Raw genomic sequence first — 99,435 nt, forward strand, 5'->3', positions numbered from 1 at the left:
CATGGAGGCGGTTATTATGCTGCTGCCCAGAGCGAAAAATATGGGCAATCCCAATCAGTTGCGATCTATGAAGATGATCGGTTCAAGGACCTGATTACCAAGGATCTTGTCGACAGGCACATTGGTTATTTCTGGGAAATCGTTACGACCCTTAATAACGATTCCTAGAATTTATGAGGCCGGAAGTTCTGAAAAATAACCACTATCGGTATGTGCGGGCCTGACCCTGCCCAAAGAGTGTTTTCTTGGGGCAGTGAAAGGGCATTCAGAAGATTTCCTTGATGAGGTCGTTGCCGATGCTGAAACCGGCACCGGCTTCTACAGACCGGGCGAAGCCGGAATTCAGGATGTTTGAGATGAAGCTGTTATCCGGCACCGGCTGTACGGCCTGAACAGGAGCCTGCGGGTTGGGAGCGGCATAGACTGACTGTGCGCCATAATCGGGTTGGGCGTTGGACAGGGCAGCGTGGAGTTGCTGAAGCAGGTTCGTGACCTGCTGCTGTTCGGCCTGGAAGGCGAGGGCGAGTTCGCGCAGGTCGAGGGACCATTCGCGGGCCTGCATGTCGCCGGTCTGGGCAGCGGCCTGCATTTTGGAGCCGAGAGCCTGAAGCGCCTGTGCGGATTGCTGGGCCTGCTGCTGGAGCTGGTTGTAGGTCTGTTCGATCGTCTGGACGTCCATGACGGTTTTTCCTTCAAAGAGACATGGGCGTTGATACCGCCGGGTCGCGAGTCTCTCCATACCTTTCAGAAATAAAATGTCATAAAGATACGCAGGCGGAATGCTGGCAGCCAGAGTCTCTCAGCGTGCCTCTTGCCCTGCGTGCTGCTGTTTCCCATCTTGCCATGATGGCCACAAAACCGACTTCTTCCGTTCGCAACGCTGCCTCCATGCCGCTGACGCAGTTTCTTCCCGAGAGGCAGCCCGTCAAACCCAAGACGCGCAGGCTCGTCGTCAAGTCGGATTACGAGCCCGCGGGCGATCAGCCGACGGCGATTGCGGAGCTTGTGCAGGGCGTTGAGGGCGGTGAGCGGGACCAGGTCCTGCTGGGTGTCACGGGATCTGGTAAGACGTTCAGCATGGCGAAAGTCATTGAGGCGACGCAGAAGCCGACGCTGATTCTGGCGCCGAACAAGACACTTGCGGCGCAGCTTTACGGGGAGATGAAGCAGTTCTTCCCGGATAATGCGGTCGAGTATTTTGTGTCTTACTACGATTACTACCAGCCGGAGGCGTATGTGCCGCGGTCGGACACGTATATCGAGAAGGACAGCCAGATCAACGAGCAGATCGACCGGATGCGCCATGCCGCCACGCAGGCTCTGCTGGAGCGTAATGACGTTATTATCGTGGCGTCCGTCTCCTGTATTTACGGCATTGGCTCGGTCGAGACGTATTCGAAGATGGTGGTGCGGCTTGAGGTTGGCGGGTCCATTGACCGAGAGCGGCTGATCAAAGCGCTGGTGGAGTTGCAGTACCGACGCAATGACGCGGCGTTCGAGCGCGGGACGTTCCGGGTGCGGGGCGAGCAGATCGATATTTTCCCGGTGCAGAACGAGGACCGGGCCTGGCGCGTGTCGCTGTTTGGAGACGAGATCGATCAGATTGTCGAGTTCGATCCGCTAACGGGGAACAAGACGGCGGATCTGGCGGAAATCAGCGTTTATGCGAACTCGCATTACGTGACGCCGCGGCCGACGCTCAATCAGGCGATGATCGGGATCAAGAACGAGCTTCGGCAGCGTTTGGCGCAGTTTACCGAAGACGGAAAACTGTTGGAGGCGGAGCGTCTGTCGCAGCGGACCGCTTTCGATCTGGAAATGATCGAGACGACCGGGGCGTGCAAGGGGATCGAGAACTACTCGCGCTATCTGTCGGGGCGTGGGCCAGGGGATCCGCCGCCGACATTGTTTGAATACCTACCGGAAGATGCACTGCTGATCGTGGATGAAAGTCACGTCACGGTACCGCAGATTGGTGGCATGGAGCGTGGGGACAGGGCGCGGAAAAGCGTGCTGTCGGATTATGGGTTCCGCCTGCCGTCCTGCATCGATAACCGTCCTTTGGCCTTCGGGGAGTGGAATGCGTTTCGGCCACAGTCGATTTTCGTGTCGGCGACGCCGGGGCCGTGGGAAATGGAGCAGACAGGCGGTGTGTTTGCCGAGCAGATCATCCGTCCGACGGGGCTGATTGATCCGGTGACGGATGTACGGCCTGTCGAAGGTCAGGTCGATGATCTGCTGCATGAATGTCGGGATGCGATCAGCAAGGGTGGTCGCGTACTGGTGACGACGCTGACCAAGCGGATGGCCGAGGATCTGACGGACTATCTGGGTGAGGCGGGCGTCAAGGTTCGGTATCTGCATTCGGATGTGGATACGCTGGAGCGGATTGAGATCATTCGTGATCTGCGGCTCGGGGCGTTTGACGTGTTGGTGGGGATTAACCTGCTGCGTGAGGGGCTGGATATTCCGGAATGTTCGGTCGTAGCCATTCTCGATGCGGATAAGGAAGGGTTCCTGCGGTCCAAGACGTCGCTGATCCAGACGATCGGGCGTGCGGCGCGCAATGTCGATGGGCGTGTGCTGCTTTATGCGGACAAGATGACGGACAGTCTGAAATACGCGATCGAGGAGACGGCGCGGCGTCGGGCCAAGCAGACGGAATGGAATGAGGCGCACGGGATTACGCCGATGACGGTGCGTTCGAAGATTGGCGATGCGCTGTCGTCGGTGTTCGAGCAGGACTATGTCACCGTCGCGCCGGATGGGGCCGGGGATACGGAGCAGTTTGTTGGCAAGTCGCTGCCGGCGACGATTCAGGATCTGGAAAAGCGAATGCGGGAGGCTGCGGCCAATCTGGACTTCGAGCAGGCCGCCCGGTTGCGTGACGAGGTCAAGCGTCTGGAAGCGATCGATATGGGGCTGGAGCCGCCGCCGATTGCCAACTCGACCGCTGGAAGACCCGGTGCGCGTAAGGCTCCGAAGACGCCTGTGCCTTTGGGGCCGGGTGGGGGCGGGTATGATCCTGCCAAGAAGAAACGCGGTCGGGGAGGCCGCTGATATGGCTGAAAAGACGCCGCTTTCGCATTATCTGTCGCCGAAAGGTGCGGCGGTGATGCGCGCTGAACTGAAGGAACTGGCGCAGAAGGAACGGCCACGTATTGTGGAGATCGTGTCCTGGGCGGCCAGCAATGGGGATCGTTCGGAGAACGCCGACTATCAGTACGGTAAGCGCAGGCTACGGGAAATCGACCGGCGGATGCGGTTTCTGGGCAAGCGTCTGGAAAATGCGGTGATTGTCGATCCCGCAGGGCAGACCACGCGGGACCGTGTGTTTTTCGGTGCGACCGTGACCTATGTGGACGAAGATGACGTCGAGCACACGGTGACGATCCTCGGCGTGGACGAGTCCGATTTGGCGCGTGGCGAGGTCAGTCTGGTCTCGCCGGTGGCGCGGGCACTGATGCGGACGCGCGTCGGAGACGTTGCGATGTTGCAGACGCCGCGCGGACCGGTCGAGATCGAAATCCTGAAGATCTCCTATCCCGTGGCGGTAGCGGCCTGACGTTTGACGCGTGGCAGGGGCGTGGCTTTGAAAAAGTACGACCTGCGTTTACACAGACTGTTCCACTCCCATTTCCCCGGACCGGAGTTTCCTGATGTCCCGTTCTCTTCGCGTTGCTGTTCAGATGGATCCCTTGGAGTCCGTCAATATTGATGGTGACTCCACGTTTGCGATGATGCTTGAGGCGCAGGCGCGCGGCTATGAACTGTGGGTCTATCCGGTGACGACGCTGAGCCTTGTCGAAGGACAGGGACGTGGCGGGCGTGTTCAGGCGCGGGCGCGGCCGGTTGAAGTACGGCGCGAGCGTGGTAATCATGCGACATTCGGCGAAGAGCAGGTTCTGGATCTGGGGCAGACGGATGTGATCCTGATGCGTCAGGACCCGCCGTTCGACATGGGCTACATTACCGCGACGCACATACTCGAGCATATTCATGGCGTGGGTGAGGGGTGGTCGCTGGTGGTGAATGACCCGGTGGCTGTTCGGAATGCACCCGAAAAGCTGCTGGTGACGCATTTCCCGCATCTGATGCCGCCGACGCTCGTGACCTGGGATGCGCGCGAAATTCTGGCCTTCCGGGAAAAATATCACGATCTGATTGTCAAGCCACTGTTCGGCAATGGCGGGGCCGGAATTTTCCGGATCAAGCCGGATGATGAAAACCTGGGGGCGCTGCTGGAAATGCACTTCGCCCGCTCACGCGAGCCCCTCATGATCCAGCGTTATGAGCCAGCCGTCCGTCAGGGCGACAAGCGGATCATTCTGGTCGATGGAGAGGCGATTGGAGCGATCAATCGCGTCCCGGCCACCGGCGAGGCACGTTCGAACATGCATGTGGGCGGTCGGGCCATGAGTGTAGAACTGACGCCGCGGGATCGTGAAATCTGTGAAGCGATCGGGCCGTATCTGCGGGATCACGGACTGATTTTCACGGGGATCGATGTAATCGGCAACTGGTTGACGGAAATCAACGTGACGTCCCCCACAGGCTTGCAGGAACTGGATCGTTTCGACGGGATCAACAGCGCGGGGCTGATCTGGGACGCGATTGAAAGACGCGTCAGGGAATAAGTCGCGTCCTGATCCGTGCTTACGGGCGGGCGTTCCGCGCGGATCAGTTGTGCTTCTGGGTTTCTTTTGACGGAGGGGCGTAATTCAGCGGTTCAACCGTGTCGTCATCTGTTTGAGGAAGGGGCGTGTCTTTCTCGAAGCGGTTGACAAACCAGGCCCTGATTGGCTCACGGAAATAGAGACTGTAGAGCGCTGCCCAGATGACAAATGTGATGAAAGCAAGAAAATAGGTCGTCACGACTGTCCTCTCTGGTCTGCTTCGAGATGCGCCTTCGAAACGTCATGCGCACTGCGTGTCTTGCCAGATGCATGTCCGGGAGGGCAAGAAGGTGCCAATTGAACATGTTCCGGACAGCTTTGGCCCCCTTTGCGGGCAGAGCGGACAGAGAAGGTCTCATATCACCATGTCCTCAACCCTATCCCCGCGCTCGGCACTGGACGCGGAAGCCGTCAAGACGGCCTATCGTCGTTGGGCCCGCGTTTACGACACTGTTTTTGGCGGTATTTCGGGATACGGACGCAAGAGGGCAGTCGCCGCGGTCAATGCACTGCCGGGCGAGAGGGTTCTGGAAGTCGGGGTTGGAACGGGGCTTGCCCTGCCGTCTTATTCCCAGAGCAAGCGCATTACGGGAATCGATCTGTCTGAGGATATGCTTGAGCGTGCACGCATGCGCGTTCTGCAGGAGCATCTGACCAATGTCGATGATCTCCTTGAAATGGACGCAGAAGCGACGACTTTCGAGGACGACAGTTTCGATATTGCCGTTGCGATGTTTGTCGCCTCGGTCGTCCCGCATCCGGACCGCCTGCTGGCCGAGCTGAAACGGGTCGTAAAGCCCGGCGGCCATATTCTGTTCGTTAATCATTTTCTGGCCACTGGCGGATTGCGTCTGTCTGTCGAACGCGGCATGGCGAGAGCCTCCCGTTCCCTGGGCTGGCATCCCGATTTCGCCATTGAGTCGCTTCTCCCCCCCGAAGATCTGCGTCGCGCGACGCTGACACCGGTTCCACCCGCCGGACTGTTTACACTCGTGACATTGCCGCAATGCGAGAGTAAAAGCGACGCAGCAGCCCTGGTCGCCTGATCGGCGTTTGGTTCCGCACGTGTGTCGGCGCCGAGTATTCCGACGCTCGCTGCGGTATTCCTAAGTTAGGGACCGACTACGCGATCATGATTTATCCGGCCGTCGATACTGCTCCAGATACTGCCTCGCTCCGTTCCGGCCGCCGAGTCGGAACGTCTTTTATTCTGCTGGCATTATTCGCCGGACTTCTGGGCGGCTCTCTTGCTCTGCCGGTTCTTCAGCAGCACCCGACAAGTGGGCAGGCTTTTTGCCACGGAATTCTGATGACGTTCTTCGTCATGTGTCCTGCGGCGCTGGGTGGGTTTGGGCAATGGCTTCTTCCCTCAGCTCTTGGTGTGGATCGCACGATGTTGCGAGGCATGACCATGGCCGGTTTCGGATTTCTTTCCGCGGGTGTGGTGCTTCTCCCGGTACTGCCTTTTGTCGCTCTTCTACTCTGGTCCGTCGGAATTCTGGCCGTCGCAATTGATGTCATCACAACCTGCCTTGAAAGCCGGACGTGCCGCTTCCGGGACATGGCACCGCTTGTCTGGTCGCTGCTTGCGACGGCATGCAGTGTGGTTCTTGTGGCACCGGTGCTGGCAGCCGTCGTGACGCGCGGCATGATGGACGGCATAACCACTACCGCTTTGATCGAGACGCTCCATTTGCCTGAAATGGCCCTGATGCTGACACCGGCCCTCGGTCTGGTGACGTCCGCTCTGCTGCCGCGTTCCGATGCTTCGGGCGTGACCTCCGCGGTCTCACCCTATGTCTTCGGGATGATGGGCGTCGGTGGTCCTCTTCTGTGGATGGACGGCCTGTATGGGGCGCTTCCGGCAACGGTAGGGTCCAGTCTGTTGGTTGTTACACAGGTCGTTCCATCAATTGTTCTGATCGCTGCGCTGTGCCGGGATGTCTGGCGTCACAAACGCGACCTTGACGGTGCGGTGCTCTGGGCAAGCGGCAGTATCCTGCTGTTTGCGGCCGGTTGGCTTTCGGACTGGTTTCCGGCCCATTCCAGCGACCATTCCGCTGTCGCATTTGGCGGTATCATGGCGCTTTGCGGTGGGTTCTATGCTTGGGTCGAGATGCTGCTCCCCGGTCGTATTCCAGCGATGATGAACCGTCTCCATGCTGCTCTGATGCTGACCGGGGCGTTCTGCTCGATCGTGCCAGCTTTCATGGTTTATGGAGAAATCCTCATGGGTATTAGCCTGCTGGCTTTTGGTCTGCTGGGGTTGTTTCTGTTGAGGGAGAGCGGACGTACCCGAATTTCTATTCGGGTTTCCGCATGAGCGACATGACGACACCTCTGGCGCCTTCGGGGGTCTTTTCTGTTCCGGGCAAAGATGGTGATCCTTCGCTAAGAGAGTGGCTTGCACTTCTCAAGCCACGCGTTATTTCGCTGGTGGTGTTTACCGGGGCAGCAGGCATGGCAGTAGCGCCGCACTGGCCCTCCATCCCCATCGGCCTCATTACCATACTGTGCATCTGTATTGGTGCGGGGGCGGCTGGCGCGATCAATATGTGGTATGATCGCGATATTGATGCGATCATGAAACGTACAGTCGTCAGACCCATCCCGGACGGCCGGATGCCTGAGCAGGCCGCCTTGGTTTATGGCGTCGTTCTCTCGGTTCTTTCCGTCGTCGTACTGTGGCTAGCGACAAATGCGCTTGCGGCCGGGATCCTCGCGTTTTCGATTTTTTTCTACAGCGTTATTTACACGATGTGGCTCAAGCGCAGCACACCTCAGAACATCGTCATTGGTGGTGCTGCGGGCGCTTTCCCGCCGATGATTGGTTGGGCGGCCAGCATGAACTCCATGGCTGTGCTGCCGGTCGCTATGTTCGCCATCGTGTTTCTGTGGACGCCGCCACATTTCTGGTCGCTGTCGCTGTATGCATGTAAGGATTACGACAAGGCGGGAATCCCAATGCTGCCGGTCGTGAAGGGCGCGCGTCATACACGTTGGCAGATCCTGATCTACACGTTCATTCTGACGGCCGTATCTCTTGTTCCGAGTGTTGTTCATGAAGTCGGCCTGACGTACACGATTGTCACCAGCCTTCTGGATCTCGGCTTCATTCTCTGCGCCGTGCGAGTGCTCAACGATAAGCAGGATGCAGAAGGCGTCAGTCTGACCAAGGACAAGCCGGCGCGCTTCGCGTTCCGCTATTCGCTGGCCTATCTGTTTTTGCTGTTCTGCGGGCTTCTGGTTGATCGGGTGCTGCTGGCATGACCACCGACATGCATCTTGCCCGCAAGCGCCGGCTCAGCCGTATTACGGGGATTGTCGGCGGTGTCGTACTGCTGGCTGTGATTTTCTATGTGATTACGCTGCTGCGGCTTTAGGGGCTGGAGCAGGTTTCAATAAAAAAGCCCGGGAGCGAGCTCCCGGGCTTTTTTTTGTGCAGGGAAGGTCTATCCTGCCTGCTGGATGGCGGAGAGGATCCAGTTGCCGCGCCCATCTGCGCGAACGAAAGTCCAGAGTTCGGTCACGGTGACAGGCTCGGTTGAACTGCCATCGATTACGTTCCCCAGGGAATCCGTCGTCACGTCCGTCATGGAATAGTTCATCGCAACCGTTGCGTAGGTCAGAGTCCCCTCACGCCAGGCTTCGGAAAGATCACCGCGAAGAAAACGAACGTTTGAGACAATGTTGCGGGCGCCACGGCTGGCAAGATCGGAAAGCTGGGCGTTGAAATAACCCGTCATTTCCGGTGTTGCCATGCTGGAGAGTGCGCGCATGTTCTGGGCGCTCCACGCGGCCTGGATATCCAGAAGCAGCCTTTGGAAGCTCAGGTAATCGTCATTGTTCAGCGTGACAGGGGTGCTTCCCGATGCGCCACTAAAAGGCGTCGTGCCTCCTGTGGAAGACAGGCCAGTCGGAATGGTCTGACCCCGGTTGCCACCAAGTCTGCGCAAAAAGAAGGCGATCAGGCCGCCGATAATGAGAACCTGAAGCAGAAAGCCAAAAAACGACGTCCCGCCGCCCATGCCGCTCATAAAGCCGTGCCCGCTGAGGAGACCGAACAGCCCGGCCCCAAGAAACCCTCCTGCAAATCCGCTCAGGAAAGGATGGCGGACAGGATAGGATTGGCGGTACGCCGGAGCCCCAAATCCGGGCATCGGGCGCGGGGCCGCATAGCCGGGTGTGTTCCCGTAATTGGGCGACGGGCGTGGAGTGGCAGACTGGTCCATCGGGCGTGCCCAGCCGGGCGTGATGGAGGTGCGCGGCGGGGCGCTCCAGGTATGGGAGCCGCGGCTTCCGATGGAGCTGCCGCCGCCCGGGCGTGCATCCGCTGTTCCCAGTGCGCCGAGGCTGACAGCGCAGAGGAGGGCGAGGGTGGTCGTAGAAAGTCGGAATTTACGCATCAAAGTCCTGCAATGCTCATGCCATCTATCCGGATACTCGGCGCGTTAACGCTTTGCCGGAACATTAGATCACTGCCCGGAATCATGCGGGCAAACATGTCTTTGAGGTTCCCTGCCACAGTGAGTTCGGCGACGGGTTCGGCAATCTCTCCGTTGCGGATCATGAAGCCTGAAGCGCCTCGGCTGTAATCTCCCGTCAGCATATTGACGGATGAACCCATGAGCTCCGTGATCAGGATCCCTTCAGTAATATCGGAACGTAAGGCTTCCGAAGAAAGGGTTCCGGGCGCGAGATGAAGATTTGTCACACTTGGTGATGGCGGAGAGGCTACACCTCGGCTGGCCCGGCCATTCGTAGGCAGACCCAGCTGACGGCCACTGCGGGAGTCGAGCAGCCACGACTGAAGAACGCCGTCCTGGACCAGATCCATGGCGAGCGCGGCACAGCCTTCGCCGTCGAAAGGGCGGGAGGCCGCGCCACGGATGCGGCGCGGGTCGTCATGCACGGTCAGTCCGGCAGAAAGGATCCGTTGGCCGAGGCTATCCTTGAGGAATGAGGTGCCGCGTGCGATGGCCGCCCCATTAATCGCACCGACCAGATGGCCAAGAAGCGAGGCGGAAACACGCGGGTCATACACGATGCTGTAAGTGCCGGTGCGTGGACGTGCGGGATTGAGACGGGCCAGCGCACGCTCGGCAGCCTCACGGCCAATGATGCGTGCATCGTCCAGATCTTCCAGATGCACGGCGCTGCGATAGGCATAGTCGCGCTGCATCGTTGCCGCCTCTCCGGCGAGGACACTGGCGCTGGTGGAGTGTGAGGTGCGGCTGTAGGCGCCGAAAAAAGCTGCCGAGGTGCCGAGTGCGACCGATGTGCGGCCGTGTCCGGCAGAGGCGCCGTTGGTGTTGGTGATGCCCTCGAAAGACAGGGCGATATCCTCGGCTTCGCGGGCGCGGGCAAGGAGGTCGTCCATGCCCGGCGTGGCGCTGCATTCCAGATCCAGTCCGGCTGCATCGAAACGACCTTTCAGAGCGGTTTCGGCGAGGCCTGCGTAACGGTCTTCCGGAACCACCAGGGCCATAGCGCAGGCCTGTTCGGCCAGACGGTCAAACTCGGATTCGTTCAGCACGCTTGTCGAAACTGTTGCCGCCCGTTTGCCCCGGAAGACGCGCAGGCCGAGGGCAACGCTCTCGGACCGCTCGATGCCTTCAGGGACGCCTTTGCGGACCAGCGCGGACTCGGACTCGTCACGGACAAGAATGGCGTCCGCATGGTCCGCGCCATGACGGCGGGCTGCGGCGAGAAGGGCTTCGACAGGCGTGAGGGTCATGCGACGAGCCTTGCTGTGATGTCCTCCAGAGAGGGCATGTTGCTGACGGGGCCGATCGCGGTGAAGGTCGGCGTGCCGGAGAAAATGGTCCGGGCCACGCGGAGGATGTCGGCTTCCGTTACGGCATCGATTTTCGCGACGGTCTCGGAGGTCGGGACCGGGCGGTTATGAACCTGGATCTGACGCGCGAGCTGTTCACACCGGCTGCCGGTACTTTCCAGCGACATCAGGAGCGAGGATTTGAGCTGGGCGCGGGCGCGGGACAGCTCCTCGGCACTTAGCCCGTCCTGAAGACGTTTGAGTTCGTCGATCATGACGGGAACGAGTTCGGCGGTCTGATCTTCGCCCGTCCCCGCGTAGAGGCCGAACAGTCCACTGTCGCTGAAAGGGGAGGCGAAGGAATAGACGCTGTAGACCAGACCGCGGCGCTCGCGGATTTCCTGAAACAGGCGCGAGGACATGCCGCCGCCGAGCAGCGTCGAGAGAATCATGACCGCGTAATGGTCGGGGTGCAGATAGCTGACCGACGGAAAGCCCATGACCAGATGGGCCTGATCCAGGTCGCGCGTCGTGCGAAGTTCGCCGCCTTCATAGGCTGCTGCCCGGGGGCGGGGGGTCTGATGATCGGGGAGGTCGCGGAAATGTTCTTTCACCAGATCAACCACCTGCTGGTGGTGCAGGTTTCCGGCGGCGGCGATGGTGATGTTGTGGGTCGTGTAATGCTCGCGCATGTAGGACATGAGCGTGTCGCGCGTCATGGTCGAGACGAGTTCTTCCGAGCCCAGTGTGGGGCGGCCCATAGGCTGTTCGGGGAAGGCGCGTTCCTGGAACTGGTCGAAGATGATGTCGTCCGGGGTATCGTTAGCCTGACCGATTTCCTGAAGGATCACGCCACGTTCGCGCTCTATTTCGGCGTCCAGGAACGTGCTGTGGGTCAGGATGTCGCCAATGATGTCCACGCCGAGTGCCAGATCGTTCTTCAGCAGCTTGACGTAATAGGCCGTTGTTTCACGGGCAGTATAGGCGTTGATGTAGCCGCCCACATTTTCGATTTCCTCCGCGATTTGGGAGGCGGACCGTCTTGTGGTGCCTTTGAAGGCCATGTGTTCGAGAAAATGGGAGACGCCGTTATTCGCGGCGGTCTCGTCGCGCGTACCAATGGAGACATAGGCTCCAAAGGAAACGGTTTCGACGCGGTCCATCCGTTCGGTGATGATGGTCAGGCCGTTATCGAGTCTGGTGACTTCAATCGTATCGGGCATGAGATTCCGTAATGTCGAAGGAAGGCACCCTCTCCGGCTGGAGAGGGCGTAAATCTTGAGGAATCAGCCGCGTTTGATGTGCGCGCGGACAGCATCCTGAAGACCGGCGATCTGGCTGTCGCGGCAGTCGTAGCGTTCGGTGCGCTCGAACAGGTCGGACAGATGCGGCGGTAGTTTCGGGTGGATGCCAGTGGCGGCGATGACGGCATCCGGGAACTTGGCTGGGTGGGCCGTGGCAGCGGCGACCATCGGGGTGCCGGGTTCCTGAAAGCGCTTGCCGACGGCGAGGCCGATGGCGCTGTGCGGGTCCGCGAGATAGAGACTTTCGTTGTAGAACAGACGCATGGCCTCGCTGGTCTGTTCGTCAGTGAGGGTCATTCCCTCGAAGACGTCCTTCATCCGGCTCCAGGCATCGTGTGGGACGGCCATGCGACCCGTCTCGCGGAATTCGCGCATGATGGCGGCACACCGCGTAGCGTTACGATCCAGCAGTTCGAATAGCAGGCGTTCGAAATTGGATGAAACCTGAATGTCCATCGACGGCGACAGACTCGGTTCGACCGTGCGGACGCTCATGTCGTTGTCGATGACGAAGCGCGTGAGAATGTCGTTGCGGTTGGAGCCGATGCAGAGCTTCTTGATGGGCAGTCCCATCTGTTTTGCGGCCCAGGCGGCGAGAACATTGCCGAAATTACCGGTTGGGACCGAGAACGAGACTTCCCTCTCCGGTGCACCGAGAGCAAGCGCAGCACGGACGTAATACGGGATCTGGGCGGCGATGCGGGCCCAGTTGATGGAGTTGACGGCCGAGAGCGAGACTTCGTCACGGAATGCATGGTCGGCGAACATTGCCTTCACCAGATCCTGACAGGTGTCGAAATCGCCTTCGACGGCAATGTTGAGGATGTTGTCGTCCTGAACCGTCGTCATTTGACGGCGCTGGACATCAGACGTGCGGCCCTTCGGATGAAGGATGACGACCGACAGGCGCTCCCGCCCCCGGCAGGCTTCGATCGCCGCTGAACCGGTATCGCCGGACGTGGCGCCGACGATCGTAACATGACGGTTGCGCTGGGTCAGGACGTGGTCGAACAGCCGTCCCAGCATCTGCATCGCCATGTCTTTGAAAGCGAGCGTCGGGCCGTGGAACAATTCGAGTGAGTAAAGGTCCTGCTCGACTTCCACGAGGGGGACCACGGCTGCGTGGTCAAAACCTGCATAGGCATCCCGCGTCATGTCCCTGAGGGTATCGACGTCGATTGCCTCTTCCGTAAAGAGGGCGATGACCTCTGCGGCGAGGTCCGGATAAGACAGCGCACGCCATTCCCGCAGGGTTTGTGGACTGATCTTCGGCCAGCTCTCCGGCATGTAAAGTCCGCCGTCTCCTGCAAGTCCTGCAAGAAGGATGTCGGAAAAATTCGGGGCGTCGGCGGTCAGCTCGCCGCGGGTAGATCGGTAGCGCATGGGAGAATTATATCATGACCTGTCAGGGCAAGGCGATGCGAAGAATGTGCGTTGTCCCATCTTCCGTGACAAGAACGCCCAATTCGTGACTGTTGGAAAGCGCAGGGGCACCGGCATTGACGAGGCGTGGATCCCGGAGGATGCGCAGCGGAATACGGTCGCTGCCGAATTTGAGTAGACTGCCCCCTTCGATGTCGGACAGGTAAAATGTGTCCGTCGAAGTCAGTGTTGCGCCGCCGAGACTGGGTGTTGTGCGCCATTCCGTAATGCCGTCAAGCTGCTCTACGGGTGTAAAAGCAGGATCGGTCAGTAGCGCGGTATCGATCCGGTACATTGGCCCGCAGGCAGGCTGATAGAAAAGCCATTGTCCTCTTTTATCAAGCATCAGGAATCGTACATTTCCTCCCGCGATGGGGTGACCATCGGGGCCGATACTGGGCTGCCCATTCCGCAGAAGGGGGTGTCGGCCGGTCAGGGATGGGTCATAGGCAAGAAAACGGGAGGCTTTGCCAGTCTGAAGGTTGGCCACGATGAGCGCAGCTTTCCCCTCGTCTGCCAGATAGGCGTGCGTTCCGTGAATTTGCAGGGCGACCAGATTGCTGCCGGTAACTGCGGCTCCATCCAGAAGAGTCCGTGAAACAACGGTTCCCTCCCGCGACATGCGGATCAGCGTAGGGACGGCGCCAGAGGTCAATGCCCACAGTTGCCCGTCAGACGTCGTCAGTGCCGCTAGGCGCTCGGTTGGAGCACCGGACGCGTTAAGAGGTGTCGCGCCTGTGACTGTAATGCGGACGGGATGTCCGTTTTCGTCAAGGGCGAGATAGTTACCGTCTTCTTCCGCCAGGAGCGTGGTGGGCTGTATTTGGGGGAGTATCGCATCAGTCGTGATCGAAGCCTGGGTAGGTGCGTCCTGCCAGGGGTGATCGGCTTTGGCGGGAGTGACGCTAAAGGCCAGGGCTGTCAGCCCGGCCGCGGTGGCGGCATGCAGAAGACGGGTTCTCATGGTTCTGACATTGCCCCGAAGGGCGCATTTGGCAAGTCAGAACTGGGAACGAAGACGTTCCATTCAGGATTACGTCTCTACTTTGGTCGGGGTCTGCACGGTTTCCGAGCCACGGGCAAGGAGTTCAACAAGCGGTGGCGCGGGCTTTGGATTCGAAAGCCACGGAGAAAGTTCATGTTCCACCGGGAAAAGGACGGCGGCATGCATGAGGAGAGCGGCTTCGATGGTCAGGCACTCGATGGACCAACGGTTGTCGGGCATGCGTGAAATAAAGTGACCTGATGCTGTCCGGCGCACCTCAATCGGAAATGTCCGAGTAGTCATTCCCTGTCGTACTGTCGCGTACACTAGCCCTGGGACCGGACCGGTTCTCTGTTCAAGATGCATTGTCTGAAAACCTCTGACACCGTCTTAGATTTGCGATATTGGCCAAATAAGGGTGAAGACTTCGTTAACGGACAGGGAACTGGATTTTCTGGACGTTTCGGCGCACCAAGCTCCAATGACATCTCCGTTCTCTTCCGATCCGACAGAACCGGCTTTTGCCCGCTTTAGAGCGGGGGATCTTGCGGGAGCAGAAGCAGGGTTTCGAAAGATTCTCGATGCATTGCCCCTTCAGCCGGATGCCTTGCACGGAATGGCCTGTCTGGCTCGGGCGCGGGGGCAGCATGCGACTGCAATTTCCTTGACGGGGCGTGCCCTGCAGCAGGGTGGTATTTCGCCTGTTCGGAAAGCGCGGATGCATATCACACTCGGACTTGCGCTTCTGGCGCGCGGCCATGTGGAACCTGCGCGGGCGGCTCTCGCGGTCGCGATCCTGTTGCAGCCCTCCGATCCAAGAGCCCATGCCGCACTGGCGGATGTGTTCCTGCAGCTCGGACGACGGGAAGAGGCACGCGATGCACTGAAGCGGGCGGCTGATCTTTCAGCGCGGGACGATGAGATCCGGACCCGGCTCGGTGCCCTCCTGCTGGAAGACGGTCTTGTTGAGCAGGCCATCGGCCAGTTTCGGCAAATCGTGGCCCGAAGACCGGGGGACGGTGTGGCGTTGGCTAATCTTGGAGCGGCGCTGTTCGCAGACAATGCGTTCGACGAAGCCCGTCAGACATTGCTTCAGGCTTGCGGACTTGGAACGCGAACAGCCGAAACATTGAACAGTCTCGGGTTGGTGGAAATGGCATCGGGTGACCTTGGGGCGGCCTGCGAAACGTTACATAACGCGCTTGAACTCAGCCCTCTGGATGGGCGGATCGCGAACAGCCTGGGGACGGCCCTGATGGAAGTAGGGCGGCTGAGAGATGCGGAAGCCCTGTTTCGGGAAATCATGACCCGTGAAAGCGGCCAGGAACGGGATCGGGCACGCTTCAATCGTTCCACCATTCTTCTCGGGCAGGGACGTTTTTCCGAAGGTTGGAGTGAATTCGAAAGTCGTCTGGCGCTGTTGCACATTTCCACGGCGGCAGCCCCGGCATGGGATGGGTCATCGGGACTGGAACCGGTGGCGATAACGGGCGAACAGGGGCTTGGGGATGAGGTGCAGTTCCTGCGATTTCTGTTGGAAGCATCGCGACGCCGCCCTCTTAGGCTTCGTTTCCGAACGGCGGATCTTGCTCGGTGGATGCCTGAACTGGATCAGAGACAGATTTTGTCTCCTGATGGTCCGGTGGTGGCGGAAACCTCTTTGTTGAGTCTTCCGGCTGTTCTTGGGCTGGAGAGCGCTCCTTCATCCCGTCCTTATCTGGGGATTCCAGCAAAGCCTGAAGCAGGACGAATCGGCGTCTGCTGGTCAGGAAATCCGACTTACCGGTTCGATCGCAGGCGTTCGGTACCGGTGGATTATCTGGGGGGCCTGCAACATGTTTTGGGCGCGAAGTTCATTGCCCTGCAACGCGGTCATGTTCCTGGGTGGATGGAGCAGCCTTCTCTCGAGACACCGGTGGATCTGGCGCGGGAGGTCAGCCGGTGTGCTCTGGTCATCAGCGTGGATACTTTCACGGCGCATCTCACCGGGGCTGTCGGACGACCTCTCTGGCTGCTTAATCGTGAAGGGGGCGACTGGCGGTGGAAAGACGTCGCCTGGTACGAAGACGTCCGGCAGTTCAGGCCTCCTTCGGACGTGACTGTCGCCGTCGGATGGGAGGCTGTGATGCGCGACGTGGCGACGGCGCTCAGCCTGTGGTTACGGGCACCGCAGGGCGGCTTGTAAGCGAGGCGAGCAACGTCTCGCGCAGACGTGCCAGACGGACGGGATCAGTGATTTTCAGGCCCAGCAGGTCCCGGACATAGAACACGTCCACCGCGCGCATGCCGTAAGTCGTGATGTGCGCGGAGGAGACCTGAAGGGATTCGCTGCTGAGCGCGGATGTGATGTCGTGGAGGAGGCCGGGCCGGTCGCGCCCGTTGACTTCGATGACAGTGTGCCGGTCTGAGGCCGTATTGTCGATGACGACACGGGGCGGGACGTGGATCGCCCGCATCCGGCGGGACGTGCTGTGATGGCTGGCGTCCTCGATACCCTTGCGGATGTCGAGATGACCGGAGAGGGCTTGTTCCACAAGATGATTGAGGCGACCGAGCTGGTGAGGCTCTTCAAAAGAACAGCCTTCTCCATCCTGCACCCAGAATGTGTCCAGCGCCATGCCGTCACTGAGTGTGTGGATGCGGGCGTCGACGATGGAAGCGCCTGCAACGGCCAAGGCTCCCGCGATCTGCGAGAACAGGCCAGGATGGTCGGCACATAGGACGGTCAGTTCGGTGACGCCGCGTTCGGGTAGCGGGAACGCTTCCACCGTCACGGGAGAGCGGTACCGGTCCGAATCGTGGACCATGCGGGCATGACGCATTTGGGTATCGGTGTCGAAGCCGAGCCAGTAGCTGGGGTAGCCGAGGTCCAGAAAGCGGTCGATGCTGTTTTCGGGGAGAGTGCCGGTGAGGCCATCCCGGGCAAGATCGCGGGCATGGCTTACGCGGCTGTCCCGTTCGGTCGCGGCCAGTCCGCCTTCCAAAACCTCGGCGACGCGGGAGAAAAGCTCGCGCAGGAGGGTAGCTTTCCAGGCGTTCCAGACCTTCGGGCTGACGGCCCGCATGTCGGCGATGGTCAGGAGCAGGAGGAGGCGCAGGCGTTCGGGAGACTGGATGGTGTCGGCGAGGTCGAGGATCGTACGGGGATCGTCGATGTCGCGGGTGAAGGCGGTCTGCGAGAGCAGAAGATGGTGCAGGACCAGCCAGGAGACGGTGTCGGTTTCTTCGGGATCGAGGCCGAGTTGCGGACAGATGGTCAGCGCGAGGTCAGCACCGATTTCAGAATGGTCGCCGCCACGTCCCTTGCCAATATCGTGCAGCAGGACAGCGACATAGAGCGCACGGCGGGACCGGAGGTCGCTGGCCAGAGTGTAGGCTAGCGGGATTTCGTCCGCCATGCGACCGGCTTCGATCTGGCCCATCATGCGCACAGCTTCGACGATGTGCTCGTCAACCGTATAGATATGGTAGCTGTCGAACTGCATCTGACCGACCACGCGGGACCAGTCTGGCAGAAGACGACCAAGAAGGCCGGTTTCGTTGAGGATCGGGAGCCAGAAGGGGACGGCTTTCGTGTCGTCCGCACTGGGTTCGCAGAGCAGGTCCAGAAAGATTTTCGCGGTTTCGACATCGTCGCGCAGGGTGACGGCATGACGTTCGTTGCGGATGATTTGCTGCATTGCGATGGGATGCAGGGGCAGGTCATGGCGCCGGCCGCAGTCAAGTAGACGGAACATTTCACGGGGCTGTGCCGCGAACGTTACGGGCTCGATGGGGCAGATGCGGCCGGCAATGGTCTGGAAGTCTTCGGGGCCGAGGACAACCTGGGGTGGTTCTCCGGTCGTCTGGTCCTGAAGATGCATCAGCACGACGGGCTGTAGGACGCTGGTGAGGCGCATGACATCGCGGGCAGTCAGGAAATAGTGCCGCATGAAACGTTCGACGCCGCGTTGTCGGCCGTGGGTTGCATACCCCATGCGTCCGCCAATGACGGGCTGGACGTCAAAGGTCAGGCGTTCTTCCGCGCGGCCGGTGATGTAGTGCAGGTGCAGGCGGACGGTCCACAGGAAGTCCCATGAGCGCCGAGCACGATGGGCTTCGCGGTCTGTAAGAAGCCCGAAAGATGCGAAAGACGGTGTCTGTGGGGCCTCGGCCGGGCCGCCGCTCCGTTCGGGACTGGACACCGCGCAGCCTAGTGCTGCGCGCCCCATCCAGTTCAGGGTTTGCAGATCGCGCAGTCCGCCACGGCCTTCTTTGATATTGGGTTCAACCATGTAAGGATTGTCGCCAAATCGGCGATGACGCTGTTCGCGTTCGCCGATTTTTCCCATTACGAAGGCGCATAGCCGATCGTTTTGGAGATCCGCGCCGAGAGCACAGCGCAGGTCACGGGCGAGGCCACGTTCCCCGTGGAGAAACCGCAGGTCCAGCAGGGCGGTCCGGATGGTGAGATCGGTCTCTGCGTCGCGGACGCATTCGGCGATGGAGCGCGTGGCATGCCCGACGCGCAGTCCGAGGTCCCACAGGGCGTAGAGAATGAACTCGATCCGCGCGGTCATGGCCGGGGTCGGGTCGCCGGGAATGAGGAAAAGGATGTCGATGTCGCTGAAAGGGGCAAGAAGGCCCGCTCCATAACCACCAGTAGCGCACAGACAAAGGGTATCGCCGGGAGCGTCGTATTTATGGGCAGCCAGATCGGCGAGAGCACAGACCATCGCGTCGGCCTGATGTGCGAGGGCGCGGGCTGCGTCGATTCCCGAGATGTGGCGCTTTTCAAACTGTTCCCGGACCAGAGCATGACCACTTCCAAGATGCCGCCGCAGGACAGAAAGGACATCTTCGCGGTTCGTGAGCCCCTGTGCCGCGGCTGTCTGGAGGGCGAGCGTCAGCGATGAGGCCGGTTCGCACGAAGGGGAGGCGGTTCGGTCAGACAGGGGCTTATCCGTATCGTCAGCGAAGGGGGGAAGAGAAGTTTCGCCTGAGAAAGAGTTTTCTTTCAAGTGTCGTTTCCTGAGGCGAGACGTTTCAGATCGTATAACGCCCGCAGGGCGTCCCGGGGAGAGAGATCGTCGGGGTTCAGCGCTCGGATTGCGTCCTCCAGAGCGGTGGCCACGGGATCGGGTGCAGGCGTAGAAGAAGGATGTGATTGCGGCTCCGCCACGGCTTCGAAAAGCGGGAGCGAGGAGCGGGAATCGGCCTGTTCGCGCTCGAACTGTGTGAGAAGGCGGCCAGCACGATTGATGACGGAAGCAGGGATTCCCGCCAGTTTTGCTACATGCAGCCCCCAGCTCTTGCGGGCGGCACCGGGACGGACCTCGTGCTGGAAAATGACTTCGCCGCGCCATTCCTTCACGGCCATCGTGTATGGCGCCAGACGAGGCAGGAAATCGGTTAGGGCACCAAGTTCATGGAAATGTGTGGCAAAGATTGTCCGCGAGCCAAGCTGTGTGTGCAGGGCTTCGAGCGTGGCCCATGCGATGGACAGACCATCAAGAGTCGCAGTGCCCCGACCGATCTCGTCCACAACCACGAGGGATTTTGGACCAGCCTGATTGAGAATCGCGGCGGTCTCGGTCATTTCGACCATGAAGGTGGAGCGACCACGGGCCAGATCGTCCGCGCCGCCGACGCGTGAGAACAGGCGGTCCACGACGCCGATCTGGGCGGATTTTGCCGGAACGGGAAGACCGGCCTGTGCAAGAATGACGGCAAGAGCGGTCTGACGCAGGAATGTCGATTTGCCCGCCATGTTCGGGCCCGTGAGCAGCATGGCGCGGTGTTCGGGCGGCAGAGCGCAGTCATTGGGAATAAAACGGGCGTCCGCGCTTCCCGATTCGGCCAGTGCGGCTTCGACGACCGGGTGGCGGCAGGCGATGAGGCTGAACTCCGTGCCCTCCGTGACGGTGGGGCGGCACCATGCGCCACCTTCCGCGAGCAGGCCGCAGGAGCGCAGGACGTCTGCGAGGGCCAGGAATTCCGCGACATCATCGAGCGCCGGAGTTTGCAGGATATGGGCGCAGAGTTCGGCGAAGATGCGGCGTTCGAGTGCAGAGGCTTTGTCGGCGGCTTCGAGGATGGCGCGGTCCAGACCGGCAAGCTCTTCTGTGGAGAAGCGGGCGAGGCTGGCCGTGCCCTGACGGAAGGACAGCTCCGGGTTATCGCGGAGTTTTGTGCCGGCTGCGGACGGGACTTCGATGACGTAGCCGAGCTGCGCATGGTGTTTGATCTTGAGGTTTGAGACGCCGAATTTTTCGGACAGGTCACCCTGCATGGCGGCGATGATGCGGCGGCTTTCGTCACGCAGGCCGCGATAGCGGTCCAGTTCCGTATTGTAGCCGGGGGCGGTGAAGCCGCCATCTTCGATGCGGGCAGGAAGAGTTTCGGCGACGGCGGCCTGAAGCTGCTCCAGCAGGGTGTCGGCGCGGCCGTATAGGCCTGCGGTGAGGGTGCGGATCAGCGTGGGGGTGGAGGCGTCGCAGACGGGCTGGAACAGGGCTGTGATGTCGTTGGCGGTGATCAGCGTGTCACGGATGGCGGCGAGATCGCGTGGCTGGCCACGTCCGGCGGAGATGCGGCCCAGCGCGCGTGCGGGATCTGGGGTGCGGCGCAGGATATCGCCGAGTGCGCTGGATAGGCCGGGAATGGACTGAAGCCACAGCCAGCCGTTCTGGCGGTCCGTAATGGCGGTGGCATCCGTCAGCGGAGAGGCGAGCCATTGTGCAAGGAGGCGGGAGCCTGCGGCCGTGGCGGTGCGGGTGACGGCACCGAGAAGGCTGTGTTTCGTCTCGCCGTCGCGGGTGCGGAGGATGTCAAGGCTGGCGCGGGTGGCGGGGTCGATGCCCAGCACACCGTCCGTGCCCTGCGGGATGGGACGCGACAGGCGCGGGAGTGCTCCGGCCTGACTGCGCTGGACGTAGTTCAGGGCGATGGCACAGGCGACAGCCTGTTCAGGCGGGAAGTCTCCGAGGGCGTCGATCTGGGCCACGCCATAGGCGCGGGCGACGAGGGTGCGGGCGCTGTCGAGTGTCGGCGGGACCGCGACTGGAGCTAGGCGGGATGCGTAATCTGGCGCGATCAGGTCGGGTTCGGACAGGATTTCGGCGGGGTCCAGCCTCGCCAGAAGCTCCGGCAAAGCGGCATCGCTGACCGAAGCCGTTTCGAAAGCCCCGGTGGAAATATCGATCCAGGCCGCGCCGATCGTTTTTACACGTTTTTCGGGGCTGCGGGCGAGGGCGAGCAGGAGATTGGCACGTCCGGCTTCGAGCAGTTCGTCCTCCGTCAGGGTGCCAGGAGTGACCACGCGAACGATGGCACGGGCGAGCGGGCCTTTCTGGGGCTTTTCGCCCTTTTTCGGCGGGGTCTGCGTCTGTTCAGCGACGGCGACGCGAAAGCCGCGACGGATCAGCCGCGAGAGATAGGCCGGGGCGGCCGCGACCGGGACGCCGCACATGGGGATCGGCTCGCCCTGATGCGTGCCGCGGGCTGTCAGTGCGATGTCGAGCGCCATGGCGGCGGCCTGTGCGTCGGCGAAGAATAGTTCGTAGAAATCGCCCATGCGGAAAAAGAGCAGGGCATCGGGTTCGCGGTGTTTGAGATCGAACCACTGGGCCATCGCGGGGCTGGCATTTTCGGCGGTAGGCAGGGGCATGAAGGTGCCGATGGGTCCGGTCTCCGGGCTGTCAGGTCGGGGAAGGGGAAAACAGTGCCTTGGCCATACCGCCTTCCTGCCGGTGTGTGAACCGGCAGGGCAGGGTCAGTGGGTGCGTCTGCGGTTCAGGCGTGACTGGAAAGCCACGGCGACGTCACGCAGGCGCACCACCTTTAAGGCATCAAGAGTCATAACGTAGACCAGCATGCCGAAGATGATCAGCGCCATGAGCATGCTGAAGCGCCACACGCCGTGCCAAGAGGGCAGGTCGGGTGCCACGAATTTTTCTGATGCTGCGACCCAGAGCGCCATCATGATCGCGGCGCCTGTAATGCGCAGGGCGCGACCTTTGAGAAGTGGGTCCGTAACAAACAGGCCGCGCCGGTGCAGGATGACGGCGAGGAGGGTGCAGTTGACGAAAGCGGCAACCGTGCTGGCCAGCGGCGGGCCGATATGAGCCAGCGGTCGGTACAGCAGGAGGTTGAGGACAAGGTTCAGTCCCAGCGTGAAGAACCCGATGCGGACTGGCGTGACGGTGTCGCCTTCTGCGAAAAAGGCTGGAGAGAGAACCTTGATGAGAACGAAGGCAGGCAGGCCGAGCGCATAGGCCTGAAGGCACTGGCCTGCAAGGAAAGCGTCAGCGACGGTGAAATGACCATAGCTGAAAAGAGCGGCCATGATGGGGAAGGCGAGAACGATCATGCCGATCATGGCGGGCAGCGTCAGGAGCAGCGTGTAGTCGATGGCGCGGTTGACGCTGGAATGGACGGCGGCGCGGTCGTTGTTGGCGATATGGCGGGTCAGGAGCGGCAGAAGAGCCGTCCCGGCAGCCGAGCCGAGAACGCCGAGGGGAAGCTGGTTGATGCGATCCGCGAAATACAGGATCGAAGGCGTTCCCACAGGCAGGTGGGTTGCGATGATCATGTCCACGGTCAGGTTGATCTGCGTGACGCCGGAGCCAACAAGGCCCGGCCCCATGCGGCGCAGAAGGGCCCGCATATCTGCCGAGAGGCTGGGCCATGTCAGGTGCGGCGCCATGCCTGCGCGGTGTGCGGCCCAGTAGAGGGCGCCGAACTGCACGAGGCCCGAGAGCGTCACCCCCCAGGCGCTCACGACGGCGGTATTGTGCCAGACCAGAGCGCCGAGAAGGATCGCCGCGATACCGATGATGTTGAAGGTGACATAAGCGGCGGCGGCGGCGGTGAATTTCCCAAGTCCGTTGAGAATGCCCGAGACGAGGGCCGCGCCACAGATCAGCAGCATGTAGGGGAACGTGATGCGCGACAGATGTACCGCAATCTCAAAACGGGTTCCGTTGAGGCCGGAGCCGATGAAGCTCACGACCAGCGGCATGAAGATTTCGGCAAGGACGGTCAGCAGGGCAAGCCAGAGCATCAGGCCGGAGAGCGCCTGACCGGCGAAGCGCAGGGCGGGTTGTGGGCCTTTTGTTTCGTAACGTTCGGTGAACATTGGCACGAAAGCTGCGTTGAACGCGCCTTCGCCGAAAAGACGCCGGAACATGTTGGGCAGTCTGAGCGCGATCAGGTAGGCGTCCTGAACGGGGCCGGCACCAAGGAACGCGGCGAGAAGCTGATCACGAACGAGGCCAAGGACACGCGAAAGCATTGTCCAGCTGCCGACTGTCAGGAAATTGCGAAGCATTTCCTGATCCTAGCCTAACATTCAGCGCTGCGACATATGGTCCGTGACAGGAAAAACACGCCGTAGCTGATTGGCTTCAGCGCAAAATTGTTTCGCGATTGTACGGGGTCGTGGTGGTACGCTGCGACTGGCCAATGCTGGGGCGAACCGCGGCGAGACCGATGCAGAGCAGCGTGACTTCCAGCATCAGCATGGCGCTGGCCCAGAAAATGCCGGACAGGCCGAGGAATGTCGTGACGTGATGGGCTACGGCAGGCGTTAAGGCACCGAGGGCCGCAACCACCAGGAGCGGCAGGATCGGGCGGAGGAGTGAGTCCTTCATGATGTGGCTCCTGTCACATTTCTGACATGGACTGTGCCGGGTTTTGATACGGATGTTCAAGGAAAAAAGATAAATTCCCAGCTCCATTTTGCGTGATAACGGGTGCCATGAAGGATTTTTCGACGCTTTCCACCCTTGTTGATGCTCCCACCGGCATTGCCGATCTCCAGCACAGGCTGGATCGGATCCGCCTTATCGCTTTACGTCGTCTGGAAAGGGAAGCGGATGGGTGCGGACCATCAGATCCTGCAGCGGATGCTGGGAAATGTGGCGGTCGAGGCCTTGGTTGGACGTGTTCCGCTGGCCGGGGATCTGTTCGATACGGTTTTCAAGGCCGATTTGCGGAATATCGGCATGATGGAGAAAGCCCTTGCTTCGCGCCTCGGCTCTCAGTGATCTAGCAGGACTTTGCGGATTGCCTCTTCCACGCGGTTTGATGCCGGTTTTGCTAGCGGAGTGAACCAGTTGACGAGTTTTCCATCACGATCCGTCAGATATTTATAGAAATTCCAGCGGGGACGGGCCAGAAAGCCGCCTTCGCTGTCCAGCCACCGGAAAAGAGGTGTCGTTTCGGGACCGCGGACATGCTGGCGCGCGGCCATCGGGAAGCTGACCCCGTAATTGCGATGACAGAAAGTCTTGATTTCTTCCGACGAGCCGGGCTCCTGCTGCCCGAAGTCATTGGACGGAATCCCAAGGATGACCAGCCCGTCCGGATAGCCCCGTCCATACCGTGACCAGACATGCTGAAGGTCTTCATATTGCGGCGTAAAGCCACATTTGGAGGCCGTATTGACGATCAGCAGCGGGCGACCACGCCAGGCGGAGAGGTCGATCGTATCTCCGGAAAGTCCGGGGAGGCTGAAATCGTAGGCGCAGGTCATCGGGATTCTCCCTATTGGTCGGCCGGATCCTAGCGTCTTGGAGGGATTCGGGCGAGAGAGGAGGGGTGGACAGAACGTGACATGATGGACAGGTTCACGTCGTTTCGGGTTTAGCTGATCTGTTCCGCGGTCAGTGTCGCGTCCGTGCTGTTGTGCCGTTGCGTTTTTGGGTGAGGAGTTTGCCTGCGTGATCCTGCGCGTCCTTGTCGGCATGGCCGGCCTTTTGCTTCTTGGGGCGCTCCTGTCCACCAATCGCCGGGCCATTGACTGGGCTCTGGTGGCGCGGGCCCTGCTGTTACAGGTCCTGATCGCGGCGGTCGTGCTCTGGGTGCCTGCCGGAGCTCATGGGCTGCATGTCGTGTCCGATGCGGTAACAAAGGTGCTGTCTTTCGGGGATGTGGGAAGCGCGTTCCTGTTTGGCGGGCTTGTGGGGCCGAAAATGAATGGTCTGTTCGGCAATGAGAGCTTCGTCTTTGCGCTGAAAGTCCTGCCCGAGATCGTCTATGTCGCAGCGCTTCTGGGGCTTTTGCAGCACTGGGGCGTGTTGCAGTTTCTCTCGAAACTCATCGGGGGGGCTCTGTCGCGGGTTCTGGGGACGACAGGACTTGAATCATTCTCGGCGGTGCTGACGATCTTTCTCGGACAGAGCGAGATGCCCATCGCGCTTCAGACCTGTCTGGCAGAAATGTCGACCGGCGAACTGGCGACGGTGCTGTGCAGCGGAACCTCCTCCATCGCGGGGTCCGTTCTGGCGGGATATGCATCGCTAGGCGTGCCGATGGAAAATTTGCTGGCGGCGTCTTTTATGGCGATACCGGGCGGCCTGCTGTTTTCACGCATCCTGTTTCCGGGGCCGCGCCACTCCGGCGCGCAGATTGCCGGGGCGGATCATGGCCATCACAGCATGTTCGAGGCCATTGCGGACGGCGCCATGAACGGGGCGAAAATCGCGGTGGCGGTGGGCTCGGTGCTGATCGCATTTGTGGGGCTGATTGCTCTGGCTGACGGTCTGCTGGGTGCGGTCGGACTGTCACTGGCCCACGTGCTCGGCACGGTGTTCGCGCCATTCGCCTGGCTTCTGGGGGTGCCGTGGAACGAGTGCGTGGTGGCCGGTGGACTGCTGGGGCAGAAGATCGCCTTCAATGAGTTCGTGGCCTATGTGAACCTGTCGCCGTTGATCCATGCCCATGCGCTGTCGCAGCGGACGATCACGATCCTGTCCTTCGCGCTGTGCGGTTTTGCGAACATCTCCACCATCGGGATTCTGATCGGGGCGTTCGGAAGTGCTGAGCCGCGTCGGCGGACGGATGTGGCGTCGCTGGCGGTACGGGCCGTCGCTGCGGGGACGTTATCCAATGCGATGAGCGCGGTTATCGCAGGTCTGTTCGTTTGATTTTATTTGCGCTCACGAATGTCTGATCTCACAAGAGGCATGATTTCAGTAAAGTGAGAATGATTATCATCTTTGTGCCTGAATTGTGAGTGTCACCATGCGTCGTTCCGGATTTCTGTCTCTTGTGCTCGCTTCTGCCTTGGCCGTTCCTTCGCTTGCGTGCGCGGCGGATCATGTCACGGGTGCACTTAAGGGTACTAATGGCGCGGTCCATGGGATTGTGGACGTGACGGGCGCGCCGAAGGGTGTTCTGCTGCGCCTTCAGGTTCAGGGGCTGACGCCGGGCTGGCACGGAATCCATTTCCACGAGAAGGGAAGCTGCGCGCCTCCGAAGTTCACAAGCGCGGGTGCGCATGTTCATGCGGCGACGCCAGTTGTGCATGGTCTGTTGAACGCTGATGCCAATGATGCCGGAGATCTGCCGAACCTGTATGTTGCGGCAGACGGAACAGCGACGGTGGAACTTTATTCCACGCTGGTTTCGCTGAAGGGCGGCAATAATCTGCCCGCACTGATGGACGCGGATGGAGCGTCTGTGGTGATCCATGCCAAGCCGGACGACTATCAGACCCAGCCGATCGGCGGTTCGGGAGACCGGGTGGCCTGCGCCGTTCTCCACTGAACCGCGTCGTTATTCCCGGGTCGGGGGGCGGTCCAGTAGAAGATGGCGCGCTTCCTCGATTGAAACGCCTTCGTTGAGAAGGCGGGTGACGGTTTCGATGATCGGCACCCGTACGTTGTGTCTGCGGGCGAGGGCGAGCATGGCGGGCGCGGTCAGAACGCCTTCCGCGACCGTCGTGCGTGAGGCGAGAATATCCGCGAGTGATCGACCTTCACCGAGTTCCAGTCCGACACTGTAATTACGGGAGCCGCGACTCGTACAGGTCAGAATAAGGTCTCCCATGCCCGCGAGGCCGGCAAGCGTGCTGGCGCGACCTCCAGTGGCTTCGGCGAGGCGGCCGATTTCGGCGACTGCCCGGGTGATAAGGGCTGCGCGGGCATTTTCGCCCAGTCCCGCACCGATCGTAATACCCGCGCCGATGGCGATGACGTTCTTGGCGGCACCCGCAAGCTGGACACCGGCAGCATCATCGCTGGCATAGAGACGGAAGCTGGATGTGTTGAGAAGCGCCGTGAGAGCCTGTGCAAGCGCAATGTCCGCGCAGGCCAGCGTTGCTGCAGCGGGGAGGCCCTTGGCGATTTCTATAGCGAAATTCGGACCAGAGAGGACGCCCGTCGGGCGGTTTGGCATGGTCTGCGCTAGCACATCGAGTGGCAGGAGGGATGTGGCCTGTTCTAGCCCCTTGCAACAGGTCACGACCGGAACCGTGGGATCAAGAACGGTCTGAAGGCGCGTTGAGACGTCGCGGGCGGTCTGCACCGGGGTCACGAGCAAAACGACATCGGCTGTACGCGGAAAATCGCCCGTGATGGTGATGGTGTCGGGCAGGATGACGTCCGGCAGGCGCGGCAGGGTTCGGGTTGCCGGCGGAACGGGGTTTCGCATCCAGAGGGTGACGTCCGCGCCGGTGGCCGCCATGGCGCAGGCCAGTGCGGTTCCCCAGGCTCCGGCGCCGATAACGGTGATATGCGGACGTCTGCTCATGATTATTCCTCTGCCAGCCGTTCGATATTGATCTGGATGTCTTCGGCATCGGGGGAACGCAGGCCGGTGGCGAGGGCTTCAAGAATGTTGCGGGCCTCATCCTCAAAGCCAAACGGTGCGTTGACGACCAGCAAGCCACAGCCATTCAGGCGGGACGGATCCACAGGCGGGCGGAGCAGGAACTCGCAGGCGAGCATGTCCCGGATGCCCGCGTCCTGAAGGGCCGTGTAGAAGGTGCGGACGGGTGTGCGATGCTTGATCGGGTACCAGACGGCGATGATCCCGGCGCGAAAACGATTGCGGATCAGGGCGATGGCCTCGGCGCAGCGGGCGAAATCGTCCGGTTTTTCAAACGGCGGATCAATGAGAATGAGGCCGCGTTTAAAATCCTTAGGCGGCAGGAGTGCGCGCAGGGCCTCGTAACCGTCACGATGATGCACGGCCGCCTGCGGATCTGCGTGGAAGAGGCGGCGGAGGGGCCTGACGTCTTCCGGGTGCAGTTCGCAGGCGATGAGCTGGTCTTGCGGGCGCAGTTCGGTGCGGGCGAAGGCCGGGGAGCCGGGGTAGCGGTGCCGATCCTGCACGTTGGGGCGGACGGCGTTGAGATAATCCGCAAGGGCCGGGGCTGCCGGACCGTCAAGCAGGCGGCCGATGCCTGCGCGCCATTCCCCGGTCTTCTCGGCTTCTTCTGACGTGAGGTCGTAGCGGCCGCATCCGGCATGGGTATCGAGGACGACGAAGCCTGCGGGTTTGCGCTTCAGGGCCTTGATCAGTGCGAGAAGCAGGGCGTGCTTCATGCAGTCGGCGAAGTTTCCGGCGTGGTAGATGTGGCGGTAGTTCAAGAGACGTTTTCCGGGGGGGAGGCGGGGAACTGCCTGAGGATGACGGGATCGTTGATTTTGTCATCGGCAGCGAGAAGGAAGATTTTCGACAGGATGACCGAGAGGGTCTGGTCGTCGTCGAAGGGCAGGGCGATGCTGAATTTCTTTTTGCGGGAGTCGGGTACGATGCAGATATAGCGCCGGTCGGGATCGAGGAAGATGTTTCCCGTTCCAATATGGATCCGGTAGCTGTGCAGGACGCCGCGGACATGGGCATGCGTGTCGGTAAGTTCGAGGCGGTCCGCGATGGTGAGACGGGGGAGGATCCGTTCAAGCGTCTCATAACGGATGCGGGCGCGGCCGTTGAGGGAGGTGGTTTCGTCCTGCTTCCACATGGCGAGATCACTCAGGCGGCGCCATTCGCCGATGGAACGGCCTTCCGCGCCGTCGAGATAGGTGACTTCAAGGCCGATTGAGGCCACGCTCACGAAGAGGTCCAGATCGCGCATGACTTCCGAAAAAATCAGCGGTGGGACGTCTTCGAGCGCGACCGTGTCCTTGCCGATGGTGAGCTTTTTGCCGCCGTCCTGACGCCACGAGCCCTTGTCCGTGACGGTGCGGAACTGGACCCGATCTGTGAGGATATGGGTGAATGTTCCATGATGGAAAGCGGCCTGTCCATCGACGCCGGCGGTCCAGATTTCAGCATGCAGACCGGCGGCGGGAATGGTCAGGCTGGTGGGTTCGCCCTCGCTTGAGGGCATGTGCATGCTCAGGGTGCGCACGCGCCAGCCGCGCTGGCGGCCGAGTTCGACGGACTGTGCCTGACGCAGGACCTGCCTTGCGTAGCGAAGGGAGGCCGGAGACGTGGCGCGCTCGGCGTCCGTCAGGACATAGGTTTCGCGCCAGGCCTGACGGATGGGCTGGACGAGGGCGATGGCTTCCAGTGTGTCGCGCCACTGGTTGACGAAGGCCATATCAACGTCCAGCGGATGCCAGAGTGTAAGGGTTTCGTCGTCGCGCAGGGGAGTTGTCGGGGTGCCGTCCGGGGCGATGGGTGTGCCGTTTGGGAAGAGGACGGTGCGCTGTGTGCCGTCGGGCGCAGTGAGGGTCCAGATCTGGCGGTGGGCGAGCCAGGACAGGACGGGATGGGCCAGATAGTTTGTGCGGAAACGTTCGGCGGTCCAGCGCTCCTGAGTGAGCCAGGAGCGTTCGAGACGCAGGCGGTGGGCCTGCATTTCCTTTGTCAGGTCGCGGGCTTCTTCCCTGAGTTTTTCATAGGCACGGATGGTTTTGAGTTCGGCTCGGATTGCGGGAGGGACCGGGCGCAGTTCGGTGCCATCGGCGGAGAACAGTGTGATCGTGCCGGAGGCGTTGGTTTTGAGGGACAGGGTCGCGGTCAGGCCGTTGGGAAGCGGAACGGTCCGTTCATGATGGCTGTCGAGGTCGTGGGTATAGGCGGAGCGTTCTTCGAGCTCCGTGATGCTGGTGCCGGATTTTCGGGCGGAGTCGGCCAGGGCGGCGTTGATCTGGCCGAGCATCAGGGAATGACGGGTTTTCTGGCGCAGGGCGATCTGTTCGTTGATGGCGTCACGGTCTGCGGTGAGGCCGAGGGCACGGATAATGCGGTTGAACTCAAAGAGTTTTTCGTTCTTCTGGAATTTTTTCGCCAGTGTGCTGAGGAGTTGTACGTCTTCCGGCTCGCCACTGACGGCGACGAGCCAGAGGCAGCCACACAGGATTTTATTGAGGTTGAGCAGTTCCGCGAGAGGGCGTTTTCCCAGATTTTGCAGTCCCAGTGCCGCAGTGTCCATTCGCCAGAGGGTTTCCTGTTCCGGTATGAAAGCGTCTGGCTCGGCGGTGAGTTCGTAAGCTGCTTCCCGAACAGAGCCAGTAGCCTTGATGCGGTTGTTTGCATGCAGGACGAGGATGGGAAGAATGGCGGCGCGATAGAGCGGACCATCGATCCAGCGACCGTCCGCCATATTGAAATCGCGTAGAATGGTACGGGCCAGGATCAGAACGTCCTGTCCGTCGGGGGCAGCGAGAATGGCGGCTCGGTCGCGCAGGGTTCTGACGGAGGGCGTAACGTTATCCGGGGTGGAGAGGCGATCAAAGACGGGATCGTCCACATTGCTCGGATATAGGGTCAAGCGAATGATGTGCTGGCGGATGAGGCGGAAGGCGCCAGGGCGTTCAACAGGGATCCGGATATAGTCTGCCCGGGCCTGGGCAAGCCATTTCAGATCTATGATGCGATGGGATTCGGAATTCACGGACGGGGCTGGACCCGAGCCGAATATTTCGAAGCGGGTCCAGTAGGAATGGCGTTTCGCCAGTGGAATGGGGGCTTTGGGATCAAGGCTCTCGCGAGAGAGACGCTCCAGCCATTTCGGAGACGTAGGCCGTGGCGCTGTGCCCATCGTCTCGGGCAGGAAATAGGCGGCGAGAGGAATGGTATCGCTGCGGTATTGGTAGGCATGCTCCTTAAAGGCGTAGCCTTTGTAGGCGCATCTCTGCTGTTCGTAGAGTTCGACCCATTTTTTTCTGGCGTCTTCAAAAACCGTAGGGCAGCGGGAGCGCATCAGGGTGCGCCACTCGATGAAGGCCCGCTCCATGTCGCCCACTTTTGACAGGAGGCGATAGAGCGGGCCGCCGGGCAGGGAGGCGACCAGAACCGGATCACGCTGCTGCATATCAGCCTCCGACCAGCGGGATGAGGCGCATAAAGGTGATGGTCATATCCGGAATGAGGGTGATGCCGTCATCCAGATTTGGGATCTGATGGTCATTGATGATGACCAGATAGGCGCGGCGTTCAAAGCCCGTCAGGGCATGGTCGATGGCGGCTTCCACGGTTTCGATACAGGGTGCGCCCTGCGGAACGAGGGCGGTTTTTTCGTCCTCTGTTTTGCTGCCGTTGTCCCATTCGAGACGAACGCGTTCGGCGATCAGGTCCCGCACGCGCAGTTGTCTGCGGGCTTTCCAGTCAAAGCGCAGGGCGGCTCTGCTGATGCCTGTCCCGGTCTCGTCGCGGATGAGGATGGCGGTCATGTGGCTTCCTGTTCAGGCGTGAGCGGGTGTGCGTTCGGAAAGGGGCCAGCGGGGGCGGGCTGCGGTGTCGATTTCGTTGGGTGTTTCGCCCGCATGAAGGCGTTCGAGCGCGGCCCAGGCGACCATCACCGCATTGTCCGTGCACAGCCGCAGGGGCGGTGCGAAGAAAGGGATGCCGTGACTGGCAGCGACCTGTTCGAGCGCATGACGGAGAGTTTTGTTGGCCGCGACACCTCCCGCAACGACGAGGGCCGTAGCATTCGGGCTGAGGGCGAGGGCGTGTTCGGCGCGGTTGGCCATCACATCGGCGACGGCGCGCTGGAAGGAAGCTGCGACATCTGCGGCGAACTGTCGCGGAAGGGCCTCCTGTGCTCCGGTCGGGTCCTGTGTGTCGATCAGGCGGCTGACAGCGGTTTTCAGGCCGGAGAACGAGAAATCACAGCCATCGCGGCCCTTGAGCGGACGGGGGAGCGCATAGGCGTCGTCCCGCCCTTCGGTCGCGAGTTTTTCCAGCGCGGGGCCGCCGGGCCATCCCAGGCCAAGCATCTTGGCGACCTTGTCGAAGGCCTCTCCGGCGGCGTCGTCGATCGTACCGCCAAGGCGGACATAACGGCCGGTTTCCTCGACTGAAACGCACTGGCAGTGGCCGCCCGAGACCAGCATCGTCAGGTAAGGGAAGTGTAGATCCGCGCCGAGGCTGGGGAGGCGGGGGGTGAGAATATGGGCCTCGATATGGTTCACGGCCACGAAGGGGCGGTGTAGCGCCATGGCCAGTCCTTTGGCGTAGGAACTGCCGACGATCAGACCACCGATCAGGCCGGGCCCCGTTGTCCCGGCAAAAATGTCGATGTCGGCGAGCGTCAGGGACGCTTTTTTCAGGACTTCCATCACCAACGCAGGCAGGGCGTCCAGATGGGCGCGGGCGGCGATTTCCGGGACGACGCCGCCGAGAATGGCATGGTCGGTCTGGGAGAGGACGCCTTCGGCCAGGATCGTGCCGTCGTAAGCGAGAATGGCGCAGGCCGTGTCGTCGCAGGAGGTCTCGATGGCCAGAAGCGGGCGCAGAGCCGGAATGGGACGTGCAGTGATGGGTGACATGGCCCATATTATGGCCGAGTCCGTCATATCATGACAGCCCCGTGTGAATGGGCTAAAGCTGCCGTTCATGAATGCTCCCGTCCTGCCTTCCGACGCGCTCCAGAGAGTCGCGGCGGAAGCCGTCCGCCGTTCCCATGCCGCTGAGCCGCCTACCGGCCGCAAGCTCCCTCTGCGTGTCGGGTCGCGCGCGTCTCCGCTGGCGCTGGTCCAGACGCGGAACTTCCTGACCCGTCTGACGCGGTTCTGTCCGGTGCTGCGCGACATGGGCGCGTTTCAGGAATACCAGATCAGCACCGAGGGTGACCGCAATCAGGCGCAGCGTCTGGCGGAGATCGGCGGCAAGGGACTTTTTGCCAAGGAAATTCATGAGGCGCTGGTGGACGGGCGGATCGATTTCGCGGTGCACAGCCTCAAGGATCTGGAAACCAACCTGCCGCCGGGCATCGTGCTGGCCTGTACGCTCAAGCGCGAGGATGCGCGTGATGCGCTTATCCTGCGGGATCGGACCGTAACGGTCGATCCGGAACGTCCGTATGACTGTCTGCCTGAGGGTGCGCTGATCGGCTGTGCGTCCGTGCGGCGTCAGGCGCAGATGCTGCATGTGCGGCCCGATCTGCGGTTCGGACTGCTGCGGGGTAACGTGCAGACGCGACTGGACAAGTTGCGGGCCGGAGCATGCGATGCGACGCTTCTGGCGCTTGCGGGGTTGCGGCGCCTGGGCATGGAAGACCGTGTCGATGTCGTGCTCGAACCTGACCAGATGCTTCCTGCGTCCGGTCAGGGGATTGTGGGCGTGACGGTTCGTGAGAGCGATCTGGAACTGCGTGAGCTCCTGTCTGCGATTGAAGATCCGGAGGCACGTGCCGTTTCGACGGCCGAGCGTGCGCTTCTTGCCGAACTGGACGGGTCGTGCCGCACGCCGATCGGCGGTTACGCCCGGATCGAGATGGGCGTGCTGAAACTGAGCGGCCTGATCGCCAGCGAAGACGGGACCTTCCTGCTGCGCCGGGAGATCGAGGGCGCACCGTTTGACGCGGCCCGGATGGGGACGGAACTTGCGGATGAACTCCGTCGCGATACGCCGTCCAATATCTTTGAAGACATGAGGCGTCCCTGACGACTGACCGGTCTCGGGAGGGGCGCGTCGTTCTGGTGACGCGTCCGGAGCCCGGGCTGTCTGCTACTTTGGCGCAGGTTCGGGCAAAAGGATGGGACGCCATGGCGTGCCCCATGCTCGATATCACGACATTCGCACCGATTGTGCCCGCGCCTTTCCAGGCCGTGCTGGTGACGAGCGCCAATGCTCTGCCGGCTTTGCGGGACTGGCCGAAGGACCGGCTTATTGTTGCTGTGGGTGGCCAGACCGCTGCCCGAGCGCGCGAAGCGGGGTTTGCCAATATTCTGGCGGCGGCAGGGGATGCCCAGGCTTTGGCCGGGCTCTGTCGGAGACACGGCATAACCGGTCCGGATGTGCTTCTGGCGAGTGGCGTGGGCTACGGTGTGGAGCTGGCGCGGGAGCTCAACGTACAGCGGGTCGAGGTTTATGCCGCCTGCAAACGAACCGCACTGCCGGAAGATGTCCGGGCGGCTCTTCGGGACAATCGCGTCGATTCCGTGATGCTGTATTCCGGGAAAACGGCGGAAGCCTTCAGGGATGCTCTGGGTAGCGAGGAGGTCGCCGCACTGGGGCGCGTCAGGGCGCTCTGTTTGTCAGAGGCCATTGCCGCGCGCCTGAATTCCGGGGAATGGCGCGCGGTGACGTGGCCCGATCCGCTGGAGCAGATCGGGGCCGTAGTCTAATCAGGCTGTGGCTTATGCTTCGCCGGCGGGTTCCGGGAACTGCTGGGCGCGCTTGGCCTGCCACAGGGCAACGAAGTCGATCGGCTGGAGCACGACGGGGGGGAAGCCGCCATCCCGTGTGACATCGCTGACGATGGAGCGGACATACGGGAAGATCAGGCGCGGGACTTCAACCAGGAGGATCGGCTCAATGAGTTCCTGCGGCGGGTTGTTCAGCGTCACGACAGCAGCATAGGTCAGTTCGGCGATGAACACCGTCCGGCCAGCCTGTCCACCTTCCTGTGCCGGCGGTTCAGCGGCTTCCGCACGCACGGCCAGTGCGACTTCGTAAACGGCCTGCTCGTCTTCCAGGCGATTGGCCTGAACGTCGATATTGACGGAAATCTGCGGAGCGGAGCGCAGTGTGGTGAAGATCGAAGCGCCTGCCGGAACCTCGAAGGACAGGTCCTTCGTGTACTGCAGGTTGATGGCCAGCGGCATGGGCGGCACGTTTTCCTGGCCCAGGGCGGCGTTTTCGGTCGTGTTCTCGGACATACGGTCTCCGGGTCCGCAGGGGCGAACCCCGAGGCGGACATCGATTTGGAACGATTGCGATCCTTCGGCGGTAGCATGATGTCCGCTGCGCGCCAAGACACGCTTCTACTGGACAGAAGGTTGAGATCGGGCGCATTGCACCCTATCTCTATGGTGAGAGATTTATCAGCACACACTGCAAAACACAGGACGTCATGTCTTCCAGCGACATCCATCTTCCCGCCGGCCTTATGGAACACGCGGGTCATCATTTTCCCTGGGACCTTGTGGTTCTTTTCGTGCTTGCCGCGGCACTTGGGGTGAGGCTCTATCGCGTGCTTGGCCGCCGTGTTGGAATGCAGGGGGTCCGTCAGGAGCGTCCGGAGGCCGGTCGTTTCGGCCTGAAGGCAAAGAAAGCCGCACCTTCCGATGCGTCCCGACCCCGCACGCCGCCTCCGCTTCCCGGACAGGCGACAGGAGAACGTGGCGAGGCGGCTTCAAATGCGCCCGCCATCCCCGAAGTTGAATATGATATTCCCGCTCCCGCAACGCGGGTAGGGCAGGCGCTGGGCGAAATAGGGGGGCTTTTCCCCGGATTTTCAGCAGCAGGCTTTCTGAAGGAGGCTGAAACGTCCTTCCGGCAGATTGTGCCCGCGTTTGCAGTCGGGGACCGGGTCGCGCTGGAAAAGCTGCTCACGCCGGCTTCCATGGACGCATTTTCTGCTGCGATTGATGCACGTTCCGAGGCTGGTGAAAGCCAGCGTAGCGATCTGCGGGGCATTGAAAGTCTGTCCATTCCCGATGCGATGCTCGTTTCGGTTGATGACGGAAGTAGAGGTGCGCGAATCGAGGTTCAGATCGTGTCGCGACAGGTGAATATCCTGACGGATCGCGCGGGAGAGCCTCTGCTGGGCACGGAGGCAGTGACCGAGTTCCATGACCTCTGGCTTTTCGAGCGGATGGCCGGACAGTCTGACACCCTATGGCGATTGGCGGCTTCACGCCCGGCCTGACAAGTCCCGTGTTCTATTGCTTACTCCCTGGATTTTCTGCCGCTCGATGAAAAAAATTCTGACCCTGCTGACATTTGGGGTGCTTTGCGGCTGCACTCCTCAGAATACGTCCTCCACTCTGGCACTCACTCCGGTAGGTTATGAAAGCCTTGCAGGTTGGGGGCAGGAAGATTTCACGTCCCTGATGCCGCTTTTGCGCAGTGACTGTCGTCGTCTGTCGCAGCTGCCGCCGGAAACAGTGCTTGGGGGCAGCGAGAGCATTCCTTACGGACGGCATGTTTCGGACTGGAGCAACGCCTGTGCGGCTCTGGCCAGCGCAACGGATGGCCGGACTTATCTGGAGACGTGGTTTCAGCCCTATCAGGCGACGGATGACGCATTTTATACTGGGTATTTCGAACCGCAGATTGCGGCGTCCCTGACGCGGGGGGGGGAGTATCAGGTTCCGGTTTACGGGCGTCCGCGTAATCTGGTCCGGGCGAAGGCGACCAATGGCCAGATGGTCAATGGACGATGGGTCAACGGACAGTTCGCGCCGTATTATGACCGTGCGGCCATTGATGGTGGAGCGCTGGACGGGCAGGGGCTGGAGATCGCCTGGTTGAAAAGTCCGGTCGATCTGTTTTTCCTTCAGATCCAGGGATCAGGGCGTCTGATTCTGCCGGATGGCGGGCAGGTACGTGTCAGTTATGACGGGCGTAATGGTCAGGCCTATGTGCCGCTCGGGCGTGTTCTGGTGCAGGACGGCGAACTGCCTGCAGACGGGGTCAGTATGGACAGTATCCGTAACTGGCTCGAAGCGCATCCGGACCGGATGATGTCCGTCATGGAGCGCAATCCGAATTATGTCTTTTTCCGTCGCGATGACGGCGATCTGGCTCAGGGGCCGAAAGGGGCATTCGGGATGCCGCTGACGGCCGGGCGTTCTGTGGCAGTCGATCGGTCCATGGTGCCGTTTGCGATGCCTCTCTGGGTTGAGACGAAGCTGCCTTATGGCGCGGCTCAGCCTGTGAGCTGGGATCATCTGGTGTTTGCGCAGGATATTGGGACGGACATCAAGGGGGCCGGGCGCGCCGATCTGTTCACCGGCTGGGGCGCGACTGCGCAGTCCGTGGCGGGGAACCTTCATGCTCATGGGCGTATGATACTATTTCTGCCGCGGCAGCCTGCGGATTCGCCCCCGGGTTCTGGGGCGCAATGATCCGCAGTCGCCGGGAGAAGCTCGGTGTCCATACGCTGATCCGGGGGGACTGTACGACGGTTCTCAAGCGTATGCCGGCGCAGAGCGTGGACGTGGTGGTGACGTCGCCGCCGTATAACCTGGGTGTGCCGTACCGGACGTATCAGGACAGGCTGCCGGAAGATGCATATCTGGACTGGCTGGAGGATGTCTGCACCAGTCTGTGCCGGGTGATGAAGGATGACGGCTCGTTCTTTTTGAACATCGCGGGATCGTCGTCCCAGCCTTGGCTGCCGTTCGAGCTGATGACGCGGCTGCGCAAGCTGTTCGTGCTTCAGAACCACATCACCTGGATCAAGTCGATTTCGGTGGGTGAGATTACTTACGGGCATTTCAAGCCGCTGAATTCGGCGCGCTTCGTCAATCGTAATCATGAGCATGTGTTCCATCTGACCAAGACGGGGAACGTGCCGGTGCAGCGGCTGGATGCGGGTGTGCCGTTTACGGACAAGAGCAATATCGTGCGCCGTCAGCACATTACGGATCGACGGTGCCGGGGTGATACGTGGTTTATCCCCTATGAGACCGTGCGTAGCCGCAAAGAGAAGTTCAGCCATCCGGGGACGTTTCCGGTGGCGCTTCCCGAAGCCTGCATTCGGTTGCATGGGCTGAGGCCGGGTGGGGTGCTGTTGGATCCGTTCATGGGATCGGGCACGACGCTGGTGGCGGCGGAACGGATGGGCTGTGTGGGGATCGGGATTGATACCGATACGTCTTATGTGAACGTGGCGCGCAAGCGGGTGCGCGCTGCGATCGATCATGAGGACGAGGATTAATCGACAGCACCTGTTTTTCTGACAGGTTCAATCACTTTGACTTGCAATGCCATTTTTCCACATTGTCACGACACCGTGAGTATGAGGAGAAAAATGGTGCGTTCCAGCACGATTATAAAGGGAATTGCCGGTCTGGTGGCGCTGGGCGTTGTCGCCTGGGGCGGGACTGTCACTTATCTTGAGCATTTCGATCATGCTGGAGCACCGCAGCTTCCTGCCAGCAGCCCGACGCGACAGGACCCGACGGCCATGGCGGCGTTCACGGCTCTGCGCGAAGTGCGCTGCGATTACTGCCATACGCAGAATGCGAACCTGCCGTTCTATTTCAGCCTGCCGCTGGCCAATCAGATCATGAAGCGCGATCTGGTGCAGGGTCAGCGCCATTTCGAATATGCGCCGGTGCTGGCTGCGTTGCAGCAGGGCAAGCCGCCTTCTGTTGAGCAGCTTTCGCGCATCGAGGAAGTCATCACTCAGAACCGTATGCCGCCTGCGGCTTATCTGCTGATGCATCCGCACGCCCATCTGAACGAAAAGCAGCGCGTGGACATCCTGAACTGGGTGCGTGAACAGCGCGAGCGTTATTATGCGACGCCGGGTGTGGCGGCGCAGTTTCGTGGCGAGCCGATCCAGCCAATTCCTGAGAGCGTGGGCGTGGACTGGAAGAAGGCCGAGCTAGGCCGGGCGCTATTCTTCGACAAGGGGCTGTCGGGTGACGGGACGCTCAATTGTGCAAGCTGTCATGGTCTGGACAAGGGCGGCGTGGACAACCTGACGACTGCGACGGGTATTGGGGGCCAGAAGGGGCCGATCAATGTGCCCAGCGTCTATAATTCCGTGTTCAGCATGTCCCAGTTCTGGAATGGTCGTGCGAAGGATCTGGCGGAGCAGGCGGCAGGACCAGTCATGAATCCGCTCGAAATGGGTTCGCATGACTGGGCGACGGTGGCCGAGCATGTTCGGAGCACACCGGGTTATGCCGGTCAGTTCGAAGCGGCATTTGGCTCAGATCAGATCGATAAGGACACGATCACGGGTGCGATCGCGGAATATGAAAAAACGCTGATCACGCCGGACAGCCGTTTCGATCTGTATTTGAAGGGCGATGCGAAGGCGATTACGGCGCAGGAAAAGCGCGGCTATGAGCGTTTCAAGGAAATCGGCTGCTCAGGCTGCCATAGCGGTATTGCTGTGGGCGGTGACGCTTACGAGATTCTTGGGTTGGAAGGCCCGTATTTCGAAAACCGTCACACGAAGCTGACGGCTGCCGACGAAGGGCGCCTGTCTGTGACCCATGCGGAAGGCGATCGGGCGCGGTTCAAGGTCCCGAACCTGCGCAATGTCGAACTGACCGGCCCGTGGCTGCATGATGGTTCGGCCACCACACTGGAGCAGGTCGTGCGGGAGATGGCACGTTACGAGACCCCGGATCGGGACATCGCCGATCAGGATGTCGCGGATATCGTGGCGTTCCTCAGAACGCTGACGGGAAAATACGAAGGCATTCCGTTGAAGGATGTGCCTGCTGACCAGCCGCTACAGGCTCCGGCTTCCAACTGATAAGAGACGGCCCCGAAATTTTCGGGGCCGTTTTTTTAAGGGATGACCGCGATTACTGCGGAATGGGCGTGCACTGGGGAGAGACCGGTTTGCCCGACATCACGGCCGTGGTGAAAGTTGCGGAGTCCGGCAGGGAGGCATTGACCGTCTGGCTGTGGTCAAGCCCTTTGTAGAGATGGGCCTGGACAGTGGAACCCGCCGCACAGGCAGCTTTCACCAGCCCGAGTTGCAGAGGTGGTGGTACGTCCCGGTCTTCCGTGCCCGTTCCGGTAAAAAGAGGCTGGGCCAGCTTCAGGGTCGGGAAGGTCATGGCTTGCAGCGCGGGGCTCATGGCCTTCAGGAAGGTCGGCTGAAGACTGTTCTGCAACGTCAGGCCTGCATCTTTTGTTTGCCGTGAAAGTGTCGTCAGACATTCGTGGGCAGCGTTGCGATACACAGCAAGCGCTTTTGACGTGAATGCCTGTTCGGGGCGAAAGCGGGAGTCATGTCCCTCCAGGCCGGCGGCAAGATAGAAAACATAGTCGATAAGCGGACTGTAGCCCGCATCAGGACGTGCGGCCGCTTTCAGAAGACCGCCTAGCAGTTCAGGTGTCACATAAGGTGCGCCGGTGGCGACCGTGCCACGAATGTCCAGTTCAGGAGCATAGGTGGGAGCGTAAGCCGCTGTGGCGACCGCAGCCCCTCCACCCTGGGACTGACCGACGATCATGATTTTGTTCTGAAGATCGGGGACGCTGCTCAGTGCTGCGCGGAGACTGTCCAGCACGCTGTAGGCTTCTACGCGGGTGTCCAGATAGGCATGGGTTCCGGGGGTGCCGAGGCCCTGATAATCCGTTGCGACAATGGCGAACCCCCTTTTCATCCAGGTCGAGAGGTAGGCGCTGTTGCGGTCACTGTAAGGGTTGAGTGAGGGGGCACAGCTATCGTCGACGCCAACTGTGCCATGAGCCCAGGCAACGATTGGCCAGCCGCCTTCGGGAGGCGGTCCTGGGGGAAGTATGATTTCTGCCGTTACGGGAACCAGCCCTTTACCAGTAATGCCATTTGTCGACAGGTAGGTTATCCGCAGGGAACGTCCCGCATCTGGAAGGCCGAGAGGATCAGCAAGGGGAGCCGAGGCGACGAGGGCGCCGGGTTTGTGCGCCGTGGTTTTCTGAATGCTGGCAGGAGCCGCTGCCAGCACCGGATCTGTGAGCGCAGCCGCGCAGAGAGCTGTGCCTGCAAGCAGGAAAGAGAACATTCGCGGATAATGCAGAGGCATAGGAAATCCTTTGTCAGTCTCGTCTGAACCGGGCGCGCAGCCGAAATATGCAGCCGGGGCAGGCTTGCGTCAGCTTCAGACGAGACTGACGCCCTGATCGTTAACGTCAAGTGAATTTCCTGGGTTGAATTCTCCGGACCCAGACTGAGCTGATGATTTATGAAAGATCGCAGTCAGTCGTCCTGTGCAAGCCGGCGGTCGGCCGCCTTGTAGATTTGGTCGCGCTCGTCGGTTGAAAGAAGTCCCCGTTCATATTCCTGTGTCGCGCGGGCCTTGGCGTTACTGGCGCGGGCCCGCGTATCGACCGGGTAGGCACGCTTCTCGGGAAGGCCAAAGGCACTATCAGGCAGGCTGTCGCGTTCTTCCTGGGTGAGGTGGCTCATGATCCTGTTCCGTAAGCGGTTGAAGGCCGGACGATAAACCTATCAGCGTCGGAAAAGACCTGAAATCCCGAAAGAATATTGTTCAATCATGCTGGAAGCCGTTACATGCTCAGGACCCCGGGAGGGCTGTCGGACAAGATAGGCCGGACAGGAAGCGAGGATGGTGTGGCGAAACGGGATCTGAGAGAAGACGAGGAGACGCTGTGGCGGATGGTTGTCCGCGACATCAGACCGTTACGGTCTCCCCGGTCCCCGTATAGGTTCCCGCGTTTTGTCGCGTCTGTAGAAAAATCCGTACCGTCACTGCCAGCCCGTGATGGGGTGCACTCCGGAGCCGTAATGTCACGGATCTCGCCTGCCAGTGCGCCTTCCGCCAGACCTGTCGTGCGTCCTTCAGAACTGTCCGTAGGAGTTCGGGCACCGGGGCTGGACGATACGAGCTGGAAGCGGTTGTCCCGCGGACAGATGAAAGTGGATGCGAGACTGGATCTGCATGGATATGTCGTTCAGGAAGCGTTCGAGCGGCTGCATGACTTCATGCAGAGGGCTCGAACGAGGAACTGGCGCTGTGTAGAAGTTGTGACAGGGCTCGGCAGTGGTCAGACGAGTGGTCAGATCCGCCGTGAACTCCCTCTGTGGCTCCAGCGTGGGGATTTGCGATCCATGGTACTGGCCGTCGTTCATCCTCATGCGGCCAATCATGGGTCAGTCCGGATTCTGTTGAAGACCCGCCGTCGCTGACGTTCAGATGTGACGGGTTTCCTGCCCCTGTCGCCACCGTGGAGTATTGACGGCGAGCCAGCGTCGCAGGGCCAGCGTAGCGCCAAGATCGGGAACAGTCCGGGACAGGAACGGCTCAGCGTTTTCGCCTGTGGCCAGTTTGAAATGGTGCAGATCTGCCCAGTGCCGGACGCCTGAATCTGAAACGGTTGCAGAGCACGCCCGGCTCCACTTCCCGACGACTTCCGGGGGGGTCAGCATCGGCAGGGCGATTGCCATGGCTGTATCTGCGGAAGCGGAGACAGCCTGCCATGCGTGATAGAAGGGGCCTTCAGGAGCGCGGCGGCGTGCCTGCTGATAGGCTTCCAGAAAAATCGGAATGTTGCTCGAATGGGTGTCGGTCAGATCCCCGGTGTAATAGATCGCGCCTGTTCCTTCAGGCAGGTTGGCCAGAACGTCATCTAGCGGGCGATCGAGCGTGTACGGAGAAATTTGGACTGCATCCACGTCCCCGGCATGTAGGGCGCTTAGGGCTGCGGAAGAGTCGACGTAGCCCACGACCGGAATGGGGCGGAGGCCGAGTAATGACAGGCCCATCAGCGCATTCAGTTCCGGACCGCCGATATGGGAGACAGCCAGACGCACCGGGTGATCATGGAAAAAACCCGTCAGACGGCTGCGAAGAGTCTTGTGCAGTTCGGTGCGTGCGATCACGACAGTGGTCGTGGATGCTACGAGAACCGGCGTCCAGCGCCCGAAATCGTAGTGAACGCGCGTGTCCCCTGTCAGGGAGGCCAGTAGGGTGGATCCCGGGAAAGCGAGAGCAGTGTTGCCGTCGGGAGCGCTGTTGGCGTCGAACAGGTTGGCGGCGCGCACTCCGTCCTGACCGATATCGGGGGTCAGTTCGAGGGGGGTGTCCAGATCCAGGGATCGTGAGAGCGCGGCATTCGCGAGTTCTGCGAACTGTCCGGGAATGGAGGTTAGCGTGCCGCCCAGAAGAAGCTGCACGTCCGTTGCAGCGGCGGCCCATGCCGGGGTTTTCAGGCCGGAGGTCGCGCCTGCGAGGCCTGCCAGTCCCCCGAGGGCTGCACGTCGGGTCAGTTTCACGGCCAGCGGACTTCCGGCGGCATGCTCATGAGAATGGCCTCAGTATTGCCGCCCGTTTTGAGGCCGAACAGCGTGCCGCGGTCATGGAGGAGATTGAATTCCACGTAGCGGCCACGTCGGATCAGTTGTGCGTCCCTGTCGGCATCCGTCCAGGGTGTGAACATACGGCGGCGTACGACCGCAGGATAGGCATCATGAAACGCCATGCCGACATCCCGGGTAAACGCGAAATCAAGATCGGCGTCGCCAGTGTAGAATTGATCGTAGAAAATGCCGCCCAGACCGCGCGGTTCGTTGCGGTGATGCAGATGGAAATACCGGTCACACCATTCCTTGAAGCGGGGATAGTGCTCCGGATCGTGCCGGTTGCAGGCATCTTCGAAGGATTTGTGGAAATAGGCCGCGTCTGACTGTGCTTCTGCGCTTTCGGGGAACATCGGGGTGATGTCGCCGCCGCCGCCGAACCAGCCCTTGGTCGTGATGATCATGCGCGTGTTGAAATGCGCCGCGCTGACATGCGGGTTGCACGGATGGGCGACGAGCGAAACGCCGGTTGCGAAAAAGCGCGGGTCTTCGTCGGCGCCGGGGATATTCTTGCGGAATTCTGGGGAGAATTCGCCCCAGACGGTCGAGACGTTGACGCCGACTTTTTCAAACACGCGCCCACGCATGACAGACATCACACCGGCCCCGCCTTCGGGGCGGCTCCAGGCCGTGCGCTCGAAGCGGCCGGGAGCGGTGCGGTCACGCAGGACCTGCGATCCACCTTCAGCGGCTTCGTCTTCGAGTTTTTCGTAGGACGCGCAGATACGGTCACGGAGGGTTTCGAACCAGGCTTTGGCGTCCTGCTTGAGGGCGTCGTGAGGCACGTCTGGACGAACGGTTTCGACGAAACCGGGGCTGATCTGGTCCATTTTTTCTTCCCCCGTCTATACAGGACAAAACTTCGTTACGCGCAGTGTCCTAGCAAATCGTGCCGTCGCCGAACAGTTAGCTGATGCATGCCTGCCGGTGATCCGTGGCGGGACGATGGCGCAAAGACGTTTTTCATTTCGTAAAAATGGCAGCGTTTTGTGAAAAAGTTTCTCTGAATGCTGAAATACACCGGGTATGGGCCGCAAGGCTTGCGTGTCGGGCCGTCTCGTGGTCCAGAACTGGCGAGCAGATCAACCACCAGTCAGGAACAGACATGTCTTCGGAACAGGAAATCCAGCCCGTCATCGGTGTGATCGGTGGCTCGGGACTATATGATATCGACGGACTCGAGAACAAGGAGTGGCGCCGGGTGGAAACGCCCTGGGGTGAGCCGTCCGACGAACTGCTGTTCGGCACTTTTGAAGGCGTGCAGTGCGTGTTTCTGCCGCGTCATGGGCGGGGGCATCCCATTCCGCCGTCGCGCCTGAATTTTCGCGCCAATATCGATGCACTCAAACGTGCGGGTGTAACGGATATCCTGTCACTTTCGGCGGTGGGATCGCTCAAGGAAGAGCTGCCGCCGGGGCATTTCGTGCTGGTGGACCAGTTCATCGACCGTAGCTTCGCACGTGAGAAGAGCTTTTTCGACACGGGCTGTGTGGCGCATGTCGGGATGGCGGATCCGGTTTCGGCACGCGTGCTGGATGTGGTGCAGGGCGAGGCAAGTGCGCTTGGTATTCCGTTCACACGGGGCGGGACGTATCTGGTGATGGAAGGTCCGCAGTTCTCCACACGCGCAGAGAGCGAACTGTACCGATCCTGGGGTTGCTCGGTCGTGGGTATGACGAACATGCCGGAAGCCAAGCTCGCACGCGAAGCAGAGATGAACTACGCGACTGTTGCAATGGTCACGGATTTCGACTGCTGGCATACCGAGCATGACAGCGTGACGGTCGAGGCGGTCGTGAAGGTCATGACGGGCAATGCGGAGAATGCGCGTCGTCTTGTGAAGGCTGTTATTCCAGCTTTAGGCAAGAAGCGTCCGGTTGATGCAAGTGCCGAACGGGCTCTGGATCATGCGATCATTACGGCGCCTGCCGCGCGCGACCCGAAGCTGGTTGCAAAGCTCGATGCCGTTGCGGGCCGTGTTCTGAAGTAGGGCCGAAGCCCTGTAGTTGCCGCGCCTTTGTCAGGCGCGGCGTGAATCACACTCAGTCGAAATTGTGGTTCGGGTCTGCGTTCAGGTCGATGCCTGCACGCGCATCATCAATTTCTACGCCGTCCAGTTCTACCGGCGGCAGATCCTTGACCGGGGTGCCCTGCGGCACGCCTTTGATGGCGATCAGATCGGTCGCTTTTTCGAGGTAGGCTTCGGGGCCACCGTCCGGCTTTCCGTCGGCTTCCCACAGAAGGTGCGCTTCGTGTCGGATCGCGGCGTCGCGCTTGGGATCGTCTTTGAGCGGATTGGTGCTCATCTTGAAACTCCTGTCTGATCCGGTGCGGTATTGGCCGGAATTGCCATCGTTATAAAACCCCTCCAACGGTTTTGCGACATGCTGTGTCATCGGAAGGGGTGCCTGAAGGACGCAATGACCTCAGGCGAGGTTGGTTTTCAGGAAATCGATGCTGCGGGACCAGGCGAGATCGCGGGCATCACGGTTGAAGCTCGGGCGCTCGGGGCAGCCGAAACCGTGACCGGCATCGTCATAGACATATTCCTCGACCTCGGGGCGGGTATCGCGGATCTTCTGAACTTCGGTATGGGGAATGGAGGAATCCTCCCCACCGAAATGTAGTTCGACCGGACAATGCGGTGCAGTTTCGATATGGTTGGCGATGCCGCCGCCATACCAGCTTACGGCTGCGTCCACCTCATGAGTGCGCGTCGCGGTCAGCCAGGCGAGCAGACCGCCCCAGCAGAAGCCGATGATGCCGATTTTTTTGTGCCCGGCATCGCGCAGGGACTGCACGCAGGCGGTGATGTCGGCCAGCGTTTTGTCGGATGGAATCTTGCTACGGAGTTCGAGGCCTTCCTTCACGCCGTTCTGTGAATAGGGTAGCACAACGTCGGTTTTCGCGCGGTCGAAAGCTGCGGGCGCAAGGACGTGGAAACCTTTCGATGCGAAGTCGTTGCAGACATTGCGGATGTGATCGGTGAGGCCGAAAATTTCCTGCATAACGACGAGGGCGAAGGGCGACTCCGCTGAGCCTGTTTCCCAGGCACCAAAGCTATGTCCGTCTGTTGCCGTCAGGGTCACCATCTGGCCTGAAACGGGGGTTTTCTTGTCTGCGGGGCTGTGTTTCATGTCTGTGTGTCCAATTCTTTTGCTGCCGGGAAGGCCATGAGCCGTGAGCGACATCATTAATCTCCGTCGGGAACGTAAACGCCGCAAGGGGATTGAAGATGCGCGGCTGGCAGATGCGAACCGGAGACTGCATGGACGTACAAAGGGCCAGAAGGTTTTGGAAAAGCAGGAGAAAGACCGTCTGAATGTTCTGCTGGACGGGCGGAAACTTTCTCGGGACGACAGCGAGACTCCTTGACGAAAAAGGCATGGGGGCCTATCTCATTGGCACTCTCCATGCGAGAGTGCCAAAATGCACTGCAGTCATTGAGTGCAGCAACCCGGTCACGCTGCTTTGTACAAGGGTGTGGCCATAAATGGAGCGATCCATGACGAAGTTTCGTCCCCTTCATGACCGCGTGGTGGTCCGTCGCCTGACGGGCGAAGAGAAGACCGCTGGCGGCATCATCATTCCTGACACCGCCAAGGACAAGCCGACCGAAGGCGAAGTCGTTTCCGTCGGCCCGGGTGCCCGCAACGAGCAGGGCCAGATCGTGGCTCTGGACGTCAAGGCTGGTGACAAGGTGCTGTTCGGCAAGTGGTCCGGCACCGAGGTCAAGATCGACGGCGAAGAGCTGCTGATCATGAAAGAGAGCGACATCATGGGTGTGATCGGCTGATCAGCCGTCCCCGTTTCCTCTCGTAAAAACCTCATTCAGGAGTAAGAATTATGGCTGCCAAGGACGTAAAGTTCGGCGCTGATGCCCGCGAGCGTATGCTGCGTGGCGTTGATATCCTCGCAAATGCCGTCAAGGTGACGCTCGGCCCGAAGGGTCGCAACGTTGTTCTCGACAAGAGCTTTGGCGCACCGCGCATCACCAAGGATGGTGTGTCGGTTGCCAAGGAAATCGAACTGGCTGACAAGTTCGAGAACATGGGCGCCCAGATGGTCCGCGAAGTCGCGTCCAAGACGAACGACATCGCAGGCGACGGCACCACGACCGCAACCGTGCTGGCTCAGGCCATCATCCGTGAGGGCGCCAAGGCTGTTGCTGCTGGCATGAACCCGATGGATCTGAAGCGCGGCATCGACAAGGCTGTCGGCGTTGTTGTTGAAGAGCTGAAGAACAACACGAAGAAGATCACGTCTCCGGAAGAAATCGCCCAGGTCGGAACGATTTCCGCAAACGGCGAGACCGAAATCGGCGAGATGATCGCTTCTGCCATGCAGAAAGTCGGTTCTGAAGGCGTCATCACGGTTGAAGAAGCCAAGGGCCTGCACACGGAACTCGACGTTGTCGAGGGCATGCAGTTCGACCGCGGCTACATCTCCCCGTACTTCGTGACGAACCCGGAGAAGATGACGGCTGATCTCGAAAGCCCGTACATCCTCATCCACGAAAAGAAGCTCTCCTCGCTTCAGCCGATGCTGCCGCTTCTCGAAAGCGTTGTGCAGTCCGGCCGTCCGCTGGTGATCATTGCAGAAGACGTTGATGGCGAAGCACTTGCTACGCTCGTCGTGAACAAGCTGCGTGGTGGCCTGAAGATCGCTGCCGTCAAGGCTCCGGGCTTCGGTGACCGTCGCAAGGCTATGCTGGAAGACATCGCCATCCTGACGGGCGGCCAGGTGATTTCCGAAGATATCGGGATCAAGCTGGAATCCGTCACGCTCGAAATGCTGGGTCGCGCCAAGAAGATCCACATCGAGAAGGAAAACACCACGATCGTCGAGGGTGCTGGCAACAGCGACGACATCAAGGGCCGTTGCAACCAGATCCGCGCGCAGATCGAGGAAACGACGTCTGACTACGACCGCGAGAAGCTCCAGGAGCGTCTGGCAAAGCTGGCTGGTGGCGTTGCCGTCATCCGCGTCGGTGGCAGCACCGAGGTCGAGGTGAAGGAGCGCAAGGATCGCGTTGACGATGCCCTGCACGCAACCCGCGCTGCCGTTGAAGAAGGCATCGTTCCGGGTGGTGGCACGGCCCTGGCTCGCGCATCCTCCGCTCTGAAGGGTCTGACCTTCGACAACGACGACCAGCGCGTCGGTGGCGAGATCGTCCGCAAGGCCCTGCAGGCTCCGCTGCGCCAGATCGCTTTCAACGCCGGTGAAGACGGCGCGGTCATCGCAGGCAAGGTGCTTGAGAATGACGGTTATGTCTTCGGTTTCGACGCCCAGAAGGGCGAGTACAAGGACCTGGTCGCAGCCGGTATTATCGACCCGACCAAGGTTGTCCGTACGGCCCTGCAGGACGCCGCTTCGGTTGGTGGTCTGCTGATCACGACGGAAGCCATGGTTGCTGAACGCCCTGAGAAGAAGGCTCCGGCCGGCGCTCCGGGTGGCATGGGCGGCATGGGCGACATGGACTTCTGATCGAAGCCCGGTCTGCCTCCTGCCTCTTCCTGAGAAGAGGCGGGGATGCCTGATCTGTTGCAAGAAAGCCTCTGCCCTTCGGGGAAGGGGCTTTTTTTATTTTAGTTTTGTTGCTGAATCCAAACGAAAAACCTGGGCCGGGTATAATCGTTGCATTTATCACACATGTTGCATCCAAGTGCTCTCTGGAAGCATGGCTGGTATGTATTTTTCGTGACAGTCACGCTCTGAGATCTTTAGACAGGGAACAACATTTTTCTGAAGGATTTTGTTCTTTGATGAGCACATCTCGTCGCCACTTGTTGCTGTGTGCATCAATTCTCGGAGTTGGGACCCTGTCAGGAACGGCTTTCGCCGCTTCCACGACACAGCCGGAACATCGTTCCCACAGGGCTGTGCATCACAAGGCAGCCGCTTCGACGACTGTTGCAAAACCTGCTGTTGCGCCCCTGCAATCCGTGTCTGTGCCTGTCGCCACGACGGCCCCAACCTCTGCCAGCCGCCGTCGTGCTGCTGTTCTTGAGGCGCAGGGCGTTTCGGGTGGTTCCGAGCGTATGGTCGTTACGGGATCGGCGCTTGCCTCCTCGAACAACCAGAACGCCAACCCTGTCCAGATCGTGACGGCCAAGCAGATTCAGCAGACTGGCGCCACGACGCTCAGTGACTTCTTCGCGCGTATTCCGTCTATCGGTGGGACAGGGTCAAACAACGCGGAAACCAACGGTACGGGCGGTGCGTCCTGCACAGACATCCGTAACCTTGGCTCCAACCGCGTGCTGGTCCTGATCGATGGCAAGCGTGCCACGCTGAATGGTCAGACGAATTGCATCGATCTGAACGCGCTGCCGGTTCAGCAGATCGCCAGCGTCGAAATCCTCAAGGATGGCGGTTCCGAACTGTATGGAGCGGATGCTGTGTCGGGCGTCATCAACATCAAGATGCGTCATAATCTCTCGGATGGAAACATCACGGTCCGTGGTGGCATTACCGGGCAAGGCGACAACGATACAGGCATGATTTCCGCCTACAAGGGCTGGAACTTCGATCATGACAAAGGCAACCTCACGCTGTTCGGTCAGTACATGACCCAGGGTGGTGTACTGCAGCGTAACCGCAGCTGGGCCAACCCGGTGCAGCTGTCCGATAATCCGCTGGGTTCGGGTGGAGAGTCCTTCGGATCCGGTTATTCCAACTACACGCATGTCCAGAGCGCATCTGGCTTGAGTGCTGCAGTTGCGCCGGACGGCAAGACGGTGAGTAGCTGGGGTGCGAACGACCGTTATGACTATGGGCGGCATCAGAGCCTGCTCAACCAGCTTCAGGATGCCAGCCTCTCGGGTGATTTCCACTACGAGTTCAACAGGCATGCCAACCTGTACTCCAATGTGATGTACTCGCATCGGACCAGCTCCACCTATATGGCAGCCGAGCCGTTTGACGGTTCTGTCCAGCCAAGCACGCTGCCGTCCGTTCTGACTGTGCCGGCCAATGATCCGAACAACCCGTTCGGTCAGGACGTGGACATCACAAAGCGTCTGACGGAGCTCGGGGACCGCCGCGACGAGAACGCAACCGACACGGTCACGGCCAAGGTGGGTGTGAATGGTGAGATTGCTTACGGCTGGAATTACGACCTGTCGTATACCTACGGTTCCAACATGTCGACGGATCATCTGGAGAACGTGGGGTCGTACACGAAGCTGCTGAACGCCTATGGTCTACAGCAGGTTGACCCGTCCAGCGCGACGAGTGCTCTGGTTTATAACCCGTCGGTTTGCCCGTCTTTCGGGTGCAGCAATCCGTTCGGGACGATGGGCAGCCAGGCTGCATCCTACGTCAACTACAACACGAACACGCATTCGCATTACCAGCTTCGTGACTGGAACCTGCGCATCAACAACAACCACGTGACGACGATGCCCTGGAAGGGCGGCGGCGATCTGGGTATTGCGGTGGGCTTCGAGCATCGTGGTGAGCAACTGACCAACACGCCTGATGAACTGATCAGCAGCGGTCAGAGTCTGACCAACACGGTTCTGCCGACCAGCGGTGGCTTCGACGTGACGGAAGGTTATGCGGAAGCCAAGGCGACGTTGCTGAAGAACGTCTTCCTTGCGAAGGATCTGACGGTTGACGTGCAGGGGCGTGCGTCTGGTTACAGCACGACGTCGGATACGGCGAAGAACTGGAAGGCCTCCATCAACTGGGCCCCGACGCAGGATATCCGTTTCCGCGGTACGATCGGTACCTCCTATCGTCAGCCGAACGTCTATGAGCTGTATGGCGGCCAGTCGCTCAGCTACAACCTTGCCAACGATCCGTGTGATGCGGGTCAGGTCGGCAACTATGGTGCTGCTTCGGCGACGGTTGCGGCGACCTGTGCAAAGCAGGGCATCAACACCTCTACGTTCCATCAGTCCGGTACTGGCCAGGTTCCGACGCTGGGTGGCGGTAATGCACATCTGGCACCTGAAATCGGACGGACCTACACGTTCGGTACGATCATAACGCCGCGTTGGATCCCGAACCTCTCTATTTCCGGTGAGTTCTGGCACTATTCGGTCAACCACACGATTAGCGCGCTTCCGACGCAGTATATTCTGGACGCATGTTACAAGGGCACCAGTCCGTCGCTGTGCAATTCGGTAAACCGCCTATCGAATGGCCAGATCAATACGGTATCGGCGACGGACCAGAACACAGGCGCTCTGCATGAAAGCGGTGTGGACTTTGATTTCGACTACCGTATCCGTGTGGCACGTCGTGATGTCCTCTCGGTATCCAACAACTTCCAGTACCTGCTGAACTACACGCAGCAACTCGTTCCGGGCGGTCCGTTCACCAACTACACAGGTGCGCTGCTGTATGCCGGTGGTCCGAACAACGGCAATGCATCCTATGGCATTCCGCGCGTTCGTGATTATGCGACCTTCGGCTGGACCCATGGTGCGTTCACGGCGACCTATATGGTGCAGTTCATCGGCGGGATGCGCTGGAACGATCAGACCGAGTTCCTGAACTCTACGTCGGCTGGCCGTTACAAGACGCCGATGATGATCGAACAGGATCTGACGCTGGCATACCGCTGGAAGAAGTGGAACTTCGAGAGCGGCATCAACAACATCACCAACAAGAAGCCGCCATTCGTGGCCAGTGGCGTGGATAACAGCGCCGGCGCGACCTATGGCAGCTTCTATCAGGGACGTTATTTCTTCCTGCAGGCCGGTTTGAACTTCTGATCCTGTCAGTCTGAAAAACGGCCTGGATCTTTCGGGGTCCTGAAGAGCCCCCGGCCTGTGTGGTCGGGGGTTTTTTTGTGCGAGTTTTTCGGGGCGAGGGGAGGAGCGCGATTTCCTGATTGATGGCCGCTAAAACATGTCGAAATGTAACTGGATTCTTGGAGAGAGGCTCATGCGTGGGAATATCGACGATCTTGCAGCGCTGATCAGGGAGGCTGAAGGCGGTTGTAAGCACCTTCTGGAGAAGTTCGCGGTGTTTTGCGATTAGGCTTTTCCGCGCCAGACGACAGTGTCGCGCATGAGTGAGGCGGGTTGAAGTAGACGGGCAATTTCGGGAGATGGGCTGTCAGGCCGTACATGGAGGCGGACCGAAAGATCCTTGAACTCGTGACAGATAACGTCACCGATGGCGCAGAACGACAGGCTCGCGGTCGAGCGGACGTACGAGCAGGAACAGGAACTACGCCAGCTTTATGATCGCCTGGCCAGCAGTATGCGAAGTCTGTCGCAGCATTCGGTTCGGCCTTTGGGTCAGCCCTGAAGGAGGTGAGGTCCGTTTTCCTGTTCCTCGGGGCGCAAAAAGCGGGCGATGTCTTCTAGCGCTTCGGCCAATGGCATGCGGCGCACGTCTACCCCGTCTGGAAACGCGGAGAGGAGGCGTGAGGGCATGCGGCGATCCAGCATGACGAAGACACCGCGATCGGTGCCCTGACGGATCAGGCGGCCGAAAGCCTGTCGTAGGCGCATGCGGGTAATGCGGTCGTCGTAATCGCCGGGACGCCCTTCGGAGAGTAAGCGGCGGCGTTCGCGGTGCAGTATGTCGGGGCGGGGCCAGGGTGTCTTTTCGAACACGACCATGCGCAGGGCTTCACCAGGGACGTCCACGCCATCGCGCATGGCGTCCGTGCCCAGCAGGCAGCTATGGGTTTCGGTGCGGAAGACGTCCACGAGGGTGGCGTTGTCCATCGCATCGACATGCTGGGCGTAGAGCGGGAAACCCTGCGTCTCCAGCGGTTCGTGGATACGGCGATGGACTTCGCGCAGACGGCGGATAGCTGTGAAGAGGCCGAGCGCGCCACCTCCTGCTGTTTCAAATAGTGCGCGGAAGGCATGGGCAAGCGACGGGATTTCGCCTGAGACGTCCGTGATGACATAGGCGCGCGTCTGCGTGGCGTAGTTGAACGGACTCATGACTGAAGCGCGGATGGGCGGCTTGAGGAAATGCGTAGCGCCCAGACGCAATTCGGCTGCATGCCAGCTTGCTTCGTTCTGCGTGTCTCCATGGCCGGTCTGGTCGCGCAGGGTGGCGGAGGTCAGGAGCAGGCCGTGAGCAGGTGTCTGGATTGTCGAGACGAAGGGAATGGTCGGGTCCAGCCAGTGCCGGTAGAGGCCGATATCGTGGTCGCCCTGTGTCGCGCGGGTGCGGGGCAGGCGTTCGGTGCGGATGAAGTCCACGAAGGTGGGAGTGATGTCTGGTTCCGGCGGTGTCTGAAGAGCGTCCAGCATGCCGATCCAGCCCGATAGGCGGCTGATAGCGCGGCGGTGCAGGGTCCGGATCATGGCTTCGATGCGTTGGCGGGTCGGGGCGTCCATTTCTGCATCGTCCTCGACCTGTGCGGCAAGGCGATCGGCCAGCATCCTGATGGGATCGCGCAGGCGGGTCAGGGCGCGGCTGAGGGTTTCGGCGGTGCTGCCGACATCCTCATTGACGGGATGTAGATCACATTCCGCAGAAATATAGCCATCGCGACTGTCCTTGGTCTGCCGGGCGCAGAGCTGTTGATCCAGCGCGCGCAGGAAGGCTTCGGACGGGTTTTCTGGTGCGGGCTCCTCTGGGATCAGCAGGGGTGTTTCGCCGGGCAGCGGGATAAGGTCAGGGTTCTGTTCGGGCTCGGCCTGGGGGCGCAGGCGCGTGCTCCAGCCGGGGGCGGGGAGGCTCCGCGCTGCCTGCAGCGCGGCTTGCAGCGGCGTGTCGATCATGGGCAGGCGTTCGACCAGATCATCCAGACGGCGTTGCAGGCCACGGGCGCGGGAGCGGCTGCCTTCCGCTCCGAGAAGCCAGCGGCGGAGTTCGGCGGCTTCGAGGCCGGACAGGGCCGTGGCGAAGGCGCTGTCGGCGGCGTCGGGGATGTGATGACCTTCGTCGAAAACGTAGCGCGTGGGAGTAGTGTCTTCGTCCGGCAGGCCGGGCGGGGCCAGGGCGGCCCAGGCGGCCTGGGAGAGGACGAGGGCGTGGTTCGCGACGACCAGATCGGCCTGACGAGCACGGCGGATGCCGTGTTCGACGAAGCAGGTTTGATAATGCGGGCAGGCCGCGTGGATGCATTCGCCGCGTCGGTCGGCCACGCCAAACAATGTGCCGGAGCCGAAGAGTTCGCCAAACCAGCCGGGGAGATCGCCGCCCATGAGATCGCCGTCACGACTGGCTTCGGCCCAGCGGGCGAGCAGAGCCATCGGAAGGAGCGCGGAGTAACCGTCAGGGCCGCGGGAGCTTGCGACGTTGAGCAGGTCTTCCATGTTCAGCAGGCACAGATAGTTTTCCCGACCTTTGCGGACGACGACTTTGTTCCGCAGGGTCGTTTCGTCCGGGTAGAGGCGGCGGAGTTCCTGCTCGATCTGGCGCTGGAGATGGCGGGTATAGGTGCTGATCCAGACGGCGCCATCATTCTGTTCGGCCCAAAGGCTGGCAGGGGCGATATAGCCGAGTGTCTTGCCCGTACCGGTTCCGGCTTCTGCGAGGACAACATTGGGAGAGCCGATGCTTTCGCGCGGTTCGAACGCGCCAGTGGCAACTGAGGCGAAATCGGCTTGGCCGGGGCGGATTTCAGCTTTTTCTCCAAGGATATCTCGCAGGCGCTGACGGGCGGCGTTTGGGGAGACAGGCTGGCTTCCGGGTGCGGGACGCGGGGCGGTTTCTTCCCAGCGCGGCAGGCGCTTCCAGATGCGGATGGCCTCGTAAGGGTGTGTGCCCGTGGTGTCTCGCGGGGTGCCGAGAATGTCCGTAATTTCGCCGCTCCAGGCCCATCCGGCGCGGGTTAGGGGAACCATAAGGGCGCGCAGGAAGGTGCCTTCGGGCGTTTCGACCTTGTGTCGTAGTTCGTCGAGCAGGGTTTCGCACAGAACGGGGAGGAGATCCGCACCGATGGCTTCGGGTGCTTCGATACCGAGGGCGAGCGCCAGTCCGCGTGGGGTGGGGGCGACGGTTGTGGCAGGGCGGACGAACAGGAACAGGTCTAGCAGGTCGAACCACGGCACGGGTTGGGATAACGGGGAGAGGTCCAGCGCGCGAAGGGCGGCGGGGCCGTGGACCAGAAGGGGCGGGGGGAGTTGGGTGAGGCGCTCGCGTGTTTCTTCTGCCGTGAGGTCCAGCAGTTCGCCATCCGGAGTGAGGAGCGAGGACAGGCCGCGGCGGGCGACGAGGGCCGGAGCGTCGAATGGCGAGAGAAAGGTGGGGGCGCGGGGCATTCTCTCCACTGTAGCGGTTAGGGGAAAATCGGGCGAGGATGTTTTGCGGGTTTTGCGAACGGAACGTGAAAGCTGGCTCTCTTCAAGGGCTTGGGAAGTGCGGAAAAGTCCTTGAAATATTTCGTAACCATATGGATGTGTCTGGCTGAAACCGCAATGTGTCGTATTGCTTGACCGGGAAGAGGTGTCTCCCTACCTTTTCCGGTAATCATGCAGAAAACCAAGACACCTATCGCCTCGTCCCTCTCTCCTGACGCGCCGCTTCCGAAAGCATGGCCGTTCGACGAGGCACGAAAAATCACCGCGCGCATGGACGCGCGCGCATCTGATGCTTTGGAGCAGGCTCCTGCCCTTCTGGAAACGGGCTATGGCCCGTCGGGTCTGCCGCATATCGGTACGTTCGGCGAAGTGGCGCGGACGACCTGGGTGCGCCAGGCCTATGAGGCGCTGACCGGCCGTCCGACGCGTCTGCTTGCGTTCTCCGATGACATGGATGCTCTACGCAAGGTGCCGACCAATGTGCCCGAGCAGGAGATGCTCGCAAAGCATCTGGGTCTGCCGCTGACGCGGGTGCCTGATCCATTTGGCGAATATGACAGCTTTGCCGCGCATAATAATGCGCGCCTTCGCCAGTTCCTCGACAGTTTCGGTTTCGACTACGAATTCGCTTCCGCCACGCAGTATTATACCAACGGCACGTTCGATGCGGCTCTGCGCCGTATGCTCGAAGTCCATGACGAAGTCGTGGCGACCATTATTCCGACGCTTGGTCCGGAGCGCCGGGCGACCTATTCGCCGGTTCTGCCGATCCATCCCGAAACCGGGCAGGTCATGCAGGTGCCGATCATCAAGGTTGATCCGGATGCCGGGACCGTTGTCTGGAAAGACGACGCCGGAAAGACGTTCGAGACGTCCGTTCTGGGTGGTCATGCCAAGATGCAGTGGAAGGCCGACTGGGCCATGCGCTGGTATGCGTTGGGCGTGGATTATGAAATGTCCGGCAAGGATCTGATCGACAGTGTGAAGTTGTCTTCGAAGATCTGCCGTATTCTGGGTAAAGAGCCGCCTGCTGGGCTGACCTATGAGCTGTTTCTTGATGCGCAGGGGCAGAAGATCAGCAAGTCCAAAGGCAATGGCCTGTCGGTTGAGGAATGGCTGCGTTACGGTACGCCGGAGAGTCTGGCGCAGTACATGTTCCAGCAGCCGACACGGGCCAAGCGTCTGTTCTTTGATGTCATTCCGCGTGCGACGGATGATTATCTGACGCTTGTCCAGAAGGCTGAGACGCAGGAAGGACCGGATCTACTGGCCAATCCGGTGTGGTTCATCCATGGCGGAACGATTCGTCCGGAAGACACCAGCCCGGTGTCCTATACAGCGCTCCTGAACCTTGCGAACGTGGCCAATGCCGACAAGCCTGAGACGCTGTGGAAGTTCCTGCGGCGCTATGATCCGACGTTGTCGCCCGAGACGCATCCGTATGTGAACCGGCTCGTGCATTGTGCGCTGACCTATTTCAAGGAGCAGGTGTACCCTAACAAGACCTATCGCGCGCCGACGGAGACCGAGCGCAAAGGGCTTGTGGATCTGGCGGATGAACTGGCGAAGCTCGCTCCGGACACGGCACCGGGCGATGTGCAGGATGTCGTGTTCGAGGTTGGCAAGCGCTATTTCGCCAAGCCGGAACTGCGGTCCTGGTTCGGGTGCTTGTATGAAGTGCTGCTGGGGCAGAGCGAAGGACCGCGTTTCGGGATTTTCGCATCGCTGTTTGGTCTGCCGGAGACGGTCGGCCTGATCCGGGATGCTCTCGCGCGGCCTGATGAAGAGCCTGTGCAGGGCTGAGGCATGGGCATGCCCGTGGATTACAGACCTTTTGACAATATCCCCGAGAACCGGGGGGAGGGGATGCTGGAGGAGGATGGCAAAGCGATGTCATCCGCTTCGTCGGAATTATGTGACTCCGTGACCATTGGCCCGGCCGATGTTGTCTGCACGGAAGGGCCAGAGTCGAAAAACCACTGGCAGGCCCTGCTGTCGCGGGCACCTGCATTGGTTGGGCTTGTTCTGCTGGTTGCGGCGGTGTTCGTCATCTGGCGCGAGCTGCGGCATCTGTCGCTGCATGACATTACAGAAAGTCTGAGTGCCATTCCCGGCACAGCGCTGCTGGCGGGTGGGGCTGCGACGCTGCTGTCCTATTTCATTCTGTCTTTCTATGACCGTCTGGCGTGCCTGCACGTGCGCGCTGATGTGCCCTACCGGCGTTCCGCTTTCGCTGCGTTCTGCTCCTATGTCTTGTCCCATAATTTGGGCTGTGCGGCGATCTCGGGGGCGGCGGTCCGGTTCCGTCTTTATCGGAGCTGGGGCGTGGCTCCGGGTGCAATCGCCCAGATTATTGCGTTCTGTTCCGCGACATACCTGTTGGGAACGATGGCGCTGATCGGCGGTATTCTGCTGATCGAGCCTCACGCCGTACCGATTCTGTCGCACCTCCCCGAATTTCTGCTGCGTTTCGTTGGGCTGGGTCTGTGGGGCGTTCTGCTGGCTTATGTTCTGGTGTCGCGTGTGCGCCGGCATGTCCGGATCTGGAAATATGAGATCGAACTGCCTGGTCCCGGCATTGCGGTAGCGCAGATTGTCGTCAGTTCGGCTGACATGGCGGCGACCGCGCTGATCGCCTATTGCGTGCTTCCACCCCTTCCGCCCGAAGCGCATTTCGGGTTCGGGACGTTTCTTGCGATCTATCTGGCATCCTATACGGCCGGGCTGGTCGCAAGCGTGCCGGGTGGTCTGGGTGTTTTCGATGGCGCTATGCTGCTGGCATTGCAGGCCTATCTGCCGACATCGCAGATCATGGGTGCCATTCTTGTTTTCCGGCTGTTCTATTACATTGTGCCACTTCTTCTCGCTGGGCTGATGTTTGCCGGACATGAGCTCTTTCTGCGTGGAGAGCAGGCCCTCGTATCGGCAGGACAGACGCCCCGCCGCATCCGCCCGAGTCAGGTTATCCGTGAGTCAGAAGCTGATTTTTCGGTTGGCGTGGCAACGAGTGTTCAGGCCGTAGCCGGCATTTTTCTCCTGCTTTATGCTCTGGTCGCCCATCTGCCGACCTTTCAGAGTCCGCTGGGTGCCGCGGTGTCGCAGATTGCCGATCTGCTTTTGACACTCAACGGCGTTGGACTCGTCGCCCTGTCCTGGGGGCTTTCGCAACGTGTGGCGCTCGCCTGGAAGTTTTCAGTCGGGATGCTAGGTTTGGCTGTTTTCCTGCTGATCCTGAGGCATGCGGTATGGGAAGGGCCTGTGGTCATCCTTCTGGTCATGCTGCTGCTGCTGCCGTTCCGGAACTGCTATTACAGGCGGGCACATCTTCTCGTTGCGCCGTTCACCCCGTCGATGCTCGCGCCGCTGTCCCTGTGGGGACTGGGGCTTGTGGGGGTGGGGTGGGTCGCGTTGCAGAGGCATTTGGGGCCGATCTGGTGGCGGTCGATGATCTACGATGCCCATACGGCCGTGGGACGCTGGTTTCTGGGTTTTTCCGCCCTGTGCGGGTTTTATGTCCTGTGGCACGGGATGCGGCGGACGCGAATCCGTTTTGAAGCCTGGACTGCCGAAAATGCCTGTCACTACCACAGTTTGGCCCATGCGTTGCCACAGCTTGGCGCCCGCCGGCCGACCGGCCTTCTGCTGGACGAAGCGGGACGCGCGGCCATTCCTTTCCTGCGGACTGGACAGTTTATCATCGGGCTGGGTGATCCTGCGGGATCGGAACGGAACTGCGTAGCCGCGATCTGGCGACTGCGCGATCTCGCTTTGCAGGAAGGATGCAAGCTCGCTTTCATACAGGTTGGCCAGTCCCTGATGGCAGTCTATAACGATCTCGGACTGACGGTCTGTTCAGACAGGACAACCGGGACGGTCTGCTGTTTTTCCGAGGACTATCGGATGTTGCGGGCTTATCTGAAGGGTGAAGAACGTCTGGCGCGCAGACGTCAGCCGCAGTCGATGTCAGGCGTGATATCCTCGTGAGTATGGCGCCCGGGCTGGGGAATACGCTCAACAGCTGGCTGATTGCCTTTCCGGCACTTTTCTCGATCATAAACCCGCTGGGGGCCTCGCTAATTTTCGCGCAGGCCACCGAGGGGCGTGAGCGACGGGAAGTGGTCGAACTCGCCCGTCAGGTCGCGCTGAATTCGCTGGGCATCATGCTTGTGTCCATCTGGTTCGGAAGCTGGATTCTGGGCTTTTTCGGCATCTCGATGAACGCTCTGCGGATCACGGGCGGTCTGGTTGTGGCGTCGCGGGCATGGCTGATGCTTCTCCAGCCCGAAACATCCGAAGCCCGCAAGGAAAAGCAGGCGCTTCAGGGCGGCCGGACCGTTACAACGCCGGATCTTCGGGAAAAAGCCTTCTTCCCGCTGGCCATGCCGTTTACCGTCGGTCCCGGAAGTATTTCGGTAGCAATCGCCCTGAGTTCATCCACGCCTCCTCACATGCCGACGGCGGACTATTATCTGGGCGTCTCGGCTGCCGCTACGACGATGGCCGTTGTCGTTGCGGTGGCCTATGCCTATGCCGAACGTGTTGTGGCCATGTTGGGGGTTACGGGTGCGCGGATCGTAAGCCGGCTGGCGGCACTCATTCTTCTTGCCATCGGCGTGCAGATTCTCGCCTCCGGAGTAGAAGGTTTTCTCGTAGAGGCTATTCGGCAGGGTAGGGCGCCCTGATCAGGGTTCCGCCATCAGGGTATGCATGCGCTCCCGCAACGCGGGAATGACATCTTCCTGAAACCAGGGCGCTTTTCGTTCCCAGACGCCTGTCCGCCATGATGGATGAGGCAGAGGAAAATATTCCGGAAGATACTGTCGGAAATTCCGAACGCGATCAGTCACGGATCCTCGGCCCAGATGATAATTCTGGGAGTAGCTGCCCACGAGAAGGATCAGTCTGAGGTTCGGCATGAGAGACAAAATTCGCCTGCGCCAGAGTGGCGCGCATTCAGGACGGGGAGGTTTGTCGCCTCCGTTGGGCAGACGTCCAGGATAGCACAGGCCCATCGGCAGAATGGCGACACGGCTGGCGTCATAAAAAACTTCTTCCGGAAGATCGAGCCAGGTCCGAAGCCGGTTCCCGGACGGATCGTAAAACGATTTGCCGGCAATATGAGCCTTTGTTCCCGGAGCCTGACTGGCGATCAAGATGCGGGACATGGGCGAAACCTGAATCAGGGGACGCGCGCCCAGAGGCAGGTGAGGTTCACAGACCCGGCAGGCCCGGACTTCCTGCTCAAGCGCTCCAAGTCTTCTGCCGGTGTCCGCATCGGTCTGCCCGACACCCACCCGGAAAATCTGTCCGGGCGTCTGGTGGAGGGTAGGGGTCATTCTTCCTCTGGGGTCAGGGGTATCTCCGGTTGCCAGGCATATTCCGCGCGGGGAACATAGACATGCTGGCCGAGACTACGGAGGCTCTCAAACAATGTAACGTGATCGACGAACATCGGTTTGCTGCGAAACAGGTTGTGGCTTTGGACCCACTGAATGGCATCTCCCCGTTGTCCGGCGGAAAAATGGCCCAGTGTGACTGCTGGCTGAAAGCGCCGGCGCGCCGGCGCGCAGCCCGCACGACGCAAAATGCGCTCGATCTGTGCCTGAAGCGCATCCAGTTGCGGTGTACGCTCAACCGTAATGAGAAGACTGTCCGCATTGAGGCCCTCGCGGATATCCGCCTGTGCCAAGGACAGTTCGAACGGTTTCCAGGTCAGTCGGGAGAGAGCAAGATCGATTTCCTCCAGTCTGTGCCTTTCCGTGATTTCTCCTATAAAGCGAAGGCCGATGTGATGGTTCTCGGCAGGAACCCATTGCACACCTGGCATGGAACCGCGCATCAGGGCGAGCGTTTCGCGGATGTCGGCGGGGAGGGCGAGTGCGACAAAAAGTCTCAAGAGGCGCGTTTCCCATGAAAAAGAAGTAAAGGAGGTCGGAGTATTCTTGACCCTCCCGGTAAAAACCCCACATTCAGGTAGAGTGTACGGACGGCCCTCCCGGGTTCGTCAAGCGCCCTTTTCAAAGGGCCTCTCATTGGAAAAGGTGTCATGGCTTTCAATTCCAACTTCAGCAGAGCTGGCATTCAGACCGGAGCCGGCAGCCTCGATGCCGGACTGCGCGCCTATATGTGCCGGGTCTTCAACTGGATGGCGCTTGGTCTGGTGGTAACGGGGCTGGTCGCATACGGCGTTGCGCAAACGTCCCTTCGTGCGCTGTTCTTCCATCTGGCCGAAATGCCGAACGGAGCGATCGTACTGCGTCCGACGCTGCTCGGCGGGATCAGCATCTTCGCGCCGCTGGTTTTCGTGATGGTACTGTCTTTCGGCGTCAACCGGCTTTCTCGCCCGGCTGTGCAGGGGTTGTTCCTTCTGTTCAGCGTGGCCATGGGAGCGAGCATGGCAAATCTCTTGCTGAGCTATACCGGGGTTTCGGTGGCGCGGACTTTCTTCGTGACCGCCATAACCTTCGCCGGAATGTCGCTGTGGGGATACACGACCGGAGCCAATCTCGCTCGACTCGGATCGTTCCTCTTCATGGGACTGATTGGCATCGTGCTGGCCTCTGTAGCGAACATTTTTCTGCACAGTTCGCCATTGGCCACGCTTGTTTCAGTAATAGGCGTCGGTCTTTTTACCGTGCTTGCGGCCTATGATACGCAGCGGATCAAGATCACCTATCAGCAGTACATGACATATGCTGGTCCTGAGGAAGTCGCGAAACTCAGTGTTTATGATGCATTGACGATGTATCTCAATTTCGTGAACTTGTTCCAGTTTCTCATTCAGTTCATGGGGGTCCGTTCAGGTAACAACGACTGACAATACTCTCTTTGCGATACTGGGTTCCCGGAAAGGGGTGGCAATTGTTGCCGCCCCTTTTCTGCTTTTGGGACCAAAAAAGTCTTGAATTATTTCCCTGAATTCTATGTTGGATCACATTAAAAATCCGTAATATAACAAATTAATTAAAGTGCGTATTTGTTCAAATGTGGCGAAAAACAGCCATTCTCTTGTCGCGTTAGGGGTTGGAGAGTGCTCACGAAATCCGTGATAAGCCTTGTCTTTAAGGCGATTCAGGCGGAAAAAACCTGAGGAACCGGGACAGCAGTGTCCCATGCTGAATGAATTTCAGGATCGGATCTTTAATCCGGTTCCTGACGTCAGGATACGAACGAGAAAGGTAGCAGACTATGGCAGCGTTCGGCGGCACTGATGCGGACCTTATCGTGTCAAACCGTTTCCCGGCGACCACTGCAAGCCGGAACGGATGATGAAAGCAGGACCGATGAAAAAACTCTGGCGATATCTCCCAGCGTTGCCGGCGCTGATGCTATCGGGTTGTACGGTTGATCTGCTTCAGCCGCGCGGCCCGGTCGCAGAATTGAATCGCGATGTCATGGTGGCGGAATTCGTCATCATGATGCTGATCGTGGTTCCTACCTGCGCCGCGACGCTTTATTTTGCGTGGAAGTATCGTGCTTCCAACAAAGAGGCCGAATACCTCCCGACTTGGGATCATTCGACCGTAATTGAATATGTCATCTGGGGCGTCCCCGCCATTCTGATCGCCGTTCTCGGCGCCATCAGCTGGTGGAGCACGCATGCCTATGACCCGTACCGCCCCCTTCAGACGGCTGACAACGTCAAGCCCCTGAATGTTCAGGTGGTCTCACTCGACTGGAAGTGGATGTTCATCTATCCGGACCTTGGGATCGCAACGATCAACCAGCTAGATGTCCCGACGAACACGCCGCTGAACTTCCAGATCACCTCTGATACCGTCATGACGTCGTTCTTCATCCCCCGTCTGGGCTCGATGATCTACGCCATGCCGGGTCAGCAGACGCAGCTGCACCTGCTTGCTAATGAGTCCGGGGACTACCTGGGCGAGGCTTCGCAGTTCAGCGGTCGTGGTTTCTCGGACATGAAGTTCCGTACGCTTGCCATGGATCCGGCTCAGTTCAATGACTGGGTTGAGAAAGTGAAGAGCGGAAGCGAAAATCTCGACGACACCACATACCCGAAATATGCTGCACCGCAGGAAGCTGCCCCGGTTCAGTATTTCGCGCATGTCCAGCCGGATCTCTTCGATGGCATCGTTGCCAAGTATAACAATGGCATGATGGTGGATAAGACGACGGGTAAGGTCATGCACATGCAGTCTGCTTCCAATGCTGCACCGTCCGACACTGGCATGAAGGAATAACCGACAGATGCTCGGAAAACTCTCCTTTTCAGCCATACCGTTGGATGTGCCGATTCTTGTCGGTACATTCCTTGGTGTTGCTGTTATCGGTCTCGCCGTACTGGGTGCTGTCACCTACTATGGTAAATGGGGCTATCTCTGGCGTGAATGGCTGACGACTGTCGACCACAAGCGTCTCGCGGTAATGTACGTCATTCTGGCGATCGTCATGCTGTTCCGCGGTTTCGCGGACGCCATCATGATGCGCACCCAGCTCGCGCTGGCTTACAAGGGTAATCCCGGTTACCTGCCGCCGCATCACTATGACCAGATCTTCTCCGCTCACGGCACCATCATGATTTTCTTCATGGCGATGGCGTTTATGACGGGTCTGTTGAACCTGGTTGTTCCCCTTCAGATCGGTGCGCGCGACGTTGCGTTCCCGTTCCTGAACTCGCTCAGCTTCTATATGACGCTGGTCGGCGCCCTGCTGATCAATATCTCGCTGTTCATCGGTGAGTTCGCTCAGTGCGGCTGGCTGGTTTACCCGCCTCTGTCCGAGATGCAGTTCAGCCCGGGTGTCGGCGTCGACTACTATATCTGGGCCGTTCAGATCTCCGGTGTCGGTACGCTGCTGACGGGCGTGAACTTCTTCACGACCATCGTCAAGATGCGTGCGCCTGGCATGGGCTGGATGCAGATGCCGGTTTTCACCTGGACTGCGTTCTGCACGACCGTTCTGATCATGGTGTCCTTCCCAGTTCTGACGGTGACGCTGGCTCTGCTCAGCCTTGACCGTTACCTCGGCATGCACTTCTTCACGAACGATGCCGGCGGCAACGTCATGCTTTACCTCAGCATGATCTGGACCTGGGGCCATCCGGAAGTTTACATCCTTGTTATTCCGGCATTCGGTGTTTTCTCCGAGGTTACGGCAACGTTCTCTCAGAAGCCGCTCTTCGGCTATAAGACGATGGTGTACGCCACGTGCTCCATCATGGTGCTCTCCTTCGTCGTGTGGGTGCATCACTTCTTCACCATGGGTGCTGGTGCCAACGTCAATACCTTCTTCGGTATCATGACGATGATCATCGCCGTCCCGACGGGTGTGAAGATCTACAACTGGCTGTTCACGATGTATAAGGGCCGCGTGGAATTCACGGCTCCGATGTACTGGACGATCGGTTTCATGATCACCTTCTCCATCGGTGGTATGACTGGTGTCATGATGGCCATGCCGGCCGCCGACTGGATCCTGCATAACTCCCTGTTCCTGATTGCCCACTTCCACAACGTCATCATTGGCGGTGTGTACTTCGGCTACATTGCAGGCATGGGTTTCTGGTTCCCGAAGGCTTTTGGCTTCAAACTGAACGAAGCCTGGGGCAAGCGCGCGTTTTGGTGCTGGTTCATCGGCTTCTATCTGGCCTTCGTTCCGCTCTATATCCTCGGTCTCGAGGGCATGACGCGTCGTATGAACCACTACGACAATCCTGACTGGTATCCGTGGATGCTGGTTGCTGAAGCCGGTGCGATCGTTATTGCTTGCGGTATCGCCTGCCAGCTGACGCAGCTTTATGTGTCTATCCGCGATCGTAACCTGCCCGAGAACCTTGATCTGACAGGTGATCCGTGGAACGGCCGTACGCTGGAGTGGGCCATTTCTTCTCCGCCGCCGGCTTATAACTTCGCGGTCATTCCCGACATTCACGGTCTCGACACGTTCCACACCGAGAAGCAGCTGGGTCTGAAGGCTCACGGCAAGCCGCTGGCACCGATCCACATGCCGAAGAACACCTCCGCTGGTGTCTTTATCGGTCTGTTCGCGTTCCTGTTCGGCTTCGCTTCGATCTGGTACATCTGGTGGCTTGCCGCCATTTCCCTGATCGGTATCGTTGCAACCATGATCCTGCGCAGCGCCAATCGTGACGTCGACTATTACGTTCCGGTGAGCGAAATCGAGCACAACGAGGAAGTTTATTCCCGTCGTATCGCCGCTGCACAGGCAGCAGAGTAAGAGGGGCGCATAAGACTTATGGCTCACGAAGCAACAATGTCGCCTCTGGCACACGCTGACGACCACCACGGGGAACACCACGAGACCCCCAATGTGTTCGGCTTCTGGCTCTACCTGATGACGGACTGCATCCTGTTCGGGTCGATCTTCGCTGCCTTTGCGGTTCTCCGGAATCAGTTTGCCGGTGGTCCGTCGGGTAAGGAGCTCTTCGATCTGACGAACGTGGGGATTGAGACGGCTATTCTGCTGTTCTCGTCCATCACGTACGGCTTCGCCTCGCTGAATGCGATGGCGAAGAACAAGACGATGGTCCTTCTGTGGCTGGCCGTCACTTTCGTTCTGGGCGCATCCTTCGTCGGTCTCGAGTTGAACGAGTTCAGCTCCATGATCGCCGAGGGCAACGGTCCTGACCGTTCGGCATTCCTTTCCGCGTTCTTCACGCTGGTGGGAACGCATGGTCTGCACGTCACTTGCGGTCTGATCTGGATGGTCGTGCTGATGGTGCAGATGATGGGGCCGCAGGACCTGTCCGAGCGTATGATGAACAAGCTGACCTGCCTCAGCCTGTTCTGGCACTTCCTCGACATCGTCTGGATCTGTGTCTTCTCGTTCGTCTATCTCGCAGGAGTGATGTAATGGCCCAGGCACATACAGCCCACGATGGTAGCCACGGCTCCTATTCGGCTTATCTAATCGGCTTTGTTCTGGCAGTGATCCTGACAGTGGCATCTTTTGCCGCCGTTATGACCCACGCCCTGTCTCCGGGGATGGCGCTGGCCGCACTGACGGTTCTCGCAGTCGTGCAGATCGTCGTCCACCTGGTGTTCTTCCTTCACATGAACACCAGCAGTGAGCAGAGCTGGAACCTGATGTGCTTCATCTTTGCCGCGGCATCGGTGATTGTCATTATTGGTGGTACGATCTTCATCATGCATGACACCGCGATCAACATGATGTCCCGATAAGGTTTCTTCTGAAACCTGAAAGGGAAAAAGGGCTGGCAGAAGAAATTCTGCCAGCCCTTTTTTTGTCCCTTGCGGAGGTTTTATCGGCCTCAGGGATAGACTGTTCTTCGTGTATTAAGGACAAAAAAAACCCGGCCTCTGAGAAGAGACCGGGTGAAACCGTGCCGGGCGAAAAGGGGCTTAGTTTTTGTGAGGCGCCTCGGAGAGCATTTCAGCTTTGCCCGGTTTATCTTTCCATTCTTCCGCATCCGGCATTGCGTCAATTTTGCGCGTCATGTTCGGCCACTGTGCGGAATATTTCGCATTGACCTCGATCCATGGTGCGGCGCGGTTGTCGCTGTCAGGGAAAATGGCTTCTGCCGGGCATTCCGGCTCACACACGCCGCAATCGATGCACTCGTCGGGATTGATGACAAGGAAGTTCTCGCCTGCGTAGAAGCAGTCTACGGGACAGACTTCCACACAATCCGTGAACTTGCAGCGAATGCAGTTTTCGGTGACCACATAGGTCATTGACGTCTCCGATCGTCTTGCTGGTCCGGCATCCGGCCGGTTTCATCCGAGCGGGATGATATGCGAAGGTTTGGCGTCCGACGCAAGCACCGTTAGCCGTCTTCTGTGATGGCTTCATAAAGACGTGCGGCTTCCTTTGCCGGACCGCGGCGTTCACCAAGATCCAAGACGCGCCACACGCGCACTTCTCCGCCAGAAACAGCAGGAAAAGTCAATATGTCGCCAATGTGAAGTTTGGCATGGGGCTTGCTTGTAGGCTGGCGATTGATACGCATGCGGCCTTTGCTGACGATGCTTGCACAAAGCGCCCGCGTTTTGGCGATGCGGGCGTAATACAGCCACTGATCCAGCCGCTGATAGGGTTCGCTCATCGCCAGACCTTTTCTCTCAAGGCCGCAAGGGCTGCGAAAGGGCTGTCTGGGCGCATGGGCTGTCCAGATCTGTTTGCGGACTCATGGGCGTGTCTGCGTCGTCGGGAAGCACGGGCTCTACGGTCCTTAAGGATCATCAAAGGGCGAGGTGGTCCGGCATGGGTTGGCGAGGGAGGTTCTGCAGGCTGATGGGTTATGCTCAATCCCTTCAGGACGGAGGGAAGTGCATCGGCCTTCACACCCAGTCTGGAGGCCAGATCAGGAGGGGCAATGCAGTCGTGATGCAGAACTCTGTGATGAAGTTCGGCAATACAGCGTTCCGCTATGTCCAGACGCAGTCCTGTATCGGAGGCGCGGATCCAGCCGAACTGCCCGGCGATCTGTCGCCAGGGCAGGGACACCCGACCGGGGGGCGTGGGATGGAAGGGGGTGCCATGATGCAGGGCGTGCAGCAGGCCGAGAAGGGCGAGTGGGCGTGCGCGGAAGAGTGCGGAACAGAAGACCGAGAAACGCCCGATCTCCACACCGCTCTTTCGTAACTTTTTTTGCAGGGCCGGGGAGAGTGCATGGTCTTCCGGAAGGGCATCAGTGATGCCGCCATCGTCTCTGAGGCGATGGAGAATGGCGCGGAGACCGGGTTCATGCGCGGCAAGATCATAGGCGCGGTGCAGGGCTTTAAGCTCGGTTTGGATAAAATGGACCACGACCGCCAGTAAACGCGTCTCCACCAGTGTTTTCTGGACGGTGTCGCTGAATTCAGCAGGAAAAAGTCTGATGGTCGGGCGCAGCAGGGAAGAGCCTGCGGCAAGGCGACCAAGAGGGATTTCGTCCCAAAAGACGTTCCCGGTTGTGATGTCCAGTCTGAAGGCTGTGTCCGGTGCCTCCTGCAGGAGACGGATGCGGCGGGGGATCTCGTGGATCAGGGCCCTGCGCCCGGCGCGCAGGATCATCTGACGGTCGGGTCCGGAGGCAACATCCGTTTCCAGCGTAAAGCCAAGGATGCGGCCGATGCTGTGGCCTTCAACAAGAACTTCTCCGTCTGGTTTGACGGCTGAAAGCAGGGTCCGGTCGCCATCGCTGTCGAGGCGCCGCAGGAGGGTCGTGGCCCGGCGATCCACAAAGCGGGCGGTGAGGCGTTCGTGCAGGGCGTCGGAGAGTTGGTCTTCCACTTCGCGGGCGCGTTCCTGCCACATCGCGGAATGGCGGCTCCATTCGGTACGAGCCGCGACATAAGAGCACACACGGACGCCGGTGAGGCGGTGCATGAGTGTGTCTATATCGCCTTCGGTCTTGGCCAGCCCACGGATATGTCCTTCCATCCAGTTGGCGGGAACGGAGCCTTCCTTGACAAGATGGGTATAGAGGCGCGCGCAGAGGCGGGTGTGGCTGTCATCGCCGAGTTTGCGGAAATCGGGGATCTGGCAGACGTCCCAGAGCAGGGCGGTGGCGCGTTTGCCGCGTGCGATCTCGCGGATGTCCGGATCGAGAATCAGGGATTCGAGCGTGGTGACGTCGGACGCGACGCGCCCTGCTGTCAGACCACGCAGCGGTGGCGGTCGGGTCAGGCTTTTGAGCAGATTGGCGGGGTTCGTGAAATCCAGTTCGTGGTTGCGCCAGTAGAGGCGCTGGATCGGATCGAAGCGGTGCTGCTCCACGGCTTCGACGAGGACGGTGGACATGGGTGGGCAGTCGGCAGTCGTGCCGAAGGTGCCATCTTTCATGCCACGTCCCGCGCGCCCGGCGATCTGGGCGATTTCCTGCGGGAACAGGGGGCGGGGGGCGGTGCCGTCGAACTTGCTGAGCTGGGCCAGAGCGACATGGTCGACATCCATGTTCAGGCCCATGCCGATGGCGTCGGTTGCGACGAGATAATCGACTTCGCGGTTCTGGTAGAGCTCGACCTGGGCGTTGCGGGTGCGGGGACTGAGCTGGCCCATGATGACGGCGCAACCGCCGCGCCGTCTGCGAATGACTTCTGCCAGCGCGTAAACCTCGCTCATGGAAAAGGCGACGATGGCCGAGCGTGGCGGCAGGCGGGAGAGTTTCGTGTGGCCGGTGCTGGCGAGGCTGGAGAGCCGGGTGCGGATGTCGATTTCGATGCCGGGGACGAGTTTCTGAAGCAGAGGACGGATGGTCTCGGCGCCGAGAAAGAGCGTCTCGACGGTGCCGCGCGCGTGGAGAAGGCGGTCCGTGAAGACGTGGCCTCGGTCGGGGTCCGAGGCGAGCTGGATTTCGTCGATGGCGACGAACTCGGCTTTGCGATCCAGTGGCATGGCTTCGACGGTGCAGGAAAACCAGCGCGCGCCGGGGGGGACGATTTTTTCCTCGCCGGTAATGAGTGCGACGTGACGCTCGCCCTTGATTTTGACAAGGCGCTCGTAATTTTCCCGGGCCAGCAGGCGCAGGGGAAAGCCGATGATGCCGGAGGAATGGGCCATCATGCGCGTCAGGGCATAATGGGTCTTGCCGGTATTGGTGGGGCCAAGGGCAGCACGGATGCTGGCTGGCATGGTATGGTGGCTGGACGAGGTTCCGTGGAATGCACCCTTCATGCCTGAATGGTCGGGTGCCTGCGGGACAAAAGCAAGCATCAGAAGTCATTCGGGACGATCTTTATGGGATCTCTCCGGATTTCAGGAGAAAAGTCATGATGAAGCCGCATCCCCAGCTTCCATTCGTTACGTCCGCCGAGGCTCTTCCGGCACGCCAGGTGCATCTGGTGTCCATCAGCGATCGGGAGGCTCTGGCAGGACTTCTGGGTGATTTTTCCGGGTTTCTTGAGGGACAGGGCTTCGATGGCAAGGATGGTGCGTTCACGTTTCTGCCGGGGAATACGGGCGTCGGAGCAGCCATTCTGTGCGTGGACCCTGCACGGGCAAACGATCCGCTTGCGTTCGGCGGCCTTGGTAAGAGGCTTCCGAAGGGGGACTGGACCATCGTGCTGCACGGGCTGGACCCGGTCGCTCGTGAGAGCGCGCTTCTCGGCTTCTGTATGGGCGCATACCGGTTCAGCCTGAATGAAGCTGGTGTTCCCGACACCCGACTGGTTGTGCCGAATGAGGCGCGAAACGTGGTCGCCCTGTCGAAAGCTGTCTGGTTTGGACGCGACCTGATCAACATGCCTGCCAATCTGCTCGGTCCGCGCGAACTGGCGGACATGGCCGAGCGGGCATTGGTGCATCGGGGCGCGAGCGTCAGCGTTGTTGAGGGGGATGATCTGCGTCGGGCCTATCCCTGTCTGGCGGATGTAGGAGAAGGGTCCGAGCGCAAGCCGACGGTTGTGGTGGCCCGATGGAAGGCGCGTGAGGGGGCGCCGAGAGTTTCGCTGATCGGCAAGGGGGTCTGTTTCGATACGGGCGGATACGATCTCAAGGGCGCCGCCGGAATGCTGCGTATGAAAAAGGATATGGGCGGCGCCGCGCTCATGCTGGCCGTTATGTGCGCTGCAATCGATATGGAACTGGATGTCGATCTGGAACTCCGGCTGGGCTGTGTCGAGAACAGTGTCTCAGGCCATGCCATGCGTCCGGGTGACATTCTGAGAACGCGGAGCGGACAGACGGTCGAGATCGGCAACACGGATGCAGAAGGTCGGCTGGTGTTGTGTGATCTCATAACGGAAGCGGCCGAAAGTCATCCTGATGCTATTCTGGACGCTGCAACCCTGACGGGTGCTGCGCGTGTGGCACTCGGTCCGGATGTGCCGGCACTCTTTAGCAATGACGATGAACTGGCTTCATTCATTCTCGAATCGGGAAAAGAAACGAATGACGCGATGTGGAGAATGCCGCTCTGGCATGGTTATGACGCATGGCTGGATAGTAAAGTCGCGGACTTTGGAAATGTGACCTCCAAACCGATGGCTGGCGCCATAACGGCCGCACTCTATCTGCAGAAATTCGTACCAGAGGGCCAAAAATGGGCCCATATCGACACTTACGCCTGGAACGATGGCGATCGTCCCGGCCGCCCGGAAGGCGGCGAAGTCCTCGGGATACGGACAATTCTTAAAGCATTGTCACGAATTCATAATAATTCATGAGCTTCTTTAACCCGTTTCATTCCCCCAACAATGGAACGGAATGGATGAGTGCTGAAAGATTATGGTGTCAAACGTCGTTTAATGAGGCATACGGCCCTTATCGTTTCGATGCAGAGTCATCGTCTACTGGAATGTTTTGGAACCCGTATGCTTGCGCATGCGTTTCGAAACACTATCTGAGGTCATACCGGTCTGTTCCCCAGGGGAGAGACAGTTATCATTTTCACCTCACTCTCTGTCCGGCAGTCCCTGTTGTGGGATCGGACAACACGGAGTGACCGTTTCTTAGGAGAGAGATCATGCCCCAGGCTACCAATGATCAAATGCTCAATCTTCTGTGCGACACTATCGTTTCCATGGTGCGCCGCGACGGCCCCGATCTTTCCGCCCGCCAGCTCGCAGTATTCCTGACCTGCTATCTGCGTGACGGTGCCCACACGGTTCGCGGACTGGCACTGGAGCTGAAAGTGTCCAAGCCGGCCATCACGCGCGCCCTCGACCGTCTGGGTGAGCTGGATCTGGCCCGCCGCAAGGTTGATCCGCTGGATCGTCGTTCCGTTCTGGTTCAGCGCACGCTGAAGGGTTCGACCTTCCTGCGTGAAATGCGCGCCGTCATGGCCGAAGCCTCCGGCACGCGCTCGACACGCACCGAGCGTGCTTCGGCATCTGTCGAGCGTCTGAGCAGCCGCCGCGCTGGCTGAGTTGGTTCGGCCGGATTTTCCGGCCGGTTTTACCAGCGATCCTGCACGCGGACTCTTGCCCGCGTGCAGACATATCCTGTCCATATCAGTTGTGGCAGGAGGATCATCAGGATGGTTGTGATGATCCCGCCGGCGGCAAAAGCCACGGCGCCCCACAAAGCCGCTCCCCAGTAAAGTCCCGTCACCAACGGAACAGGTAGTCCCGAGCGGACTGCAAGCTGATAGAGATGGCCGCGATGTGCCTCTGTCAGTCTGTCGCCAGCCCTTGCGCGCCGCAGGAGCGTAAAGGCGACGTCCCACAGGACACCTGACAGAAGGGCGATAACGAGTACGCCACCACCGGTACTGAAACCCGTCATGCCGCCCCAGGCCATGGCGAGGCCCACCGGCTGGCTGCCCACATCCCCCATGAAGATGCGCGCTTTCGGGAAATTATAGGGCAGGAAGCTCAGCAGACAGACGGCCAGAAGCACGAACGCTGCCGGCATGATTCCCGCACTGGCCAGAACCAGTGAGGAAATTGCCATCACCCCGGATGCCAGGCCATTGATGCCGTCGATAAAGTTGAGCGCATTGGTAATGAACACGGCGACCAGAACAAACGGAACCAGCTCATACAGGGACGCTCCCGTGCCGAGAGACGCGGCGATGGCGGCCAGAAACTGGGCGGCGAGTTTGTAGCGGGCCGGGAAGGGGCGGACATCGTCCAGCCAGGAAACCGCACCCAGCAGAATCATTCCGGTCAGTAATCCGAGCGCAGCCCGCAGGGTGGCGGGGCTCACCGTGCCTGCGTAGAGGGCGGGGATGAGACACAGGACAAAGCTTCCCGCGATTCCGATCCCGCCGCCTTTCGGTGTCGGGCGGGTATGGGAGCTCCGGGCCACCGGATGGTCGAGAATTCCGGCACGGATCATCAGCAGGATCAGGATATTGCACAGGATGATGGCCAGAAGACAGGGAAGCGTGAAGCCGACTGTCAGGGTCTGCAGAGAAAAAGGCATGGGACGACTTTATGGGAGGGAGGCTTTTGGCGCTATAAGGGGCGCGTGACATCCATTCATCCTACAGGCTCTGCGTCTTCGGCCTCAATGCCTCCTTCGGCGCTTCCTCCGGGGCCCTCTCCCGCGGCTGCCCCCGGCTCTCCTCAAGGCCCGCAGTCCCGCACGTCGATGCAGGCACGACGCATTGCGCTCAACGTGGCACTGGATGGAGTCGTGTCCGCCGCTGCTGCACCGGTGGCACGCTGGCTGGCCGATCCGGCCGGTGGGTGGCTGCATCCGCTATGGTTCATTGCGGGGGGCGGCATCACGCTCCTCGTCAGCGGACTGCCATTTCGCATTCCACAGCAGTACTGGCGTTTTTCCGGCGTTGCGGATCTGTTCAACATTGCCTGCGCTTCGGTTCTGAGTGCGCTGCTGTTCGCGGTGCTGCTTCATATCGGGGGTTACCCCCTGCCAACGCCGACCTTCCCGATCATCCATGCCCTGGTGCTGCTGACATTCCTCGGGGCGATCCGCATGATGTGGAGACTGGCCGCACGGCGCAGGAGCCTTGCCCAGGATGGTGAACGTATTCTGCTTCTTGGTGCCGATCACGAGGCGGACCTGTTTCTGCGGGCCATGGAGCGTGACAGCGAGAACAATCGCCGGGTCGTAGGACTTCTCACCGGCGGTGCGCAGCAGGCCGGACGTCGTATCCATGACTGCCCGATCCTCGGGACGATTCCGGAGACACCTGCCATCCTGGAACGGCTGTTTGCCGCCGGGAAGCTGCCCGATGCGCTGGTTGTCACGGCGGGAGAAATCAAGGGGCGCGAACTCGCTGCCATTCTCGAGGCGGCCCGGGTTTACGATATCGACGTCCAGCGCACGCCGTCTCTGACGGCGTTGCAGCCTGCGGATCGTGTCGAACTCCGGCCCATCGCGATCGAGGATCTGCTGAACCGGCCTCCGGTCGCGCTCGACTCGCAGGGTATGGCGCGCCTGATCGGAGAACGTGTTGTCGCCGTGACGGGAGCGGGGGGGAGCATCGGTTCCGAGCTGGCGCGGCAGATCGCCTCCTTCAAACCCTCGCTGCTATTGCTGATCGAGAGCAGCGAATACGCGCTGTGGCAGATCAATCTGGATATTTCGGAGCGTTTTGGCACCGTCGCGCGTCATCAGATCATCGCGGATGTGCGGGATCGTCGTCGCATGGCCGAAATCTTCGGGGCTTATCGCCCGCAGATCGTTTTTCATGCCGCGGCGCTCAAACATGTGCCGATCGTGGAGGATAATCCGCTTGAAGGCGTTCTGACGAACGTAATCGGAACGCGGATCGTCGCCGACGAGGCCGAGCGGGCAGGCGCACAGGCCATGGTGATGATTTCCACAGACAAGGCGGTCAATCCGTCCAGCCTGATGGGGGCCAGCAAGCGCTGTGCCGAGGTCTACGGGCAGGCGCTCGATATGCGCGCGCGGGCCGGGCAGGGCAGTATGCGTTGCGTGACAGTGAGGTTCGGCAATGTGCTGGGCTCTACCGGCTCGGTCGTCCCGCTCTTCCGGCGTCAGCTTGAGCATGGCGGCCCCCTGACGGTCACACATCCGGACATGACACGCTATTTTATGACAGTGCCGGAAGCGGTGGGTCTGGTGTTGCAGGCTGCCGTTCGCGGGACATATGAGCGGGCGGGAAACGATGCCACGGATCAGCGTCTCAGGCAGGGCGGCATTTTCGTGCTGGATATGGGAGATCCGGTGCGGATCATGGATCTGGCCTTCCAGATGATCCGGCTGGCAGGGTTGCGTCCGGAAAGCGATATCGAAATCCGCTTCACCGGTCTCCGTCCTGGCGAAAAGCTCTTCGAAGAGCTGTTCCACGGTCGGGAAGCACCTGTTCCGACAGATGCCCCGGGTCTGCGGATGGCGTCGCCCCGTACCGTTGACTTCGCCGTGGCCGCTGAGGCGATGGATGCTCTTGAAGCGGCCTGTCATGCGAGCGATCTGGCCGCCGTCATGAAGATCCTGTACCGGCTGGTACCCGAATTCATTCATAACCGTGACGGCGGAATGCCGGTTGCGGTCTCCCGTCCCGATCCGGAGATGATAGCCCCATGACAAGGCAGCCTGAAAAAAGGCAGATTGCGTTCCTCGACCTTCCCGCCCAGCAGGCGAGGCTCGGTGGCAGTATCCAGAAGCGTGTGGATGCCGTCATGGCGCATTGCCGTTTCGTCCTCGGCCCCGAAGTGCAGGAACTGGAGCAGCGTCTGGCGGCGTTTGGCGGTGCAAAACACGCCATCGGTGTGGCGTCCGGGACGGATGCGTTGCTGATGGTTCTCATGGGGGAAGAAATCGGCCCGGGAGACGCGGTCTTCCTGCCTGCTTTCACCTACACTGCCACGGCAGAAGTCGTTCTGCTGCTCGGTGGCACGCCGGTCTTCGTGGATGTGGATCCGCAGACATTCCAGATCAGTCTGGCGTCTTTGAAAGATCGGCTTGAAGCCGTGCGTGAAGCCGGGGACCTTGAACCCCGGGCCGTGATCGGTGTGGACCTGTTCGGTCAACCCGCCCCCTGGGACGAGCTGAAAAGCTGGGCGACCGCCGAGGGCCTGACGCTCATAGCGGACTGTGCGCAGTCTTTCGGCGCCAGCTATCGCGGGCGACGTCTGGGACATGAGGCGAAAGCCACCACGCTGTCCTTCTTTCCGTCCAAGCCGCTGGGCGGATACGGGGATGGCGGCGCGATTCTGACGGATGATGACGATCTGGCGGCGTTGTATCATTCGCTCCGGACACATGGCGAGGGGCGCACCCGCTACGAGGTCGAGCGGATTGGAATCAATGGACGGCTCGATACGCTTCAGGCGGCCGTGCTGCTGGCGAAACTGGACGTGTTCGAAGGGGAACTGAAGCGTCGGGACGCGATCGCAGCCTCTTATGACGCGGAAATGCCAGCAGGGATTGTTCCACCTGCGCGCGTGCCGGACAGCGAGAGCGCCTGGGCGATCTATAGCGTCCTGTTGCCGGACGCCGCGAAACGGGATGCGCTTCAGTCGTTCCTGAAAGACGCAGGCATTCCCACTGCGGTCTATTATCCGAAGCCGTTGCATTACCAGCCAGCCTATGCTCCGCATCACGACGGTGCATCCCTGCCGGTGGCTGAAGGACTTGGCGCCCGGGTTCTGGCGCTCCCCATTCATCCCGAACTGACGGACGAGGATGTCCGTCACATCATTGAAGCCCTCAATCGCTGGGCAGGAGAGCAGGCGTGAGACGCGAGCAGAAACTTCTTCTGGTTTTCGGGGCGCTGGTCCTGATTCCGGTCGGCATTATCTGGTTTGTGACCTGGCCACTGCTCCATGCTTGGAAGCTGCCGGAAGTCACGGCAGGTCAGATCGCAGCGCCCGTAAGCCGCGTTCTGACGGCAGACGAGGTGCAGAAGGTCAATCTGTGGCTTCAGTCTCATGAAACCGCCTGGGGCCCGTCAGGTGAGCGTCCGCCTGCGCCGGGTCAGGTGATTCTTGAAATGACCACGGCGCAGGGCCAGCCGGTGATTGTCTCCATCTGGAAGCACAAGAATCAGGACGACATCATCGGCGTTCAGCTTGAAAAGAACGGCCCATACCGGATGAATTCGTCCCCCGATGAACAGGTCATGGCGCTTCAGCCTGATGGCGCGCGGCCGACAGAATGAAATCCTGAACGTCCGGGCTGAAAGGTAGCTTTCGTCCGGACGTTTCCCAGTTGCTTCGCTCCAGATACATCCGGTTTGCCTTGCTCCAGAGTTCGGGGCCGGTCGCATCCTGAAGCGGCTTCTGAAGAGCTTTCCAGTCTTTCAGCAAAGCTGCCGCTTCGTCGCTGGCCGGGGAAATATCCCGTCGAAGGGCGTCTTCGCAGCGGCCGATCAGGTCTTCCCATTGCTCTATATACGCCGTGCGATCGGTGGGCGGGAAATGGCTGTTGGCCATTTCCCGCCAGCGCTCCTGCTCATCGGGTGTAAAATACTCGTCCAGAACGTCTTTCATGGCGTCGGAGGTCATGTACTGCTGTCCTTTGCTGATGAGGGCACAGAAAGACTTCAGGTCCGGCACCGTTTCTCCTGTTATCAGGTCGCAGGCGGCCTTCATCTGACCAATTACGGTGTCGAGGTCGGCACGGCGTGCTTCGAGAACACGGAGCTGAACCAGTAGAAGTCTTTTTGCATCGAGCGGCCCGTGCGAAAGGGAGGCGATCTCCGTCAGGGTGTAGCCAGCCCGTTTCAGGAGCAGGATGTGGGTGAGCGTTCCGACATCGGTCGCTTTGTAGGCCCGGCGCCCGTTTTCCGACCGTCGTGGATGAAGCAGGCCCGCGGCTTCGAAGTGTCGCAGGGCACGGGGCGTGACGCCGGTTGCGGCCGCGAGTTCGCCGATTGTCAGGATTTGTGTGGTCATCATCATGCTCCTGACGCACCATCAAGGGTGATGACGTTACGTCAGGAGCAAGCAGAAATTCACTTCTGCTTTTTTTCTTCTTCTTCTTCTTCCGTCATCTCGCCAACGGCACGGCGGGTCTGGTTTTCGTCTTCCAGCGGGGCCGTCGCTTTGTCGCCCATGGCCAGCAGAGCAGCCGTGATGGGAGAGGCGAGAATGAGACCCGGGGCTCCAAGGATAGATCCGAAAACCGTCTGCGAAAGAATGGCCAGTGCGGGCGGCATGTGAACGGCGCGCCGCTGGATCAGGGGTGCGAGCACATTGCCTTCAAAAAACTGGATAGTGCAGTAGAGTGCCGTCACGAATAGGGCTTCATGCGTACCAACGGAAAGACCCAGAAGGATCGCTGGTACTGCGCCCAGGATAGCACCGATATAGGGAATGAAATTGCAGAGTCCTGCTACGACACCCAGCGCGAGCGCGAGCGGGATGCCGATCAGGGAAAGGCCGATTCCGGAGAGAAGCCCAACCACGAGCATGTCCAGCGCCTGCCCGGCTGTCCATGCCCAGAGGGTTGCACCAGCCGTGAGCAGAAGCTCCCTGGCTGCGGGGCGGTGCTGGGGCGGGACGAGGCGCAGCATGCCGTCGATATAGATGGCAGGACTAAGTGCGAAATAAAGTCCGGCGATCAGCACGACCAGAATCGTGCCGAGGATACCGAATACGCTGCTGAGCAGGCCGGTTACCGAACCTGCGATACCAGAACCCAGTGAACTGAGGCCGCCTGTGCCCGGGGCGTTGCCCCCTAGGGAAGACGGAAGATGATCGAGAACCATCTGTCCGATCGTGGAGCCGGACAGGTGGCTTCGCAGTTCTCCAGACTGGGTGATGAGCGCCTGCTTGAGGCGGATGAACTGATCGCTGATCGACGGACCACTATACCATCCCAGTCCGATGACGGCGACCAGGATCGCAACGGTCACCAGAGCGACAGCTCCCTGATAGGGGATGACCGGAGCATGCTTGCGTAGCATGCGGGCAAGGCCGTGCAGGACCACCGCGACGAGAGCCGAGGCGAAGATCACAGTCAGGACATCACCGATCAACCAGATGGCCAGAAGGATCAGGGCCAGTGCCAGCGTGATGCGCATGAGCCCGGCGATCCGGGACAGTTCCCGCGCACGCGGTTCAGTTTCGCTGCGTTCCGCCGGATCGGAAAAGGATATGGGCATGGAAGGGGGCTGTCCTTGGTCAGTCGTTGTGGACTGGCTTATGGGCAGAGGGATGGGGGGTCAATGGGGGCAGCAGCGCCGGAGTCGTTCTGTGTAAAAGACGATGTCTCTTACGACGCCAGCATGAAAAGAAATCGATAAAAAAACAGGGCTCTGGACGGTCTGTCCAGAACCCGGTTTCCGTGTCATGTGCCTGGATCAGGCGTGTCATCCAGTCACCTGACGAAGGCTTGCGACTCAGGCGCTCAGAACAACCGGAGCAGCGTCGTCTTCAAGGTTGCACAGAGCAGCCGGCAACGATCTGTACGGTTAGCACTGCTGCTGCCGTAGTATTGAGCCCGAGCACGGCATTGCCGGATGTCCAGCGCACGGCTGAAGCCTCGCGTCCGTACCAGCCAGTCGATGGAGTCCGTCGTGAGATGGTCGGTGACCAGCGCTTTCGAACAGCGTGATGTCGCGCACCAGAACACCGAGTTCGCGGGGATCGTTGATGAACGGAGAGACCATGTCACGGGGACGGCTGGTCCGGGAGACGATGCGAACGTCACGGACACCATCGGGCAGGCTGAAAACGGCGCGATCGCCTGCCATGTGACGGGGCGCAAGCAGTGTTCCGCAGGGAAGTTGCAGACTCAGGTTGGATTCCGTCGTTGTGGCCGCCGCAGCGGCAGCAACACCCGCACGGGTGACGATAGGCGTCCAGATCGGCTCGACGCGTTCACGGTCCGTCATTAGTTCTGCGGCGGCGTCATGCTCCCAGGTCATTGCGACGTTGCCAAATGCGACGACGCGGCTGGACTACGTGACGCTGCGACGGTTGCCCGTGCGATGAATGCGTCGTTGATCAGCCGGCGCAGACACGGCTGTGGGTACGACCGATTTAAGTCAAGGTGCGCTTCTCTCCTTTGGGGCTGATGACGCGGTCGCCGATCTCAAAGGTCTCAACCAGACTCTCGCCATCCCGCGTTGCAATCAGGGCGCCCGTCAGGAAGCAGGCTTCCTGGAGATGAACAGGCGTGCTGCTGTCGTGCGACAGGACAACGGTCTGACCGGCATAGCCGTTGTAGTTGCAGCGAGCTTGAAGATGACCTTGGTGTTCCGGGGGCTGCCCCAGCTCGAAACGACTGGGGTTCGCCGTCACCAACGCTGATACCGTCGGCCTCGCCGTTCTGGATATACTGGGTGCTGACCTTGCCGACCGTCGCGTTGCTTGCGATGTCACCGAACAAGATTTGATCGTCACCGTTGAGCGCCGGGAAGCAGTACGTTTCACGATTGTTAGTAAAAAAAATTATTTTGAGAGTCTGTGCCCGCCAATAATCCGGAAAATTCAGCTCATCGAATCTTCCAGCTCTGCCTGCGCTTCAAGCCATGTCTCCTCGACGGTTTCGAGAGTGGCGTTCAGCGCGGAAAGATGAACATTCAATGAGGTCAGTTCGCCAGCATCGCCTGACTGGTAAAGCGCCGGATCCGCTAGCTTGTCCTCTATTTTTTTCTTTTCGCTGGTGAGTTGCGCCATTTTCGCTTCGGCATCCCGGATTTTACGACGCAGGGGAGCGAGGGCCCGGGTCTGTTCCTTGCGGTCGATGCGTTTCTGGGCCGAGGAGGAGCCGCTTTCTGTCGACGCCGTGGCCGCCCTGCTTCGCTCGGCGATTTCGGAGCGGGCCTTGCGGGCGCGTTCGAGGAGCCAGGCACGGTATTCGGCCATGTCGCCCTCGAAGGGAGCGATCGTGCCGTCTTCGACGAGCCAGAAGCGGTCAGCCACCGATTCCACGAGATGGCTGTCATGGCTGATGAGGATCACAGCGCCTTCAAAGGCCGACAGCGCGCGGATCAGGGCGTCACGGGCGTCGAGATCGAGATGGTTGGTTGGCTCATCGAGGATCAGCAGGTGTGGGGCTTCGCGAGTGGAGAGAGCGAGGAGCAGGCGAGCCTTTTCGCCGCCTGAGAGCTCTCCGACTTTTGTTTCCGCACGGTTTTCATCGAGGCCGAACCGGGCGAGTTGGGCCCGGACGGCTGCGGGGAGCGCGTCCGGCATGGCGCGGCTCATGTGGTCGATAGGTGTGTCGGTCAGGACGAGTTCGTCACTCTGGTGCTGGGCGAAATAGCCTATCTTCAGCTTGGGGGAATGCGTGTAGGTGCCCGACATCGGCTCCAGTCGACCGGCCAGAAGCTTCGCGAAGGTGGATTTTCCACGTCCGTTCTGACCGAGCAGGGCGATCCGGTCTTCCATGTCCAGACGCTGGTTCAGGCCCTTGAGGACGACACGCCCGTCATAGCCGAGGCTGACATTGTTCAGGCTCAGCATTGGCGGGGGTAGCGGCTGCGGCTCGGGGAAAGAGAAGCGGGTAGGGGTGTCTTCCACGACGCTGTCGATCTGGGGAAGGCGTTCGAGGGCCTTCAGGCGGGCCTGGGCCTGCTTGGCTTTTGTGGCTTTGGCGCGAAAACGGTCCACGAAAGACTGCATGTGCGCGCGCTGGGCAGCGATGCGCTCCGCAGCGCGGTTCTGCTGAAGCGCCTGTTCCGTGCGAATACGGACGAAATTGTCGTAGCCACCGGGGGTAACGCTGATTTTCTGGTGATCGAGGTGGGCGATGGCATCGACGGTGTTGTCGAGCAGGGAGCGGTCATGGCTGACGATGATCGCAGCACCGGAAAACTTCGCGAGCCAGGATTCCAGCCAGAGCGTGGCCTCGATATCGAGATGGTTGGTCGGCTCGTCGAGCAGCAAAAGATCGGGGTTCAGGAACAGAGCTGTTGCAAGCGACACGCGCATCCGCCAGCCGCCGGAGAAGTCCGAAACGGCGCGGTTCTGTGCCTCCTGATCGAAGCCGAGGCCGGACAGGATGGCGCCGGCACGGGCGGGGGCAGTGTAGGCGTCGATGGCGATGAGGCGTTCGTGGACGTCGGCGATGCGGGCCGGGTCGGTCGCGGTTTCGGCTTCCGCAAGCAGGCGCGTGCGCTCTAGGTCGCCTTCGAGGACCGTATCAAGGATGGAGGTGCTGCCCGAGGGGGTTTCCTGTTTGACGCGGCCCATTGTAGCGCGAGCGGCGAGGGTGATGGTGCCACCATCGGGGGCGAAATCACCGGCGATCGCGGCCAGGAGGGTGGATTTTCCAGCACCGTTCTTGCCGATCAGACCGATCTTGCGTCCCGGGTCCACGCTGAGGGACGCATTGTCCAGCAGGGTACGGCCCGCGATGCGGAGGGTCAGGTCGGTGATGGTGAGCAGGCTCACAGGCGCCTCGATCAGTCGGAAGAAAAGAAACAGGGGACGTTAAAATACTGCGACAGACCTATCAGGAACGATGAATTTGCTCTAGTGGAACGGCGGTATTTACCCGCTGGTCCCGGAAAGGGGCCGGTCCTAACCAGGAGAAGAAAGATGGCTCTCGAGCGCACGCTTTCCATCATCAAGCCCGACGCAACCAAGCGTAACCTGACCGGCAAGATCAATGCCGTGTTCGAAGGCGCTGGCCTGCGTATCGTTGCCCAGAAGCGCATCCACCTGACCGAGAAGCAGGCTGGCGCTTTCTATGCGGTTCACAAGGAGCGTCCGTTCTACGGCAGCCTCGTGTCCTCCATGATCGCCGAGCCGGTTGTCGTGCAGGTTCTTCAGGGTGAAGGCGCTGTCGCCAAGAACCGCGAAGTCATGGGTGCAACCAACCCGGCCGACGCTGCTGAAGGCACCGTTCGCAAGCTGTTCGCCGAGAGCATCGAAGCCAACTCCGTGCATGGTTCGGACAGCCTCGAGAACGCGAAGAACGAGATTTCCTTCTTCTTCGCCGAGACTGAAATTCTGCCGTAATCTGCGGAAGTTCGTGTGTTGAAAAGGCTCCTGGGACGGATGTTCCGGGAGCTTTTTTTATCGGATGAGGGTGACGGAAGAATTGGGCCGTACAGGCACTGTCACTGAGGTTCCCGGAGGAGCGTTGTCGAACGCCCGGGCCGCGGCGCCGAAACCACGATCGGTTTCGACATAGATCCTGCGATCGTGTGGAACGCCGAATAACAGTACGGCAAGAAGGCCCACTGTTGCGAAAACACGCAGAAGTCCTCGCCCCGAAAAGGTGACGGCCGTAAGTGCCGCCATCCAGAACAGGGTCGGCATGAAGAAATAGCGCATGCCCGTATCGGGGATGAACATGACGTCCCACTGCGGGATTGTCGTACTGACCACAGGATGGCTCAGTGCCGCCGCCAGAACCAGAATGATGAACAAAAGAGCATAACGCATCGCTGGCCAGCGTCTTGCAGCCTCAAGGCAGACGAGACCGGCGATGAGGTCAACCACGCAAGGGAAAAGTGGATTTAGCCAGATCCTGTTTGCATAGAGTGCATTAAGATGATGATGCCCTATGAGCGGAACCAGAAAAAGCTGTGCTGCAAGAAGTCGGATCAGTGTGAAAGGTCGGGCCCCCAGAGGGGTATCCAGCCTTGTGCTGCCGCTGGTCTCAATGAGCGGAATGGCCTGTATGGCCACTCCAAGCGTCAGAATGGCAAGCCGGATCAGCGGAGCCGGTCTGCGGTCTGTGGCGGCCCGGAAAGCCGCGACGGGGAACAGAAGCAGGCAGAAAGGCCCACTGAGGGCTGATATCGCCAGAAAACAGTAGTCAAAAATTCTGCCCGCTGTTGTTTCGGGTGGCTCCGAGACAATGATCAGGAATGCCAGCACCGCGAGATGCCACTGGCTGTTAGTCAGATTGACGAAGACTTCAGTCGTATTCGGGGCCAGGCAGAACAGGCATCCGAGAAGAAACCGCACTGCCCGACTGGGGCACAGGCTAGCGCCACGGTCTGAAAACAGAAAGGCTGCGGGTAGCAACTGGAAGATGAAAGCGAAACCCGCATAGATCGTCGGATTCCAGGCGAGCGGGAAAGGTGCGCCCACAAGCGCTATGAGGCGACTGATCGTCTGGAAATAGCCGGTATGGGGAAGAAAAAGGGAAGACAGACCCAGATGGTAAGCTTCCGGATACCAGTTCCAGCCATCTTCGCCCCAGAACTGAGCGTGAAGCAGGATGTTGGGCGCCCGGAAAAAGAGCAGTCCTGCGAAAACAAGCAGTCCAAGCCAGAAACGGAGGGTCGGGCGTGAAGAGATGAGGAAGCCCACCGGGTCATGTCCCTTGTTACTAACCGCTCCGGAACGGTTGGAGAAAGCAGGCCCGGATCGGGGTGTCGGAAAAAGACGCCCGCGAAGGATCTGGCCAGGTGGCTGTTACTTCGCGAACACGTCGCAGATCATTTCCAGAACTTCCGGATAGAGAAGATGCTCCTGTTCCAGAACACGGGCTGCGAGAGTGTCCGGCGTGTCGGTTTCGAGGACGGGAACGCTCGCCTGTCCGAGAATAGGGCCTTCGTCCACCCCCGATGTGACGAGATGGACGGTGCAGCCGTGCTCTTTTGCCCCGGCCTTGATGGCGGCTTCATGGGTGTGCAGGCCGGGGAAGGCGGGTAGGAGGCTCGGGTGGATGTTGAGCATCCTGTCTTCCCAGGCCTTGACCAGCCAGGGTGTCAGGACGCGCATATAGCCTGCAAGGACGACGAGCATGGCGCCGGACGCCTGAAGGGCGGCGTCGATTTCGCGTTCGTGGGCTTCGCGATCCTTGCCGAAAGGCTTGTGGTCGATGATGAGGGTCTTAAGGCCAGCGGCTTCAGCGACCTCGAGGCCCGGAGCGTCCGGCCGGTTGCTGAGCACCAGCACGATTTCAGCGGGGTAGTCCGGACGGGCGCAGGCCTCGATCAGGGCGCGCATGTTGCTGCCACGGCCGCTGATGAGGATCGCGATGGGGACTTTTTCGGTCTTTTTGGCAGGAGCTTTTGCTCTGCTTTTGGAATGCGGCTTCTTCATGCGAAGGAGACCGGTACTGTCAGGGTGTAGGCGTCGCCGGAGCGGACGATTTGGCCCATGAGGAAGCCGGTTTCACCGCGCGCATCCAGTTCCGCCATGACTTTTTCAGGCTCGGAGGTGACGAGCACCATGCCGATGCCGCAGTTGAAGACGCGGAGCATTTCATCAGCGGCTACGTTGCCGGTTTCGGCCAGCCAGCGGAATACAGGCGGAACGATCCATGCGGAGCCATCGACGCGTACACCGAGGCCTTCGGGCAGGACGCGGGGCAGGTTGCCGGGCAGGCCGCCGCCTGTGATGTGCGCGCAGCCGTTCAGTAGGCCCTTTGCATGCAGCTCCAGGACCGTGCGGACATAGAGTTTCGTGGGCGTCAGGAGGGCTTCGGCCAGCGTGTGACCTTCGGCGAAGGGGGCCGGGTCGTTCCAGCCGAGGCCGGAGCGGCGCACGACTTCGCGGACGAGTGAGAAACCGTTGGAATGAACGCCGGAGGAGGGTAGGCCGATCAGCGTGTCGCCTTCGGCAATATTGGCGGGGAGAAGGTTGTTCCGCTCGGCAGCGCCCACACTGAAACCTGCGAGGTCATAATGGCCGGGGGCGTACATGCCGGGCATTTCGGCCGTTTCACCGCCGACGAGGGCACAACCGGATTCGGCGCAGCCCTTGGCGATGCCCTTTACGACTGTGGCGGCGGCCTCGACGGAGAGTTTTCCGGTTGCGAGATAGTCCAGAAAGAACAGTGGCGTCGCGCCCTGCACCACGAGATCGTTGACGCACATGGCGACGAGATCGATTCCGACCTCATCGTGTTTTCCGGCTTCGATGGCGACCATCAGCTTCGTGCCGACGCCGTCGGTGCAGCTGACGAGGACGGGATCGGTGAAGCCAGCGGCCTTGAGATCGAACAGGGCGCCGAAACCGCCGAGGCCACCCATGGTTCCGGGACGGTTCGTAGCCTTGGCTGCGGGCTTGATCGCATCGACCAGCGCATCTCCTGCGGCGATGTCCACGCCGGCCTGTGCGTAGCTTGCGCCGCCGGTCGTGCTGTGGCTCTTGCCCGGGAAGGTGTCAGGCTGATCGGTCATGGTCGAAGGTTCCCGCTGGTTGACGTGACGCCGTTCTAGAGCATCCTGCGCGCTGGCGGAACGCCTGTTTGAGGGCGTAACGGCAGGAAAAAGGGGCGTGGGATGACAAAACGGGATACGGCCGGCGCTACGGGGGGGCACGGGGCCACGCAGATGGCGTTTCCGCTGCGACGTATGACGGCCATGACGTCCGAGCGCTTCATCAACGGGTCGTCCAATGCGGCAGCACGAGCCTGGCTGTCCCGTTCCCGTTGGCCGGACGGCCGTCTGTGGCTCTGGGGACCGCCAGGAACGGGGAAGACCCACCTGCTGACGGCCTGGGCGCATGACCATGATGCCACTGTACTGGATGCCCGCCTTTTCTCCACGTCCTCCGCGGGGGGGCGCATCCGGGTGCAGGGCAATCTGGCGATCGACAATGCCGATTCGCCGGGGGACGAAGCCACAATGCTCCATCTTCTGAATGATGCTCTGGCGCAGGGAGACCGTGTGCTGATGGTCGGGCAGTTTCCGCCGTCGCGCAGTCATTTCATGCTTCCCGATCTGGCAAGCCGCCTCCGTGCAACCGCGACGACCGCAACCGGTGAGCCGGAGGACGATCTGCGAGCCACGCTGCTGCTGTCCCTGCTCGCAGACCGCCAGCTCGTCGTGTCACAATCAGTCACGGAATGGTTGTGGCGTCATTTGCCGCGTACCGGAAGCGCTCTGGTGTCCGCGGTCGAGCGTCTCGACGAGGCAGCGCTGACCCGGAAACAGCCGATCACACGTGCTCTTGCGCTGGAAATGCTTCCGGATCTGCTCCGCCCGGAGTGAGAGGTGTCCGGGCAGTGACACAAAAACTCTGTTTGACATGCCCAGACTGGGGGATGACCTTTCGGCAGACCCGTACTTCCGTGTGTTCCCGAAGGCCTGATCGTGACTGAAGATTCCCGCCCCGCCCCGCGTCGCCGTTCCTCCCGCAAGCCGCGCAATGTCGTGACCCCGGCTGGCAGCACTGTCGGCCGTCGGCGTCAGACAGCCGCCCGGGCCGAGGATTACGCGCATATGCCGACTTCGCCCGAACGCTTCCTCAACCGCGAACTATCATGGCTGGACTTTAATCAGCGCGTCATCGACGAAGCTGAAAACACTCGTAACCCGCTGCTGGAACGGGTGCGCTTTCTGTCGATCAGTTCCAGTAATCTCGACGAATTCTATTCCGTGCGTGTTGCCGGCCTGGTGGGGCAGGTCCGTGAGGGCATGGTGGTCCGCAGTCCCGATGGCCTGACACCCGTCCAACAGCTCGCGCAGGTTCGGCAGAAGGCGCGCTATCTGCTTGAGGAGCAGCAGCGCGTCTGGCACATCCTTGAAGATGAGCTGAAAGATGCCGGGATCGTCATTCTGCCGACCGACTCGTTGGACGAGACCGATCTGGCGCAGCTTTCCACCCTTTTTGATGAAAGGGTATTTCCGGTCCTGACGCCCATGGCTGTCGATCCGTCCCATCCGCTGCCGTTCATTCCCAATATGGGTCTGGCGCTTGTAATGCGGCTGAAGGATCCGGCCTCGTCCATCCATGTCATGGATGGATTGATCCTGCTGCCGGCGCAGGTTCCACGTTTCCTGCGCCTTCCGGCCCGCGTGACGGAGGGGCAGAGTACACCTGACCAGATCCGGTTCATATTGCTGGAAGACCTCATCACGCTGTTTGCGGACCGGCTGTTTCCCGGTCTGGCGATTGGAGATGCGGGCGTGCTCCGCATCATTCGCGATACGGACGTGGAATTCGAGGATGAGGCCGAAGATCTGGTCCGGTCCTACGAGACCGCGCTCAAGCAGCGCCGTCGGGGCGTGTGCATTCATCTGGCGCTCGATCACAAGCTGCCGGAAGCGCTGGGCCGCGAGATGGGTGAAGAACTCGGTGTTGGCGAGGAAGACGTCGTCGTCCTGCCGTCTTTCGTGGGTGTAACCGATCTCAAGCAGTTGATTGTCGATGATCGCCCGGATCTCGTGTTTCCGCCTTACACGCCGCGCTTTCCGGAACGGGTTCTGGATTATGACGGCAACTGTTTTGCGGCCATTCGCGCCAAAGACATGCTGGTCCACCATCCGTTCGAGAGCTTCGACGTCGTGGTACAGTTCCTGCGTCAGGCAGCGCTTGATCCCAACGTGCTGGCGATCAAGCAGACCCTCTACCGTACTTCACGTGACAGTCCGATCGTCCATGCACTGATCGAGGCGGCTGAGGCCGGGAAGTCGGTCACGGCGATGGTCGAGCTTCGGGCGCGGTTTGACGAGGAAGCTAATATTCGTCTCGCTCGTGCTCTCGAAGCGGCGGGCGTTCAGGTCGTGTTCGGTTTTGCGCATCTCAAGACCCATGCCAAGCTGAGCCTTGTGGTTCGTCGCGAGAACGGGTCGCTCCGGTCCTATGCGCATTTCGGAACGGGGAATTACCATCCCATCACGGCCCGGATCTATACGGATCTGTCGTTCTTTACCTGTGATCCGAAGCTGGCATCGGATTCGGCACGCCTGTTCAATTACATGACAGGCTATGCCACTCCGGCGAAAATGGACGCGCTTGCGTTCTCCCCGATCACGATCCGCTCGACGCTTGAGCAATTGATTCAAGACGAGATCGACCATGCGAAAGCCGGTCGTCCGGGTCGGATCTGGCTGAAAATGAACAGCCTTGTGGACGCCGAACTGATCGACAGGCTCTATGCCGCATCACAGGCGGGTGTGAAAATTGTGGGAATCATCCGGGGAATCTGCTGTCTGAGGCCCGGCGTGCCGGGTCTGTCCGAAAATATTGAAATCAAGTCGATTGTCGGGCGTTTTCTGGAACATGCGCGGGTTTTTGCTTTTGGAAACGGCCACAGAATGCCGTCTCACAAGGCAAAAGTTTTCATTTCTTCCGCAGACTGGATGGTGCGGAACATGGACTGGAGGGTAGAAGCCATGGTGCCCATCACGAACCCGACGGTCCATGCGCAGATTCTTGGCCAGATCATGACGATGAACATCAAGGACAACCTTCAGAGCTGGACGCTCACGAGGGACGGCTACTGGCATCGGGTTTCGCCAGGCGCACATCCGTTCTCCGCCCACGAATACTTCATGAACAATCCATCCCTGTCCGGCCGGGGCTCTGCCGCACGGGAAAAGGTCCTTCCGGAGGCTCATCGCCCCCGTGAACGGCCCGACAGGATTCTGGAAGACTGACCTTCATGTCCTCATCCTCACAGCGTTCCGCCATCGTCGATCTCGGTTCAAATTCGGTTCGGCTGGTTGTTTTCGAAGGGGTGACGCGTAATCCCTTGCCGATCTTCAACGAGAAGGTCACGCTCAAGCTGGGGCGAGGTCTGGATGCAACAGGCCGTCTCAATGATGAAGGCGTGGCGCTTGCGATGGATGTGCTGGGGCGGTTTCATACTGTCGCCCGTGCCATGGGCGCCGAGCCGTTCGAGGTTCTCGCAACTGCTGCGGTCCGCGATGCCACTAACGGTCCGGATTTCGTGGATGCGATCCGCGCCCGGATGCCTGGCGTACCGATCCGGGTTCTGGAAGGGACTGAGGAAGCCGACTATGCCGCCCGCGGCGTTCTGTGCGGTCTGCCGGAGGCGAACGGATTGGTGGCGGATATTGGTGGCGGTTCGCTGGAACTGATTCATGTTGCGGATGGGCAGTATTTTGAGGCAGTGACGACCAAGCTTGGCGTTATCCGGCTGCATGATCGTGCCAAAGGCAGTATCGAGCGCGCGGGCGAAATTGCGAATGAAATGCTGACAGAAGTGAACTGGCTGCCGGGCATGACCGGCCGTCCTCTTTATCTGGTCGGTGGCGCGTTCCGGGCTCTTGCCCGCCTCCAGATCGCCCGGACACAGTATCCGCTGAATCTTGTCCATCTCTTTACCCTTTCCGAAGGGGCCGCCCGTGAAATGGCGGACTGGGTCATCAGCGCGCCGAAGCGCACGCTTGAGAAGCTGCCGGGTGCGCCGCGCAAGCGGCTGGCGGATGCGCCTTTCGCCGCAGTTGTGCTGCGTTGCCTGATGGAGCGTGTCCGTCCCTCAAAGGTCGTGTTCAGCGTCGATGGGCTTCGCGAGGGGTGGTACATGCGGCATGTGGCGCCGTCCGTCGCCGGTCTTGATCCAATGACGGATCTCGCGTCGGAAATGGCGAACCGACTGGCGCGCAGTGCATCCCTGGCCGAACCTCTGGTGACATGGACGGCTCCACTCTTTCGCGACGAGACCCGGACCCAGAAGCGACTGCGTGAACTGACGTGCATGCTGTCGGATATCGGGTCTTACGATCATCCCGAATACCGGGCCGAACAGACATATCGCCGTGTGATGCATGGTCATGGCGTTGGCTTTGATCATACCGCGCGTGCCTTCGTCGGGCTTACGCTGGCGGTACGGTATGAAGTGGCGATGGATTCTCCCTTGATCGAACCTTCCCGTCAGCTTCTGTCCCGTTCGGAAATTGACCGGGCCGTACAGTTGGGTCTCGCGCTGAGACTGGCCTATACACTCTGCGCGGGAACGAAAGTCCTGCTCGATGAGTGCAGACTGCTTGTAGAAGACGGGACGCTTGTGCTGGTTCTGGGCGCACGCAGCGTCCGAGCCGCAGGCAGCGCGGTCCGTCGCCGGTTTGAAAGACTTGCAGCCGCGATGCAGCTTCAATGTCAGGTTAGGGAAGAATGAGTTTGAGGAATTACGGGACGGCGGTCAGATTTGGTCTTTTGGCGGCAGCAGCCGCTTTCGGGCTTTCGGGATGTGGTAGATCCCATGACCGTAATGCGCTTTGGAAGATCGTGAACGGGCGCTGTGCCACGGATGCACAGCACAGGCCATGCGCGGTTTATGACGGAACAGACGGCTACGCCCTTCTCAAGGATTTCCATGGACGCGGCCAGTATCTCGTGGTTCCGACGCAGAAGATTCCCGGCGTCGAAGATCCCGCTCTGCTGAAACCCGAGACGCCCAATTATTTTGCCGAAGCCTGGGGCGAGCGGGCGCATGTTGCACAGTCCTACGGGTTTGCGATTCCTGACTCCCATCTGTCGATGGCCATCAATTCACGGCCGGGGCGTACACAGGATCAGCTCCACATCCATCTGGACTGCCTGACGGCCTATGCCCGCGCCGAGCTCGACAAGAACATGATTACGGAGGAGTGGTCTCCGGTCTCGCTTTACGGTCATCCGTATCGGGCAAAGATCGTGCCGTCTCTTGATCCGTCGCCGTTCCGGGTGATCGCGGCTGACGACATGTCCATTCACACGCTCGTGGTCACTCCTGCCCGTCACGGGGGGTTTATCCTGCTCGACGACATGGCGCATGTGCTCGATCATGGTTCGGGTGAGGAGCTTCAGGATCATGCCTGCCATCTGGATGACCCTCACCATAAGGGGATGATCATGGATGGCGTGGACATGGGCGAGCATCCGAACGGTATGATGTAAAAACAACTTTTGATTGTTCCTTCACTCCGGCTGTGACAGGTTCGATCAATTTCGAACAATCTGCATTCCCGGAGATCGGTCTTGAAACTGGCAGCTAAATCGCCACCAAACTGGCCCTTGCTGTCGCTTGCCGTAGGCGCGTTCGCCATTGGCACGACAGAATTTACGCCGATGGGCCTTCTGCCTGTCATCGCGCATGGCCTTCAGGTCAGTGTGCCCAAGGCAGGCGGTCTGGTGACGGCCTATGCCATGGGCGTGATGATCGGAGCGCCCATCATTACGCTGCTTATGGCCCGTTTTCGCCGCAAGTTGGCCCTGATCCTGCTTATGGCCCTATATGTGGCAGGAAACCTGCTCTCTGCGGTCTCTGCGACCTACGACCTCCTTTTTGCGGCGAGAGTGCTGACCAGCCTGGCTCATGGAGCGTTCTTCGGTCTTGGCGCCGTGGAGGCTTCCCTCTCGGTTGCGCCATCGCGCAGGGCCAGCGCGGTTGCGTCGATGTTCATGGGACTGACGATCGCCAACATCATCGGTGTTCCGGCGATGACATGGCTCGGGCTGAATTTCGGGTGGCATAGTGCTTTTGGCGTGACGGCGATCCTCGGGGTAGTCACCATGGTGGCAGTCCAGATGGCACTTCCCGCCCGTGAGATCGGCCCGCTGCCGGAAGTTGGGCGTGAATTGCGGGTTCTGGTGAAAGGGAATGTTCTGCTCGCCCTTCTGACGACCGCGATCGGGGCAGGGGCGATGTTCGTGCTCTACACCTATATCGCTCCGATCCTTGAACATATTACCCATGCGAGCCCCACCGTTATTACGATCGCTCTGATGCTGACAGGGGTTGGTTTTTCGATTGGAAATGCGATTGGTGGCCGGAGCGCCGACCGCTCCCTTGATGGAAGCCTGCTGGCGTTTTTCCCCGTTCTGGGGGGCGTGATGCTTGTTTTCCCCTGGATGGCGCAGAGCGTGCCGGGCGCGCTGTTCGCTTCGCTTCTCTGGGGCGCGTCCACGTTCGCCCTGATGCCTGCCCTTCAGATGAGGGTCATGCAGGCCGCTCATGATGCGCCGGCTCTGGCGTCTTCCATGAATATCGGAGCGTTCAATCTGGGGAACGCGATTGGCGCCGCGCTAGGCGGGATCGCGCTTTCGGCAGGGTTGGGTTACAGCGGTGTATCGGTTATCGGAACGGTTCTGGCCCTGGTTGGGGTCGGTCTCGTTCTTCTGTCACGAAAGGTGGCTCCTCCATGATCCGTTCCCTCCTGCTTGCCACCAGCCTGATCGTTAGTGGTGCGCTGCTTCCCATGGAGGCATCTGCCGCGCAGCCCGCGAATGTGGGGGACGCCATCATTGCCGCAAGCGCGTATCATGACAGCGGCGACTACCAGCGCGATTTCGACAGTGTGGTCGCACAGGCGCGTCTCTGGATCGACGAAGCGGCTCCGAAAACGCGGCGCCCGGCGATCGTCCTCGACATTGACGAGACGACCCTCTCGAACTGGGATGAAATCCGCGCTGATGACTTCGGCTATATTGCGGCCGGCCCCTGTGATGCTCTGCCGAAGGGGCCATGTGGTGCTATTGAGTGGGAAAAAAGTGGTCGAGCCCCAGCTTTCGCCTCCATGCGGGCTCTGATTGAAAACGCGCAGGCCCATCATGTGGCGGTCTTTTTTGTGACCGGCCGTCATGAAGATGAGCGTGAAGCCACCGAGCGAAATCTGCATCTGGCGGGCATTCGTAGTTGGGACGGGCTGTATCTGCGCCCGATGACGTCGCATGGCTATGCGGCGCTGTACAAGGCGCCCACCCGCGAGCGTATCGAGCGCAAAGGATATACGATCATTGCAAGCCTTGGAGACCAGCCTTCCGACCTGAGCGGCGGCTTTGCGAAAAAGACTTTCCTGTTGCCCAATCCGTTTTACCGTATTCCGTAACATGATGTAATTTCGGGCATGGAAGCCGGTTATGCGTCTGCATTTTGTTGTCGCGTGCCTGCTTGCCGGGATTCCGAGTGGGGCGATTCCGTTCTATGCGCCGACAATGTTGTTCTGCGTTTTGCAGAACTGCTGCACTTTGAAAGACTTACGTCCTGTCGCCAGCCTGACTATCCGCCAGCGAGTAGGTTGGAGACTGGGGCGTTTGGTTTTTCGCTCTTCATGGCCGTGCAGATCCGTTATTTGATTCCGCGATTTAATGGAAAGACCTGTGCTCATAACTGGACGCCCCTGATGCACGGCGTGCTTCCCGGTGCCTCGGAGGTGGAAATGGCCGCTATAGGCGGTCAGTCTTCACGCGCTCCGGCGGCCTATGAACGCATTGAGCCAAGAGGGCATTAAAAAAGCCCGGCGTCTTTATGAGGCCGGGCTTTTCTGTTTGTGGTTCTTCAGAACGATTTGAGGAGCCGTTCCAGATAATCGAGTTCGCTCTGAGGCCGAGTACGGTCCGAAGCGCGGCGGCGGAGTTCGCGCTCGATGTCCCGGGCGCGGTCCCGGGCGCTTTTGTCGGGGATATGGGCGTCGGAATCCTTGCCCTTGTCTCCTTCGCCCATTTTGCGGCCCAGCGGATCCTGATCCTTCTGGTCGTCATCGTCCCCATCTTCATCACCGGCCTGTGGCTGGTCGCCGTCATCCCCCTGCTGACCTTTAGCGCCATGCTGGGGCTTGCCGGAGCCTCCCGCGCCACCGGAAGGAATGAAGCTCAGGCTGCCTCCGCCCTGTCCTTTGCCGCCACTACCCGACTTCTGGTTCTGCCGCATCTGCTTTCCGGCTTCAGAGAGATCGGCCAGCACCTTTTGTTCGGCGGTCTGCGCGTCAGCATCCTTGCGGTCCGCGAGTGCTTCGCGGGCGGTCTGCATGTCGGTTTTTGCCTTGTCGAAGGCGGTCGCGGGCTTACCGGTCAGGTCCTTGACGCGGCGGCTTAGAATATCGTTGACCCGTTGCAGGGCGCGTTGCAGGGCATGATCCGCACGGCGTTCTTCGGATTGTGCGGCGACGGTCGCTGGGTCTACGGGGGCGGGGGGCTTCGTCTGGGTGGACTGGTCCATGCCGGGCGGGGGCTGCATGCCGAGCTGGCGCAGCAGATCTGCCGTGGACATCTGGCTGACATCCTGATGACCGCCATCATCGGGTGGTGCTGCCGCTTTGCGGGCGGCGGAGAGGCGTGCCTGTGTATGATCGAGCAGGGTCGTTTCGCGATGGACCAGATCATGAAGGGCCGCCCGCTGTGCACGGGCTTCGGCCTGCGCCTTCATCTGTTCGGCAAGCGCCTTGAGATCTTCGGGCCGGGCCTGACGTATCCGCTCGGCCATATCCTCCATCTGCTGGAGACGCCGGAGAGCCTCGTCTCCATGACCCTGATTGGCCTCGGACTGGAGACGCCGCATTTCATCGGAGAACGGGTCTGCGGAGCTGGTTCCTGACTGCGGCATCACGATACCGCTCTGGGCCGCCCGCTGGAAAAGAAGCTGCATCCGCCGGTTCAGCGCCTCTTTGAGTGCCTGTGTGCGGCGCTGGAGTTCTTCCTGTTCGGAAAGGGAATGGCCGCGGTCTCCGAGATCGCGCATATGATCGAGCTGCTGTTGCACGGCCTGCTGTGCTGCGCGGACCTCGGCTGCGGCATCCGCAATGTCCGGGCCGTCGCGTCGCAGATCGTCCAGGTAGAGTGCCAGAGCCCAGAGTTCGCCCGGAACGCGGTCTGCCGAGCCCTCGGGCGCATCTTTGCGCAGAGACGCAATCTCCAGCCCAAGGGTCGCGAGGATGGCGCGCTCGTCAGTGGTTTGTGTCAGGAGTGACAGTTCACCCGATGCCTGTGACGCGCGTTCCTGGCCAAGCATCAGGCGACGGCGTAGCCCGACCAGCGCGCGGGCGAGTGGGTCGGTAAACTTCCGTTCGGCGATTTTGAACCGGACCGGGTCGCTTCGGCTCTCGCGGCCAGAAACGCTCGTGGCATGCAGACGCCCCTCGACCTCCATTCCCGCGAACGGATCAGAGGAGAGATCGGGTGTCGCGACGCCTTTTGCGTTCTTGGGATGCCCGTCGAGCGGGATGGGAACGTGCAGCACACGTCCCCGCGCGAGGCCGGGCAGCCTGATTTCAGCTTCAAGGGACGCGATGCCGTAAGTCTGGTGAACGTCCCAGGGCAGGCCGGTACGCCAGTCGTTTTTCTGGGGGCCGGGTTTGCCGTCCCATCGCACGGTCGGAGGCAGATCCGGTTCTACCCTGACCTGCCATGATCCCAGAGTCCGGCCACGGACCGTAATGCTGATCGTGCCGGACTGCTGGAGCGTGCCGTGTTCGTTCCAGCTATGGGCGTCGAGATGATTCTGCTGGACGGACGCGATGCCGTGCAGACGGGGTTTCCCGCGGGCATCGGTGATCGTGGCGTTCAGGATCGATCCCTGTGGGACGTCCAGTACGGGACGCGAAGTCGCTGACAGGAAGATCGGAGCTCCGGGCGCATAGGGCGGTCGGTCGATCCAGGCCTGAAGGGCAGGAAGCGGAACGCTGTCGTCGTCAACGCCCGGCAGCAGGCCAGCCCGGAGACGTGACGGTGTCTGTGTTCCGCCGAGTATGGCTGCGACAAGAACAGCCAGTGGAACCGCCGTGAGAGCAATGCGCTCGTTCAGGCTCGTCCGCGGACAGGGAAACCCGACCCGCAGTGTGCCAAGGGACGCTGTGACCCGTTCGACATGGTGGGCCCAGATGGCGGACTGCTCGCCATTGCCGGCAAAGGCAGGTCGATCGGTCAGGCTCAGCAGGGGCTGATAGGTGAGGTGCGAATCGTGTTCGATCCGACGATCCGCCAAGGCCGTGCTGACAGGAGGAATGCGGCGCAGACCCGTGAAGATCAGCCATAGAGCCGAGCCAAAAATAGCGAGTTCCAGAACTGCATGCAGCCAGTCCGGCAGGGACTGGGGAATGCGGGCGAGGCAGGCCAGTCCGTAGAAAGCGACGAGCAGCAGCGGCCAGCGCAGGGGCTCCCATGCGCGTTCCCACCACAGCACACGCTGTGCCCGTCGACGTAGGGTTCTGAGGTGTAAGGCTCCGGATCGGAGGGCTGTGTCGGTCTCAGCCATTGTTATTCCTGGACGCGGTCAGCCAGTCCGGAACGGTTTCAGAGGCGATCAGTTCCGCAACGCTCTGACGCTGGCGGATAATGTCCCATTTTCCATTATCCACCAGAACCTGCGCGGCAAAGGGGCGGGAATTGTAGGTGGAACTCATCACCGAACCATAAGCCCCGGTATCCAGCAGCACGGTCAGATCGCCCCGTTTGATGGTTGCCGGCAGAGCCCGGTCCCGGGCAAAAATATCGCTGCTTTCGCAGACGGGGCCGACAATGTCCCAGAGTTTGGTCGGGGCATGGAGGGCTGTCGGCGCGACAGGGAGAATTCCGTGCCACGATTCGTAGAGGGAAGGGCGGGCGAGATCGTTCATCGCCGCGTCAATGACCACGAAGTTGGGCCCGCTCTCGGGAGACCCGGCCTTGGTTTCGATCACCCGGCTGAGAAGAATGCCTGTGGGCGCGGAAAGCCAGCGCCCCGGCTCGATGCTGAGTCGGACATTGAGATCCCCCAGTGTTTCGGCAATGACGCCTGCAAGCATGTCGGGAGAGGGTGCGATCTCGTCACGGTACCGGATGCCGAGTCCGCCGCCACAGTCTACGGCCTCGACGGTATGACCGGCGGCGCGGATTTCGCGCACCATGTCGGCCAGTCGGGCATAGCCTTTACGAAAAGGCTCGGCGGTGAGCATCTGGCTGCCGAGATGAACGGCCAGTCCGACGAGGCGGACATTTTTCAGGCTGGCGGCCTCACCATACAGCGTGACGGCGCGGCGGTATTCGATACCGAACTTGTCGCCGGCGCGACCAGTGGAAATTTTGTCATGGGTGTCGGCGTCCACGTCCGGATTGACGCGCAGGGCCGCACGGGCAACGCGACCACAGGCGCGGGCGATTTCATCAAGGCGGTAGAGTTCTTCGACACTTTCGACATTGATCTGCGCGATATCGTGCTCGATGGCTGCGCGCAGTTCCGCATCCGATTTTCCAACGCCTGAGAAGACGATGCCGGAAGGAGAGATACCCGCATGAAGGGCACGCTGCATCTCGCCGCCGCTGACGATATCCACGCCATACCCGCATTGCCGCAGGAGCGTCAGCGTTGCCTGATGGTCCTGCGATTTCATGGCGAAATGCATACTGACCGGTAGGTCCCGGGCTTCGAACGCCATTTTCAGCGCCCGGGCGCGCCGTCTCAGCGTTTTCGCGCCTGTGATCCAGCAGGGTGTCCCCACCGCTGCCGCAATGACGTGCAGCGGTACGCCCTCGAACAGAAGGCCGTCCCGCACATCCATTGTTAGGGTGGGGCGGGTTTCCAGCAGGTCGGAAAACGAAGGATCGGTCGCGGGGTCGGAAGGAAGCGGTGCACTCATGATGTTGCTACCGTATCGCTCTCTTAAGCATGTTCCAAGCTGAACCCGCAGCGGATAATGTTATGAACATGATACAGGAACTGATCCAAGAGGCCCTTGAGGCCCGTTCGCGTGCCTATGCACCCTATTCGCGCTTTCAGGTGGGGGCGGCCCTGCGTTGTGACGGCGTTGTTCATTCCGGTTGTAATGTCGAGAACGCGGCTTATCCGCTTGGGACCTGCGCCGAAGCCGGAGCGATTGCGGCGATGATACGTGCGGGTGGCCGTCGGATCGAGGAAATCGTGGTCGTGGGGGGCGATGCTCCCTGTACGCCCTGCGGAGGCTGTCGGCAGAAATTGAGGGAATTTGGTCTGCCGGAACTGCGGGTTCACATGATCTCGCCAAAAGGCGACCTTCTGCTGACGCGGACTCTCGCAGAACTCCTGCCCGATGCGTTTGGCCCGGATCATCTTGAATGAAACGGGCCGCCGGGCTGCTGATCATCTGTCTGCTGGGGGGAGAGAGTGTCGGTGAGATTTGCGCCGCCCCCGCCATGGCGCTGCCCGGACTCGGCTCTGATAGTCATCGACTGGTCGTGGATGTCAACGCGGCTCCCTGGCTGATTCTTGGACGCGTGCAGACGTCTCTTGGCGGACGGTGCACAGGATTCGCCGTTGCGCCGAGCGTCATGGTCACGGCCGCGCATTGTCTGTGGCTGCCGGCTACCCGACACTATATCGCGCCGCAGGACGCCCATGTTCTGATGGGATATGCGATGGGGCGTTATCGGGTGCATGCCCAGGTGACACATTTTGTCATTGCTCCGGGATATGACCCTGAAAACGAGGGTGGGACGGCGCCGGAAGACCGGGCCACACTTGTCCTCGATCGTGCGGTTGTGAAACCGCAGGATCTTCTGCCTTACGCGGATGCACGGATGGGAGCGGCGGCGATGCTGGTGGGCTATCCGCAGGATCGGGCGGAGGTGCCGTATGGCGATACAGCCTGTCAGATCAATGGTTTGGCAGTTAATCGGCTGATTCATCATGATTGCGCCGCCACCCACGGTGACAGCGGTAGTCCGCTTCTCGTACGTCAGCCAGACGGTGTTTGGGGGATTGCAGGTATTGATGTGCTCGCGACAGCGGAACGTGGAGGGTTTGCTGCGCCTCTCCCTCACTGAAAAATGGCCAATCTGGAGCGGTTGATATGCGGGAACTACACGTCAGAAAAAATTCATAGATGCAAACATCCGGCCTGTTGTGACGTTGCAGACAGCAGCACACTGAACTGGTGTCAGAGGCTTTTAAAATTCCGGAGGTTATTGTCATGCACGTCATGTCGATGAAGGAAGCTGCATCTAACGTGGCTCCCAAAGGCGGAACGTGCGCGATTTCTGGAAGAATGAACCGAAAGCCCGTTCTTGTTGTCGAGGATCAGGCTCTTCTTCGCTTTCTGGCCGCCGATATGCTTGAGGAAGCCGGATATGAAGCGTTCCTTGCCGGGGATGCGAGCGAAGCGCTGGCTCTTCTGGAGCGGCATCCGGATATCGGGACGATTTTTTCGGATGTGAACATGCCCGGAGATCTGGATGGTGTGGATCTTGCCCGGATCATTCATGAAAAAAGACCTGAAGTCGGACTGGTGTTGACTTCGGGGACGCGGCTTCAGGATCTCGGGAATCTGCCGGGCGGCGTGATATTTCTGGCCAAGCCCTATGAATGGGACGAGGTTTATCGCTGCCTGGAGCGTATCCAGAATTGATATTTAAGGGAAAGGCAATGTGGTGCACCCGAAAGGACTTGAACCTCTAACCCCCAGATTCGTAGTCTGGTGCTCTATCCAGTTGAGCTACGGGTGCGGACACATTGTATAAGTCTTTACTCAAGAAAGACTGG

At 60.3% G+C, this 99,435-nt stretch carries 87 protein-coding genes and 1 tRNA gene (1 of these 88 cut by a window edge); 46 read left to right on the forward strand and 42 right to left on the reverse strand.

Features of this window, described 5'->3' with window-relative positions:
• Positions 1–168: the 3' portion of a hypothetical protein gene (locus GKA01_RS01315; protein WP_146858427.1), read on the forward strand. It extends 396 nt beyond the left edge of the window; 168 of the gene's 564 nt are visible here — the last part of the coding sequence; its start codon lies off the left edge, out of view; the stop codon is at positions 166–168.
• Between the two features lie 97 nt (positions 169–265).
• On the opposite strand, the gene GKA01_RS01320 is transcribed toward GKA01_RS01315, so the two are convergent.
• The gene (locus GKA01_RS01320; protein ID WP_146858430.1) at positions 266–679 is read right to left on the reverse strand and encodes a hypothetical protein; all 414 of its coding nucleotides are present in this window, start codon (positions 677–679) and stop codon (positions 266–268) included.
• Positions 680–846: 167 nt separating this feature from the next.
• On the opposite strand from GKA01_RS01320, the gene uvrB reads away from it, so the two are divergent.
• The 3 genes from uvrB to gshB all read left to right on the forward strand — a co-directional run bounded on the left by uvrB (position 847) and on the right by gshB (position 4,637).
• Positions 847–3,060 (forward strand): excinuclease ABC subunit UvrB, encoded by a 2,214-nt coding sequence (uvrB, locus tag GKA01_RS01325; RefSeq protein WP_146858625.1) that lies wholly within the window; start codon positions 847–849, stop codon positions 3,058–3,060.
• Between the two features lies 1 nt (position 3,061).
• The gene (gene greB / locus GKA01_RS01330; RefSeq protein ID WP_146858432.1) at positions 3,062–3,565 is read left to right on the forward strand and encodes a transcription elongation factor GreB; all 504 of its coding nucleotides are present in this window, start codon (positions 3,062–3,064) and stop codon (positions 3,563–3,565) included.
• A gap of 94 nt (positions 3,566–3,659) precedes the next feature.
• A complete protein-coding gene (gshB, locus tag GKA01_RS01335; RefSeq protein WP_146858434.1) occupies positions 3,660–4,637 on the forward strand; it encodes a glutathione synthase in 978 nt (325 codons plus the stop codon).
• A 43-nt stretch (positions 4,638–4,680) separates the two neighbouring features.
• Here the strand turns inward: gshB and GKA01_RS01340 are convergent, their stop codons facing one another.
• Complete coding sequence (locus GKA01_RS01340) at positions 4,681–4,875, reverse strand: hypothetical protein (protein ID WP_146858436.1); 195 nt, start codon at positions 4,873–4,875, stop codon at positions 4,681–4,683.
• Positions 4,876–5,041: 166 nt separating this feature from the next.
• Between GKA01_RS01340 and GKA01_RS01345 the strand changes: the two genes are divergently transcribed.
• The 3 genes from GKA01_RS01345 to GKA01_RS01355 all read left to right on the forward strand — a co-directional run bounded on the left by GKA01_RS01345 (position 5,042) and on the right by GKA01_RS01355 (position 7,946).
• Positions 5,042–5,722, forward strand: a complete 681-nt coding sequence (locus GKA01_RS01345) for a class I SAM-dependent methyltransferase (RefSeq protein WP_146858438.1) — start codon at positions 5,042–5,044, stop codon at positions 5,720–5,722.
• An 86-nt stretch (positions 5,723–5,808) separates the two neighbouring features.
• On the forward strand, positions 5,809–6,999 hold the full coding sequence (locus tag GKA01_RS01350; protein WP_146858439.1) for a cbb3-type cytochrome c oxidase subunit I: 1,191 nt from the start codon (positions 5,809–5,811) through the stop codon (positions 6,997–6,999).
• Positions 6,996–7,946 carry a heme o synthase gene (locus GKA01_RS01355; protein WP_146858441.1) on the forward strand — a complete coding sequence of 317 codons (951 nt, stop codon included), beginning with the start codon at positions 6,996–6,998 and terminating at the stop codon, positions 7,944–7,946. Before GKA01_RS01350 ends, GKA01_RS01355 begins: the two co-directional genes overlap by 4 nt.
• Positions 7,947–8,128: 182 nt before the next feature.
• On the opposite strand, the gene GKA01_RS01360 is transcribed toward GKA01_RS01355, so the two are convergent.
• The 5 genes from GKA01_RS01360 to GKA01_RS01380 form a co-directional block, all read right to left on the reverse strand.
• A complete protein-coding gene (locus GKA01_RS01360; protein ID WP_146858443.1) occupies positions 8,129–9,082 on the reverse strand; it encodes a Tim44 domain-containing protein in 954 nt (317 codons plus the stop codon).
• A complete protein-coding gene (locus GKA01_RS01365) occupies positions 9,082–10,413 on the reverse strand; it encodes a TldD/PmbA family protein (protein WP_146858445.1) in 1,332 nt (443 codons plus the stop codon). Before GKA01_RS01365 ends, GKA01_RS01360 begins: the two co-directional genes overlap by 1 nt.
• Entirely contained in the window at positions 10,410–11,675 is a 1,266-nt protein-coding gene (locus tag GKA01_RS01370) for a M16 family metallopeptidase (protein ID WP_146858447.1), read from the reverse strand. The genes GKA01_RS01365 and GKA01_RS01370 overlap by 4 nt, the downstream gene beginning before the upstream one ends.
• Before the next feature lie 63 nt (positions 11,676–11,738).
• A complete protein-coding gene (gene thrC / locus GKA01_RS01375; RefSeq protein WP_146858449.1) occupies positions 11,739–13,139 on the reverse strand; it encodes a threonine synthase in 1,401 nt (466 codons plus the stop codon).
• Positions 13,140–13,161: 22 nt separating this feature from the next.
• The gene (locus GKA01_RS01380; protein WP_146858451.1) at positions 13,162–14,142 is read right to left on the reverse strand and encodes an NHL repeat-containing protein; all 981 of its coding nucleotides are present in this window, start codon (positions 14,140–14,142) and stop codon (positions 13,162–13,164) included.
• A 502-nt stretch (positions 14,143–14,644) separates the two neighbouring features.
• On the opposite strand from GKA01_RS01380, the gene GKA01_RS01390 reads away from it, so the two are divergent.
• A complete protein-coding gene (locus tag GKA01_RS01390; RefSeq protein WP_146858453.1) occupies positions 14,645–16,348 on the forward strand; it encodes a tetratricopeptide repeat protein in 1,704 nt (567 codons plus the stop codon).
• Here GKA01_RS01390 and GKA01_RS01395 read toward each other — a convergent pair.
• The 4 genes from GKA01_RS01395 to GKA01_RS01410 form a co-directional block, all read right to left on the reverse strand.
• Complete coding sequence (locus GKA01_RS01395; RefSeq protein WP_146858455.1) at positions 16,311–19,163, reverse strand: [protein-PII] uridylyltransferase; 2,853 nt, start codon at positions 19,161–19,163, stop codon at positions 16,311–16,313. The genes GKA01_RS01390 and GKA01_RS01395 overlap by 38 nt on opposite strands.
• A complete protein-coding gene (gene mutS / locus GKA01_RS01400; protein ID WP_146858457.1) occupies positions 19,160–21,811 on the reverse strand; it encodes a DNA mismatch repair protein MutS in 2,652 nt (883 codons plus the stop codon). Before mutS ends, GKA01_RS01395 begins: the two co-directional genes overlap by 4 nt.
• Positions 21,812–21,916: 105 nt before the next feature.
• Positions 21,917–23,473 (reverse strand): murein biosynthesis integral membrane protein MurJ, encoded by a 1,557-nt coding sequence (murJ, locus tag GKA01_RS01405; RefSeq protein WP_146858459.1) that lies wholly within the window; start codon positions 23,471–23,473, stop codon positions 21,917–21,919.
• Between the two features lie 76 nt (positions 23,474–23,549).
• Positions 23,550–23,795: a hypothetical protein gene (locus GKA01_RS01410; protein WP_146858461.1), complete on the reverse strand. Its 246-nt coding sequence runs from the start codon at positions 23,793–23,795 to the stop codon at positions 23,550–23,552.
• A gap of 141 nt (positions 23,796–23,936) precedes the next feature.
• On the opposite strand from GKA01_RS01410, the gene GKA01_RS01415 reads away from it, so the two are divergent.
• On the forward strand, positions 23,937–24,191 hold the full coding sequence (locus tag GKA01_RS01415; RefSeq protein ID WP_146858627.1) for a DUF4112 domain-containing protein: 255 nt from the start codon (positions 23,937–23,939) through the stop codon (positions 24,189–24,191).
• Here the strand turns inward: GKA01_RS01415 and GKA01_RS01420 are convergent.
• A complete protein-coding gene (locus tag GKA01_RS01420; RefSeq protein ID WP_146858463.1) occupies positions 24,185–24,679 on the reverse strand; it encodes a glutathione peroxidase in 495 nt (164 codons plus the stop codon). The two genes, GKA01_RS01415 and GKA01_RS01420, sit on opposite strands and share 7 nt — an antisense overlap.
• 187 nt (positions 24,680–24,866) lie before the next feature.
• On the opposite strand from GKA01_RS01420, the gene GKA01_RS01425 reads away from it, so the two are divergent.
• Together GKA01_RS01425 and sodC are read left to right on the forward strand one after the other, a co-directional pair.
• Positions 24,867–26,072, forward strand: coding sequence for a NupC/NupG family nucleoside CNT transporter (locus GKA01_RS01425; protein ID WP_146858465.1), 1,206 nt, complete (start codon positions 24,867–24,869; stop codon positions 26,070–26,072).
• Between the two features lie 97 nt (positions 26,073–26,169).
• The gene (gene sodC, locus GKA01_RS01430; protein WP_146858467.1) at positions 26,170–26,694 is read left to right on the forward strand and encodes a superoxide dismutase[Cu-Zn]; all 525 of its coding nucleotides are present in this window, start codon (positions 26,170–26,172) and stop codon (positions 26,692–26,694) included.
• 9 nt (positions 26,695–26,703) lie between these two features.
• Here sodC and GKA01_RS01435 read toward each other — a convergent pair whose 3' ends face one another.
• Genes GKA01_RS01435 through tsaD form a run of 5 tightly spaced genes read right to left on the reverse strand, consistent with a single transcriptional unit; the run spans position 26,704 to position 32,651 of the window.
• A complete protein-coding gene (locus GKA01_RS01435) occupies positions 26,704–27,678 on the reverse strand; it encodes an NAD(P)H-dependent glycerol-3-phosphate dehydrogenase (protein WP_194265770.1) in 975 nt (324 codons plus the stop codon).
• Between the two features lie 2 nt (positions 27,679–27,680).
• A complete protein-coding gene (locus GKA01_RS01440; RefSeq protein WP_146858471.1) occupies positions 27,681–28,520 on the reverse strand; it encodes a 23S rRNA (adenine(2030)-N(6))-methyltransferase RlmJ in 840 nt (279 codons plus the stop codon).
• Positions 28,517–31,195 carry a DUF4132 domain-containing protein gene (locus GKA01_RS01445; RefSeq protein WP_146858473.1) on the reverse strand — a complete coding sequence of 893 codons (2,679 nt, stop codon included), beginning with the start codon at positions 31,193–31,195 and terminating at the stop codon, positions 28,517–28,519. The genes GKA01_RS01440 and GKA01_RS01445 overlap by 4 nt, the downstream gene beginning before the upstream one ends.
• A gap of 1 nt (position 31,196) precedes the next feature.
• Positions 31,197–31,553 (reverse strand): hypothetical protein, encoded by a 357-nt coding sequence (locus GKA01_RS01450; RefSeq protein ID WP_146858475.1) that lies wholly within the window; start codon positions 31,551–31,553, stop codon positions 31,197–31,199.
• A gap of 12 nt (positions 31,554–31,565) precedes the next feature.
• Positions 31,566–32,651: a tRNA (adenosine(37)-N6)-threonylcarbamoyltransferase complex transferase subunit TsaD gene (tsaD, locus tag GKA01_RS01455; RefSeq protein WP_146858477.1), complete on the reverse strand. Its 1,086-nt coding sequence runs from the start codon at positions 32,649–32,651 to the stop codon at positions 31,566–31,568.
• Positions 32,652–32,718: 67 nt separating this feature from the next.
• On the opposite strand from tsaD, the gene hemC reads away from it, so the two are divergent.
• Positions 32,719–33,768, forward strand: a complete 1,050-nt coding sequence (hemC, locus tag GKA01_RS01460) for a hydroxymethylbilane synthase (RefSeq protein WP_146858479.1) — start codon at positions 32,719–32,721, stop codon at positions 33,766–33,768.
• Between the two features lie 35 nt (positions 33,769–33,803).
• Positions 33,804–34,451 carry a uroporphyrinogen-III synthase gene (locus tag GKA01_RS01465; RefSeq protein WP_264789230.1) on the forward strand — a complete coding sequence of 216 codons (648 nt, stop codon included), beginning with the start codon at positions 33,804–33,806 and terminating at the stop codon, positions 34,449–34,451.
• 12 nt (positions 34,452–34,463) lie between these two features.
• On the opposite strand, the gene secB is transcribed toward GKA01_RS01465, so the two are convergent.
• Positions 34,464–34,985: a protein-export chaperone SecB gene (gene secB, locus GKA01_RS01470; protein ID WP_146858480.1), complete on the reverse strand. Its 522-nt coding sequence runs from the start codon at positions 34,983–34,985 to the stop codon at positions 34,464–34,466.
• Between the two features lie 194 nt (positions 34,986–35,179).
• On the opposite strand from secB, the gene GKA01_RS01475 reads away from it, so the two are divergent.
• The 4 genes from GKA01_RS01475 (at position 35,180) to GKA01_RS01490 (ending at position 39,550) form a co-directional block, all read left to right on the forward strand.
• Positions 35,180–35,977 (forward strand): Tim44/TimA family putative adaptor protein, encoded by a 798-nt coding sequence (locus GKA01_RS01475; RefSeq protein WP_146858482.1) that lies wholly within the window; start codon positions 35,180–35,182, stop codon positions 35,975–35,977.
• 46 nt (positions 35,978–36,023) lie between these two features.
• Positions 36,024–37,178: a murein transglycosylase A gene (gene mltA, locus GKA01_RS01480; protein WP_146858484.1), complete on the forward strand. Its 1,155-nt coding sequence runs from the start codon at positions 36,024–36,026 to the stop codon at positions 37,176–37,178.
• Positions 37,175–37,993 carry a DNA-methyltransferase gene (locus GKA01_RS01485; RefSeq protein ID WP_146858485.1) on the forward strand — a complete coding sequence of 273 codons (819 nt, stop codon included), beginning with the start codon at positions 37,175–37,177 and terminating at the stop codon, positions 37,991–37,993. The genes mltA and GKA01_RS01485 overlap by 4 nt, the downstream gene beginning before the upstream one ends.
• A 93-nt stretch (positions 37,994–38,086) precedes the next feature.
• Entirely contained in the window at positions 38,087–39,550 is a 1,464-nt protein-coding gene (locus GKA01_RS01490; protein WP_194265769.1) for a cytochrome-c peroxidase, read from the forward strand.
• 52 nt (positions 39,551–39,602) lie between these two features.
• Here the strand turns inward: GKA01_RS01490 and GKA01_RS01495 are convergent, their stop codons facing one another.
• On the reverse strand, positions 39,603–40,811 hold the full coding sequence (locus tag GKA01_RS01495; protein WP_228119712.1) for a lipase family protein: 1,209 nt from the start codon (positions 40,809–40,811) through the stop codon (positions 39,603–39,605).
• 173 nt (positions 40,812–40,984) lie between these two features.
• Complete coding sequence (locus GKA01_RS01500) at positions 40,985–41,194, reverse strand: hypothetical protein (protein WP_146858487.1); 210 nt, start codon at positions 41,192–41,194, stop codon at positions 40,985–40,987.
• A gap of 105 nt (positions 41,195–41,299) precedes the next feature.
• On the opposite strand from GKA01_RS01500, the gene GKA01_RS01505 reads away from it, so the two are divergent.
• Complete coding sequence (locus GKA01_RS01505; protein WP_228119710.1) at positions 41,300–41,935, forward strand: Smr/MutS family protein; 636 nt, start codon at positions 41,300–41,302, stop codon at positions 41,933–41,935.
• A gap of 3 nt (positions 41,936–41,938) precedes the next feature.
• Here the strand turns inward: GKA01_RS01505 and GKA01_RS01510 are convergent, their stop codons facing one another.
• Positions 41,939–43,021 (reverse strand): type 2 periplasmic-binding domain-containing protein, encoded by a 1,083-nt coding sequence (locus GKA01_RS01510; protein ID WP_146858489.1) that lies wholly within the window; start codon positions 43,019–43,021, stop codon positions 41,939–41,941.
• Positions 43,018–43,935, reverse strand: coding sequence for an oxygen-dependent coproporphyrinogen oxidase (hemF, locus tag GKA01_RS01515; RefSeq protein WP_146858491.1), 918 nt, complete (start codon positions 43,933–43,935; stop codon positions 43,018–43,020). The genes GKA01_RS01510 and hemF overlap by 4 nt, the downstream gene beginning before the upstream one ends.
• Positions 43,936–44,210: 275 nt before the next feature.
• On the opposite strand from hemF, the gene GKA01_RS01520 reads away from it, so the two are divergent.
• Positions 44,211–45,095: an S-methyl-5'-thioadenosine phosphorylase gene (locus GKA01_RS01520; RefSeq protein ID WP_146858493.1), complete on the forward strand. Its 885-nt coding sequence runs from the start codon at positions 44,211–44,213 to the stop codon at positions 45,093–45,095.
• Positions 45,096–45,147: 52 nt separating this feature from the next.
• On the opposite strand, the gene GKA01_RS01525 is transcribed toward GKA01_RS01520, so the two are convergent.
• Together GKA01_RS01525 and GKA01_RS01530 are read right to left on the reverse strand one after the other, a co-directional pair.
• Complete coding sequence (locus GKA01_RS01525; RefSeq protein WP_146858495.1) at positions 45,148–45,411, reverse strand: DUF2934 domain-containing protein; 264 nt, start codon at positions 45,409–45,411, stop codon at positions 45,148–45,150.
• Between the two features lie 120 nt (positions 45,412–45,531).
• Positions 45,532–46,242 (reverse strand): dienelactone hydrolase family protein, encoded by a 711-nt coding sequence (locus GKA01_RS01530; RefSeq protein WP_228119707.1) that lies wholly within the window; start codon positions 46,240–46,242, stop codon positions 45,532–45,534.
• 43 nt (positions 46,243–46,285) lie between these two features.
• Between GKA01_RS01530 and GKA01_RS01535 the strand changes: the two genes are divergently transcribed.
• The 4 genes from GKA01_RS01535 (at position 46,286) to GKA01_RS01550 (ending at position 51,831) form a co-directional block, all read left to right on the forward strand.
• The gene (locus GKA01_RS01535; RefSeq protein ID WP_146858497.1) at positions 46,286–46,480 is read left to right on the forward strand and encodes a DUF4169 family protein; all 195 of its coding nucleotides are present in this window, start codon (positions 46,286–46,288) and stop codon (positions 46,478–46,480) included.
• A 130-nt stretch (positions 46,481–46,610) separates the two neighbouring features.
• On the forward strand, positions 46,611–46,901 hold the full coding sequence (gene groES / locus GKA01_RS01540) for a co-chaperone GroES (RefSeq protein WP_062027127.1): 291 nt from the start codon (positions 46,611–46,613) through the stop codon (positions 46,899–46,901).
• Between the two features lie 50 nt (positions 46,902–46,951).
• Positions 46,952–48,592 carry a chaperonin GroEL gene (gene groL / locus GKA01_RS01545; protein WP_146858499.1) on the forward strand — a complete coding sequence of 547 codons (1,641 nt, stop codon included), beginning with the start codon at positions 46,952–46,954 and terminating at the stop codon, positions 48,590–48,592.
• A 278-nt stretch (positions 48,593–48,870) separates the two neighbouring features.
• Entirely contained in the window at positions 48,871–51,831 is a 2,961-nt protein-coding gene (locus GKA01_RS01550; RefSeq protein WP_194265768.1) for a TonB-dependent receptor domain-containing protein, read from the forward strand.
• Positions 51,832–52,362: 531 nt separating this feature from the next.
• Here the strand turns inward: GKA01_RS01550 and GKA01_RS01555 are convergent.
• Positions 52,363–55,296, reverse strand: a complete 2,934-nt coding sequence (locus tag GKA01_RS01555; protein WP_146858503.1) for an ATP-dependent DNA helicase — start codon at positions 55,294–55,296, stop codon at positions 52,363–52,365.
• A 210-nt stretch (positions 55,297–55,506) separates the two neighbouring features.
• Here GKA01_RS01555 and GKA01_RS01560 point away from each other — a divergent pair, with 210 nt between their 5' ends.
• From GKA01_RS01560 to GKA01_RS01570, 3 genes are read left to right on the forward strand one after another with little or no spacing between them, the layout of a single operon-like run.
• Entirely contained in the window at positions 55,507–57,138 is a 1,632-nt protein-coding gene (locus GKA01_RS01560) for a lysine--tRNA ligase (RefSeq protein WP_146858505.1), read from the forward strand.
• A 3-nt stretch (positions 57,139–57,141) separates the two neighbouring features.
• Positions 57,142–59,319 carry a lysylphosphatidylglycerol synthase domain-containing protein gene (locus tag GKA01_RS01565; RefSeq protein WP_228119704.1) on the forward strand — a complete coding sequence of 726 codons (2,178 nt, stop codon included), beginning with the start codon at positions 57,142–57,144 and terminating at the stop codon, positions 59,317–59,319.
• Complete coding sequence (locus tag GKA01_RS01570; RefSeq protein WP_146858509.1) at positions 59,316–60,017, forward strand: MarC family protein; 702 nt, start codon at positions 59,316–59,318, stop codon at positions 60,015–60,017. Before GKA01_RS01565 ends, GKA01_RS01570 begins: the two co-directional genes overlap by 4 nt.
• On the opposite strand, the gene GKA01_RS01575 is transcribed toward GKA01_RS01570, so the two are convergent.
• Both GKA01_RS01575 and thpR read right to left on the reverse strand, forming a co-directional pair.
• Positions 60,018–60,671, reverse strand: coding sequence for a uracil-DNA glycosylase family protein (locus tag GKA01_RS01575; RefSeq protein WP_146858511.1), 654 nt, complete (start codon positions 60,669–60,671; stop codon positions 60,018–60,020).
• On the reverse strand, positions 60,668–61,231 hold the full coding sequence (thpR, locus tag GKA01_RS01580) for an RNA 2',3'-cyclic phosphodiesterase (RefSeq protein ID WP_146858513.1): 564 nt from the start codon (positions 61,229–61,231) through the stop codon (positions 60,668–60,670). Before thpR ends, GKA01_RS01575 begins: the two co-directional genes overlap by 4 nt.
• Before the next feature lie 150 nt (positions 61,232–61,381).
• On the opposite strand from thpR, the gene GKA01_RS01585 reads away from it, so the two are divergent.
• The 5 genes from GKA01_RS01585 (at position 61,382) to cyoD (ending at position 66,500) form a co-directional block, all read left to right on the forward strand.
• Complete coding sequence (locus tag GKA01_RS01585; RefSeq protein WP_146858515.1) at positions 61,382–62,152, forward strand: Bax inhibitor-1/YccA family protein; 771 nt, start codon at positions 61,382–61,384, stop codon at positions 62,150–62,152.
• A 448-nt stretch (positions 62,153–62,600) separates the two neighbouring features.
• The gene (cyoA, locus tag GKA01_RS01590) at positions 62,601–63,539 is read left to right on the forward strand and encodes a ubiquinol oxidase subunit II (protein WP_146858517.1); all 939 of its coding nucleotides are present in this window, start codon (positions 62,601–62,603) and stop codon (positions 63,537–63,539) included.
• A gap of 7 nt (positions 63,540–63,546) precedes the next feature.
• Positions 63,547–65,535, forward strand: a complete 1,989-nt coding sequence (gene cyoB, locus GKA01_RS01595; RefSeq protein ID WP_146858519.1) for a cytochrome o ubiquinol oxidase subunit I — start codon at positions 63,547–63,549, stop codon at positions 65,533–65,535.
• 18 nt (positions 65,536–65,553) lie between these two features.
• Positions 65,554–66,171 (forward strand): cytochrome o ubiquinol oxidase subunit III, encoded by a 618-nt coding sequence (gene cyoC / locus GKA01_RS01600; protein ID WP_146858521.1) that lies wholly within the window; start codon positions 65,554–65,556, stop codon positions 66,169–66,171.
• A complete protein-coding gene (gene cyoD / locus GKA01_RS01605) occupies positions 66,171–66,500 on the forward strand; it encodes a cytochrome o ubiquinol oxidase subunit IV (RefSeq protein WP_141350045.1) in 330 nt (109 codons plus the stop codon). The genes cyoC and cyoD overlap by 1 nt, the downstream gene beginning before the upstream one ends.
• Before the next feature lie 180 nt (positions 66,501–66,680).
• Here cyoD and fdxA read toward each other — a convergent pair whose 3' ends face one another.
• The 3 genes from fdxA to GKA01_RS01620 all read right to left on the reverse strand — a co-directional run bounded on the left by fdxA (position 66,681) and on the right by GKA01_RS01620 (position 69,936).
• Entirely contained in the window at positions 66,681–67,013 is a 333-nt protein-coding gene (fdxA, locus tag GKA01_RS01610; protein ID WP_146858523.1) for a ferredoxin FdxA, read from the reverse strand.
• Between the two features lie 92 nt (positions 67,014–67,105).
• The gene (locus GKA01_RS01615) at positions 67,106–67,384 is read right to left on the reverse strand and encodes an RNA-binding S4 domain-containing protein (protein ID WP_146858525.1); all 279 of its coding nucleotides are present in this window, start codon (positions 67,382–67,384) and stop codon (positions 67,106–67,108) included.
• Positions 67,381–69,936: a helicase-related protein gene (locus GKA01_RS01620; protein WP_194265792.1), complete on the reverse strand. Its 2,556-nt coding sequence runs from the start codon at positions 69,934–69,936 to the stop codon at positions 67,381–67,383. The genes GKA01_RS01615 and GKA01_RS01620 overlap by 4 nt, the downstream gene beginning before the upstream one ends.
• Before the next feature lie 98 nt (positions 69,937–70,034).
• On the opposite strand from GKA01_RS01620, the gene GKA01_RS01625 reads away from it, so the two are divergent.
• Positions 70,035–71,426 (forward strand): leucyl aminopeptidase family protein, encoded by a 1,392-nt coding sequence (locus GKA01_RS01625; protein ID WP_146858640.1) that lies wholly within the window; start codon positions 70,035–70,037, stop codon positions 71,424–71,426.
• 299 nt (positions 71,427–71,725) lie between these two features.
• A complete protein-coding gene (locus tag GKA01_RS01630; RefSeq protein ID WP_024717011.1) occupies positions 71,726–72,127 on the forward strand; it encodes a MarR family transcriptional regulator in 402 nt (133 codons plus the stop codon).
• A gap of 29 nt (positions 72,128–72,156) precedes the next feature.
• On the opposite strand, the gene GKA01_RS01635 is transcribed toward GKA01_RS01630, so the two are convergent.
• Positions 72,157–73,128, reverse strand: a complete 972-nt coding sequence (locus GKA01_RS01635; protein ID WP_146858529.1) for a glycosyltransferase family 4 protein — start codon at positions 73,126–73,128, stop codon at positions 72,157–72,159.
• A 168-nt stretch (positions 73,129–73,296) separates the two neighbouring features.
• Here GKA01_RS01635 and GKA01_RS01640 point away from each other — a divergent pair, with 168 nt between their 5' ends.
• The 3 genes from GKA01_RS01640 to GKA01_RS01650 are packed head-to-tail and all read left to right on the forward strand — an operon-like array spanning position 73,297 to position 76,798.
• Positions 73,297–75,222 carry a polysaccharide biosynthesis protein gene (locus GKA01_RS01640; protein ID WP_146858642.1) on the forward strand — a complete coding sequence of 642 codons (1,926 nt, stop codon included), beginning with the start codon at positions 73,297–73,299 and terminating at the stop codon, positions 75,220–75,222.
• Positions 75,219–76,376 (forward strand): DegT/DnrJ/EryC1/StrS family aminotransferase, encoded by a 1,158-nt coding sequence (locus GKA01_RS01645; protein ID WP_146858531.1) that lies wholly within the window; start codon positions 75,219–75,221, stop codon positions 76,374–76,376. Before GKA01_RS01640 ends, GKA01_RS01645 begins: the two co-directional genes overlap by 4 nt.
• Positions 76,373–76,798, forward strand: a complete 426-nt coding sequence (locus tag GKA01_RS01650) for a hypothetical protein (protein ID WP_146858533.1) — start codon at positions 76,373–76,375, stop codon at positions 76,796–76,798. Before GKA01_RS01645 ends, GKA01_RS01650 begins: the two co-directional genes overlap by 4 nt.
• Here GKA01_RS01650 and GKA01_RS01655 read toward each other — a convergent pair.
• From GKA01_RS01655 to GKA01_RS01675, 5 genes are all read right to left on the reverse strand, one after another.
• Entirely contained in the window at positions 76,758–77,540 is a 783-nt protein-coding gene (locus GKA01_RS01655) for a MerR family transcriptional regulator (protein ID WP_146858535.1), read from the reverse strand. The two genes, GKA01_RS01650 and GKA01_RS01655, sit on opposite strands and share 41 nt — an antisense overlap.
• A 53-nt stretch (positions 77,541–77,593) precedes the next feature.
• On the reverse strand, positions 77,594–78,745 hold the full coding sequence (locus GKA01_RS01660) for an AI-2E family transporter (RefSeq protein WP_146858537.1): 1,152 nt from the start codon (positions 78,743–78,745) through the stop codon (positions 77,594–77,596).
• Positions 78,746–79,054: 309 nt separating this feature from the next.
• Positions 79,055–79,477 carry a hypothetical protein gene (locus tag GKA01_RS01665; RefSeq protein ID WP_146858539.1) on the reverse strand — a complete coding sequence of 141 codons (423 nt, stop codon included), beginning with the start codon at positions 79,475–79,477 and terminating at the stop codon, positions 79,055–79,057.
• Positions 79,478–79,625: 148 nt separating this feature from the next.
• Complete coding sequence (locus tag GKA01_RS01670; protein WP_146858541.1) at positions 79,626–79,886, reverse strand: Hint domain-containing protein; 261 nt, start codon at positions 79,884–79,886, stop codon at positions 79,626–79,628.
• Between the two features lie 189 nt (positions 79,887–80,075).
• Positions 80,076–81,983, reverse strand: a complete 1,908-nt coding sequence (locus GKA01_RS01675; protein ID WP_146858543.1) for an ABC-F family ATP-binding cassette domain-containing protein — start codon at positions 81,981–81,983, stop codon at positions 80,076–80,078.
• Positions 81,984–82,130: 147 nt separating this feature from the next.
• On the opposite strand from GKA01_RS01675, the gene ndk reads away from it, so the two are divergent.
• A complete protein-coding gene (ndk, locus tag GKA01_RS01680) occupies positions 82,131–82,553 on the forward strand; it encodes a nucleoside-diphosphate kinase (protein ID WP_141350072.1) in 423 nt (140 codons plus the stop codon).
• A gap of 57 nt (positions 82,554–82,610) precedes the next feature.
• Here ndk and GKA01_RS01685 read toward each other — a convergent pair whose 3' ends face one another.
• The 3 genes from GKA01_RS01685 to purM form a co-directional block, all read right to left on the reverse strand.
• Entirely contained in the window at positions 82,611–83,858 is a 1,248-nt protein-coding gene (locus GKA01_RS01685; protein WP_146858545.1) for a hypothetical protein, read from the reverse strand.
• Between the two features lie 105 nt (positions 83,859–83,963).
• Entirely contained in the window at positions 83,964–84,596 is a 633-nt protein-coding gene (purN, locus tag GKA01_RS01690; RefSeq protein WP_146858547.1) for a phosphoribosylglycinamide formyltransferase, read from the reverse strand.
• The gene (purM, locus tag GKA01_RS01695; protein ID WP_146858549.1) at positions 84,593–85,678 is read right to left on the reverse strand and encodes a phosphoribosylformylglycinamidine cyclo-ligase; all 1,086 of its coding nucleotides are present in this window, start codon (positions 85,676–85,678) and stop codon (positions 84,593–84,595) included. The genes purN and purM overlap by 4 nt, the downstream gene beginning before the upstream one ends.
• Before the next feature lie 102 nt (positions 85,679–85,780).
• Between purM and GKA01_RS01700 the strand changes: the two genes are divergently transcribed.
• The 6 genes from GKA01_RS01700 to GKA01_RS01725 all read left to right on the forward strand — a co-directional run bounded on the left by GKA01_RS01700 (position 85,781) and on the right by GKA01_RS01725 (position 93,058).
• On the forward strand, positions 85,781–86,491 hold the full coding sequence (locus GKA01_RS01700; RefSeq protein ID WP_146858551.1) for a DnaA/Hda family protein: 711 nt from the start codon (positions 85,781–85,783) through the stop codon (positions 86,489–86,491).
• A gap of 231 nt (positions 86,492–86,722) precedes the next feature.
• Positions 86,723–88,882, forward strand: coding sequence for an RNA degradosome polyphosphate kinase (locus GKA01_RS01705; protein ID WP_244289151.1), 2,160 nt, complete (start codon positions 86,723–86,725; stop codon positions 88,880–88,882).
• A gap of 5 nt (positions 88,883–88,887) precedes the next feature.
• The gene (locus GKA01_RS01710) at positions 88,888–90,366 is read left to right on the forward strand and encodes a Ppx/GppA family phosphatase (RefSeq protein WP_146858555.1); all 1,479 of its coding nucleotides are present in this window, start codon (positions 88,888–88,890) and stop codon (positions 90,364–90,366) included.
• Positions 90,363–91,127 carry a CDP-diacylglycerol diphosphatase gene (locus GKA01_RS01715; RefSeq protein ID WP_146858557.1) on the forward strand — a complete coding sequence of 255 codons (765 nt, stop codon included), beginning with the start codon at positions 90,363–90,365 and terminating at the stop codon, positions 91,125–91,127. Before GKA01_RS01710 ends, GKA01_RS01715 begins: the two co-directional genes overlap by 4 nt.
• 81 nt (positions 91,128–91,208) lie before the next feature.
• Positions 91,209–92,375 (forward strand): MFS transporter, encoded by a 1,167-nt coding sequence (locus GKA01_RS01720; protein ID WP_194265767.1) that lies wholly within the window; start codon positions 91,209–91,211, stop codon positions 92,373–92,375.
• Positions 92,372–93,058, forward strand: coding sequence for an HAD family acid phosphatase (locus tag GKA01_RS01725; protein ID WP_146858560.1), 687 nt, complete (start codon positions 92,372–92,374; stop codon positions 93,056–93,058). The genes GKA01_RS01720 and GKA01_RS01725 overlap by 4 nt, the downstream gene beginning before the upstream one ends.
• Positions 93,059–93,507: 449 nt before the next feature.
• Here the strand turns inward: GKA01_RS01725 and GKA01_RS01730 are convergent, their stop codons facing one another.
• Both GKA01_RS01730 and lysA read right to left on the reverse strand, forming a co-directional pair.
• Positions 93,508–96,198: a DUF4175 domain-containing protein gene (locus GKA01_RS01730; RefSeq protein ID WP_146858561.1), complete on the reverse strand. Its 2,691-nt coding sequence runs from the start codon at positions 96,196–96,198 to the stop codon at positions 93,508–93,510.
• A complete protein-coding gene (gene lysA, locus GKA01_RS01735) occupies positions 96,191–97,558 on the reverse strand; it encodes a diaminopimelate decarboxylase (RefSeq protein WP_146858563.1) in 1,368 nt (455 codons plus the stop codon). Before lysA ends, GKA01_RS01730 begins: the two co-directional genes overlap by 8 nt.
• 68 nt (positions 97,559–97,626) lie before the next feature.
• On the opposite strand from lysA, the gene GKA01_RS01740 reads away from it, so the two are divergent.
• The 3 genes from GKA01_RS01740 (at position 97,627) to GKA01_RS01750 (ending at position 99,301) form a co-directional block, all read left to right on the forward strand.
• On the forward strand, positions 97,627–98,016 hold the full coding sequence (locus GKA01_RS01740; protein WP_146858646.1) for a cytidine deaminase: 390 nt from the start codon (positions 97,627–97,629) through the stop codon (positions 98,014–98,016).
• Positions 98,013–98,720 (forward strand): trypsin-like serine peptidase, encoded by a 708-nt coding sequence (locus tag GKA01_RS01745; protein ID WP_146858565.1) that lies wholly within the window; start codon positions 98,013–98,015, stop codon positions 98,718–98,720. Before GKA01_RS01740 ends, GKA01_RS01745 begins: the two co-directional genes overlap by 4 nt.
• 221 nt (positions 98,721–98,941) lie before the next feature.
• Positions 98,942–99,301 (forward strand): response regulator, encoded by a 360-nt coding sequence (locus GKA01_RS01750; RefSeq protein WP_228119700.1) that lies wholly within the window; start codon positions 98,942–98,944, stop codon positions 99,299–99,301.
• Positions 99,302–99,321: 20 nt separating this feature from the next.
• On the opposite strand, the gene GKA01_RS01755 is transcribed toward GKA01_RS01750, so the two are convergent.
• Positions 99,322–99,398 (reverse strand) — tRNA-Arg (locus GKA01_RS01755).
• Between the last annotated feature and the right edge of the window lie 37 nt (positions 99,399–99,435).

This window comes from Gluconobacter kanchanaburiensis NBRC 103587 (assembly GCF_007988905.1).
Lineage (GTDB): Bacteria > Pseudomonadota > Alphaproteobacteria > Acetobacterales > Acetobacteraceae > Gluconobacter > Gluconobacter kanchanaburiensis.

What these genes read in the sequence shown, in the direction of transcription:
- GKA01_RS01750 (WP_228119700.1), top strand. Translation starts at nt 98,942, where the DNA reads ATGAACCGAAAGCCCGTTCTTGTTGTCGAGGATCAGGCTCTTCTTCGC.
- cyoD (WP_141350045.1), top strand. Translation starts at nt 66,171, where the DNA reads ATGGCCCAGGCACATACAGCCCACGATGGTAGCCACGGCTCCTATTCG.
- GKA01_RS01500 (WP_146858487.1), bottom strand. Translation starts at nt 41,194, where the DNA reads ATGAGCCACCTCACCCAGGAAGAACGCGACAGCCTGCCTGATAGTGCC.
- GKA01_RS01475 (WP_146858482.1), top strand. Translation starts at nt 35,180, where the DNA reads ATGTCTTCCAGCGACATCCATCTTCCCGCCGGCCTTATGGAACACGCG.
- GKA01_RS01655 (WP_146858535.1), bottom strand. Translation starts at nt 77,540, where the DNA reads ATGATGATGACCACACAAATCCTGACAATCGGCGAACTCGCGGCCGCA.
- GKA01_RS01615 (WP_146858525.1), bottom strand. Translation starts at nt 67,384, where the DNA reads ATGAGCGAACCCTATCAGCGGCTGGATCAGTGGCTGTATTACGCCCGC.
- GKA01_RS01630 (WP_024717011.1), top strand. Translation starts at nt 71,726, where the DNA reads ATGCCCCAGGCTACCAATGATCAAATGCTCAATCTTCTGTGCGACACT.
- uvrB (WP_146858625.1), top strand. Translation starts at nt 847, where the DNA reads ATGGCCACAAAACCGACTTCTTCCGTTCGCAACGCTGCCTCCATGCCG.
- GKA01_RS01575 (WP_146858511.1), bottom strand. Translation starts at nt 60,671, where the DNA reads ATGACCCCTACCCTCCACCAGACGCCCGGACAGATTTTCCGGGTGGGT.
- mutS (WP_146858457.1), bottom strand. Translation starts at nt 21,811, where the DNA reads ATGCCCCTGCCTACCGCCGAAAATGCCAGCCCCGCGATGGCCCAGTGG.
- GKA01_RS01645 (WP_146858531.1), top strand. Translation starts at nt 75,219, where the DNA reads ATGACAAGGCAGCCTGAAAAAAGGCAGATTGCGTTCCTCGACCTTCCC.
- GKA01_RS01450 (WP_146858475.1), bottom strand. Translation starts at nt 31,553, where the DNA reads ATGACCGCCATCCTCATCCGCGACGAGACCGGGACAGGCATCAGCAGA.
- GKA01_RS01370 (WP_146858447.1), bottom strand. Translation starts at nt 11,675, where the DNA reads ATGCCCGATACGATTGAAGTCACCAGACTCGATAACGGCCTGACCATC.
- lysA (WP_146858563.1), bottom strand. Translation starts at nt 97,558, where the DNA reads ATGAGTGCACCGCTTCCTTCCGACCCCGCGACCGATCCTTCGTTTTCC.
- groES (WP_062027127.1), top strand. Translation starts at nt 46,611, where the DNA reads ATGACGAAGTTTCGTCCCCTTCATGACCGCGTGGTGGTCCGTCGCCTG.
- cyoB (WP_146858519.1), top strand. Translation starts at nt 63,547, where the DNA reads ATGCTCGGAAAACTCTCCTTTTCAGCCATACCGTTGGATGTGCCGATT.
- GKA01_RS01410 (WP_146858461.1), bottom strand. Translation starts at nt 23,795, where the DNA reads ATGAAGGACTCACTCCTCCGCCCGATCCTGCCGCTCCTGGTGGTTGCG.
- murJ (WP_146858459.1), bottom strand. Translation starts at nt 23,473, where the DNA reads ATGCTTCGCAATTTCCTGACAGTCGGCAGCTGGACAATGCTTTCGCGT.
- GKA01_RS01585 (WP_146858515.1), top strand. Translation starts at nt 61,382, where the DNA reads ATGGCTTTCAATTCCAACTTCAGCAGAGCTGGCATTCAGACCGGAGCC.
- GKA01_RS01555 (WP_146858503.1), bottom strand. Translation starts at nt 55,296, where the DNA reads ATGCCCCGCGCCCCCACCTTTCTCTCGCCATTCGACGCTCCGGCCCTC.
- GKA01_RS01745 (WP_146858565.1), top strand. Translation starts at nt 98,013, where the DNA reads ATGAAACGGGCCGCCGGGCTGCTGATCATCTGTCTGCTGGGGGGAGAG.
- GKA01_RS01740 (WP_146858646.1), top strand. Translation starts at nt 97,627, where the DNA reads ATGATACAGGAACTGATCCAAGAGGCCCTTGAGGCCCGTTCGCGTGCC.
- GKA01_RS01625 (WP_146858640.1), top strand. Translation starts at nt 70,035, where the DNA reads ATGAAGCCGCATCCCCAGCTTCCATTCGTTACGTCCGCCGAGGCTCTT.
- GKA01_RS01525 (WP_146858495.1), bottom strand. Translation starts at nt 45,411, where the DNA reads ATGAGCACCAATCCGCTCAAAGACGATCCCAAGCGCGACGCCGCGATC.
- GKA01_RS01420 (WP_146858463.1), bottom strand. Translation starts at nt 24,679, where the DNA reads ATGACCTGCGCCTACGATTTCAGCCTCCCCGGACTTTCCGGAGATACG.
- hemF (WP_146858491.1), bottom strand. Translation starts at nt 43,935, where the DNA reads ATGGACCAGATCAGCCCCGGTTTCGTCGAAACCGTTCGTCCAGACGTG.
- GKA01_RS01620 (WP_194265792.1), bottom strand. Translation starts at nt 69,936, where the DNA reads ATGAAGGGTGCATTCCACGGAACCTCGTCCAGCCACCATACCATGCCA.
- GKA01_RS01700 (WP_146858551.1), top strand. Translation starts at nt 85,781, where the DNA reads ATGACAAAACGGGATACGGCCGGCGCTACGGGGGGGCACGGGGCCACG.
- purM (WP_146858549.1), bottom strand. Translation starts at nt 85,678, where the DNA reads ATGACCGATCAGCCTGACACCTTCCCGGGCAAGAGCCACAGCACGACC.
- hemC (WP_146858479.1), top strand. Translation starts at nt 32,719, where the DNA reads ATGAATGCTCCCGTCCTGCCTTCCGACGCGCTCCAGAGAGTCGCGGCG.
- cyoC (WP_146858521.1), top strand. Translation starts at nt 65,554, where the DNA reads ATGGCTCACGAAGCAACAATGTCGCCTCTGGCACACGCTGACGACCAC.
- secB (WP_146858480.1), bottom strand. Translation starts at nt 34,985, where the DNA reads ATGTCCGAGAACACGACCGAAAACGCCGCCCTGGGCCAGGAAAACGTG.
- GKA01_RS01520 (WP_146858493.1), top strand. Translation starts at nt 44,211, where the DNA reads ATGTCTTCGGAACAGGAAATCCAGCCCGTCATCGGTGTGATCGGTGGC.
- GKA01_RS01730 (WP_146858561.1), bottom strand. Translation starts at nt 96,198, where the DNA reads ATGGCTGAGACCGACACAGCCCTCCGATCCGGAGCCTTACACCTCAGA.
- GKA01_RS01380 (WP_146858451.1), bottom strand. Translation starts at nt 14,142, where the DNA reads ATGAGAACCCGTCTTCTGCATGCCGCCACCGCGGCCGGGCTGACAGCC.
- mltA (WP_146858484.1), top strand. Translation starts at nt 36,024, where the DNA reads ATGAAAAAAATTCTGACCCTGCTGACATTTGGGGTGCTTTGCGGCTGC.
- GKA01_RS01640 (WP_146858642.1), top strand. Translation starts at nt 73,297, where the DNA reads ATGCAGGCACGACGCATTGCGCTCAACGTGGCACTGGATGGAGTCGTG.
- greB (WP_146858432.1), top strand. Translation starts at nt 3,062, where the DNA reads ATGGCTGAAAAGACGCCGCTTTCGCATTATCTGTCGCCGAAAGGTGCG.
- GKA01_RS01320 (WP_146858430.1), bottom strand. Translation starts at nt 679, where the DNA reads ATGGACGTCCAGACGATCGAACAGACCTACAACCAGCTCCAGCAGCAG.
- GKA01_RS01350 (WP_146858439.1), top strand. Translation starts at nt 5,809, where the DNA reads ATGATTTATCCGGCCGTCGATACTGCTCCAGATACTGCCTCGCTCCGT.
- GKA01_RS01635 (WP_146858529.1), bottom strand. Translation starts at nt 73,128, where the DNA reads ATGCCTTTTTCTCTGCAGACCCTGACAGTCGGCTTCACGCTTCCCTGT.
- GKA01_RS01665 (WP_146858539.1), bottom strand. Translation starts at nt 79,477, where the DNA reads ATGACGGACCGTGAACGCGTCGAGCCGATCTGGACGCCTATCGTCACC.
- tsaD (WP_146858477.1), bottom strand. Translation starts at nt 32,651, where the DNA reads ATGTCACCCATCACTGCACGTCCCATTCCGGCTCTGCGCCCGCTTCTG.
- GKA01_RS01345 (WP_146858438.1), top strand. Translation starts at nt 5,042, where the DNA reads ATGTCCTCAACCCTATCCCCGCGCTCGGCACTGGACGCGGAAGCCGTC.
- GKA01_RS01485 (WP_146858485.1), top strand. Translation starts at nt 37,175, where the DNA reads ATGATCCGCAGTCGCCGGGAGAAGCTCGGTGTCCATACGCTGATCCGG.
- groL (WP_146858499.1), top strand. Translation starts at nt 46,952, where the DNA reads ATGGCTGCCAAGGACGTAAAGTTCGGCGCTGATGCCCGCGAGCGTATG.
- GKA01_RS01705 (WP_244289151.1), top strand. Translation starts at nt 86,723, where the DNA reads ATGCCGACTTCGCCCGAACGCTTCCTCAACCGCGAACTATCATGGCTG.
- GKA01_RS01355 (WP_146858441.1), top strand. Translation starts at nt 6,996, where the DNA reads ATGAGCGACATGACGACACCTCTGGCGCCTTCGGGGGTCTTTTCTGTT.
- GKA01_RS01530 (WP_228119707.1), bottom strand. Translation starts at nt 46,242, where the DNA reads ATGAAACACAGCCCCGCAGACAAGAAAACCCCCGTTTCAGGCCAGATG.
- GKA01_RS01435 (WP_194265770.1), bottom strand. Translation starts at nt 27,678, where the DNA reads ATGAGCAGACGTCCGCATATCACCGTTATCGGCGCCGGAGCCTGGGGA.
- ndk (WP_141350072.1), top strand. Translation starts at nt 82,131, where the DNA reads ATGGCTCTCGAGCGCACGCTTTCCATCATCAAGCCCGACGCAACCAAG.
- GKA01_RS01390 (WP_146858453.1), top strand. Translation starts at nt 14,645, where the DNA reads ATGACATCTCCGTTCTCTTCCGATCCGACAGAACCGGCTTTTGCCCGC.
- GKA01_RS01710 (WP_146858555.1), top strand. Translation starts at nt 88,888, where the DNA reads ATGTCCTCATCCTCACAGCGTTCCGCCATCGTCGATCTCGGTTCAAAT.
- GKA01_RS01360 (WP_146858443.1), bottom strand. Translation starts at nt 9,082, where the DNA reads ATGCGTAAATTCCGACTTTCTACGACCACCCTCGCCCTCCTCTGCGCT.
- cyoA (WP_146858517.1), top strand. Translation starts at nt 62,601, where the DNA reads ATGATGAAAGCAGGACCGATGAAAAAACTCTGGCGATATCTCCCAGCG.
- GKA01_RS01725 (WP_146858560.1), top strand. Translation starts at nt 92,372, where the DNA reads ATGATCCGTTCCCTCCTGCTTGCCACCAGCCTGATCGTTAGTGGTGCG.
- GKA01_RS01495 (WP_228119712.1), bottom strand. Translation starts at nt 40,811, where the DNA reads ATGCCTCTGCATTATCCGCGAATGTTCTCTTTCCTGCTTGCAGGCACA.
- GKA01_RS01550 (WP_194265768.1), top strand. Translation starts at nt 48,871, where the DNA reads ATGAGCACATCTCGTCGCCACTTGTTGCTGTGTGCATCAATTCTCGGA.
- GKA01_RS01715 (WP_146858557.1), top strand. Translation starts at nt 90,363, where the DNA reads ATGAGTTTGAGGAATTACGGGACGGCGGTCAGATTTGGTCTTTTGGCG.
- GKA01_RS01565 (WP_228119704.1), top strand. Translation starts at nt 57,142, where the DNA reads ATGGGCATGCCCGTGGATTACAGACCTTTTGACAATATCCCCGAGAAC.
- sodC (WP_146858467.1), top strand. Translation starts at nt 26,170, where the DNA reads ATGCGTCGTTCCGGATTTCTGTCTCTTGTGCTCGCTTCTGCCTTGGCC.
- GKA01_RS01365 (WP_146858445.1), bottom strand. Translation starts at nt 10,413, where the DNA reads ATGACCCTCACGCCTGTCGAAGCCCTTCTCGCCGCAGCCCGCCGTCAT.
- GKA01_RS01660 (WP_146858537.1), bottom strand. Translation starts at nt 78,745, where the DNA reads ATGCCCATATCCTTTTCCGATCCGGCGGAACGCAGCGAAACTGAACCG.
- purN (WP_146858547.1), bottom strand. Translation starts at nt 84,596, where the DNA reads ATGAAGAAGCCGCATTCCAAAAGCAGAGCAAAAGCTCCTGCCAAAAAG.
- GKA01_RS01505 (WP_228119710.1), top strand. Translation starts at nt 41,300, where the DNA reads ATGCTCAGGACCCCGGGAGGGCTGTCGGACAAGATAGGCCGGACAGGA.
- GKA01_RS01490 (WP_194265769.1), top strand. Translation starts at nt 38,087, where the DNA reads ATGGTGCGTTCCAGCACGATTATAAAGGGAATTGCCGGTCTGGTGGCG.
- gshB (WP_146858434.1), top strand. Translation starts at nt 3,660, where the DNA reads ATGTCCCGTTCTCTTCGCGTTGCTGTTCAGATGGATCCCTTGGAGTCC.
- GKA01_RS01560 (WP_146858505.1), top strand. Translation starts at nt 55,507, where the DNA reads ATGCAGAAAACCAAGACACCTATCGCCTCGTCCCTCTCTCCTGACGCG.
- GKA01_RS01445 (WP_146858473.1), bottom strand. Translation starts at nt 31,195, where the DNA reads ATGCAGCAGCGTGATCCGGTTCTGGTCGCCTCCCTGCCCGGCGGCCCG.
- thrC (WP_146858449.1), bottom strand. Translation starts at nt 13,139, where the DNA reads ATGCGCTACCGATCTACCCGCGGCGAGCTGACCGCCGACGCCCCGAAT.
- fdxA (WP_146858523.1), bottom strand. Translation starts at nt 67,013, where the DNA reads ATGACCTATGTGGTCACCGAAAACTGCATTCGCTGCAAGTTCACGGAT.
- GKA01_RS01415 (WP_146858627.1), top strand. Translation starts at nt 23,937, where the DNA reads ATGCTCCCACCGGCATTGCCGATCTCCAGCACAGGCTGGATCGGATCC.